Below are 113926 nucleotides of genomic sequence, written 5' to 3'. Positions count from 1 at the left end.
CCACGGCGATCACGTCGCCGTGGCGCAGCTGGGCGCCGCGGCGGGTCTCCAGGCGGCCGTTCACCGTGACCTCCTCGGATTCGACCAGGTCACGGGCGTGCGCGCCGTTGTCCGCCAAGCCGGCCAGCTTGAGGAACTGGCCCAACCTGATCATGTCGTCGGAGATCTCGACCTCGCGGATGCGCATCGTCCCATCATCCTCCAGCGTGCACGTGCGTCCGCACGTGCCGCGGTTAACGAGGATTGCACGGAGTCGAAACACGCCCGACATCAACCGAACGTGGTTCGGTCTACGGTTCCCGGAATGTGAGCACAGGCAGCTCTGACCCGGAGCCGACCGGCGGCGAGCGCAGACGCCGCCGGTCCCTGCGCGGGAACGTCGGCACGACCGGCGCCAGGTTCGGCTCGCCCGCGTTGCGGCGCAGTCTCGAGCAAGAGCCTACGGAACAGCCCGAGCCGCCCCGGCGGCGGAGGTCGTTACGGGGCGAGGTGGGCGCCACGGGCGCCCGGTTCGGCTCGGCCGCGCTCCGGCGCAGCCTGGACGAGCAGCCGGACGACCCCCTCGAGGAGACCGCGCCCTTCGACGCACCCTACGACTACGTGGAGCCGCCGGAACCCCGGCCCGACCGCGAACCCAGGCCCGACCGCGAGCCCTGGCCGGAGCACGAGCCGGAACCCGCCGCCGAGGAGTTCTCCGGTCCCCTGGTCCGCCCCTACGCGTGGACGGGCGGCCGCACGGCGTCCGACTACGACCTGAGGCTGGAGACCCTGGTCTCGCTGGAGCGGGACGGCATCGCGATCGCCATGCGGGAGAGCACCGCGGAGCAGCGGTCGATCGTGGAGCTGTGCGCCAACTACCCCCGGTCGGTCGCCGAGGTCTCCGCGCTGCTGGCCGTGCCGCTCGGGGTGGCGCGGGTGCTGCTGGGCGACCTCATCTCGATGGGCGTGGTCGCCATGCACGACAACGCCGCCGCGGCCACCGGCGCGGACTTCACGCTGCTCGAACGGGTGCTAGTCGGCCTGCGCAACCTCTAGCCGCAACCGGCCGAAGACCTCGGCCAGCGCGGGCAGCTGGTAGTGCGCGTTGAGCCCGCTGGGGTTCGGCAGCACCCACAGCCGCGACGACGCGATCGTCTCCTCCTGCGGGCCGATCGCCGCCGCCTTGCGCCCGAACGCGGCCCGGTACGCCGTCACGCCGACGACCGCCACCACCTTCGGCCGGTGCCGCCGCGCCAACGACGTCAGCCGCGCACCGCCCGCCCGCAGCTCCTCGGCGGTCAGCTCGTCGGCCCGCGCCGTCGGCCGGGCGACCAGGTTCGTGATGCCCAGCCCGTACCGCGGCAGCTCGTCTTGCTCGGCGGGGGTCAGCAGGCGCGGCGTGAACCCGGACAGGTGCAGCGCCGGCCAGAACCGGTTGCCCGGCCGGGCGAAGTGCTGCCCCTTGGCCGCCGACAGCAGGCCGGGGTTGATGCCGCAGAACAGCACGTCCAACCCCGGCCCGACGATGTCCGGCAACGTCACCCGACCACCACCGGCGTGCCGTCGACGACCAGCCGCCAGTCGACCCGGTGGAACGCGGCCGGGTCGATCTCGCCGCGCTCGCGCACCCAGTCGATGATCAGCTGCCGGATCTCCAGCTGCTGGTTGTGCAGCACCGGAGCGGTCGCGATGTGCGGGAAGTTGCCGCCGCCGGACTGCCGGTAGTTGTTCACCGCCACCGCGAACGCCTGCTCGGCCGTGACCGCGACGCCGTCGTAGGCCAGCCCGGTGATCCGCTGCCCGACCGGCCGCGCCAGGTCGATGTCGTAGGTCAGCGGCGCGTCAAGGCCGGCCGCCACGTCGTAGAGGTAGTCCGGCGTGCCGTTCGCGTTGGTCAGCGCGTCCGGCTGGTGCGGCCCGGGCGTGCCGACCGCCTTGAAGTAGGCCGCCGACCGCTCCAGGTAGTCCTTGAGCTGCGCGCCGGTGAGCCGCACGCCGAACAGCGTGTTGTCGAAGACGTAGAGCCCGGCCACGTCGCGCACCGACACGTCGCCCGCCGGGATCGCCGCCGCCTTGTTGAACGGCGAGGCCAGCGACAGCACCGGCAACGCCTCGGTCAGCGACGCCTTCAACGCCGTGCCCTGCACGAGGTTGACGAAGTCGAGCGCGGCGGTGTCCTCGTACCGCGCGGTCGCGGCGGACATCGCCGACCTCGACGTGCCGATCTTGGAGTTGACGTAGGCGACCACCTTGTCGTGGTCGGCGCGCAGCCGCCGCACGACGGCCGGGTCCTCGGGGACGGTGTTGGTGTTGAGCACCTGCGAGCGGGACGCCTCGGCGCGCCAGCCCCGTCCCGGCGTCCACGCCAGGTCGAACTCCATCAGGCTCAGCCGCTTGCCCCAGAACAGCGGCTCGGTCAGCAGCACCTGCCTGCCGGTGGCCTTGTTGGTGACGAACCGCTGCGCGATCTCGGTGTGCGCGTGGCCGACCAGGATCGCGTCGATGCCCGGCACCTCCTCGGCGACCAGGGCGGAGCAGTTCTCCGGGAAGGGCAGCAGGTCGCCGAGCGACGACGACAGGTCCGCACCGGAGTGCGCGGCGACCACCACGAGGTCCGCGCCCGCCGCGCGCACCTTCGGCACCCACTCGCGGGCCTGCTCCAGCACGCCCGGGAAGGTCATCTTCCCGTCGACGTGCGCCTTGTCCCAGATCGCGATGCCGGGGTTGGTCAGGCCGAGGATGCCGACCCGCAGCGGCGCCGCGCCGGTCCGCCACACGGTCTTGATCACGTACGGGCGGAACGCGGGCTCGCCGGTGGCCGAGTCGATCGCGTTGGCGGCCAGCAGCGGGAAGTCCAGCTGCTTCTCGAACGCCCGCAGCAGGGGGATGCCGTAGTTGAACTCGTGGTTGCCGAGCGCGGCGGCGTCGTAGCCGAGCTCGTTCATCGCGGCGGCCATCGGGTGCACGCGGCGGCGGCCGATGGGCTCGACCTTGGCGTAGTAGTAGGCCAGCGGCGTGCCCTGGATGGTGTCGCCCGCGTCGACGAGCAGGGTGCGGTGCGCGCCGCGTTCCTCGCGGACCGCCTTGACCAGCGTGGACAGCTTCGCCAGGCCCACGTCGTTGTGCCCGCTGTCGTCGAACTCGCGGTCGGCGAAGTAGTCCCAGTTGAAGACGTTGCCGTGCAGGTCCGTGGTGCCGAGGACGGTGAGGGTGAACCGCCGCCCGCCGGCCCGGTCGTCCGGCGCGGCGTGTGCCGCCGTGCGGAACCCGGCCGCGGCGAGCACGGCCGCGGCGCCGCCCGTGAGCAGGGCGCGGCGGTGCAGAGGGGATCCGGTCATGGGGCGACCGTAGCCATTGACCGTTGACTACTCGGCCGGCTTCTCCGCGTCCTCGCCCTTCGCCCGCCGGTTCAGGCCGACGCCGACGGCGATGCCGATCACCGACAGCACCGCCACGATCAGGATCCACACCCACAGCGGCACGCCGCCGTCGTCGTCGGCGCCGGGGGTGGCGGCCGGGTCTGGCGCGCGGGTGGTCGACTGGGTGAGCGTGGCCACCGAGCCGGTGGCGGCGGTGGTCGACGAGGTGGTCGGGGCGTCGTGGCGGCCGGCGGCTGCTGCGCCGGCGGCGCGGTCACCGTGAAGGCGAACGTGCCGTCGACGAAGTCGCCGTCCAGCGACTCGACCCGCCACGTCACCGTGTGCTGCCCGGCGGGCGCCGAGGACTCCAGCAGGGGCACGGTCAGCTTCGCGCCGTCGGCGGTGACCTCGCCCGTCGGCCAGGCGCTGCCGTCGACGGCCATGACGGTGACCTCGGCGCTCTCGGCGGGCACCGGCTCGGTGAACGTCAGCGTGAGCAGCGTGGGCCGCTGCGCCAGCGACGCGCCGCTCGCCGGGTCGCTCGAGACCAGCTCGGTGTGCGCGTGCGCGTGGGGCGACGCCCCGAACAGGACCAGGGTTGCCAGCAGTGCCGAGAGCGCCAGTCGGGTCATGCCGTAGTTCTACCGGGTCGGCGGGGTCCCCTGCTGGTCGGTCGGGCCGCCCTGCCTGGCGGGCGGCTGGCCGTCGCCCTGCTTCTGCTGCGGCCCGCCGCGCATCATGTTGCCCTCCATGATGCTGTCCGCGGTGGCCTTGCCGTCGGCGGACCCGGTGGGCTCACCGGCGATCACCGTCACGACGTCGCCCGCGGCGATGTCGTCGAGGTCGCCCTGGCCGCCGTTGACCTGCGTGTCGTCGTCGACCAGGTAGGTCTCGCTGAACCCGTCGGCGCTCTTCACCGTGATGGAGGAGTCGCCGACCTCGGTGACCTCGCCGTTCTGGAACTCGCCGTGCTGGGTGTCGCCGAACGGGCCGCCCATGATCACCAGGCCGCCGTTGGCCCGCCCGTACCCGCCGGGCCCGCCCATGCCCCGGGCCGCGTCGGAGTTGCTCGCGGCGTAGATGACACCACCGCCGACGGCGGCGATGCCGAGGGCGATCGCGACGGCGGCGAGGCTCTTGCGGCCGTTCCAGCCGGTTCCCGCAGCGGCGGCCTGCGGCGGCGGCTCTTCACCCCAGGTCGGGTGCTGCTCGGTTTCGGTAGTCATGGCGACCACCGTCTCGGGCGAGCCTGTGAGCCGGCTGTGCGGCCGTTGGGCGCTGCCTGTGCGTGCGCCGCGGCCGGTCGGGCGGGTTCACAGGTGGTACACAGGAGCGGCACAGGTCCGGCTCAACCGCCGGGTCCAGGATCGGAGCATGCGCCCAGTGTCCGCTTCGGGGACGTCCCCTGAACTCCGCCGCCCGGACGGAAGTCCGGTGCGGGTCCTCGTGGTGGACGACGAGTCCACGTTGGCCGAGCTGATGTCCATGGCGTTGCGGATGGAGCGCTGGGAGGTCCGCACCGCGCTCGACGGCACGTCCGCCGTCCGGGTCGCGCGCGAGTTCCGGCCCGACGTGGTGGTGCTGGACGTGATGCTGCCCGACTTCGACGGGCTGGAGGTGCTGCGCAGGCTGCGCGCGGACCTGCCCGGCCTGCCGGTGCTGTTCCTCACCGCCAAGGACGCGGTCGAGGACCGGATCGCCGGGCTCACCGCGGGCGGCGACGACTACGTGACCAAGCCGTTCAGCCTGGAGGAAGTCGTGCTGCGGCTGCGCGGCCTGCTGCGCCGCACCGGCGTCACCGAGGCGGGCGCGGGCACCGAGCTGGTGGTCGGCGACCTCGTGCTGGACGAGGAGACGCGCGAGGTGCGCCGCGGCGGCGTCGCGATCGACCTCACCGCGACCGAGTTCGAGCTGCTGCGGTTCCTGATGCGCAACCCCAAGCGGGTGCTGTCGAAGGCGCAGATCCTGGACCGGGTGTGGAGCTACGACTTCGGGGGGCAGGCCAACATCGTCGAGCTGTACATCTCCTACCTGCGCAAGAAGATCGACGCGGGCAGAACGCCCATGATCCACACGATGCGGGGCGCGGGCTATGTCCTCAAGCCCTCCGCCTGAGCGCCCGTCGCGGACGGCGGGCTGGCCGCTGCGGACCAAGCTGGTGGCGGCCCAGGTGGTGCTGCTGGCGGTCGTGTGCGCGATCATCGGCGTGGCGACCGGGTTCGCGCTGCGGGACACCCTGATCGCCCGGTTGGACGACCAGTTGGTCGACACCACGACCAGGGTGCGGCGGGACGTGCCGCCGCCGCCGTTCCCGGGCCTGGCCGACCCGCTGGACCAGCCCGGGTTCGGTCCGGGCACGCTGGTGCTGATCAAGCACCCCGACGGCGGCACCAACGCCGAGCGGCTGGCCCGGGGCAGCGGCGACCGGACCAGGCTGTCGACCGACGTCACCGCGCTGGCCGAGGAGGTGCCCGCGGACGGCCGGCCGCGCACGGTGTGGCTGGGCGAGGAGCTGGGCGACCACCGGATGATCGCCACCACCACCCCGACCGGCACGAAGGTGATCACCGGGCTGCCGATGGCCGACGTCGACGCCACGGTGCGGCGGATGGGCTGGATCCTCGGCGGCGTGGCGCTGGCCGGGCTGGTCGCGGTGAGCCTGGCGGGCGCGCTGATCGTGCGCCGCACGCTGCGCCCGCTGGAACGGGTCGCCGCGACCGCGAGCCGGGTGGCCGAGCTGCCGCTGCACGAGGGCGAGGTGGCGCTGGCCGAGCGGGTGCCCGACGAGTACGCCGACCCGGGCACCGAGGTCGGCCAGGTCGGCCTGGCGCTGAACCGGATGCTCGGGCACGTGGGCAGCGCGCTGGAGGCCCGGCACGCCAGCGAGACCAGGGTCCGGCAGTTCGTCGCGGACGCGAGCCACGAGCTGCGCACCCCGCTGGCCGCGATCCGCGGGTACGCCGAGCTGACCCGCCGCACGTCCGACGAGGTGCCGCCGCGGATCGGGCACGCCATGCGGCGGGTGGAGTCCGAGGCGGTGCGGATGACGTCGCTGGTGGAGGACCTGCTGCTGCTGGCCCGGCTGGACGCGGGACGTCCGCTGGCCCGCGACCCGGTGGAGCTGTCGCGGCTGGTGGTCGACACGGTCAGCGACGCCCGCATCGCCGGTCCCGAGCACGAGTGGCGGCTGGAGCTGCCGCCCGACGCCGTCGAGGTGACCGGTGACGCGCACAAGCTGCACCAGGTGCTGGCGAACCTGCTGTCCAACGCGCGCACGCACACGCCGCCGGGCACCACGGTCATCACGACGTTGTCCACTGTGGAGGGTGGGGTGCGGGTGTCGGTGAGCGACGACGGCCCCGGCATCCCGCCCGACCGGCAGGGCGAGGTGTTCGAGCGGTTCAGCCGGGGCGACACGTCGCGGTCCCGCGCGGCCGGCAGCACCGGGCTCGGCCTGTCGATCGTGGCCGCCGTGGTGGCCTCGCACGACGGGACCGTGCGGCTGGCGAGCAGGCCCGGCCGGACCACGTTCACCGTGCACCTGCCGCGGTGACCCGCCCGGGGGCGTGATCGCGCACAGCCCGCTCACAGCCGGGGCACAAGGACCGCCCAGGGTTCGCCGACAGGCTCGGCCCCATGCGAGCGAGACTCCCCCTGTTGCTGCTGCTGGCCGGGACGGCGGTGCTGTACCTGTGGCGGTTGGGCGACTCCGGTTGGGCCAACGCCTACTACTCCGCCGCCGCGCAGGCCGGCGCCGAGAGCTGGCACGCGTGGTTCTTCGGCGCGACCGACCCGGCCGGCGCGATCACCGTCGACAAGACACCCGCGGCGACCTGGGTCATGGGTCTGTCGGCCCGGCTGTTCGGCGTCAACGCCTGGAGCATCCTGGTGCCGCAGGCGTTGATGGGCGTGGCGAGCGTGTGGCTCCTGCCCGCCGCCGTGCGCCGCGCGGCCGGTGAGGCGGCCGGGCTGATCGCGGGCGCGGTGCTGGCGCTGACGCCGGTGGCGGTGCTGATGTTCCGGTTCAACAACCCCGACGCGTTGATGCTGCTGCTGCTCGTGGCGGGCGCGTACGCCACGGTCCGCGCCACCGAGAAGGCCTCGGTGCGCTGGCTGGTCTTGGCGGGCGTGGCGGTGGGGTTCGCGTTCCTGGCGAAGATGCTCCAGGCGTTCCTGGTGCTGCCCGCGTTCGGGTTGGTGTACCTGGCGTTCGCGCCGGCCCCGCTGCTGCGCAAGGTCTGGCACCTGGGCGCGGCGTTGGGCGCGGTGGTCGTCGCCGGTGGCTGGTGGGTGTTGGCGGTGGAGCTGACACCCGCCGGGTCACGGCCCTACATCGGCGGCTCGCAGGCGGACAGCGTGCTGGAGCTGGCGTTGGGCTACAACGGTCTCGGCCGGTTGACCGGTGAGGAGATCGGCAGCGTCGGCGGCGGCGGTCGGGGCTCGGGCGGGTGGGCCAGGCTGCTCGGCGACGAGATGGGCGGTCAGATCGCCTGGCTGCTGCCGACCGCGCTGGTGCTCCTGGTCGCCGGGTGGTGGACCGGACGCGCGACCGAGCGGGTCGGGCTCGCGCTGTGGGGCGGCTGGCTGGTGGTCACCGCCGTGGTGTTCAGCTTCATGAACGGCATCATCCACGCCTACTACACGGTCGCGCTGGCGCCCGCGGTCGGCGCGTTGACCGGGATCGGCGCGGTCGCGTTGTGGCGCAGGCGGCAGGATCCCGTGGCGGCGGCGGCGTTGTCCGGCGCGCTGGCCGTGACCGCGCTGCAGTGCTACCTGCTGCTGCTGGACTGGTCCGCCCCGCTGGCCGCGGTCGTGCTGGTCCTCGGCCTGGTCGGGGCGGTGGGCCTGTTCCTCGCCGCCTCCGCGCCCGCCGCCGTGGTCGTGCCGGTCGCCGTCGTCGCCGCGCTGCTCGGGCCGGGGGCCTACTCGATGGCGACGGCCGCGACACCGCACTCCGGCGCGATCCCCAGCGCCGGTCCGGCGCTTTCGAACCGACCCGGCGGGCTCGTCATCATGGGCCCCGGCGGGGCGACGAACAACGTCCGCGCCGGCGGTGGCGGGATGGGCGGGCTGCTCAACGCGCCGACGCCGGGCGACGAGCTGGTGGCGCTGCTGCGCGGCAGCGAGGGCTTCACCTGGGCGGCGGCGGCCGTCGGCTCCAACAACGCGGCCGGCTACCAGCTCGGCAGCGGTGCGCCGGTGATGGCCGTCGGCGGGTTCAACGGCACCGATCCCGCGCCGACCCTGGCGGAGTTCCAGGAGCTGGTCCGAAGTGGACGGATCCACTACTTCCTCGGCGGGGCCCTGATGCCGGCCGAGACGGGCAGCGACGCGTCCCAGCGGATCGCCGAGTGGGTGGCGGAGGCGTTCACCGCGACGACCGTCGACGGCGTCGACGTCTACGACCTCACAGCCGGCGCACAGCGATGACACACGAGCCGCCCAGCCAAGCGCCCGAGGGTGAGCTCATGACCACGCTCACGACGACCACCGTGCTCGACGTGGTGGTGCCCGTGTACAACGAAGAACGCGACCTCGCACCGTGCGTGCGCAAGCTGCACGCCGACCTCACCGAGACCTTCCCCCACACGTTCCGGATCACCATCGCGAACAACGCGAGCACGGACGGCACGCGCGCCGTCGCCGACGAGCTGGCCCGCGAGCTGCCCGGCGTGACCGCGGTCCACCTGGCGGAGAAGGGACGCGGCCGGGCGCTGAAAGCGGTCTGGACCGCGTCGGACGCCGCCGTGCTGGCGTACATGGACGTGGACCTGTCCACCGACCTGGCCGCTCTCGCGCCGCTGGTGGCGTCGTTGACCTCCGGGCACTCGGACCTGGCGATCGGCAGCCGGCTGGCCCGCGGCGCGCGGGTGGTGCGCGGGCCGAAGCGCGAGTTCATCTCCCGCTGCTACAACCTGATCCTCCGCGGCGCGCTCGCCACCCGGTTCACCGACGCGCAGTGCGGGTTCAAGGCGATCCGGGCCGACGTCGCCCGGCGGCTGCTGCCGCACGTCGAGGACACCGGGTGGTTCTTCGACACCGAGCTGCTGGTGCTCGCCGAACGGGCCGGCGCGCGCATCCACGAGGTGCCGGTGGACTGGGTGGACGACCCGGACAGCCGGGTGGACCTCGTGTCGACCGCCGTGGCCGACCTGAAAGGCGTCGTCCGGGTGGCCCGCGGCCTGGTGAGCGGGCGGATCCCGATCGGCGAGCTCCGGGCACAGCTGGGGAGGCAGCCGTTGGAACCGCGGACGCCGGGCGTGCCCGCCGGGTTGTTCCGGCAGCTGGTCCGGTTCGCCGCGGTCGGCGTGATCAGCACGTTGGCCTACCTGCTGCTGTTCGTGTCGCTGCGCGGCGGGCTCGGCGCGCAGGGCGCGAACCTGGTGGCGCTGCTGGTCACCGCCATCGCCAACACCGCGGCCAACCGCCGGTTCACCTTCGGCGTGCGCGGCCGGCGCGGCGCTGGCCGCCACCAGTTCGAAGGGCTGCTCGTGTTCGGCCTCGGCCTCGCCCTGACCAGCGGCTCGCTGGCCCTGCTACACCTGTTCGCCGCGCCCGGCGGCCCGGCCGAGCTGGTCGCGGTCGTCGGCGCCAACCTCCTCGCCACCGTGCTGCGCTTCCTGTTGCTGCGCAACTGGGTCTTCCGGCCGCGCCGCGCCGCGGAGACCACTCCATGACCACACCGTCGACCCTAGGGAACCCTTCCATGACCACCGCAACCCTGACGGCGCCCGCACCCACCGCCAAGGCGCCGCCGGGCCGCAACCGGACCACGCCCGCGCTGGTCGTGCTGCTGACCGGCACGGCGGTGCTGTACCTGTGGAACATCACCGCGTCCGGTTGGGGCAACTCCTACTACGCCGCCGCGACCCAGGCGGGCGCGCAGAGCTGGACCGCGTGGCTGTTCGGCGGCCTCGACGCCGGTGGCGTGATCACCGTCGACAAACCGCCCGCCGCGCTGTGGGTGAGCGGGCTGTTCGCCCGCGTCTTCGGCTTCTCCAGCTGGACCGTGCTGGCGCCGCAGGCGATCGAGGGCGTGCTGGCCGTGTGGTTGTTGTACGCCACGGTGAAGCGCACGTCCGGCGCGGTGGCCGGGCTGATCGCGGGCGCGGCGCTCGCGGTGACGCCGGTGGCCGTGCTGATGTTCCGGTTCAACCTGCCCGACGCGCTGCTGGTGCTGCTGATGGTGGCCGCCGCGTACTGCACCGTGCGCGCGCTGGAGAAGGGTTCCGGCCGGTGGCTCGCGCTGGCGGGCGTCGCGGTCGGGTTCGCGTTCCTGGCCAAGATGGGGCAGGCGCTGCTGGTGCTGCCCGCGTTCACCGCCGCCTACCTGCTCGCCGCGCCGACCACGCTGCCCAAGCGGTTGCTGCACCTGCTCGGCGCGGGTCTGGCCGTGGTCGTGTCCGCCGGGTGGTTCATCGCGCTGGTCGAGCTGTGGCCGCGCGAGTCGCGCCCGTACATCGGCGGGTCGGACGACGACTCGCTGTGGGAGCTGGCCATGGGCTACAACGGCCTGGGCCGGATCTTCGGCGGTCGCGGTGGCGGCGGCGTCATCGCGGGCGGCGGCAACGCCAACCTGGGCTTCGGCGGCGAGACCGGCATCGGCCGGCTGTTCGGCGCGAGCATGGGCGCCGAGATCTCGTGGCTGCTCCCGGCCGCGCTCGTCGGGGTGGTCGCGGGGCTGTGGTTCACCCGCCGGCTGCCGCGCACCGACCGCACCCGCGCGGCCCTGGTCATGTGGGGCCTGTGGGTGGTGGGCAACGGGATCGTGTTCAGCTTCATGAGCGGCATCTCGCACCCCTACTACACCGTCGCCGTCGCGCCGGGCGTCGCCGCGCTCGTCGCCATCGCCGGCCGGGAGCTGTGGCGCGGCCGGGCGCACCTGCCGGTGCGCGTCGCGCTGGCGGCGATGGTCGCCGCCGCCGGGTTCTGGGGCTTCGCGCTGCTCCAGCGGTTCGGCGAGTGGCTGCCCGCGCTGCGCTGGGTCGTGGCGGCGCTGACCGTGCTGGTGGCCACGGCGGTCGTGATGGGCGTGCGCCGGGTCGCCGCGCTCGCGTTGGCCACCTCGGTGCTCTCCACCGCGGCGTTCGGCGTGGCGACGGCCGCCACCCCGCACTCCGGCTCCATCCCGATGTCCGGTCCCCCGTCCTACGCGAGCCAGCTGGGCGGTGGCCCGTTGGGTGAGACCTCCGCCGAGGTGATCGAGCTGCTCAAGGCCACCACCGGCACGTGGGCGGCGGCGACGGTGAGCGCGCAGAGCGCGGCGGACCTCTCGCTGTCCTCGGGCAAGGCCGTGATCGGCATCGGCGGCTGGAGCGGCGGCGACCCCGCGCCCACGCTGGAGGAGTTCCGGCAGTACGTGGCGGACGGCCGGATCGGCTACTTCGTCTCCGGCGGCGGCATGGGCGGCGGGCCGCGCGGCGACAACGAGATCAGCGAGTGGGTGGCGGCGAACTACGCGGCCGAGACGATCGGCGGGTCGACCGTCTACAAGCTCGGCTGACGCCACCCGGGCGGGGCGGTGGTCGTCACGGCCACCGCCTCCGCACCGGACGGGTCGACGACGTAGCGCGGCGGCTCCGGCAGGCCCGCCCAGGAGCGGTACACGATGGTGGCCGCGTAGGGGACCAGGTCGCGGCCACGCCGCCAGAGCCACGGGATCCCCTTCACCACCAGCCAGCCCGCGTGGTGCAGCGGCGTCACCTTGAGCCCGCCCGTGCAGACCAGGGACACCCGGCCCGGCACCTCGCAGCCGGCCCGCGCCAACCGCGCCGCGAACGCCGCCGCGAGCCGCCGGTGCCCCGACTCCGACGGGTGCAGCCGGTCGACCGCCCACGTCTGCACCGAGTACGCGCCTTCCATCCGGTCCAAATCGACGCACTCGATCCCGTGCCGCCGCACCACCGCGTCGATGATCCCGTTCAGCTCGGCGATCCGCGCCCGCAACGCCCGCCGCAACGCGCCCGGCAACCGGAACACCCGGCTGTGGTCGTGGAACCGCACCGTGACCACGGCGGAGCCGACCGAAACCAGCGCGCCCACGATCGCGTCCAGGTCGAGGTGGAGCTGCCGGGCGTCGAAGTCGGACCGCAGCGTGTCGTTCATGCCGACCAGCAGCACGGCCGCGTCGGGCCGCGCGGGCAGGACCTCCGGCAGCTGCTCGTGCCGCACCGAGGCCACCCGCGCACCCGTGAACGAGGCGTTCAGGTACCGCGCGTGCGGCAGCGCCGCCGCGAGCAGCGGGCCGACGCCGCGCCACCCACCGGGCACGGGGTCGCCCACGCCCACCGTCGTCGAGTCACCGAGGACCACCAACGTGCGCACCGTCTTGGCCACACCGGAACGATCGCGCAGCCACGTGACGCGACGGGGACGAACAGCCCAACGCTATCGGAATGCCGGGTACAGCGGCAGTTCCGCGGCCCGCGCGCCGTACCGCGACACCAGCGCCGAGATGACCTCGTCGGCGTGCGCGGCGATGTGCTTCGCGCCCGCCGCCAGCGCGTCCTGCCGCAACCGCACCCACCGGGACGTCAGCACGACCACGCGCGGCGGCGAGTCCAACGGCCGGTGACCCGACGGCAGCGACGAGTCCAGCCCCGGCAGCCCGCGCCACGTGCCGAGCCACACCCACAGCAGCTGCGCCTCCAGCAGCCGCGGCAGGAACACCGCGTCGTCGTCCAGGTCCGGCCACACCGAGGACACCTCGGCCCGCCACGCCGCGACCATCGCCTCCGACATGCCCGCGGGCAGCCCGTAGGCGCACCAGCACGACGGGAACGGCACCCGCAGGCACGCCGCGTCGAACACGATGTCGCGCACGCACCCGCCCTCGAAGTCGAGGAACCGGACGCCCTTGCTGGTCACGAGGTGGTTGTCCGGGCACGACGTGGACGGGCTGAACGCCCGCCGGCGGGACGTGACGAACCCCCGCACGGCCTGCTCGGCGAACGCGCGCACGGAGTCGGGCGTGTCGACCTCCAACGAGTCGAACAGCAGCTCGGGCAGCCCGGCCAACGCCGTGTGCACGTCCACCACGATCGGGTCGGCGCAGCACTGCGCGCCCTGGCGGCGCATCAGCGCGTCGAAGTCCGCGTCACGCCCGGCGGTCGTCGCGTGCAGCCGGCCCATGGCGTGCGCCCACGACAGCAGGCCGCGTTCGGCGGCACGCGCGTCGGAGCCGAGCAGCTTCTCCGCCAGCCGCGGCGCCTTGCCCAGGTCTTCGAGCACGACGAGCCGCTTGGCGTTGTCCTGCGCGACCAGCTCGGGGGTGAGGCGCTCCTCGGACGGCAGCGCGGTGAGCAGCTTGTGGCTCACCACCTCGTGCGCGAACGGGTCGCGGTCGGCCACCGGCGAGGGGTAGCGCTTGACCACCAGCGTGCGGGGCAGCGAGAACGGGGTGTGGGCCACCCGGACGCGCGCGACCACGGACCGGCCGGCACCCCCGAGGTCCTCGGGGTCGGCCAGCCGAACCGGTGCGCCGAACCTCTTGCTCAACACCGACTGGGCCGCTGCCACCGCGTCGTCGAGCTCGGAGGGGGCAGCGTCGTCGATGTCGTGCGGGCCGGCGGTGATCTCCACGCTCATCTCCTCCGACCCTACTCCCGGTGGCGACCGATCTGACAGAACCCGTCCGGGCACCGTGACGGTAGTGCTCACGGTCCGGCCGTTCCACCTTTTGTGGAAATCAGCGCCGGGTCAACCGTCGGCGAGCGGTCGTCCCAGGTCCCGGACCCGCGCCCGGCGGTTGCGCAACGCCAGGACCAGCGCCGCCGCCGCCACGATGCCGACGAGGTTCACCGCGAGTTGTGCAATCGACTGGAGACATATGTCCCACTCACCGAGAACGGCGGCCAGCGCGGCGTAGCCGGCGGCGGGCACCGTGGTGACCGAAATGAACACCCCGACGAGCGCCGCGGACTTCGCCGACGTCATCGACAGCATCCCGGCCGCGCCCGCGAGCAGCGCCACGATCAACGAGAACGGCCCCACCTGGAACACGAAGTCGACCTGGTGCGCGGACAGCACCATGTCCCGGTCGAACAGGTCGGTGAACGAGCCCGCGAACGCGCCGCCCGCGGTGATCGCCATGGCCACCGGGAACCCGGCCGCCAGCGCCAGCGCGGCGCGCCGCACCAGGTCCCAGCGCCGCAGCACCAGCCCGACCGCGATCGCGGCCAGCGGGCCGAACTCCGGCCCGACGACCATCGCGCCGACGATGGTGATCGGCGAGTCGGTCACCACGCCGACCGCCGCGAGCAGGCACGCGATGGTCAGGAACGACAGGAACGTGGCGTTGAGCCGCGACTCCTCGCCGGTGCGGGACAGCAGCTCCTCCCACACCACGGCGTCGGCCGCGTCACCGGGCGCGGCCTCCTCGGCGCGGTCGGCCGCGTCGGACAGCGCGGTGTCGATCAGCTCCAGCGTGACGCCGCCGTCGCGGTCGACGCCGAGGTCGCACAGGGCGGACACGACGCCGTCGGTGGCCTCCCGCGCGACGTCGGCCTCCACCACGTCACCCGCCGGGTCGACGGCCGCGCCGCGCAGGACCACGACGTGCGTCACGCCGGGGTCCTGTCGCAGCGCGGCCAGCACCGCGTCGGTGCGCTCGACCGGGCAGATGGCGCGCAGGTGCAGCACGGTGCTATTGCTTCTCCGCGGGCGCGGGCTTGAAGTCGACGCCCGCCTCCTTGCGCTGCTGCGCGGTGATCGGCGCCGGCGCGGCGGTCAGCGGGTCGTAGCCGCCGCCGCTCTTCGGGAACGCGATGACCTCGCGGATCGAGTCGTACCCGCCGAGCAGCATGGCGATCCGGTCCCAGCCGAACGCGATGCCGCCGTGCGGCGGCGCGCCGTAGGAGAAGGCGTCGAGCAGGAAGCCGAACTTCTCCTGCGCCTCCTCGGGCGTGATGCCCATGACCTGGAACGCCCGCTGCTGCACGTCCGCGCGGTGGATACGGATCGACCCGCCGCCGATCTCGTTGCCGTTGCAGACGATGTCGTAGGCGTAGGCCAGGGCGTTGCCCGGGTCCTCCTCGAACCGGTCGATCCACTCCGGCGTCGGCGAGGTGAACGCGTGGTGCAGCGCGGTCCACTTGCCGCTGCCCACCGCCACGTCGTCGCCGATCTTGTCGACCGCCTCGAACATCGGGAAGTCCACGACCCACACGAACGACCAGGCGTTCTCGTCGATCAGGCCGACCCGGTGCGCGATCTCCACGCGGGCCGCGCCGAGCAGGGCGCGCGCGCCGTCCGGGTCGCCCGCGCCGAAGAAGACGCAGTCGCCCGGGTTCGCGCCGACGGCCTTGGCCAGGCCGTCGCGCTCGGCGTCGGAGAGGTTCTTGGCGACCGGGCCGCCGAGCGTGCCGTCCTCCTGGACCAGCACGTACGCCAGGCCGCGGGCGCCGCGCTGCTTGGCCCACTCCTGCCAGGCGTCGAGCGTGCGGCGGGGCTGCGACGCGCCGCCGGGCATGACGACCGCGCCCACGTACGGCGCCTGGAACACCCGGAACGGGGTGTCCTTGAAGTACTCGGTCAGCTCGGTGAGCTCGAGGTCGAAGCGCAGGTCCGGCTTGTCCGTGCCGTACTTGGCCATGGCCTCGGCGTAGGAGATGCGGCGGAACGGCCGGGCGATCTCGTGGTCGGCCAGGTCCTTCCACAGCGCGGAGACGATCTTCTCGCCGAGCGCGATCACGTCGTCCTGCTCGACGAAGCTCATCTCGATGTCGAGCTGGGTGAACTCGGGCTGCCGGTCGGCGCGGAAGTCCTCGTCGCGGTAGCAGCGGGCGATCTGGTAGTACCGCTCCAGGCCGCCGACCATGAGCAGCTGCTTGAACAGCTGCGGCGACTGCGGCAGCGCGTACCAGGAGCCGGGGCGCAGGCGGGCGGGCACCAGGAAGTCGCGCGCGCCCTCGGGGGTGGAGCGGGTCAGGGTCGGCGTCTCGACCTCGACGAAGTCCTCGGCGTGCAGCACCTCGCGGGCGATCCGGTTGGCCTCGCTGCGCAGCCGCATGGCCTTGGCCGGCCCGGTGCGGCGCAGGTCGAGGTAGCGGTGCCGGAGGCGGGCCTCCTCGCCGACCTCCAGGTGCTCGTCGAGCTGGAACGGCAGCGGGGCGGCCTCGTTGAGCACCACCAGCTCGCTGGCGTAGACCTCGATGTCGCCGGTGGCCAGCTCGGGGTTCTCGCTGCCCTCGGGGCGGCGGGTCACGTCGCCGACGACCTTGACCACGTACTCCGAGCGCAGCTTGTGCGCGCGCTCGGCCATCTCGCCCTCGCGGAAGACGACCTGGGCCACGCCGGAGGCGTCCCGGAGGTCGATGAAGATCACGCCACCGTGATCGCGCCTGCGTGCCACCCACCCGGTCAGGGTGACGGACTGCCCGGCGTGCTCGGCGCGGAGCTTCCCGGCCTCGTGCGTGCGCATCACGGGAACTGCTCTCCTCGGTGTTCGCTGCTTCTGGGGGTCAGCTCGGCTGACGGCTGGTCGTCAAGGCTAGCCAACGACCCGGTGCCCGACGCCACCAGGTTTCCCGACGCGGAAGACCACCGCGCGCAGGCCGGCGAAGTTGACGGCCGTGGCCACGCCCTGCGCGATCAGCCACGCCACCGCATATTCCACCCGAAAGGGTGGCAACAGGTGCAATACGAGCGCGTTGACCAATACGTTGGCGATGAATGTGCTGAGGTACAGCAGGGCGAACCCCGCCACCTGCCGCACACCCCCGGCAGGGACACCGAACGTCAACCGTCGATTGAGGAAGAACGCCGCCGTGGTGCCGATCGTGAAACTGACCGCCTTGGCGGCGTGCACCCACGCCCCGAATGCGAGAAGTGTGCTGTAGGTCCCGTAGTCGAGCCCCGCGCAGAGCGCTCCCACCAGCACGAACATCATCGCCTGACGGGTCGCGCCGCCGTTTCGCACCACCGTTTCGACACCTCTCGGATGGAATACCAGTGTCCGTTAGTCTGCGCCGATGCTAGTCAGGCTCTCCGGTTGGGGTCGCACCGCGCCGACGGTCGCGCGGGTCGTTTCCCCTCGTGATTTCGAGGCCGTCGCGAATATCGTGAAAGAATCCCGCGAACGGGGGGTGATCGCCCGCGGCCTCGGCCGCAGCTACGGCGATCCGGCGCAGAACGCGGGCGGCGTCGTGCTGGACATGACCCGATTCGACCGCATTCGCGGCGTCGCGGTCGACGACGGCCTGGTCGACGTGGAGGCGGGCGTTTCGCTGGACGCCCTGATGCGGGCGCTGCTGCCGTTCGGGCTGTGGCCGCCGGTGCTGCCCGGCACGCGCCAGGTCACCGTGGGCGGCGCGATCGCCGCCGACGTGCACGGCAAGGGCCACCACGTCGTGGGCAGCTTCGGCGACCACGTGCGGTCGCTCGACCTGCTCACCGCGGACGGCTCGGTCCGCACGCTCACCCCCGACGGGGAGGGCTCGGCGTTGTTCTGGGCGACCGTCGGCGGCATGGGCCTGACCGGCGTGGTGCTGCGCGCGACGCTGAGCGTCGTCCCGGTGGAGACCTCCTACTTCGTGGTGGACACCGAGCAGGTGGACAACCTGGACGACCTGCTGGCCCGCCAGTCCGCCGACGACGACCGCTACGCCGAGTCGGTGTCGTGGTTCGACGCCACCGCCACCGGGCCGCGGCTGGGCCGGGGCGTGCTGACCAGGGCGAACCACGCGCGGCTGGACGACCTGCCCGCGAAGCTGCGCCGCGACCCGCTGGCGTTCGACGCGCCCCGGCTGTTCACCGTGCCGGACGTGCTGCCCTCCGGGCTGCTCAACCGGGCGACCGGCCGGGCGTTCAGCGAGCTCTGGTACCGCAAGTCGCCCACGCGGTCCGGGCAGGTGCAGAACATCACGAAGTTCCTGCACCCGCTCGACGTGATCGGCGAGTGGAACCGGGGCTACGGCCCGCGCGGGTTCCTGCAGTACCAGTTCGTGGTGCCGTTCGCCGCGGTCGACGTGATCCGGCGGGTGGTGGAGCGGATCGCCTCGTCCGGCCACGTGTCGGCGTTGAACGTGCTCAAGCGGTTCGGACCGGGCAACCGCGCGCCGCTGTCGTTCCCCGTGCCGGGCTGGACGTTGTGCGTGGACCTGCCGATCCGGCCCGGCCTCGCCGAGCTGTGCGACGAGCTGGACGGCCTGGTGCTCGACGCGGGCGGGCGGCACTACCTGGCCAAGGAGTCGCGGACCACGGCCGAGGCCGTCCGCCGCGGCTACCCCCGATTCGAAGAGTGGCGCGCGGTGCGCGCCTCGGTCGACCCGGACGGCGTCTTCGCGTCCGACATGTCCAGGAGGTTGAACCTGTGATCGACGCGGTGGGCACACCCCAGAGCCTGCTCGTGCTGGGCGGCACGTCCGAGATCGCGCTGGCGGTGGTCCGGCGCTACACCGCCACCCGCAAGCCGCGCGTGGTCCTCGCCGCCCGGCCCTCACCCCGGCGTGACGCGGCGGTGGCGGAGCTGGCGGCGGCGGGCGTGCCGGTGACGGCGGTGGACTTCGACGCGCGTGACGTCGGCGGTCACCCCGCCGTGCTGGACAAGGCCTTCGCCGACGGCGGGATCGACGTGGCGCTGGTGGCGTTCGGGGTGCTGGGCGACGCCGAGCGCGCCTGGCAGGACCACGAGGCGGCGGTCGAGCTGGCGGAGGTCAACTACACCGGCGCGGTGTCGGTCGGCGTCGGGCTCGCCGAGCGGCTGCGCGCGCAGGGGCACGGCGTGATCGTCGCGCTGTCCTCCGTGGCGGGCGAGCGGGTGCGGCGGTCGAACTTCGCCTACGGCTCGACCAAGGCCGGGATGGACGCGTTCTACCAGGGGCTGGGCGAGGCGCTGCGCCCGCACGGCGTCACCGTCACCGTGGTGCGGCCGGGGTTCGTGCACACCCGGATGACCGACGGCCTGCGCCCGCCGCCGTTGTCGAGCACCGCGGACCAGGTGGCGCGGGTGGTCGTGGACGCGGTCCGCGACCGGCGCGAGCTGGTGTGGGCGCCCGCGCCGCTGCGGCTGGTGATGTCGGCGCTGCGGCACCTGCCCCGCGCCGTGTTCCGGCGGTTGCCGACGTGACCGCGACGACCGCGCCCGAGCGCGTCACCGGGCACGCGCCCGCCGCACGACCCGCGCGCCGCGCCCGGTGGGTCCTGCCGGTGGCGGGCGGCACGGCGTTGATCGCCTCGCACGGCGCGCTGTACGGCCACTGGCTGGTCGACGACGCGGCGATCACGTTCGCGTACGCGCGCACGATCACCGACGGCGCGGGCTCGGTGCTGCAGCCGGGCGCGGAGCCGACGGAGGCGTACTCGAACCCGGCGTGGTTGGCGCTGCTCGCGCTGGGCCGGTTGGTCGGGTTGTTCGACCGGGGCGCGCTCTTCGGCGTGCCGGACTACGTGCTGTTCCCCAAGGTCCTCGCGGTGCTGTGCTGCGCGGGCGTGCTGCTGGCGTGCCACGCGGCCGCGCGCCGGGTGTTCCGCCGGCCGGGGCTGGTGACGGTGGCGTTCGGCGCGGTGCTGGCGGCCGTGCCGTCGTTCGTGGTCTGGGTGTTCTCCGGGCTGGAGAACCCGCTGTACGCGCTGGCGACGTGCTGGCTCGCGGTGGTGCTGTGCACGGCGGTGCTGGACGACCGGCTGCTGTCCGGGCGGGTGGCGGCGGTGGCCGGCGCGCTGGTCGCGCTGGCGGCGTTGACCCGGCCGGACGGGCTGATCTACGCCGGGGCGTACCCGCTGCTGGTGCTGCTGACGGCGCGCCGGGCCGGGTCGGCGGCGGCGGTGCGGTCGGTGGCGTTGTCCGCGGCGGTGTTCCTGGTGCCGTTCGGCGCTTACGTGGCGTGGCGGCGGGTGGAGTTCGGCCGGTGGCTGGCGCTGCCGGCGGCGGCGAAGAGCCAGGCCCCGCCCACCCTCGCGGGGTTCACCCGGGTCGGCGAGGTGGTGCAGTACGCCGGCGCCCTGGCCGTGCTGGTGGTGGCGCTGTGCGTGGGGCTGGCGCTGGCACGGGGCTCCCGGCTGGGGTCGGCGCTCGTCGCGCTGCTGGTGCCGTTCGGCTTGTCGTTGCTCGCGTTCGCGGTGCTGGAGCCCGACTGGATGGGGCAGCTGCGGTTCGCCACGCCCGTGTGGGTGCTGGGCGCGTTGGTCGCGGTGTTCGCCGTGGCGCGGGTGCTGGGGCGCGGGACGGCCCGGCGGCGTGCGGTGTTGTCGGTGGTCCTGGCCGTCGCGGTGCTGCCGACGGCGGCCCGGTTCACCGCCTCGGCGCGGGAGTTCCGCGCCGACCCGACGGTGCCGATGTGCCTGGTGGCCGAGACGTTCGGGCGCGGGTTCAACGGGCTGGCGGACGTGCTCGGCGCCGCGCGCCCCACCGTGGTGCTGCCGGACATCGGCGGCACCGCGTTGACGTCGAGGCTGGCGGTGGTCGACCTGGTCGGGCTGGCCGAGCCGAGGCTCGCGGACCTGTGGGGCGCGCGGGACATGGCCGGCGTCCGGGACTACGTGTTCGACCGGGTGAAGCCGACGTTCATCCACTCGCACGGCGAGTGGTCGCGGCTCACCGGCATCGCGGACGACCCGAGGATGGCGGCGGACTACCACCTGCTCTCGACCGGGCCGGCCGCGCGCGACTGGGTGCGCCGCGACGCCGTCCCCGACGCGGCGCGGTTGGCGCGGCTGCGCGACTACCTCCGGACCGACCTGGCCCGGGCCGAGGGCGTGCGGCTCGCCGCGCCCCGGGGCCACTGCGGCACCACCCTCCGCCCCGGGCAGGTGCCGGGATGACCGCCCACACCACCGCGCGCCCCGCCGCCGATCGCCGGAGGGCCGCCAGGTCTGCCGAGATCACCGTCCTGAACCAGGTGCAGGGTGCGTTCGGCCACCGGCTGGTGGTGGCGTCGGCGCGCGGGTTGTCGTGGTTCGGCGAGCACGGCGCGGGGTGGTTGGCGCTGGGGCTCGCGGGCGCGGCCGTGGACCGGGGGCGGCGGCGGGACTGGTTGGTCGCGACCGCCGGGGTCGCCGGGTCGCACGCGGTCGCCATCGCGGTCAAGCGCGTGGTCCGGCGGCCGCGGCCGGCCGACGAGTCCGTCGCCGTGCTGGCCGGCACGCCCAGCCGGCTCAGCTTCCCGTCCGCGCACGCCGTGTCGACCGCCGCCGCCGCGGTGCTGTTCTCGCGGCTCACCGGTCGCCGGCTGGAACCGGTGCTGGTGCCGCCTATGCTGTTGTCCCGGCTGGTGCTCGGCGTGCACTACCCCACCGACGTCGCGGCGGGCGCGGCGTTGGGCGCGGTGCTCGGGCGGTTGGTCGGCCGCAAGCTGGACGGAGCGGCGAGATGAGCGACACCGGCCAGAAGAGCGACACCGGCGAGCTGAACGAGACCGGTGAACCGGGCAGCACCACCGCGCGAGGCACCGGCGCGATCACCGGCCTGGTCCGCGCGGTCCGGCCGCACCAGTGGGTGAAGAACTTCCTCGTGCTGGCCGCGCCGTTCGCGGCGAACCGCCTGGGCGAGCCGGCGGTGCTGCTGGACACCGGGCTGGCCCTGGTCGCGTTCTGCCTGGCCGCCTCCGCGGTGTACCTGGTCAACGACGCGATCGACGTGGACGCCGACCGCGCGCACCCGACCAAGCGGTGCCGCCCGATCGCGGCCGGCGTGGTCTCGACGCGCACGGCGTACGTGGCGGCGGCGGCGCTGTTCGTCGCGGCCGTCGCTGTCTCCCTGGTCTCCGGCCCGCCGCTGGCCGTGGTGATCGGCGTCTACTGCGCCGCGCAACTGGGCTACTGCCTCGGGTGGAAGCACCAGCCGGTGATCGACCTGTGCATCGTGGCGTCGGGGTTCCTGCTGCGCGCCATCGCGGGCGGCATCGCGGCCGGCATCCCGCTGTCGCAGTGGTTCCTGCTGGTGACGGCGTTCGGCTCGCTGTTCATGGTGGCGGGCAAGCGGTACGCCGAGATCGTGCTCTACGAGCGGACGGGCGCGGAGATCCGCGCGTCGCTGCGCCGCTACTCGGCCAGCTACCTCCGGTTCGTCTGGGCCACCGCCGCCGCGATCATGATCCTGGCCTACTCGCTGTGGGCGTTCGAGATGCGCGAGCGCGCCGACTACGACTCCGGCTGGGCGATGCTGTCGATCGTGCCGTTCGTGGTGGCCGTGCTGCGGTACGCGGTCGACGTGGACGACGGTGGCGCGGGAGAGCCCGAGCGCATCGCCCTGCGCGACCACGTGCTCCAGGTGATCGGCGCCTGCTGGGTGGTGTCGCTGGCGCTGTCGATCTACGTGTGAACGCGGCGGCCCTCCCCCCTGCGCCACCACCTATGGACGCCGTGGGCCGCCGCGGCACCAGTATGCGCAGAGGGCGCTGAACGAACGGTGAGCAAACCTTGAACGCGCAGGTGGAGGACACGCGACCGGGGCCGCCCCCGCAGGGACGGCCCCGGTTCGGACGTGATGCGGATCAGGCGCTGGGCGCCAGGTAGAGCAGGCGGTTCGGCGAACCGCTGCCCGGGTTGGTCACCTTGCTCGCGGTCGACTGGCCGACCAGGTAGCTCGACACCTGGGCCGGGGTCGCCGTGCGGGCGCCCTGCAGGTAGCGGGCCGCCGCGCCGGCGACGTGCGGGGTCGCCATCGAGGTGCCGCTGATGGTGTTGGTGGCCGTGTCGCTGGTGTGCCACGCCGAGGTGATCGACGAGCCCGGCGCGAAGATGTCCAGGATCGAACCGTAGTTCGAGTAGCTGGCGCGGGCGTCGGTGTTGGTGGTCGCGCCCACCGTGATGGCCTCGGCCACGCGGGCCGGGGAGTAGTTGGACGCGTTGGCGTTGCTGTTGCCCGCCGCGACGGCGTAGGTGACGCCGGCGGCGACCGAGCGGCGCACGGCCGCGTCGATCGTGGTGGACACGCCGCCGCCGAGGCTCATGTTCGCCACGGCCGGCTTGACGTGGTTCGCGGTCACCCAGTCGATGCCCTCGATCACGTCGGCGAGGGTGCCGCTGCCGGCGTTGTTCAGCACGCGCACGCCGTAGATCGTCGCGCCCTTGGCGACGCCGTACTGGCTGCCCGCGATGGTGCCCGCGACGTGCGTGCCGTGGCCGTTGCCGTCCTGCGCGACGCTGTCGTTGTCGACCGCGTCGTACCCGTTGCGCGCACGACCGCCGAACGTGGTGTGGGTGATCCGGACGCCGGTGTCGATGACGTAGGCGTTCACGCCGCTGCCGGTCGAGGTGTAGCTGTAGGACGTGTCCAGCGGCAGGTTGCGCTGGTCGACGCGGTTGATGCCCCACGACGGCGGGTTGGTCTGCGTCGCCTGGATCGTGAAGACCTGGTCCTGCTCGACGTACTCGACGGCCGGGTTGGCCGCGAGCCGCTTGGCGGCCTGCTCGGGCAGCGACACGGCGAAGCCGTTCAGCGCGCTGCGGTAGACGGTGTCGACGTGGCCGCCGTACTGGTCCGCCAGGCTCTGGGCGGACGCGGCCGAGCCGTCCTTGAGCTTGACGATGAAGTGGTTCTGGACCTTGTTCGCGGCGTCGGCGGCGCGGATCTCGCCCTCGGCGGCCTGCGCCGGGGCGGCCAACAGGGAGGACGCGGTGACGACGAGCGCCGTCGCCCCGACCCCGGCCAGGAACCGGACCTGTCGTGACTGTCGCATGCGGGATTCCGTTCTTCGACGGTGACCCCAACCCACCCCGAGGAGCTGTGCAGGGCTCGGGGGTGACGTTGGGCCACCTTGCCCTCGCTGACAGTCATCACCGTAGGCAACCAGGGTGTTAACTCGGAAGTGTGAACATTTGCCAGTTGAGCGCTCAGCGTCAATAAACCGCCTGACCTGCGTGTTCCCATAATCCGGGCGCGGTCGCGTGACCGCGGCGCTACCGTCCGGACATGCGTTTGGAACCGGTCACCGAGGACAACTACCGGGCCGTCATCGGCCTGGAGGTCCATGAGGAGCAGCGGGCGTTCGTCGCGACGAACCTCAAGTCGATCGCGGACGCCTGGATCCACCGCCCGAAGTTGCAACCTCTTGCGCTGGTCAGCGGAGAGGAGCTGGTCGGCTTCACCCTGCTCGAACGCGACCGGCCCGAGGCGCTGCACATCGTCCGGTTCATGGTCGACCGGCGCGCGCAGGGCCGCGGCCTCGGCCGGAAGGGCCTGGCCGCGATCGCCGAGGTGGCGCGCTCGGAGGGCCGCACCGAGCTGGTGCTGAGCGTGGTGCCCGGCAACGCGGTGGCCCGCGGCCTGTACGCGGCGTTCGGCTTCACCGACACCGGCGAGGTGGACGGCGGCGAGCTCGTGATGCGCCACGAGCTCGCCCCGTCGTCGGCGCCGCCGGCTCACCTGGCCGAGCAGTAGGTCACCGGGTCGGCGACCAGTACAGCAGTCGGCCCCACGACAGCGGCGTCGCCTCGGAGACGACCGCCGAGTGCACCTGCGCGGGGGTGGCGGCGGGGTTGAGCTGGAGGAACCGCAGCGTCACGCCGGTGACGTACGCCGTGGCCAACGACGTGCCGCTGAGCGTGTTCGTGGCGGTGTCGCCGGTGTTCCACGCGACGGTGATGTTCATGCCGTACGCGTAGACGTCGACCACCGAGCCGTAGTTGGAGAACGTGGCCCGGGTGTCGGTCCTGGTGGCCGCGCCGGAGGTGAGCGCCTCCCGGACGCGGGCGGGCGAGTAGTTGGCCGCGTCGGAGGCGCTGCCGCCCGCCGTGACGGACGCCGTGACGCCCGCGGCGATGAGCCGGCGCACCGCGTCGTCCATCGCGGTGGACGCGCCGCCGCCCAGGCTGAGGTTGGCCGTGGCGGGCTTGACGTGGTTGCGCGCCACCCAGTCGATGCCCGCGATCACGCCCGCGGTCGTGCCGCCGCCCGAGCCGTTGAGCACCCGGACGCCGCACACCACCGCTTGCTTGGCGACGCCGTTCACGCGGCCCGCGATGAGGGACGCGATGGCCGTGCCGTGACCGTTGTCGTCCTGCGGCACGGTGTCGTTGTCGACCGCGTCGTAGCCGGGGCACGTGCGGCCCGCGATCTCGGTGTGGGTGGCCCGGATGCCCGTGTCGATCACGTACGCGCGGGTGCGCAGGCCCGTCGACGTGTAGCTGTACGTGCCGTCGACCGGCAGCGCGCGCTGGTCGATCCGGTCGAGGCCGAACGGCGCGTTGGTCTGGGTGGTGTGCGCCCGCACGACCTGGTCCTGCTCGACGTAGGCCACCGCCGGGTCGGCGGCGAGGCGTCGGGCCTGCGTCGCGGTCATCGTCGCGGCGAAGCCGTGCAGCGACGGGAACTCCCGGGTGACCCGGCCGTCGAGCCGGGCGGCGACCGCGCCCGCGGCGGCGACGTCCTCGAGCTTGACGATGTAGCTGCCGGGCACGGCGGTGGCCGAGCCGGCGTGCAGCACGGCGCCTTCGGCGTGCGCCGGCGCGGTGAGGGTGACGGCGGCGAGGGCGGCGACGCCCAGGCCGGACAGCAGTGTGCGCATGGCTGTTCCTTCGCAGGGTGAGGAGGTTGGGCTGCTAGCGCGTGGGCGGGAAGTGCAGGAGCCGGCCGCCCCACGGCACCGGCCCGGGGCGGGTCAGCTCGGTCTGCACCAGGGCGGGGAGGGCGCCCGGGTCGACCTGGAGGTACCGGGCGGCGACACCGGTGACGAACCCGGTCGCCATCGACGTGCCGCTGAGCGTGTTGGTGGCGGTGTCGCCGGTGTGCCACGCCGACGTGATGCCGACGCCGGCCGCGTACAGGTCCACGCCCGGTCCGTAGTTGGAGAACGGCGCCCTGGCGTCGGTCTGCGTGTGGGCGCCCGACGTGATCGCCTCGGCGACCCTGGCGGGCGAGGTGGAGCCGACTCCGGTGTTGCTGCCGCCCGCGGTGACGGACGCGGTGACGCCGGAGGCGATCAGCCGCCGCACCGCGTCGTCGAGCGCGGTGGACGCCCCGCCGCCCAGGCTGAAGTTCGCCACGGCGGGACGGCTCGCGTTCAGCCGCACCCAGTCCACGCCCGCGATGACGCCGGCGACCGTGCCGCTGCCCTGGCCGTTGAGCACGCGCACGCCCACCACCCGCGCGCCCTTGGCCGCGCCGTACGTGCGGCCGGCGATGACGCCCGCGACGTGCGTGCCGTGGCCGTTGTCGTCCTGGGCGACGGAGTCGTTGTCCACGACGTCGTGGCCGTGCGCGGCCCGGCCGCCGAACTCCGCGTGCGTGACCCGGATGCCGGTGTCGATCACGTACGCGGTGACGCCCGCGCCGGTGGAGGTGTAGCCGTAGGTCGTGTCCAGCGGCAGGGCGGTCTGGTCGATCCGGTCCAGGCCCCACGGCGCGCTGGTCTGGGTGGTGTGCGCGCGCACGACCTGGTCCTGCTCGACGTACGCCACCGCCGGGTCGGCGGCGAGCCGGCGGGCCCGCGCCGGGGTGAGCAAGGCGGCGAAGCCGCCGAACGCGGGGTACTCGCGGGTCACCCGCCCGGCCAGCCGGCGCGTCACGGCGTCGGCCGCGGCGAGGTCCTTGAGCTTGACGATGTAGCTGCCGGGCACCGCCGTGGACGAGCCGGCGTGCAGGACGGCGCCCTCGGCGTGGGCGGGCGCGGCGAGCAGGGTGACGGTCAAGGCGGCCACGGCGACGCCCGGTAAGAGCTTTCGCATAGCGCTTTCCTCTGCGGGGTAAGGGGGTCCCCGGCGCGGATCACGCGCGGGGCTGCCAGTGTGCCGAACTCGGCGCGGGCGGTGGGTGTCCGTGCCGGAGTCGGTTCGGGGAACCACCACGGAGGTCGGCGCGATGTCAACCCGGCCGGAACCGCACTACGGCGGAGATGCACGTGCGGCGCGCCGGACAACGTGATTGAGAAGCGATTCAACGCTGTGGAGAAAATACGGCCGACGGCTCGATCGAAACGAGAGGTGGGCGTGTTCGACGCCAACACGGAGAAGTTCTCCGGGGTGACTATGTAACCGTTGGACCGGCGATCCGCGGTGCGGACCGGGCGGATGACACCCCCGCCGGCCGACCCCGGGTCCGCCACCAGCGACGACACCGGTGACGCGAGTATTGCCCCGGTGGTCAACGTGAGCTTCGGCATAGGGGTTCCGCTCTCGGTCGTGAACGGTCGCGGGCGCCGGGGATTGCGACCGGTGTCGAAGCCCGCGCCGGGAGGAGTGTGCCGTGCATCACCCCAGGTGCGCGAGGCCATGGGCCGGGGCGCGTACCGGGACAGGACCGAATGACCGAGCGCGGTGCGGCGATCGCGGTAGCCGGGATCTTCACACCCCCGGCGCGCCACGCTGTTAATGAGAATTCAAGGATTCCACAGCCGACCGGATTTGCGGGTCCGATTCGGTCAAATTCAGGGCGGGAAACCCGATCGGCTGTACCGCCCCGGCGATTTCGCACGATAACGTCGCTCGCCTTGTCCTTGGGAGAACGGAGCGAAGATGCCTACGCCAGTCGTCGGACCGGAATCGCGGACGCGCGATCCCCGACGGATCGATGCGGGGGCCGACCCCTTCGCGGACGCATTGCGTGCGGCGATCCGCGCCAAAGGGCTCAGCCTGGAACGCATCCAGCACAAGCTGCGGACGCGAGGCGTGGCGGTCAGCATCGCCGCGCTGAGCTACTGGCAGTCCGGCCGCAGGCGGCCCGAACGACCGGACTCGCTCACCGCCGTCAGCCACCTGGAGGAGATCCTGGACGTCGGCGCGGGCGGGCTCAGCTCGCTGCTCGGACCGCCGCGGCCACGCGGCAAGGCCCGACCCCGTTCCCGCGTGTCCGGCCCGGAGGGCTGGGTCGGCGAGAGCGACTACGCGACCATCGCGGAACTGCTGGCCGACATCGACACCAGCACCGACCAGGACCTCACCCGGCTCAGCCTGCGCGACCAGGTGGAGCTCGCGATGGACGGCAGCACCCGCCGGGTGCGCTCGCGGCAGGTGCTGCGGGCCGAGCGCTCGGGCGTCGACCGGGTGCTGCTCGGCTACGACACCCGGCTGCCCGGCGACCCGCTGCCGGTCATCGGCACCCTGCGCTCGTGCAGACTGGGGCGGGTTTCCGCCGACCCGCGCAACGGTCTGATGGTCGCGGAACTGCTGCTCGACCGCCCGCTGCGCCGGGGCGAGCGGACGGCCGTCGAGTACGAGCTGATCCACGTCGCGCCGCACCACCCCACGTTCGACAACACCCACTCGCGGCGCTTCCGCCACCCCGTTCGCGAGTACGTCCTGGAGGTCCGGTACGACTCGCGGTGCCGACCCGCGCGGTGCGAGCAATTCACGACCGGTTTGACCGGTGGAGAACCGACCGACGTGCGCGAGACCCCGGTGGACACGTGGGGCTACGCGTACGCGGTCGCGCTGGACTTCGGGCCCGGCGTCGTCGGCTTGCGCTGGGACTGGACCTGACTCAGTAGGAGCGCGGCAACCTCAGCGTGTGCTGCGCCACGAAGTTCAGGATCATCTCCCGGCTGACCGGGGCGATGCGGGACAACCGGGACGCGGCCAGCATGGCGCCGAGTCCGTACTCGGCCGACAGCCCGTTGCCGCCGTGGACCTGGATGGCCTGGTCCACCGCCCCCGCCACCGCCTCCCCCGCCGCGTACTTGGCCATGTTGGCCGCCTCACCAGCAGCCCGGTCCTCCCCAGCGTCGTAGAGAGCCGCGGCCTTCTGGGTCATCAGCCTCGCCAGCTCGACCTGGATCGCGCACTGCGCCAACGGGTGCGCGATGCCCTGGTGCGCGCCGATCGGCGTGTCCCAGACCGTTCTGGTGCGGGCGTACTCACTCGCCTGGTCGAGTGCGCGGCGGGCCATGCCGGTGGCGAAGGACGCCGCCATGATCCGCTCCGGGTTGAGCCCGGCGAACAGCTGGGCCAATCCCGCGTCCTCGGAGCCGACCAGCGCGTCCAGCGGCAGGCGCACGTCGTCGAAGAAGCAGGTGAACTGCTTCTCCGGCGACTGCACCTCCATCGGGATGTGCTGGTAGGTGAAGCCGGGCGCGTTCGTCGGCACGATCATCAAGGAGGGGAGCAGCCGCTGGCCGGTGGCGTCGACGTGCCGGGCGACGACCATCACCGCCTCGACCTCGTCGACGCCGGAGATGAACGACTTGCCGCCGGCGAGCACCCACTCGTCGCCGTCGCGGTGGACGGCGGTGGCGAGCTTGTGCGAGTTGGAGCCCGCGTCGGACTCGGTGATGGCGAAGGCCATCTTGGTGGTGCCGTCGGCGAACCCGGGCAGCCACTTCCGCTTCTGCTCGGCGGTGCCGAAGCGGGCGATGATCGTGGCGCAGATGGCGGGCGAGACGACGGTCAGCAGCAGCGGGCAGCCCGCTCTGGCCAGCTCCTCGCACACGGCGGCCAGGTCGCCGATGCCGCCGCCACCGCCGCCGTACTCCTCGGGCACGGCCACGCCGAGGTAGCCCAGCGCGCCCGCCTCGGCCCACAGCTCGTCGGTCTTCTCGCCGGCCTTCGCCTTGGCGGTGAAGTACTCGTGGCCGTACTTACGGGCGAGGTCGGCGACGGCCCTGCGCAGCGCCTGCCGCTCCTCGCTCTCGGTGAAGTTGATCGTCATGCCCCGCCCGTCCCTCCGGTCGACTCGGGGCGCGGCTCGTCGGCCACCACCGCGAGCACGTCGCCCGCGTCGACCTGCTGCCCCGCCCGCACGAGCACTTCCGCGACCGCGCCGCCGGTGGTGGCGAGCACGCGGTGCTCCATCTTCATCGCTTCCAGCACGAGCAGCTCCGCGCCCGCCTCGACCCGCTGCCCCGGCTCGACCGCGACCCGCACCACCGTGCCGGGCATCGGCGCGACGGTCGCACCCTCGGCCAGGGTGGCCCGCGGCTCGGGGAACCGGGGCCGCAGCCTCAACGACACCGCGCCCGACCCCGTCGGGCCGACCTCGACCCGGTCCCCGTAGACGGCGACCGGGTAGGTCGTGCGCACCCCGTCGAGCTCCAGCGTCACCGCGTCCGGCGCGGCCGCGACGACCGTCAGGTCCAGGCTCGTCTCCACGCCCGCGCGGGTGTGCCGGTAGTCGACCTCGACCGCCTCGTCGCCGTGCTCGAACACGGCCCGCTGCGGTTGGGACGCGAGGTTGCGCCAGCCCAGCGGAAGGGCGCCGGTACGCCTGCGTTCGGCGAGCGCGAGGGCGGCGGCCAGCGCGGCGGGCCGGACGTCGACCGGTTCGGGGGTGGTGAGGCCGTGCTGGCCCAGGAAGCCGGTGTGGGTGTCGCCCGCGCCGAACGCCGGGTGCCGCAGCGTGCGGACCAGCAGGTCCCGGTTGGTGACGAGGCCGTGCAGCTCGGCCCGGTCGAGGGCGGCGGCCAGCTTGCGGATCGCGGCGGGCCGGGTCGGCGCCCAGGCGATCACCTTGGCCAGCATGGGGTCGTAGTGCACGCCCACCTCGCTGCCGTCCTCCACGCCGCTGTCCACGCGCACGCCGCCGGGCACCGCGAACCGGTGCAGGGTGCCGCTCGCGGGCCGCCAGTCGTGCGCGGGGTCCTCGGCGTACAGGCGGGCTTCGACGGCGTGGCCGTTCGGCGCGGGCGGTTCGGCGGGCAGGCGGGCGCCCTCGGCGATGGCGAGCTGCCAGGCGACGAGGTCGAGGCCGAACACCTCCTCGGTGACGGGGTGCTCCACCTGCAGGCGGGTGTTGACCTCCAGGAAGTGGAACGAGCCGTCGTCGGTGAAGAGGAACTCCACCGTGCCCGCGCCGACGTACCCGATGGCCTCCGCGGCCTTGGTGGCGGCCTCGAACAGCCGCTCCCGGGCCTCCGGCGTCACGGCCGGGCTCGGCGTCTCCTCGATGATCTTCTGGTGGCGGCGCTGGATGGAGCACTCCCGCTCACCCAACGCCCACACCGTGCCGTGCGCGTCGGCGAGGACCTGCACCTCGACGTGCCGCGCGTGCTCCAGCAGCGGTTCGCAGAACACGGTGCCGTCGCCGAACGCCGACTCGGCCTCGCGGCGGGCCGCGGCCACCTGCCCGGCCAGCTCGGCGGCGGACCGCACCACCCGCATCCCCCGCCCGCCACCGCCGGCGGAAGCCTTGACCAGCAAGGGGAACTCGCCGGCGGACTCCGGGTCCAGCTCCGGCAGCACGGGGACGCCCGCCGCCGCCAGCCTCTTCTTGGCCGCGACCTTCGACCCCATCGCGTCGATGACGTCGGGGTCCGGCCCGACCCACGTCAGCCCGGCGGCGAGGACGGCGCGCGCGAAGGAGGCGTTCTCGGACAGGAACCCGTACCCGGGGTGGACCGCGTCCGCGCCGGAGGCGAGGGCGGCGGCCACCACCAGGTCGCCGCGCAGGTAGGTGTCGGCGGGACTGGCGCCGGGCAACCGGACCGCCGCGTCGGCCTCGCGCACGTGCGGCGAACCCGCGTCGGGGTCGGAGAACACGGCCACCGGCGACACGCCGACCTCGCGACAGGTGCGGATCACCCGACGCGCGATCTCGCCCCGGTTGGCGATCAACAGCTTGCGGATCATCGTGTCCTCACATCCGGAAAACGCCGTAGCGGTCCGCGCCCTTGACCGGTCCGCTGTGGATCGCCGACAGGCACAGGCCCAGCACGGTGCGGGTGTCGCGGGGGTCGATCACGCCGTCGTCGTAGAGGCGGCCGGACAGGAAGGCGGCCACGGACTGCTGCTCGATCTGCCCCTCCACCATCCGGCGCATCGCCGCGTCGTGCTCCTCGTCGTAGTCCTGGCCCTTCGCGGCGGCCGCCTGGCGGGCCACGATCGACAGCACGCCGGCCAGCTGCTTCGGACCCATCACGGCCGACTTGGCGTTCGGCCAGGTGAACAGGAACCTCGGGTCGTACGCCCGGCCGCACATGCCGTAGTTGCCGGCGCCGTACGACGCGCCCATCACCACGGTCAGGTGGGGCACGCGGCTGTTCGACACGGCGTTGATCATCATCGCGCCGTGCTTGATGATCCCGCCCTGCTCGTACTGCGCGCCGACCATGTACCCGGTCGTGTTCTGCAGGAACAGCAACGGCGTGTCGCTCGCGTTCGCCAGCTGGATGAACTGCGTGGCCTTCTGCGCCTCTTCGCTGAACAGCACGCCGCGCGCGTTCGCCAGCACCCCGATCGGGTACCCGTGCAGGTCGGCCCACCCCGTCACGAGGCTGCCGCCGTAGTCGGGCTTGAACTCGTCGAACCGCGACCCGTCCACGATCCGGGCGATCACCTCACGCGGGTCGAACGGCACGCGCAGGTCCGTCGGCACCAGGCCGAGCAGGTCCTCCTCGTCGTGCAGCGGCGGCTCGACGGCCCGCGGCGCGGGACCGAGCTTGCGCCAGTTCAGCCGGGCCACCACGCGCCGGGTGAGCCGCAGCGCGTCCACCTCGTCCTCGGCCACGAAATCGGCCAGACCGGACGTCGTGCCGTGCATCCGCGCGCCGCCGAGCGACTCGTCGTCGGACTCCTCGCCGGTGGCCATCTTCACCAGCGGCGGCCCGCCGAGGAACACCTTCGAGCGTTCCTTGATCATCACCACGTGGTCCGACATGCCCGGCACGTAGGCCCCGCCGGCGGTCGCGTTGCCGAACACCGTGCTGATCGTCGGGACGCCCGCCGCCGACAGCCGGGTCAGGTCGCGGAACGCCCGCCCGCCCGGGATGAAGATCTCGCTCTGGCTCGGCAGGTCGGCGCCGCCGGACTCGACCAGCCCGATCAGCGGCAGCCGGTTCTGCGCCGCGATGTCGTTGGCCCGGAACGTCTTGCGCAACGTCCACGGGTTGCTCGCACCGCCCCGGACGGTCGGGTCGTTGGCCACGATCACGCACTCGACGCCCTCGACCACCCCGATCCCGGTGACCACGCTCGCGCCCACGGGGTAGTCGGTGCCCCACGCGGCCAGCGGCGACAGCTCCAGGAACGGGCTGTCCCGGTCGACCAGCAGCTCGATCCGCTCCCGCGCCAGGAGCTTGCCGCGCTTGTGGTGCCGCTCGGTGTACTTCGGCCCACCGCCCGCGAGCGCCTTGGCCTGCTCGACCTCCAGCTCGGCGAGCCGGGCCAGCAACGCCTCCCGGTTCTCGGCGTACCCCGCCGACCCGCGGTCCACCGCCGTGCGCAACGCAGTCATGCCGTGTACCCCAATCGTCGTGCCGCCAGCTCCGCCATCACCTCGGTCGCACCGCCCCCGATGCCGAGGATCCGCGCGTCCCGGTAGTGTCGCTCGACCTCCATAACGCGGAGATAACCCGCGCCACCGTGCATCTGCACCGCCGCGTCCACGACGAACGAGCACGCCTCCACGGCCGCGTTCTTCGCGAAGCACACCTGCGCCACGGCTTCCTCGCCGGCCAGCACCTTCACCGCCACTTCGCGCGTGTACGTGCGCACGAGGTCGATGCGCTGCGCCATCTCCACCAGCCGGTGGCGGATCACCTGGCGCGCGATGAGCGGCTTGCCGAACGTCTCGCGCCGGCGCGTGTGCGCCAACGCCAGGTCCAGGCAGCGCTGGGCCGTCGCGTACGCCTGCACGGCCAAGGAGATCCGCTCCGCCTGGAACTGCCGCATGATCAGCGCGAAACCGGCGTTCTCGGCGCCGACCAGGTTCGCCGCCGGCACCCGTGCGTCCACGAAGGACAGCTCGGCGGTGTCCGAGCAGTGCCAGCCCATCTTCTCCAGCCGGCGGTCCACCGAGAACCCGGGCGTGCCCTTCTCGATCACCAGCAGGCTCACGCCCTGGTGCCCGGGACCACCCGTCCGCACCGCCGTCGTCACGAAATCCGCCCGGTCACCCGACGTGATGAACGTCTTCGTCCCGTTCACCACGTAGGAGTCACCGTCACGACGGGCCGTGGTGCGCAGCGCCGCCACGTCCGAACCACCACCCGGTTCGGTGATGGCGAGCGACCCGATCAGCTCACCCGCCAACGTCGGCCGCACGAACCGGTCGATCAGCCCCTCGTCACCCGAGTCCACGATGTGCGGCAACGCGATCCCGTGCGTGAGCAACCCCGCGACGAGCCCGGACGACCCACCGGCCTGGATCAGCTCCTCGGTGGCCACGACGGTGTCGAGCAGGTCGCCCGCGCCGCCGACCGCCTCCGGGAACCCGAGCCCGAGCAACCCGATCTCCGCCGCCCTGCGGTGCAACGACCGGGGCAGCTCACCGGCGCGCTCCCAGTCCGGCAGGTGCGGCACGACCTCCTGCTCGGTGAACTTCCGCACCACCGCGCGCAGGTCGCGCCGCTCGGGCGTGGCGAACAGGTCCGACGTGGCGGTCACCGCAAGTCCTCCGGGATCTCGACGTGCCGGGAGCGCAGCCACTCCCCCAGCGCCTTCGCCTGCGGGTCGAAGCGGGTGGACGACGCGACGCCCTCGCCGAGCAGGCCGTGCAGCACGAAGTTCAACGCCCGCAGGTTCGGCAGCTCGTACCGGTCGACCTCGCCCGCCTCCGGCAGCAGCTCCTTCAGCCGCTCGACGGTCAGCTCCGCCCGCAGCCACTCGTACTGCGCGTCCGTCCGCACCCACACGCCGAGGTTCGCGTCACCGCCCTTGTCGCCCGAGCGCGCACCCGCGATCACACCCAGCGGCACCTTCTTCGGGGAAGCGCTCATACCTCCACCACCTTCCCACCCGGCAGCACGGCCCGGTGCGGCACCGACGAACGCGGCACGTACGCGGCCCGGTAGACGCCGAACGGCGTGCCGTCACCGGGTGGCGCCGTGACGTGGAAGCCGGGGTACGACGCCAGCGCCAGCTCGACACCCGCCCGCGCGAACGCCTTGGCCCGCTGGGGATCCGCCGTCTTGATGGTCACGTGCAGCAGCGCGCTCGCCGTCTCCTCGGTGTCCGCGTCGACGTGATCGGTGCGCGCCAAGGTCCAGGTCAGCTCCGCCGGTCCGATCGCCGCCTCCACCTGCCGCCGCACGAGGTCCGCCTTCGCCTCGACGTCCAACCCGGTCAGGACGAACGTGGTCGAGTTGCGGAACCCGCCCAGCGTGGTGAGGCAGACCTTGAGCGTGTCCGGCGGCGGGGAGCCCTTCACCCCGGAGATCCGCACACCCCGCTCGTGCGGGTCGAGCCGGATCGTGTCGAAGTGGCTGACCACGTCCGGTCCGACGTAGGCGGGCGGCCCGATCTCGTAGAGCAACTGGGCGGTGACGGTGTCCGCGGTGACCGCGCCGCCCGTGCCGTCGTGCTTGGTGATGAGCGACGAGCCGTCCGCCTCGATCCCCGCGATCGGGAACCCGGGCCTGGTCGCGTCGATCGCCGTGAAGAACGAGTAGTTGCCGCCGGTGGCCTGCGCGCCGCACTCCAGCACGTGCCCGGCGACCGTCGCGCCCGCCAGCGCGTCGAAGTCCTCGCGGCCCCAGCCGAAGTGCGCGGCGGCAGGCCCCACGACCAGCGACGCGTCGGTGACCCGGCCGGTGACCACCACGTCCGCCCCGGCGCTCAAGCACTCGGCGATGCCCCACGCGCCCAGGTAGGCGTTGGCGGTCAACGACTCCGGGAACCGGTCGCGCACGTCGTCACCGGTCACGTAGGCGACCTTCGCGCCGAGCCCGAGCCGGTCGATCGCCTCGGCCAGCCCTTCCGGGTTCACCCCGCCCGCGTTGGAGACGATCTTGACGCCGCGGGCCAGCGCGTCGGCCAGGTTCTGCTCCAGCTGGCGCAGGAACGTGCGGGCGTAGCCGAGGGCGGCGTCCTTCATCCGGTCGCGGCCCAGGATGAGCATGGTCAGCTCGGCCAGGTAGTCACCGGTCAGCACGTCCAGCTCGCCGCCGGTGAGCATCTCGCGGACGGCGGAGAACCGGTCGCCGTAGAAGCCGGAGGCGTTGCCGACGCGGATCACGGCCGCTCCCGGCGACCGCGGCCCGGTCCGGGAGGACCCGCGAACGCCTGCGCGATCGGGACCCAGGCGCGGGCGGCCTCGCCGACCGCCGTGACGGCCAGGTCGTCGCGGTGTCGCCGTTGGGTGGCCAGCAGGCAGAAGTCCAGGGCGGGACCGGTGATCCGGTTCTCCGCGTCCTCCGGGCCCCACGACCACGCCTCGCCGTCGGGCGCGACCAGCTCGACCCGGACCGGCGCCTGCGGCACGGGCAGCCCGTTGACCAGGAACGACCAGCCGAACGTGCGGACGGCGATGTGCGCGACGTGCTTGAGCCGGTGAGTCGGCTCGCGGGTCACGCCGAGCGCGTCGGCCACGTCCTGGCCGTGCGCCCAGGTCTCCATCAGCCGGGCGGTGGCCATGGACGCCGCGCTCATCGGCGGCCCGAACCACGGCATCTTCACGCCCGGCGGCAGCGCCGCGAGCGCCTCGGCCAGCTCGGCGCGGCCCGCCCGCCACTCGTCCAGGCTGATCGGCTCCCGCGCGCCCTCGTCCACCATGTCCGCGGTGGCCCGGGTCAACGCGGCGGTGAACGCGTCGGGGTCGCGGGCGGCGAGCGCGGCCACGCGGTCGGTCCAGCGCAGGTGGCTGATCTGGTGGGCGATCGTCCAGCCCTCGGCGGGCGTCGGGACGGCCCAGTCGGGCAGCGGCGCGACCAGGTCGTCCAGCACCTGGCTCTCGGCGCGCAGGTCGTCCAGGAGTCCGGTGATCACAGCGAGTCCTCCAGCATCCGCGCCCAGTGCCGGATGATCCGACCCCGTCGCTTGCGGTCGTCGGTGAGCTGGTTGGCCAGCGCGAGGCCGCGCACCAGGTCCAGGGTGAGCTGCACGGTCTCGCGGACGCCCGGCTTCGCCTCGTCGGCGCCCAACAGCTCGACGGCGAGGCGGTGCGTCTCGCGGCCGAGGCGGACCTCCAGCGGCACCACCACGGTCTTGAGGTCGGGATCGGTGCGTGCGGCGACCCACAGCTCGAGGGCGGCGGTGAACAGGTCGCTGGCGTAGAAGTCGGCGATCAGCTCGACCACGGCAGCGATCTGATCTTCTGGCGAGCTTTCGTCGACCTGCCGCGCACGCGCCTTCAGGTCGAGGACGCTCTCCGCGCCCAAGTGCTCGACCGCGGCGGCGACCAGCTCGCCGCGGGTGCGGAAGTGGTGCAGCTGGGCGCCGCGGGACACGCCGGCGCGCTCGGCCACCACGGTCGTCGTGGTGCCCGCCCAGCCGCGCTCGACCAGGCACTCGACCGTGGCCTGCATGAGCTTGCGCCGGGTCTCGCGGCTGCGGTCGGCCTGGCGCCTCGTCTCCCGCTGCCCGGTGTCGGTGGCCATGGCAGCGAGTGTTCCGCGCCGACTAACAAACAGTCAAGACTGATTGTTAGTCGGCGCGGAGGGACCACCCGGCTACCACCCGCCCTGGGCCATGGTCTGGAACAGCCACTTGCCGTCGGTCTTCACCAACAGGTCGCCGTACCTCACCACCTGCGAGAAGCCATCGGCGGTGATGGTCGCGTCGGTGATCACGAACACCAGGTCGGCGCTGATGAACACCGGCGTCCGGACGGACTCCATCCGCACGTCGCCGTCACCCAGGGCCGCCCTCATGTCGGTGAGGAACCGCGCCCGGTCCCACGACTGCGCCGACCCGCCGGTCACCGCGTTGACCGGGAACAGCGCCATGTCGGCCATCGCCTCGACGTCCTTGGCCACGGCCAGGGCGTCCCACTGCTCGAACCACGCGAGCACGCTCGCCACGTCTTCGTCGGTCGGCACGAACCCAGCTCCACTACCCGGCACAGCACTCATGCCGTACATTGTACCGTACGCCGTACGACAAGGGTCGCGCCAGGCCCCTAGAGGAGTTCGACCAGCAGTTTTCGGGTTCGAGCAGAGTCAGGTCGGCCAGGCGGCCAGGGCGATGTCGACCATCCGGTGCAGCTGCTCGCGGTCCACGCCGTCCGCCGCCTGCACCGAGATCCCCTGCGCGACCAGCACGACGAACTTGGCCAGGTCCGCCGCGTCCACGTGGGCGGGCAGGTCGCCCTCGGCCTTGGCCCGCTCGAAGCGGTCACGCAGCCCGGCCTCACCCGTCCGACGCCAGTCGGCCAACCGCTCACGGGTCGCCACGGCGTCCTCGCCCATGGCCAGGCCGCCCTGCAGGCTCAGGCAGCCGGTCGGGCAGCCGGGCCGGGTCGACACGTCGGCGGCGCCGCACAACATGCGCTCGGCGGCGGCACGGGCGGTCGGCTGGTCGAGCGCGTCCCGCACGTGGACGGCCTGCCGCTCGGTGTAGCGGTCGAGCGCCTTGCGGAACAGGGACTCCTTGTTGCCGAAGGCCGCGTACAGGCTGGGGCGGTTGATGCCCATCGCCTCGGTCAGGTCGGACAGGGCCGCGCCCTCGTAGCCGCGTTCCCAGAACACGCGGAGCGCCTGGTCCAACGCCTCGTCGGCGTCGAACGCGCGTGGACGTCCACCGGCCATCGATCCGCCACCTCGATTCTGGACCTGTCAGTACGGTACTCGATCCCGCCGGTGAGAGCGGTCACAGGTTGTTGACCGATCGGTACAGAACCCGAATTGTGTACCTCATGGTAAATAACTCGGGCAGGTTGGCGGGACGGCGTGCGGTGGTCACCGGCGGCACGCGGGGCATCGGTGCGGGGATCGTGCGCAAACTGGCCGCCGAGGGGGCGCTCGTGCTGACCACGGCCCGTTCGGCGGGCGGCGCGGAGCTGCCGCCGGGCGTGCTGTTCACCACCGCGGACGTGGCCGACCCGGACTCGGCGTCCCGGTTGGCGGACGAGGCGGTCGAGCAGCTCGGCGGGGTCGACATCCTGATCGACAACGCGGGCGGCGGCCAGGCGAAGCCGGGCGGGTACCGCGACATCGACGACAAGGCGTGGCAGGAGATCCTGGAGACGAACCTGCTCGGCGCGGTCCGGCTGGACCGGGCGCTGCTGCCCGGGATGGTCGAGCGGGGCTCGGGCGTGATCGTCCACATCTCGTCGTCCGCGGCGCACGTCCCCGTCGGCCCGCTGATGCACTACTCGGCCGCCAAGGCGGCGCTGTCCAACTACAGCAAGGGGCTGGCCGAGGAGGTGGCGTCCAAGGGCGTGCGCGTCAACCGGGTCTCCCCCGGCATGACCGAGACCTCGGCGGTGGACGCGGTGCTCGGCGACCTCGCCGCGAGCACCGGCGGCGGTCTCGACGACGCCCGGGCGGCGCTGGTCGGGATGATCGGCGGCATCCCGCTGGGCCGCACCGGCACGCCGGAGGACATCGCCAACCTGGTGGCCTTCCTGGTGTCCGACGAGGCGTCCTGGATCACCGGCGTCGACTACGTCATCGACGGCGGCACACTCAAGGCCGCGTAGCCCGGGGAGGTCGACCGGCTCCTCCTCAGCCGTCCGAACAGCGGTTCCGCCGTGATCGGCCGCCTTGTTCGATGAGGGCTGGCTGAGGAGGAGGCCGGAGTGGCGGTTTCACGGCGGAACGTGTTGCGCTGGGCGGGCGCGGCGGCGGCTGCGGGTGGCGTGGTGGCGGCCGGCGGCCCGGTGGCGGCGAGCGGCGCGCCGGCGGCTCGGCCCGGGAGGTGGGCACGGCTGCGCGCCCACCTGTCCGGCGAGCTGCTGGTGCCGGGCGACGACGGCTACGACACCGCGCGGCTGCCGTTCAACTCGTTGTTCGACCACCACCGGCCGGCCGCGATCGCCCGCTGCGTGCGCGCGGAGGACGTGCAGCGGTGCCTGGAGGAGGCCCGGCGCGGCCGGATCCGGGTGGCCGCGCGCGGCGGCGGGCACAGCTACGCCGCCTACTCCACCCCGCACGACGGCCTGGTGGTCGACCTAGGGCCGATGGCGGGCGTCGACGTGCGGCCCGACGGCACCGCCGTGATCGGCGCGGGCGCACGGCTCGGTGACGTCTACGCGGCCCTCGCCGCCGCCGGCCGGTGCCTGCCGCTGGGCAACTGCCCGTCGGTCGGCATCGCCGGTCTCACGCTGGGCGGCGGCCTCGGCTGGGTCGACCGCGCGTTCGGCCTCACGTGCGACCGGCTGCGCGCCGCCCGCGTGGTCACCGTCGACAGCCGCCTGGTCACCGCCTCCGAGGACCGCGAGCCGGACCTGTTCTGGGCGTTGCGCGGCGGCGGGGGCGGCAACTTCGGCGTGGTCACCTCGTTCGAGTTCGCCACCGCTCCCGCGCCGGAGGTGCTGACCGTGTTCCGGCTGAGGTTCCCGGCCGGGTCGGCGGCGGACGTGCTCGGCGCCTGGCAGCCGTGGAGCGCCGGGGTCCCCGACCGCCTGTCCAGCACCTGCGTGGTCCTGCCCGACGGCTCGGTGGACCTGACCGGCTGCTCGATCGGCCCCGCGGTCCTGCTGCACGGGGACCTCGCCGGCCTGTGCGTCGACGGTCCGCTGGAGCACGCCGAGGTCGACTACCCGACCGCGATCGCGATCATGACCCAGGGGCACCCGCCCCGCAACGCCTTCCGCGCGTCCTCACGCATCGCCGACGGCATGTGGGACGACCCGGCGGCGGTGGCGGAGACGGTGCGGGGCAAGGAGAGCGCGCTGCTCATCGTGGGCGCGCTCGGCGGTGCGATCGACCGGCTCGGCCCCACCGACACGGCCTACCCCCACCGCGGCGCGCCGACGTCCGTCGAGGTCTTCGGCACCGTCGGCGACCTGCCGCCGGAGCTGGTCACCCGCGAGGTCGACGACGTCCAGTCGGCGTTGGCCGGTCTGGTCGGCGGCGGCACCTACATCAACTACCTGGACCCGCGGCAGGAGGACTGGGCGGAGACGGGCTACCGGCACAACCTGCCCCGGCTGCGCGCCGTCGCCCGCCGCTACGACCCGGACGGCGTGCTGCGGTTCCCGCAGGCGGTGCGCTAGAGGAGGGTCAGCTGCTCCTGCACGACCGGGCCGGTCGGCGTCGAGGCGGGCAGGCTGCCCGCCGGCCACACGCCCTCGTCGTCGCCGGGCACGCCGACCGCGTCACGGCCGCCGCGCGGGTCCAGGCCGTGCCGCCGCAGCAACGGCTCGATGCGCGCCGCCAGCCACCGCCGGTACCGGACGTCCACATAGGATCCGCGCGCGTACAGCCGCCGGTAGTCGTCGGCCAGGTCCGGCCGCTCGCGCACCAGCCACCGGGCGAACCACTCGCGCGCGCCCGGCCGCAGGTGCAGCGGCAGGACCGTGACGCCCGTGGCGCCGGCCTCGGCGATCGAGGCCAGCAACGCGTCCAGGTGCTCCTCCGAGTCCGTGAGCCGCGGCAGCACGGGCGCGACGAACACCCCGCACGGCAACCCCGCGTCACGGACCCGGCGCACCAGCTCGAGCCTCGCCCGCGGGCTGGGCGTGCCCGGTTCCAGCCCGGACTGCAGCTCGCGGTCCAGCAACGCCAGCGACACCCCGATGCCCACCGACACCGAGGACGCGGCGCGTTCCAGCAGCGGGATGTCCCGCGCGAGCACCGTCCCCTTGGTGAGGATCGAGAACGGCGTGCCGGAGTCGGCCAGCGCCCGGATGATGCCCGGCATCAACGCGTACCGGCCCTCGGCCCGCTGGTACGGGTCGGTGTTCGTGCCCATCGCCACGTGCTCGCGCCGCCACCGCTTGGACCGCAGCTGGCCTTCGAGCACCTCCACCGCGTTGACCTTCACCACCACCTGGGTGTCGAAGTCGCGCCCGGCGTCGAGGTCGAGGTAGGTGTGCGTGTTGCGGGCGAAGCAGTTGTGGCTGACCAGGCCGTTGGCCACGAAGTCGCCGGTGCCGGTGGTGATGTCGTACAACGTCCGCGTCACGCCGAGCGACTCCACCGACACCACCGCCAGCCGGGACGTGGAGGGCACCGCCATGCCCTCCACGGCGTTGCCGCGCCCGATCGCCGGTCCGACGAGGTGCAGGAACCGCAGCCGCTCGGCCAGCCCGCCGACGATCCGCACACCGCGCACCTCGACCACGTGCGACACGCGCAGCCGCGTCAGCGCCAGCACCGCCGCCTCGAACACCGCGCTGTCCGAACTGGACATCACCAGCTCGCCGCCCGTCGAGCTGCCCCGCGCGTCGAACAGACCGGCCAGGAACCCCTTCGACCACTCCTCACCCGGCGTGGTCGGCCACCGCACCAGGTCCTGCTCGCGCGGCGCCCGGCCGCCGGCGAACTCGCGCACCCGACCCAGCACGTCCGGGTGGCTGGGCAGGCCGCCGCGCACCGCGCCCCACAGGTAGCCCTCGCGGTACTCGTCGCCGTGCGCGGGCGGCGAGGCGAACCGGCCCGTCCCGACCAGCCGCGCGCCCTTGACCAGGAACGGCCGCTCCTCGAAGTCATCGCACCGGCCGGGCGTGACGTGCTTCCACCCCTCGTCGGTGAGGAACCGGTGGTCGCCGCCCGCCACCACCTGCGTGCCGTCGCTCAACGTGACCCGGTAGGCGGGCTTGGAGGTCTTCCAGTGCGCCCGCACGCGGGTGACCACGAACCGGCCGTTCGCCGTGCCGAACACCTCTTCGCCGACGGCCAGCTCGGCGATGGGCTTGGTGCGGCCGTCCGCCAGCAGCACCGGCGTGTCACCGGTCAGGCAGTACGTGCAGCCGTGCGTGCAGCCGCGGTACGGGTTGACCGTCCACCCGAACGGCAGGCCGCCGCCGGGCACCTTGTTCAGCACGGACTTGGCGTTCACCTCGTGGAACACGACGTCGGCGAAGTCGGGAGTTCGTACGCTTCGGACCAGCCCCGGCAATCCCGGCAGGGCCTGCTGCCGGTCCGCCCCGTCCTTCTGCCCGTCCCATCGCATGTCCACATTCGAACACGTGTTCGAAAAAGGGTCAAACGGAGTGCCTGTGTCTGTGCTGGACGTCATCTTGTGGCCCTTCACCACCACCGCGTTCACGTTCGCCGGCGTCGCCACGAGCTGGGGCGAGGTCGCCGGTTTCGTGACCGGCGCGCTCTGCGTGTGGCTGGTGGCCCGGCAGAACCCGCTCAACTGGCCGATCGGCATCCTCAACAACCTCGCCTTCCTCGTGCTGTTCGCGACCAGCGGCCTGTACGCGGACTCGGGCCTCCAGGTCGTCTACGTGGCGCTCGCGCTGTACGGCTGGTGGGCCTGGCTGCGCGGCGGCGTCGAGCACACCCCGCTGCCGGTCGGTCGCACCACGCGCGAGCAGTGGTGGTGGCTCCTCGCCGCCGGCGTGGCGGGCACCCTCCTGCTGGTGTGGGTGCTCACCACGTTCAGCAACTCGACCGTGCCGTGGGCGGATTCCGCGACCACCGTGCTCTCGTTGCTGGCCACGTGGGGCCAGACCCGCAAGAAGGTCGAGTGCTGGTGGCTGTGGATCGCCGCGGACGTGATCTACGTTCCGTTGTACGCCTACAAGGGCCTGTGGCTGACCGCGGTCCTCTACGTGGGCTTCATGGCGCTGTGCGTGCTCGGCCTGCGCAACTGGACGAAGGCGTTGCGCCAGGACGAGGCGGTGGCCGCGTGACCGACTTCGACCACGCGCTGGTGCTCGGCAAGTTCTACCCCCCGCACGCCGGTCACCACCACCTCATCCGCACGGCCGCCGCGCGGAGCCGGCGCACGACCGTGACCGTGCTCGCGTCGGGCGCCGAGTCCATCCCGGTCGCCGACCGGGTGTCGTGGCTGCGCGCCGAGCACGCGGGCACGCCCGGTCTCGTCGTGCTCGGCGACGTGGACGACCACCCGATGGACTTCCACAGCGACGTGGTGTGGGAACTGCACATGGGCGTGGCACGGGCGGTGCTCGCGCGGCGGGCCATCCTGGACGGCGACCCGGCGTCGGCGGCGGTCGACGTCGTGTTCTCCAGCGAGCGGTACGGCGACGAGATGGCCAAGCGGCTCGGCGCGCGGCACGTGCTGGTGGACCTTGACCGCGGCGCCGTTCCCGTGTCGGGCACGGCGGTGCGGGCCGATCCGCGCGGGCAGTGGGGGTGGCTCGCGCGGGCGACCAGGGTCGGGTTGTGCGCGCGGGTCGTGGTGGTGGGAGCCGAGAGCACGGGCACGACGACGTTGTCGCGGGAGTTGGCGCAGGCGTTGACCGCGCCGTGGGTGCCCGAGTACGGGCGGGAGCACACCGAGCTGAAGCTGGCGGCTGCGCGGGCGTTCGACCCCGAGGCGGGGGTCGACGATCTCGTGTGGACGGTCGGCGACTTCCAGGACGTGGCGCGCAGGCAGCAGGAGTCGGCCGACGCGGCGGTGGACGGGCCGGTACTGGTGTGCGACAACGACGCGTGGGCGGCGACGGTGTGGGGTCACCGGTACCTCGGCGCGCCGCACCCGGACATCGCGCCGGACGCCCGCCGCCCCGCCCTGTACCTGCTGACCGATCACGTCGGCGTGCCGTTCGAGCAGGACGGGTGGCGGGACGGCGAGCACCTGCGGGAGTGGATGACGGACTTGTTCCGGGTCGGGTTGGCACGGCGGGGTGTGCCGTGGCGGTTGGTCACGGGGTCGCCGGAGGAGCGGCTGCGGCAGGCCGTGGCGGCGTGTGAGGAGGCGGTGGCGGCGCACTTCCGGTTCGCCGATCCGTTGCCCCAGGCCGATCCGTCGGAGCCCGGTCGGTGACGCGGCCGGGTCGGCATCAACCCCGGAGGGCGGTCGGCTGGTGACCCGGAGGACGGTCAGACGGTGACGAGGACTTGGTCCAGTGACTTGCGGACCAGGGCGGGCACCACGCAGTCGTCGGCCGGGTAGCCGATCGGGATCACCGCGAACGCCTTCTCGTTGCGCGGGCGGCCCAGCACCTCGCCGAGGAACTTCATCGGCGACGGCGTGTGGGTCAGCGCGGCGAGCCCGGACAGGTGCAGCGCGGTCAGCAGCATGCCGACCGCGATGCCGACCGACTCGTCCACGTAGTAGTGCTTGCGGCGGGTGCCGTCGGGCTCCAGGTAGTACCGCTGCTCGAACACGACGACGAGTTCCGGCGCGTCCGTCAGGTGCGGCTTGACGTCGTCGGTGCCGAGGGGGCGCAGCGCGTCCAGCCACTCGTCGCCGAGCCTGCCCGCGTAGGAGACGCGTTCCTCGTGCTCGGCGGCCTCACGGATGCGCCGGCGCACCGCGGGGTCCTTGACCAGCACGAACGTCCAGGGTTGCTGGTGGGCGCCGCTGGGCGCGGTGGAGGCGACCGCGATGGCGTCGAGCACCACCCGGTCGGGCACGGGATCGGCGGAGAACATGCGCACCGTGCGGCGGTCCCCCATGCGGGCGCGCAGGTCGGCGGCCGTGCGCAGGGACTCGTCGACCGGCATCCTGGCCGGTCGGTACGGGACCGGCTCGAAGGACCGGCCGTGGGTGGGTGTCCAGTTCGTGGTCACGCGGCGAGCGTGGCACCGACCGGGGCGCGGTTGAAGGGCTCACCCCGAAATTCGCACCGAACTGTCCGACATGCGGACGACCGGGGTGGGCGGGCAGTATGTGCGCGTGCGCACCAAGGACCTCATCGCCGCCCATGGACACGGCCATGGGCACGGCCCCGTCGGGCCTGCTTCCCGACGTGTGCGGAAGCTGCTGCTGGTCCTGCTCTTGCCGCTGGTGCTCGCGACCGTGGTCGGCGCGCTGCTGCTGTACCCGTTCGGGCACGAGCAGCGCACGGGCGCGGAGGCGGGGCTCGCGCAGGTGCCGGTGCGCGGCGACGTGACGGCCGTGGCGCAGGGCGGGTGCGGTCCGGACACGGGCGAGCCGGGCGCCACCGGGTGCGTGCTGGTGACCGTGAAGATGAGCGACGGCGCGGCGGCCGGTCGGGAGATCCGGATCCCGGTGCCGGACCAGCCGGGCACGCCGACGTTCACCGTGGGCGACGCGGTGGTGCTGTCCTACGGCGGCGGCGACCCGAACGACAGCACGTCCTACCAGCTGGCCGACTTCCAGCGCGGTGTGCCGTTGCTGCTGCTGGCGGTGCTGTTCGCGGCGGCCGTGCTGCTGCTGGGGCGGTGGCAGGGGCTGGCGGCGCTGGGCGCGCTGGCGTTGAGCTTCGTGGTGCTGGTGCTGTTCGTGCTGCCCGCGATCCTGGCCGGCGAGAACCCGCTGACCGTGGCGGTGGTCGGCGCGGGGCTGATCATGTTCGTGGTGCTGTACCTGACGCACGGGTTGTCCGCGCGGACGTCCACGGCGGTGCTGGGCACGTTGGTGAGCCTGGCCCTGATCTGCGTGCTGGGCGCGTTGTTCTCGGCGTTCGGCAAGCTGACCGGGCTGGACCAGGAGACGGCCAACCTGGTGTCGCTGCTCGGGCACGGCATCGACACGCGCGGGCTGCTGCTGGCGGGCACGATCATCGGCGCGCTCGGCGTGCTGGACGACGTGACCGTGACGCAGACCAGCGCGGTGTGGGAGCTGCGGCGGGCGAACCCGTCGCTGGGGTTCCGCGACCTGTACGCGGCGGGGTCGCGCATCGGCCGCGACCACCTGTCGTCGGTGGTGAACACGCTGGTCATGGCGTACGCGGGCGCGGCGCTGCCGCTGCTGCTGGCGTTCACGCTGTCGGGCCGGAGCCTGGGCGAGATTTTGACCGCGCAGGAGGTGGCGCAGGAGGTCGTGCGGACGCTGGTGGGCAGCATCGGGCTCGTGGCGGCGGTGCCGATCACGACCGCCTTGGCGGCGTTCGTGGCGGGCCGTGAGCCGGTGTCCGGGCCCGCGTCGGGTGAGCCGGACGGGTCGGGTCGGCCGGACGGGTCGGGTCAGCCGGACGGGTCGGGTCAGCCGGACCGGTCGGGTGAGCCGCGCCGGTCGGGTGAGGCCGGTGACGCGGGTGGTCGGACCGCGGCCGATCCGCTGTGGCGCAAGCACGTGAGGGGTGACCTGCGCACCGGCTACGACCCGGCGAAGGGTCCGTGGCGCCGCCCGGCTACCTCGCCAGCACCACCAGCAGCAACGCGATCGCGGCGGGCACGGACTGCACGACCAGGATCCGACGACTGACCGTCGCCGCGCCGTACAGGCCCGCGATGATCACGCAGACCAGGAAGAACACGGCGAAGGCGAACCCGGTGTCGCCCCGGGCGATCAGCGCGAAGATCAGCCCGGCGGCCAGGAAGCCGTTGTAGAGGCCCTGGTTGGCGGCCAGCACCTTCGACTCGGCGGCGAACTCGGGCGTGGTGCCGAACGTCGCACGGCCGCGCGGCGTGTTCCAGAGGAACATCTCCAGCACGACGATGTAGAGGTGGATGGCCGCGACCAGCGCGGTGAGGACATCTGCGGCGAGCTGCACGGATCGGTACCGTACCGCCATGCTGCGGACCGTGTTGGGTCTCACCGCCCGTGTCGCCACCGGGCTGGTGTCGGGCGTGCTCGCGTTGCCGCGGATCGCCGACGCGCTGGAGAAGCTGACGCCGCTGGCGCAGGCGTTGCCGCAGGTCGCGGAGCTGCGGGGCACGCTGGAACGGCTGGAGCAGCTCGCCACGTTCCTGGCCAACGAGATGCCCGAGGCGTTGCACCAGCTGGAGGCGGTGCAGCGGCAGCTGACGGAGCTGGAGCCCCGGATCGCCACGTTGGCCGGCAACACCGGGCAGCTGGACGAGTCGATCCGCGTGCTGGCCGCCGCGCTCGGGCCGTTGCAGGGCACGACCGAGCGCCTGGGCAGGCTGGTCGACCGCCTGCCGGACCGCAAGCGCCGCACGCAGTCGCTATTGGGATAATCGTCGGGTGGGACGGATCCGGAAAGCCGACGAGACCATCAGCCGTGAGGTCGACTCGGGCATCGCGGAACTGATCCCGGACCCGGACGTGCCGAGGGCGTGGATGCTGCGCCTGAACGGCACGCCGCAGTCCCACGTGGACCTGGACGACCCCGGGCACCTGGAGTTCGAGTACCTGCGGCGGCTCGGCCACGTCGCCGACCTGGTCGCGCCGGGCAGCGAGCCGATCCGGGCGCTGCACCTGGGCGGCGGCGCGCTCACGTTGCCCCGGTACATCGCGGTGACCCGACCGCGGTCCAGCCAGCAGGTGGTGGAGATCGACGCGGCGTTGGTCGACCTGGTGCGGGGCGTGCTGCCGTTGGACCGGAACTGGCGGCTGCGGATCCGCAACGGCGACGCGCGGGCGGTGCTGGAGAAGGCGCCCGAGGCGGCGTTCGACCTGGTGGTGACGGACGTGTTCGCCGGGTCGCGGACGCCCGCGCACCTGACGTCGGTGGAGTTCGTGGCGTTGGCGTCGCGGGCGCTGCGGGCCGGTGGCGTCTACGCGGCCAACATCGGTGACGGCGGGAAGCTGGCGTTCGCCAGGGCCCAGGCCGCGACGGTCCGCGCGGTGTTCCCGCACGTGTGCGTGCTGGCGGAGCCGGCGGTGCTCAAGGGCAGGCGGTTCGGCAACTTCGTGCTGGTCGGGTCGCACGTCGAGCTGCCGGTGGCGGCGTTGACCCGGCTGACGGCCGGTGACCCGTTCCCGGGGCGGGTCGAGCACGACGACTCGCTGATCCGGTTCATCGGCGGCGCGCCGGCGACGACCGACGCGACGGCCACCCAGTCCCCCGCGCCGCCCAAGGGCACGTGGGGATTGCCCGACGATTAAGGCGGATGGGCAGGGTGGTGGGCGGGCAGGGTGGATGGGCAGGGTGGATGGGCGGGCAGGGTGGATGGGCAGGGTGGAGTAGGTGCTTTAAAGAGTCCTCGCCGGACGGGCAGATCAGCAGGATGACGGGCCGGTGGGTGGTTCGGCGGCGGGTCCGTTGTTGGTCGGGTTTCGTGTCATCCCACCGACCTCCCTACGGGCTACCACACGTATCAAGGGGGGCGACATCAGTGGACGGTGCGGGCATCGGTGAACAGCGCCCCCCTTGACACGCGCGGTAGGGCGGAGCCAGGTCGGCGGGATGACACGAAGCCCTTCCTTTGGGGAAGGGCGTGGGCAAGGGCGTGTCAGTGAACAGTGTGGTGGTGGTGTCAGGGTTGGTCGAGGGTGGAGACGAAGCGGGAGATGGCTTCCGGGTTCAGCTTCTGGGCGAGGCGGCCGGTCGGGGCTTTGGAGCCCAGTTGGTAGAGCGGGCGGTCGGCGGCGGCCAGGCCCCGGGCCTCGGCGCGCAGTTGGGCGACCAGGAGTTCGGAGAAGACGAGGCCAGGGGGGTCGCCTCGGCCGGCCAGCACGTCGGCCAGCTTGCGCAGTGGGAGGACGCCCTGTTCGCGGCCGCCCGTCCCGGCGTAGATGGCCAGCGCGAGGTTGATCGCCTTGCCGCCGCCGCGGACGAAGAGGCCGACGGTGCGGGCGCCTCGGACGTCGGTCACCAGCAGGTCCAGCTGGTCGGCGGTGTGCAGGTCGACCGAACGCGTGCCGAAGGCGCGGACGGAGAGGACGTGGCCCTCCAGCCACACCCGTCTCCTGGCTTCCGACCAGGCCAGCAGCAGGAGGGGGACGGCGAAGACGGCCGCCGCGACGAGCCCGGCGGTCCGGCCGGCGAGCAGCCCGAGCAACCCGCCGAACGCGGCGGCGACGATCAGCGCGCCGATGGCCACCGTCCGCGCGCGTTTGCGCACCGCCTTCGGGTCAAGCAGGTCAAGGGCAATCCGCTCGCTCACCGGCCCAACGCCTCCAGCACTGAGATCACCACGTCCGCCAGCGGCACCTCGCGCTGGTCGCCCGACGACAACTCCTTCACCTGCACGACACCGGCCTCGATGTCGCGCTCGCCCAGGACGAGGGCGAAGCGCGCGCCCGAGCGGTCGGCGCCCTTCATCGCGCCCTTGAGGCCCTTGCCACCATAGGACAGGTCGAACCGCACACCGGCGGCGCGCAAAGGAGCGGAGAGGGCGACCAGGCGGGACTTCGCGGCCTCGCCCAGCGGCACGCCGTAGACGTCGCAGCGGGTCTGGTCGCCCGGCGTGACGCCCTCCACCTGGCAGGCGAGCAGCGCGCGGTCGACGCCGAGGCCGAAGCCGACGCCGGACAGCGGTTGGCCGCCGAGTTGTTCCATGAGGCCGTCGTAGCGACCGCCGCCGCCGATGCCGGATTGGGCGCCCAGGCCGTCGTGCACGAACTCGAAGGTCGTCTTCGTGTAGTAGTCGAGGCCGCGGACCATCCGCGGGTTCTCCACGAACTTCACGCCCAGCTCGTTGAGGTAGCCCTTGACCTGCTCGTAGTGGGCGAGGGACTCGGCGGAGAGGTTGTCCACCATGAGGGGCGCGTCGGCGACGAGTTCGCGGACCTCGGGGCGCTTGTCGTCCAGCACGCGCAGCGGGTTCAGCTCGGCGCGTCGGCGGGTCTCGTCGTCCAGGGGCAGCTCGGCGAGGAAGGCCTGGAGCTTCTCCCGGTACTGCGGGCGGCACGTGGAGTCGCCGAGTGACGTCAGTTCGAGGCGGAAACCGGTCAGGCCCAGCGCCCGGAAGCCGGCGTCGGCGATGGCGATGACCTCGGCGTCCAGGGCCGGGTCGTCGACGCCGACCGCCTCCACGCCGACCTGGTGGAACTGGCGGTAACGACCTGCCTGCGGCTGTTCGGCGCGGAAGAACTGGCCCGCGTACGCGAGCTTCACGGGCAACTGGCCCCGGTCGAGGCCGTGCTCGATGACGGCCCGCATGACGCCCGCCGTGCCCTCGGGCCGCAGCGTGATGGACCGCCCGCCGCGGTCGGTGAACGTGTACATCTCCTTGCTGACCACGTCGGTCGACTCGCCGACGCCCCGCGCGAACAACGCGGTGTCCTCGAAGACGGGCAGCTCGATGTAGCCGTAGCCGGCGCGGCGCGCCGACTCCACCAACGTGTCGCGCACCGCCAGGAACGACGCCGAGGTGGGCGGGAAGTAGTCGGGAACGCCCTTGGGCGCGGCGAAGGGGGTCGTCACGGGTCTCTACAGTCCTCGGTGCGGTGCGGCCGGCGCGCCCGGTGAGGCCAGTTCCAGCAGGAACGGGTTGCTCACGCGCTCGCGACCGATGGTCGTCGTCGGTCCGTGGCCGGGCAGGACCACCGTGTCGTCGGCCAACGTCAGCACCTTCGTGCGCAGCGACGTCAGGATCTCGCGGTGGTTGCCGCCCGGCAGGTCGGTGCGTCCGATGGAGCCCGCGAAGAGGGTGTCGCCGGACAGCACGAGCCGTCCGCCCTCCTCGGTGCCGGTCCGGAACATCACCGACCCGCCGGTATGGCCGGGTGTGTGGTCGACGGTCAGCCGGAGGCCGGCCAGGTCCAGCTCGGCGCCGTCGGTCAGCTCGCGCACCTCGCCCGGCTCCCGCATCTCCAGGTTGCCGCCGAAGGAGGCCCGCGACTGCGCGCTGATGCCCTTGAGCGGGTCGGCCAGCATCTCGCGGTCGTCGGGGTGGATCCACGCGGGGATGTCGTTGCCGTCGCAGACGGGCGCGACGGAGAACGTGTGGTCGAAGTGCCCGTGCGTGAGCAGCACGGCGACCGGGGAGAGCCGGTGCTCGCGCAACGCCTCGGCGACCCGCTCGGCCGCGCCCTGGCCCGGATCGACCACCACGCACGGCCCGCCCGCGCCCGTGGCCAGCACGAAGCAGTTGGCCATCAGAGCGCCGGTCGGGAACCCGATCACCAGCACGGGATCACCTCTCGACGGCAACGGATCGACAACGGATCGCTGTGGACCACGCCGAGCAGCCTATCCGGCATACACCAGTCACATACCCGCCCCCTAGACTGCTGACCGATCGTCGCCGTCGACGCAGAGATCAGGGAGGTTGCAGGTGCCGACCAACGTGCAGCGCCGCGAGCAGGCCAAGCGGAAGCTGGAACGCCAGCTCGTCCGCAGGGCGGAGCGCGCGAAGCGGCGCCGGGTGATCGCGGTCGTCGCGACGGCGGTCACCGTCGTCGTCATCGCGGGCGGTGTGTACTTCCTCGCCACGACCGACTTCAGCAGCACCGGCGACGACGCCGCCGCCAGCTCGACCACCCCGGCCCCGATCGAGATCCCGACCGAGGTGAAGGCGCTGCCCACGCGCCCGACGCCCATCGCGGACCCGGCCACGTGCGAGTACCGGCCGTCGACGGAGCCCGCGTCCAAGGAGGGCACCAAGGCCCCCGAGGCGAGCGCCCCCGCGACCGGCACCGCCACCGCCACCATCAAGGCCAACATCGGCGAGCTGAAGCTGACCCTGGACCGCGCCCTGGCGCCGTGCGCCGTGAACAGCTTCGTCAGCCTGGTCAAGCAGGGCTACTACGACGGCAGCACGTGCCACCGCATCGGCACCGAGGGCCTGCAGATGCTGCAGTGCGGCGACCCGACGGGCACCGGCACCGGCGGCCCCGGCTACACGTTCGACAACGAGACGTGGCCGGAGCTGACCTACGGCCGCGGCTACCTGGCCATGGCGAACGCCGGCCTCGACCAGGCGACGCAGAAGGGCACCAACGGCAGCCAGTTCTTCATCGTCTACGGCGATGCCCAGCTGTCGCCCGACTACACCGTCTTCGGCAGCCTCGACGAGGCCGGTCTCAAGTTGATCGACGAGGTGGCCCGCGCGGGCCACGACGGCGCGTTCGACCCGAGCCCCGGCGGCGGCAAGCCGAACAAGGAAGTCAAGTTCGAGTCGGTCGCGGTCGCTTAACCCCTGCGACGGCAGCCACCCGGACACGAAGGGGCCCGCTACTCGGGAGAGGAGTAGCGGGCCCCTTCGTCTTCCCCGTCGGCCCCGGTGAGGCCGACATCCTCGGATGGTCCCACCGGCCCCTTACGTTTCGCTGACGCGCCCGCGGCCCGGTCCTTGAAGGAGGATCGGGCCGCGGGCGCTTCGTGCGTCCGGGCAGGACATTTTCTCCATACCAGGCGACGTGAAATGACGGTGATCGCGCGGGAATTGATCAGCGCGTTTCGCGTATTCCAAGCGGACCGGGCAGAAACGAATCCCGCAGTGGCGTTTGTGCCGTTCGGGAGCGGGGAAACACTGTCTCGTCATGAAGCCAAGGACGAGGTCTGGGGACCGAAGATCACCTCTGCGTCCAATTCGGACAGCCCGCCCGGCGTGAATGCCGACCAAGTGATCGGCGCGCCGGCGCACCTTGGCAGAAATTCCGACCTCCGGGACTGACCATGAGAAATCTTGACGAACTCCCGGTCGCCCTCGGCGGACCCCCGGTCCGCGATCCGGGATCGGCCACGCGCACGCCGATAATCACCGGTGCGGACCGGTCGCGCGTCGTCTCCTACTTGCGGGCGGCGGATTTCCAACCCGCGTCCCAGGCGCTCAGCGCGCCGTGCGAAGCCGAGCCGCTCCTGCTGCCCGTCGGGTCGCTGGGCGCGGAGCAGGAGGCCCTCTCCCGGGAATTCACCCAGGTCCACGGCAATGGCGCGAACGACTTCCACAGCATCCCCGTGAGCAACGGGACCAGGGCGATCGCGCTGGCGCTGACCGCGATCTCCGCTCACGCGCGACGGCTCGGGCTGAGGAAGCCGGTAGTCGGGGACAACGTGATCGTCCCCGCCCTGACGTGGAGCGCCACGGCGACCGCCGCGCTCGAGAAGGGCTTCGTGCCGCGCTTGGCCGACGTCGACGAGCAGACCCTCTGCCTGGACCCGTCCTCGGTCGAGGCGCTCGTCGACGACAGGACGTTCGCGATCATCGCGGTGCACCTGTACAACCGGGTCGCCGACCTCGGGGAGCTGAAGCGCATCGCCGACGAGCGCGGGATCGCGTTGATCGAGGACTGCGCGCACGCGCACGGTGCGCGCTACCGGGGTGAGCCCGTCGGCGCCATCGGCACGGCCGGCACCTTCAGCCTCCAGGCCAGCAAGACGCTCACCTGCGGCGAAGGCGGCATGATCACCACGCGGGACGGCCTGCTCGCGGAGCAGCTCTGCTCGCTGGCGAACTGCGGCCGGCCCTGCGGTGACGCCATCGGGATCCCCGCCGGCAACGACCGGCTGCCCGGCCTGTCCGCGGCTCTCGCGCGAGCGCAGCTCGACGAGTTCGAGACGCGCCAGGCGGCGCGGACCGAGGTCTGGCGCCGACTCGACGACCTCGCGACGAGCCTGCCCGGGGTCGACCCGTTCCCGGCTCAGCCGGACGTCGTCGCCCCGACCTACAAGTGGGCCGCCCGCTACCCCCGCGAACAGTGGGGCGGCCTGTCCCCGGACCTGCTGGCGCAGGCCCTCACGGCCGAGCTGGACGTCGAGGTGTCACGGGTCTACGAACCGTTGAACCGCTCGCGCCTGTACCAACCGGCGGAAGACCCGCTGATCGGGACCGTGCACGGGACCGACGAACTCGACCCGAGCCGGTACGACTGCCCCGTGGCGGCACGCCTGTACGAGTCGGTCCTGGTCATCGAACACGCCGCCGCGTTGAGCGACGACTTCGTCGAGTCGTACGCCGTCGCGGTGCGGAAGGTCCACGAACACGCGAAACGAATAGCACACTCGCCGACTCGATAGGATCGGGACGCCAGCCGTGAAGAAACTCAAAGCCGGAATCATTGGATGCGGGCAGATGGCGCACAACCACGCGTCCGCGTACCAGGAAATACCGGGAGTGGAACTGGTCGCGGCACACGATCGGGACGCCCCGCGCGCCGAGCGGATGTGCGCGACCTTCGGCATCAGGCAACTCGGACTTCGCGAACTGCTCGACGCGGTGGACGTCGTCAGCATCTGCACCTGGCCGGCGTCGCACTGCGCGCTCACCCTGGAAGCCCTTCAGGCGGGCAAGCACGTCATGTGCGAAAAACCACCCGCGACCAACGTGGCAGAAGCCGCCCGGATGGCGGAGGCGGCCGACGAGCGAGGACTGGTCCTCACCTACGGACTGCTGTACCGGCACGTCTTCCGGGACTGCGTGGAAATCGTCCGGGCGGTCGGTCAGCCACTCAGGATCACCGGCAGGTGGCTGCGCCGCCGAGGCTTCCCGCAGTGGAGCCCGGCCGGATTCCGGGAGAGCGCGGGAGGCGCCCTGACCGACCTGGGTGTGCACGTGCTCGACCTCTCCTGGTACCTGATGAACTGCCCGGACCCCGTCGCGGTCGAGGCCACGACCTGGAACCACGTGCCGCCGGAACCGGACCGGGACGCGACCGACAACGCCTCGCTGACCGTTCGGATGGGCAACGGGTCCACCGCGACCGTCGCGGTGGCGTACGCGTCCCACACCCTCGTCGGAGAGGAAACCCACCTGGAGGTGGAAGGGCCGCTCGGACGACTGCGGCTGCCCATGCCGACGCACCAGACCGCCATGGCGCCGGACCTGCTCCCCCGGTTCCACGGCTCCGCCGCGCCGCTCGCCCGCGCACGGCCGAGACTGGTCCGCGAGGCGATCCGCGACCAGCTGGCCAACTTCAGGGACTCCGCGCTGGGGCTCAGCACCGCGGTCGTCACCGCGGACGAAGCCGTCACGCTCCAGCGCATGGTGGACCTGGCCCTGGTGTCGGCGCGGTCCGGCGAGTCGATCGCGATCGGCGGCCCGGTCGAGGAGCGGCTGCCCATCGCGGGCTCTTGAAGTCCGTCCCCAACGCGAAGTCCGCCCACAACGCACAGACAGGAGTGGAGTCATGAGCACGATGCCGGCAGCCCTCGGCGGCGACCCGGTCGTCACAGCGGAGGACGCCCCGATCTGGCCCCTGTCCGGACTGATCGAGACGGCGGCGCTCACCGAGGTCACCGACAGCGGCCAGTGGGTGGGGTTCAGCCACGTCCCGGCGAAGTGGCGGGCAATCCTCGAGCAGGTGGTGGCCGACACCACGGGGTATCGCTACGGCGTCGGCCAGCCCAACGGCACGCTGGCGATCGCCAGTGGCCTCCGCGCACAACTGCGCCGACGTGGCCTGGAGTGGGCCGACGGGCGTGACGAGGTGCTCGTCGCCGACCTGACCCACGCCTCGGCCCACCACGGCGTCCGGTTGGGCGTGGCGGCCGAACTGGGTCGCACGCCGACGCTGGTGCCGATCGACGCACGGCCGGACGCCACGATGGACAGCGAGGTCGTCGCCGACTACCTGGACCGCCACGCCGACCGCGTGCTGGCCGTGGTCCCCGCGACCATGTACGGCAACTTCGGCCCGATCGAGGAGATCGTCGAACTCGGCGAGCGGCACGACGTCGCCGTGCACCACGACAACGCGTTGGGCGGCGCGGCCCGCTACGACGGCCGACCGGCCCCGACCGCCTCCATCTCGGCTCACGGCGAGGGGAAGGCGACCCCGTCGTGCGAGGGCGGGATGGTCGTGGCCTCGGACCCGTACCTGGCGGCGCTCGTCCGGGCGGACACCGATTGCGGCAACGGGCCCGAGCGCGGCGACCCGATCCCGGCCGCCGACCTCGGACCGGTCCCGGCCGGCAACCAGCGGATGGGCGAGCAGCCGGCGGTGCTGATGCTCGTCCAGTGGTTGCGAGCGCTGCACTACCGGTTGCAGGTGCGGGAGAACCGGCGCGTCATCACCGACCTGGTGCGGGATCGCGGGCGGTTCCCCACACCGGTCCTGTGGGTGCCTCCGGTCGACGCCGAGTACCCGCCCTTCTTCTGCCTCTACATGCTGTGCACCGAGGCGCTGGAGGACGAGTGGGGCCTGACGCCGGACGACCTCCGGCTGGCGCTCACCGCGGAGGGCATCTGGGCGGAAGCGGGTTTCACCCCCACTCACCAGGACCCGGCGTGGAGCACCTGCGTCGGTGGCGCGGAGCTCTCCTACCCCGGTTCGACGCTCGTGCACGACCGGGCGATCTTCATCCACAACAAGTTCCTCCGGCACCCCGACTTCCCGGTATGGCTGGACCGGGTCTTCGAGAAGATCCGGGAGCACAAGGGGGATCTGGCCGGCATCGCCGAGAGGTCTCCCGGCTTCACGGCCGACCGGGTGACGAATCCGATCGTGAGGAGCGCCGGCCACCGGAGGGGGCTGTGAAGCAGCGATCCGCACTGTGGCCGATGATCGCGCTGGGCGGGCTGTACTTCGTCAACACGGCGCTGTCGGCGGCGCTCGCGCCCCGCTACGCGGAGATCGTGACGTCCCTCGGCCTGTCCGCCGAGAGCCTGGCGCTGGCCCTCCTCGGCCAGGCGGTCGGCCTGACGGCGGTCGTCCTCACGCTGGCGCCCCGCCTCGCCGACCGCTACGGCGCACGGGCCGCCGCCCGGCTGGGAGCCCTGTCGTTCTGCGTGCTGACGCCGCTGATCGGCCTGGCCGGCTCGTGGACGATGCTGTTCGCGGCCTTCCTGGCCAGCGGGGCGGTCAACGCCTTGCTGGACCTCGGCATGGCCCGCTCCGCCACCGACGCCGAGAAGCAGACCGGCCGCACGCTGATCACCTTCCTCGACATCCCCGCCGCGCTGGGCTCGCTGCTCGGCGCGAGCGCGGGTGCGGCGACCGCCGGGCGGACCGGCGTCGGCCCGTACGCCATCGCGGTGGGGCTCGCGGGGTGCTTCATCGTCCTCGCGGTGTGGCGGTACCTGCCCGCGCCCCGGCGAACCCCGGTGCGCAACGCCGCTCCGAGCCGGAAGGTGCCCGTCACGGCGTTGTGCGTGCTGGCCGCCGCCGGCTTGGGCATGCAGCTCGCGGTGATGGACTGGGCGAGCCTGGTGTTCCGCGAACTGGGCGCCCCGCCGACGATGTACGGGATCGGGAACGTCACCTTCATCGCCGGCGCCACCGTCATCCTCTTCGTCTGCGGTCCGCTGGCCGACCGCTACGGCGCGACGGTCGTCCTGCGGGTCACGGCGGCCGTCGGGATCGTCGGCATGGTGGCCGCGACGTGGTCGGACTCGGTGACGGTCGTCGCGATCGGCCTGGCCATGGCCGGGCTGGGCCTGCAACCCGCCCACCCGTTGGCGCTGAGCGCGGCCGGGCGGGGTTCGGTCAAGGACCAGGCGAAGGTGATCGGGGCGAGCTACGTCGGGATGGCGCTCATGCGGCCCGCGGTCGGAGGGCTGTCGGCCATCACCGGGGTCCAGGTCGCGCTCGGGGTGACGACCGTCGTGCTGGGCCTGCTGGTGCTGCTCCTGGCGGCCAAGGCCGAGAAGGAGCCCTTGGCCGTGGACGAGCCCCGCGCGTCGGACGCGTCGGACGCGTAGGCGCGGTCGGCCGGTCAGAACGCCGACGTCACCCGGTCACGACGCCGACGTCACCCGGTACACGTCGTACACGCCCTCCACGCTGCGAACCGCCTTCAGCACGTGACCGAGGTGCTTCGGGTCGCCCATCTCGAACGAGAACCGCGACACCGCGACCCGGTCCCGCGACGTCGTCACCGACGCCGACAGGATGTTGACCTTCTCGTCGGCGAGCACCTTCGTCACGTCCGACAGCAGCCGGTGCCGGTCCAGCGCCTCCACCTGGATCGCCACCAGGAACACCGAGGACGACGACGGCGCCCACTCGACGTCCAGCAGCCGCTCGGGCGTCTTGAGCAGCTCGTCCGCGTTGGTGCAGTCCGTCCGGTGCACCGACACGCCGCCACCGCGGGTCACGAAGCCGAGGATGTCGTCACCCGGCACGGGCGTGCAGCAGCGCGCCAGCTTGACCCAGACGTCGGCCGCGTCCTTGACGACGACACCCGCGTCGCCGGTGACCCGCCGCCGCGCTACCGTGGACGGCGTCGACCGCTCCGCCAGCTCTTCCTCGGCGTGCTCCACCCCGCCGAGCTGCGCCACCAGCCGCTGCACGACGTGCCGCGCGGACGTGTGCCCCTCCCCCACGGCCGCGTACAGCGCCGACACGTCGGGGTAGTGCAGCTCCTTCGACAGCGCGCCCATCGAGTCGGCCGACACCAGCCTCTGCAACGGGAGCCCGACGCGTCGGACCTCCTTCGCGATGGCGTCCTTGCCGACCTCGATGGCCTCTTCCTTGCGCTCCTTCGCGAACCACTGCTTGATCTTCGCCTTGGCCCTGGGCGAGGCCGCGAACGACAGCCAGTCGCGGGACGGGCCCGCGCCCTCCGCCTTCGAGGTGAAGATCTCGATGACCTCGCCGTTCTCGAGCTTGCGCTCCAGCGCGACGAGCCGACCGTTCACCCGCGCGCCGATGCACCGGTGACCCACCTCGGTGTGCACGGCGTACGCGAAGTCGACCGGCGTGGACCCGGTCGGCAACGTCACCACGTCGCCCTTCGGCGTGAAGACGAAGATCTCCCGCGCGGCCAGGTCGAACCGCAGCGACTCCAGGAACTCGCCGGGGTCGGCGGCCTCGCGCTGCCAGTCGAGCAGCTGGCGCATCCAGGCCATCTCGTCGACCTCGACGCCCTTGCCGCTGTGCGTGCCGCGCGTCTCCTTGTACCGCCAGTGCGCCGCGATGCCGTACTCGGCGGTCCGGTGCATGTCGTAGGTGCGGATCTGCACTTCCAGCGGCTTGCCGTCCGGTCCGATGACCGTCGTGTGCAACGACTGGTACACCCCGAACCGGGGCTGCGCGATGTAGTCCTTGAACCGGCCCGGCATCGGCTGCCACAGCGCGTGCACGACACCCATCGCCGCGTAGCAGTCGCGGACCTCGTCCACCTGGATGCGCACGCCCACCAGGTCGTGGATGTCGTCGAAGTCCCGACCGCGCACGATCATCTTCTGGTGGATCGAGTAGTAGTGCTTGGGCCTGCCCTCGACCTTGGCCGTGATCTGGGCCGCCGCCATCTGCTGGGACAGCTCGGTGATCACCCCGCCCAGGTACGTGTCGCGCGACGGCGCGCGGTTGGCCACCAGGCGCACGATCTCGTCGTACTTCTTCGGCTGGAGGATCGCGAACGCCAGGTCCTCGAGCTCCCACTTCACCGTCGCCATGCCGAGGCGGTGCGCCAGCGGCGCCAGCACCTCCAGCGTCTCGCGCGCCTTGCGGGCCTGCTTCTCCGGCGGGAGGAACCGCATGGTGCGCATGTTGTGCAGCCGGTCGGCGAGCTTGATGACCAGCACCCGGGGGTCCTTGGCCATGGCGATGACCATCTTGCGGATGGTCTCCGCCTCGGCCGCCGCGCCGAGCTTGACCTTGTCGAGCTTGGTGACGCCGTCCACGAGGAGCGAGACCTCGGTGCCGAAGTCGACCCGCAGCTGGTCCAGCGAGTAGTCGGTGTCCTCCACCGTGTCGTGCAGGAGGGCGGCGACCAGCGTGGTGGTGTCCATGCCCAGCTCGGCCAGGATCGTCGCCACGGCGAGCGGGTGCGTGATGTAGGGGTCGCCGGACTTGCGCCGCTGCGGGCGGTGCTTCTCCTCCGCCACGTCGTAGGCGTGCTGGAGCAGCGCCAGGTCGGCCTTCGGGTGCAGGTCGCGGTGGACGGCGGCCAGCGGTTCGAGCACCTGCTTGACCGGCGCGGCGCGCTGGGCGGTGATCCGACGTGCCAGCCGCGCGCGCACGCGCCTCGTCGCCGACGGCGGCCGTGCGGGCACGGGCTGCGACGTCTGGGCGGGTTCGGTGTCCTGGCTCAACCACGCTCCTCGGGTCTAGGAACCGAGGATAACTCCGTTGAGGGCCCGACCCCGGCGACGAGCCGATGAGCGGTGCAGTTCACACGACGAGCAGCACCTGTCAATCAGCGCGACCGGTCGGGTTTCACCAGCCTGAACCCGCCGTCTGGTCGCTCTTGAGACCCGCCAGGAACGCCGCGAAGCTCGTCCGGGGGAACCTCAACTGCCCCGCTTCCGGCTGCTTGCTGTCCCGAACGGCGGTCGACTCGACGGTCACGGACAGCTCGACGCAGTCCGGCTGGGTGGAGCTGTAGGTCGACTTCCGCCACCGATCCTGCTGGTCAGGCATACCTGGCGTCCCTCACTTCTCGGATGCACTTCGCGGATTGCTTCGGATCGAGCGCCAGCCGGGCCACGTCGTCCCAAGCCTCGACCAGCCTGCTCACCATCCGCTCATTCTCCACGACCTTGATCCCGCTGTGGCCCTCCACGTAGACCGAGAGCGGTTCCTCGGGCTCGGGGTAGTCGAGCAGGGTCAACGCGCCGAACTGCGGGCCATAGGCACCGGTGTCGAAGGAGACGATCTGAAGGGTGACGTTGTCCTGCTGGGCGACCGTCAACAGGTGCGTCAACTGCTCATACATCAGCTCACGGCCTCCGACCACGCGGTACAGCGCCGCTTCGTCGATCAGCGCGTGCAGCTGGAGCGGGTTGACCGCACGGGAGAGCAAGCCTTGGCGATCACCACGCTCGGCAGCCGCTTGGGCGGTCCACCCCTTGCCCGCGGTCAACGCGGGAGCGCCTCGACCCATCTCTTCGGCGTAGCTGCCGAGCTGGAGGATTCCCGGAATCATGGTCGGGTCGAGTGAGCGTTCCGCGGTCGCCTCTCCTTCGTCCATCCGGAACCGCAGGTAACCCGGCGAGAGAGCGGAGGCGTGCTCGACCACCACCGCGTCCACGTTCGCGCGTTCCCAGAGCGCGGTGCCCTCACCCAGCTCCTCATCGGTCGCCTTGAGGACCATCATGATCGCCAGGAACGTCGGGTAACGCGGCAGGTGGTCGCCGGACAGCAGTCGGTTGACCGTGTCCTTCGACGTCTTGACCAGGTCCGCGACCTCGGCGGGCTTGAGCCCTGCCCGTTCCACGATCGGTTTGACGTGTCGGCCGAGCCTTCGCTTGGCACGCGTGGTTCCTACCGCCATGACGATCACCTTAGCCACTGTGCGTAGTCGACTTGCACGCAGAGTTCACCGTATTGCTTGCCAGAGGTTTGCGCGCCGCAAACTATAGGGTGGCACGCACGACGGAGAACGTAGACCAAGTGGCGGAGCGCCTCCGCTGCCAGTGGCTGGAGGTGCCGCACAGCTACGGCTTGGCGGCCACGCTGGAGGTGCACCGCGCGACCCTCGCCCTCGCCGAGCGCCACCCCCTCTCGGAGTCCGCCGCCGTCCCGCTGGAGGTCGCCGCGCAGGTCTACGCCCGCATGCGCCTCTTCCAAGCCGCCACCACCATGGCCACGCGCGCGGTCGAGATCCGCCGGGACCTCTGCCTCGAACTGGCCACCGAGGACCGGCTCGCCCACCACGCCTTCGCCCTCGACCTGCTGGCGAGCATCTACCGCGCCCGCGGCATGGCCGACGCCATCACCGGGTGCCTCGTCCAACTGGTCGAGATGCACTTCACGTGCGAGAACAACGCCGGCGTCGCGTGGGCCGTCCGCGAACTCGGCGCGCACGCGCTCCTGACGGGCGACCTGGACAACGCGGTCGCGAAGTTCACCCGGGCCGACGAGCTCTACGCCGAGTACGACGCCGACACCGGGATCGCCGAGGAGCGCGGCGAGTGCCGCGTGCTGCTCGGACGGGCCCGGCTGGCCCAGGGCGACCGCGAATCGGCGCTGCTCTGGTTCAAGCGGGCGGCCGACGACTTCACCATCGCGGGGGCCGACGCGCTCGTGCTCGAAGCGGAAGCCCTCCAGACCGCCGTGCACTCCTCGACCGAGCCGCCCGAGCCGGACCTGCTCGTGATCGGCGACTTCGGCGTCGCCCACTGGTAGGCGAAAGTCTTTATGCTGCAACGGTTTCACTTGATCGAGCGATGCCGGCCGAATGCTCGTTCGAATATCATTTGGTCATGGACACATCGCCCGCGCTGCTCACCGAGGACGGCCTCTTCGCCGCCGTCACCTCGGTCGAGGCATCCCTGCGGGCGTTGCACCGGCGGCGATTGGAACTGCTGGCCGAGGTGCTCCGGTGCGGCTACGACGTGGACTCGTTCCGACACCTGGCACGGGCGAACCCCGCCGAGATGAAGCAGTGGATCGCGCAGGTCGCGTTGTTCCTGCCCTCGATCACCCCCACCGGCCAACCGCTGCCGCCCTCGCACCCGGAGGTCGGTGCGGCGTTGGCCGAGCACGAGTTGTCCGATGCTCATCTGCGGGAGTTGACCCGGGCGATCACCACGCTCAAGCTGCCCGACTCCTCCGAGGCGATCCTGGTCGAGGCCGCCCGCTCCGTCGAACCCCAAGCGGTGCGGCGGCTGGCCGACCGGATCCGGGACCGGATCGACCAGGAGGCGGCCGACGAGTGGGACGAACCCGCCGCCGAACCCGCCGACACCTTGCACGTGCGAGACCTGCCCGGCGGGCGACTGGAGTTCTGGGGCGAACTGTCCGCCGAGACCGGCGCCCGCTTCACCGCGATGCTCGAACCACTCGCCACACCCCGACCCGACGGCCCGAAGGACCGGGCGCACCGGTGGGGCGAGGCGTTCGGCGACCTCGTATCGCTGGCCTCGCGGTCGGGTGACCTGCCCTCCGAAGCCGGGGAACGCCCCCACATCAGCGTCACCCTCGACTTCGAGACGTTGCGGCGCGGCGCGGGGCACGCGGTGCTCGACGGCGACCACTTCTTGAGCGCATCCCAGGCCCGGCGGATCGCCTGCGACGCCAAGGTCATCCCGGTCGTGCTCGGAGCCGGCTCCGAGGTGCTGGACCTGGGGAGGACGAAGCGCACGGTCAGCGTGGCGCAGCGCAAGGCACTGCACGCCAGGGACCGGGGGTGCGCGTACCCGGGCTGCGGCCGACCGCCGAAGTGGTGCGACGCGCACCACGTCCGGCACTGGGCCGACGGCGGCGACACCGACCTCGCCAACATGGTCCTGCTCTGCCGCACCCACCACAGCCTGGTCCACCACTCACGCTGGAGGATCACCATGACCGGCGGAGTGCCCGCGTTCATCCCACCCCGCCACGTCGACCCCGCCCGACTACCCCGCCAGAACCTCCTCCACCGACCACCCACCGCCCTCGCGGCGTGAACCCGGAGCAGGTCGGACGGTGAGCAGGTCAGACGGTCAGCAGGGCGTTGACGTCACGGCCGGCCAGGCGCTCGCGGCCGCCCAAGCCCGGGATCTCCAGGACGACCGAGATACCGGTGACCACGCCACCGGCGCGTTCGACCAGCTCGCACGCCGCCGCGGCGGTGCCGCCGGTCGCCAGCACGTCGTCCACCACGACGACGTGCTGCCCCGGCACGATGGCCTCCGCCGGCAGTTCCAGCGTGGCCGTCCCGTACTCCAGGTCGTAGGACACGCGGTGCGCGACCGAAGGCAGCTTGCCCGGCTTGCGCAGCGGCACGACGCCGTAGTGCCAGCCGTAACCCAGAGCAGCGCCCAGCAGGAAGCCGCGCGACTCGATCGCGGCCACTACCTGGGTGTCCGGGTGGATCTTGTCCTGGAGGGCGTCGACCACGGCGCGCAGCGCGTCCGGGTCGGCAAGGACCGGCGTGAGGTCCCGGAAGACGACCCCCGGCAGGGGGAAGTCCGGGACCTCACGCAGCAGCCCTAGGGCGCGGTCGAGCTTCAACGGTGCTTCTTGCCCGTCGGGCGGCGTCGCGCGTCGCTCGCCTTGCCGGTCCGCGCGGGCACGCCCGCCGCGGCCGCCATGGCCTTCTCCTTGCGCAACTCGGCCTGCAGCGACTCGTCGTCGGTCGACTCCACGATGTCGCCACCGCTGACGACCTCGCCGGTCGCTTCGCCGGTCGCGGCGGCACGGCGGGCCAGGTTGTCCCGACGCGCCTGCACCCGGGCGGCCTGCGCCTTGTACCGGGCGTCGCGCATCTTCAGGTCCACCGCGATCGGGGTCGCGATGTAGATGGACGACAGCGCGCCGATCACGATGCCGGTGAGCTGCACCAGCGCCAGGTCCTTCAGCGTGCCGACGCCGAGCAGGCCGACGCCGATCGCCAGCAGGCCCAGCACCGGCAGCACCGCGATCAACGAGGTGTTGATCGAGCGCATCAGGGTCTGGTTGACCGCCAGGTTCGCGGCCTCGGCGAACGTGCGGCGGGTGAGGCCGAGCAGGCCGCGGGTGTTCTCCCGGACCTTGTCGAACACCACCACCGTGTCGTACAGCGAGAAACCGAGGATGGTGAGCAGACCGATGACCGTGGCCGGCGAGACCTCGAAGCCGACGATCGAGTACACGCCCGCCGTGATCACCACGTCGTGCAGCACCGCGACGAGCGCGGCGAGCGCCATCGACAGCTCGAAGTACAGCGCCAGGAAGATCATCACCGCGACGAAGAACACGAGCAGCGCGATCAGCGCCTGGCTGGTGATCTCACCGCCCCACGAGGCGGACACGGCGCTGTCGCTGATGGCGTCCACGCCGCCGTTGGGCTTCAGGTCCTCGTTGAGCGTGGTCTTGAGCTTCAGGACCTGGTCGGCGTCGAGCGTCTCCGACCGGATCTGGATGGTCGCCGAGTCGCCGGTGCCCACGGTCTGCGTGGCGGCCGGCTCCTTGCCGAGGGCCTTCTCGAACGACTCCTTGGCCTGCTCGACGCCGATCGTGCCGGAGGAGCTGATCGCGGGCATCTGGATCCGCGTGCCACCGGTGAAGTCGATGCCGCGGTTGAAGCCCTTGAACACGATCGACAGGACGCAGATCAGCAGGATGATGCCGAAGATCACGTACCAGCGCTTGCGCTTGCCGACGATGTCGAACGCGCCGTTGCCGACGTAGAGCCGATGGAAAACGTTGCTCTTCTTCGCCTCGGTCACGTCAGACCTCCTTCACAGCGGTGCTCTTCGCACCCGACGGCGCGCGGTCGTCGACAGCGGCCTGGACGGCGCCGCCCAGACCCGAGAGCTTCGGGTTGGACAGGCGCTTCGACTTGGAGATCATGCTGACCAGCGGGTGCGTGACCAGGAAGACCACGACCAGGTCGAGCACGGTCGACATACCCAGGGTGAACGCGAAGCCCTTCACCTGGCCGACGGCGAGCACGTACAGGATGGCCGCGGCGAGGAAGCTGACCATGTCCGCGGACAGGATCGTGCGACGGGAGCGGACCCAGGCGCGCGGCACCGCCGACCGGAACGTCCGGCCCTCTCGCATCTCGTCCTTCAGTCGTTCGAAGAACACCACGAACGAGTCCGCGGTGATACCGATCGACACGATGAAACCGGCGATGCCCGCGAGGTCGAGGGTGAACCCGATCCAGCGGCCGAGCAGCACCAGCACCGCGTAGACGATCACACCGGACAGGACGAGCGACAGGATCGTCAGCACGCCGAGCAGGCGGTAGTAGAACAAGCAGTAGACGAACACCAGCGCGAGGCCGATGCCACCGGCGATCAGGCCGGCCTTCAGCGAGGCGAGGCCCAGCGTCGCGGACACCGTCTCGGCCTCGGAGGCCTCGAACGACAGCGGCAGCGAGCCGTACTTGAGCACGTTGGCGAGGCTGTTCGCCTCGGCCTGGCTGAACTTGCCGCTGATCTGCGTCGAGCCGCCGAGGATGGGCTCGTTGATGTTCGGCGCGGACACGACCTGCGTGTCCAGCACGACGGCGACCTGCTGAGAGACGTTCGCCGAGGTGAACTTGCCCCACTTGTCACCGCCCTCGCCCTTGAAGGTGAGGTCGACGACGAAGCCCGCGCCCTGCGGGTCGGTGCCGGACACCGCGTTGTCGATGTCCTCGCCGCTCAGCCGCGAGTACAGGCTGAAGTCGTCGTCCTTCACGCTGCCGTCGGTCGGCGGGGTGACCGGCGCCAGCACGTACTTCTCGGTGCGGTCCTGGTCGCAGGTCAGCAGCGGCAGCGCCGGGTCGTCGTTGCCGATCAGCGGGTCGACCGCGGGGCAGGTGAACGCGGCGAGCGCCTGGGACACGGTCTGCGCGTCCAGCGTGGTCAGCTGCGGGTCCTGCCGGCAGGTGCGGGACTCCTCGATGGCCCTGGTCGGGTCGTCGGAGTACTGGCCCTGGAAGACCGCGCGGCAGTCGACCTGCGGCTCGGTGGGCGGCTGCTCGCCGGCGGGCGCGTTCGGGTCCGCGGGCGGCGTCGTGGTGTCGGCCGGCGGCGTCGTGGTCGGCTGGCCCTCGAACGCCGGGGCCGGGCGGCCCTGCGCGGTCGTGGTCGGCGCGACGGAGTTCGCGGTCTCGGTCGGCTCCTTGCCCTCGCTCGCGGGGGGCGCGGCCGAGCCCGACGTGGTCGGCGGCGCGCTGCTGGTCGGCTCGGGCTCCGGCGCGTTGGGCACCGGCGAGCCGATGACCTTGCGGAAGTTGAGCTTCGCCGTCTGGCCGAGGCGCTTCGCGCCCTCGCTGTCGGAGCCGGGGACCGTGATCACCAGGTTGGTGCCGTCGCGGATGACCTCGGGACCGGCCACGCCCAGACCGTTGACGCGCGTCTCGATGAGCGTGCGCGCCTGGTTGAGCGACTCCTCCGACGGCGTCTTCCCATCAGGAGCCCGGGCGGTCAACGTGACACGGGTGCCACCCTGGAGGTCGATGCCGAGCTTGGGGGTCGCCTTGCCGTTCCCGGTGAAGAACACCAGGGAGTACAGCGCGACCACGATGAGGACAAATGCGCCCAGGTACTTCGCGGGGCGGATTTGCCCGGCCGGAGGTGCCACGGTCCGTCCGTCTCCTGATAGTTGACAAGGTCAGCGAGGCCGCAGCGTACCCCTGATGGTGTGAGCTGCGCGTCACTGCCTGGAGTCGGCACGTTGACAGTTGCCGGCTCCAGGCGAGGCCTCCGCTGGTTACTTCTGGTTACTTCTTGCTCTCCTGCTGTGCGCGGTCGACGTCCGCGGTCTCGTCCACGACGTCGTCGACATCCTCGACGTCGTCCACGACCGCGTCGGTCTCGGTGTCCACGACAACCTTCTCGCGAATGGCCTGGCGCAGCCAAGTGGTGACGACGCCGTCGGCGATCTCGAGTTCGATCGTGTTGTCTTCGTCGTTCACGCCGGCCACCGTCGCGTACAGCCCGGAGGTGGTCATGACCCGGTCACCCGGCTCCAGGGAGTTCAGCAGCGCCTGCTGTTCGGCGACGGCCCGCTTCTGCTTGCGGGCGCTGAGGAACAGCGGCACCGCGAGCAGCACGAGCAGCAGCGGGAACATCAAGGAGGACAGGTCCATCATTCTCCGATCAACCGGACGGGGCGGGCGCGATCAGCGCCCGGTACGTCCGAATTTCTGGGGTGCCGCTGCCGATTGTGCCAGGTGAGTAATACCGATCACTCGGTGGCGTCGTCGAACAGGGATCGGGTGGCCTCCCCAGGCGCCCGGGGCGGCGGCTGCAGGCCCAGGTGCAGCCACGCCGTGGCGGTGGCGACCCGACCACGGGGCGTGCGCGCCAGCATCCCGGCCCGGACCAGGTACGGCTCGCAGACCTCCTCGACCGTGGTGGGCTCCTCACCCACCGCGACGGCCAGCGTGGAGACGCCGACCGGGCCGCCGCCGAACGAACGGACCAACGCGCCCAGGACCGCCCGGTCCAACCGGTCCAGGCCCAGTTCGTCCACGTCGTAGACCTTCAGGGCGTCCCGGGCGACCTCCAGGGTCACCGCGCCGTCCGCGCGCACCTCTGCGTAGTCCCGAACCCGCCGGAGCAGCCGGTTCGCGATGCGGGGCGTGCCGCGGGACCGGCCCGCGATCTCCCGGCCGCCGTCCTCGCGCAGGTCGACGCCGAGGATCCCGGCGGACCGGCGCAGGATCAGCTCCAGCTCCTCGGGGCTGTAGAACTCCATGTGCCCGGTGAAGCCGAACCGGTCGCGCAGCGGCCCGGTCAGCGCGCCGGAGCGGGTGGTGGCGCCGACCAGCGTGAACGGGGCGATGTCGAGCGGGATGCTGGTCGCGCCGGGGCCCTTGCCGACGACCACGTCGACCCGGAAGTCCTCCATCGCCAGGTAGAGCATCTCCTCGGCGGGCCTGGCCATCCGGTGGATCTCGTCGATGAACAGCACGTCGCCCTCGACCAGGTTCGACAGCATCGCGGCCAGGTCGCCCGCGCGTTCGAGGGCGGGGCCGGAGGTGATGCGCAGGGACGCGCCCAGCTCGGCCGCGATGATCATGGCGAGGCTGGTCTTGCCCAGGCCGGGCGGGCCGGACAGCAGCACGTGGTCGGGCGGCGAGCCGCGTTGCATCGCGCCCTGGAGGACCAGTTCGAGCTGCTCGCGGACCTTCGGCTGGCCGACGAACTCGTGCAGGTCCTTCGGCCGCAGGGTGGTTTCGAGGTCCCGCTCGGCGGGATCCGGCAGCGGGTTGAGGGTGTCGTCCTCGTCGTGGTTCATCGCTTGCGGCCCAGGGCGGCCAGGGAGCGGCGGAGGACCTCGGACGTGCCCAGCGCGCCGTCGGCGGCCAGCACGGCGTCGACGGCCTGCTCGGCCTGCTTGGCCGGGAAGCCGAGGCCGAGCAGCGCCTCGGTGACCTGCGCGCGGACCTGGCCCGCGTCGCCGGTGGCGCTCGGCGCGGGCTCGAGCCGGCCGACCTTGTCGCGCAGCTCGATGATCAGGCGCTCGGCGCCCTTGCGGCCGATGCCGGGCACCTGGGTGAGCACGGTGATGTTGCCCTCGGCCAGGGCGGCGCGCAGCTTGTCCGGCTCCAGCACGGCCAGTGTCGCCAACGCCAGCCGCGGCCCTATCCCGGACACGGTCTGCAGGAGGCCGAACAGCTCGCGGGCGTCGGCGTCGGCGAAGCCGAAGAGGGTCAGCGAGTCCTCGCGCACGACCAGCGCCGTGGCCAGCTGGGTCTCTTCGCCGCGGCGCAGCGTGGCCAGCGTGGCGGGGGTGGCCTGCACGGCGTAGCCGACGCCGCCGACCTCGACGACGACGTGGTCGAGCCCGATGGACAGCACCTGCCCGCGCAGTGACGAGATCACTGACCCTTACCTGCTTCCCGCTTGTCGATCGGTGTGGCCTTGCCCGGTGCGGCCGCTGCCCTCGCACCGGCCTGTGCCAGTTTGGCGCGGTGCGTCCGGGCGATCTCAGCCGCCCTCGCCTGCGCCTCCTCCAGGCGCGACCGCATGGGCGCGCGCCACAGGTGGCAGATGGCCAGCGCGAGCGCGTCGGCGGCGTCGGCGGGCTTCGGCGCGGTCTTGAGGCCGAGCAGCTTGGTGACCATGGCGGTGACCTGGGCCTTGTCCGCCCGCCCGGAACCGGTGACGGCGGCCTTGACCTCGCTCGGCGTGTGGAACACGACCGGCAGGCCGCGGCGGGCCGCCGACAACGCCACCACGCCGCCCGCCTGCGCGGTGCCCATCGCGGTGCGCACGTTGTGCTGGCTGAACACCCGCTCGACGGCCACCACCTGGGGCTGGTAGCGGTCCAGCCACTGCTCGACCGCGTCGGAGAGCTGGAGCAGCCGCCGCGCCAGGTCCTCGTCCGCGGGCGTGCGCACGACGTCCACGGCGACCAGCCGCACGGTCCGGCCGGGACCGCCGTCGACCACCCCGAACCCGCACCGGGTCAGGCCGGGGTCGACTCCGAACACGCGCACGCTGGTCCCCTCAACCGCCGACGAACACCAGTTCGAACCTTAGAGGGTGATCACGGCGGACGGCCCGGTGACACGCGCACGGTGACGAACAGGCACCCCCCGATCGACACAGCGTCACGAGGTCACTACAGTGGCTCGGTCAACTGATCGACTCCAGTGGCGGCATGAGCGGGGTGCCATGACCCTGAGGCGGTTCGGCGTCGTCTCCGTCGCCGTCTGCGCCCTGGTCGTCTGCGTCGTCAGCCTCGTGGTCTCCGGGGTGCTCGACCGGCCGACGTCCGTCGCGATCGACAAGTTCACCCAGTTGCTCGCCTCGGTCGCCGCGATGGTGTCGTACTGGCGGGCCGCGCGGGCGCGGCAGGGGGTGGCGCGCCGCTGGCGGCTGTGGATGGTCGCGGCGATGGCGAGCCTGGCCGTCGGGCTGGCCGTGTGGATCTGGGGCCAGGTGTTCCTCGGGGTGGCGCTGCCCTCGTCCACGCTGGCGCCGATCGGGTTCATGCTCGTGCCCGGGCTGACGCTGTGCGCGGTCCTGGTGCTGGCGCACGGCGGGTCGGGCAAGCTGCCCGGCCACCGCAGCAAGCTGGTCGTCGCGCTGGACGGGCTGATCGTGGTCGGCTCGCTGTTCGTGCTCACGTGGGTGTCGCTGCTGGAGTCGATGGTCCGCGCGTGGGCCACCTCCGGCCCGGGTTTCGCGACCGTCGTGGCGCACCCGGCCGCCTACCTGGTGATGCTGGTCGTGCTGCTGGTGTCGTCGTGGACGCACCGCTCGGTGCGGCAGCTGCCGGTGCTGTTCATCGCGTTGGCGGGCCTGGCGCAGTCGGCGTCGGGCTGGGTGTTCGCGTACCTGGTGAGCAAGGGCGCCACGGCCATCCCGACGGCAGCCGACATCGGGTTCATGGTGTGCCCGGCGTTGTTCTTCCTCAGCTCCATCGCGCCGAGCAACGCCGCGCGGGAGCGGGTCGGCGCGGCCAGGCTGCGCGCGGGCGAGCTGCTGCACCTGCTGGTGCCGTACCTGCCGATGCTGGTCACGGGCCTGTTCATCGTGGTCGGCACGGCGACCGGCGTGCGGCTCAACCCGCTGGAGATCTACGTCGGGCTCGGCGTGGTGCTGCTGGTGATCGCGCGGCAGCTGCTGACGCTGATCGACAACGTGAAGCTGCTGGAGCAGCTGCGGGAGAGCCGGGAACGGCTGCGGCACCAGGCCTACCACGACCCGCTGACGGGGGTGCCGAACCGCGCGCTGTTCCGGGAGCGGCTGGACGCGGCGCTGGCCGGGACGTCGCCGGTGGTGGTGCTGTTCATCGACGTGGACGGGTTCAAGGACGTCAACGACAACTTCGGCCACGCCGAGGGCGACGCGGTGCTGCGGATCGTGGCGTCGCGGTTGCAGGCCTGCGTGCGGTCGCAGGACGTGGTGGCGCGGTTGGGCGGCGACGAGTTCGGCGTGCTGGTCGACGGCTACCCGCAGCCGCCGGAGGAGATCGGGCGGCGGGTGCTCGGCGCGCTGGACGAGCCGCACCGCACGGCGAACGGCTCGCACGTGATCCGGGCGTCGATCGGGATCTCGCACCGCGAGGCGTTCGACCCGTCGTTGACCGCCGACGACCTGCTCGGCACGGCGGACGCGGCGATGTACACGGCGAAGCGGCTCGGCAAGGGGATGGTCGTGGTGCACGGATCGGTGGAGGCGGAGCTGACATGAGCATCGAGGACGTCATCAAGACGCTGGGGATGGTCGAGTTACAGGTCGAGGGAGGGTGGTGGGCGCAGTCGTGGCGCTCGCCCGAGGCGTCCGCGATCTACTACCTGCTGCGGGAGGGCGAGTTCTCCGGCATGCACCGGCTGGACCACCTGGAGATCTACTCCTACCACCGCGGCGCAGCGTTGCGGATGCTGCTGCTGCACCCGGACGGCACGGTGACGACGCCGGTGCTGGGCCCGGACCTCGCCGCGGGCGAACGGCCGCAGGTGGTCGTGCCCGCCGGGGTGTGGCAGGCCTCCGAGCCGGATGGCGACTGGTCGATCGTCGGCACGGTCGTCGTGCCGCCCTACGACGACGACGTGGTCAGCTTCGGCGAGGCCGACACCCTCGCCCCGCTCTACCCCTCGCACGCCGACCTGATCCGCCGCTACTGCCGTTTCTGACCGCCGTCCCTAGTGGTGGTGCCGCTCCCGGCCGAGGGTGTCGACCGGGAGCGCGCCGGGACGGGTCCACTGCGGCACGGGGCGGCTGGTCGGGCCCCAGGTGGCGGTCCCGTCCGCGTCCGCGCGCCAGGACCAGCACGCGTCCCGGCCCGCCGGCCACCCGTCGGGGTTGTCCTCCCAGGCCTCACCGCGGCCGTAGGGCGTCAGGTCGAGCAGGCCCAGGGACCCGTTGACCCGCTCGTTGCCGCGGCCGGTCGTGGAGTAGGTGAGGAACGTGCGGTCGCCGTCGCGCAGGAAGCAGGTGAGGTGCCCCATGCTGTCGCCGACCGGCGCGGCCAGGTCGCGCACCGAGTACCAGGGCTGGGTGTAGCCCATGAACTCGACGTAGGCGGCCACCTCGTCCCACCGGCCCGTGGTCAGGACGGCGAACGAGACGCCGCGGGCGTTGAGGTACACGGCGTCCTTCAGGTGCCAGGCCGTGGTGGTGCAGCCCTCGCACTGCCCCTGGTGCGGCGCGCCGTCGTACCACATGTGCTTGTAGACGACGAGCTCGTCGCGGCCCTGGAACAGGTCCAGGAACGGGACCGGGCCGTCGGGTCCGACGACCTCGACCGCGCCGTCGAACTCCACCATCGGCAGTCGGCGGCGGGCGGCGGCGAGGGCGTCGCCCTCGCGGGTGTGCGCCTTCTCGCGGACCAGCAGCTCGTCGCGGGCGGCCTGCCAGGTGGCCGGGTCGACGACGGGCGGGCGGCCGGGCCGCGCGGTGGTCGGGTCGGGTGTCATGGTGTCCTCCTGGTCAGCCCATCGTCTTCTGACCGTCGAGGGTCTCGCGGATGATGTCCGCGTGCCCGGCGTGCTGGGACGTCTCGGCGATCAGGTGCAGCACCACGCGGCGGACGGTCCACGAGACGCCCGGCTCGAACCACGGCGCGACGGGCAGCGGGTGGGCGGTGTCCAGGTCCAGGTCCGCGAGCAGCCGCTCGGTCTTCGCCGCCGTCTCCTCGTAGTCCGCGAGCAGCCCGGCCAGCGTCTCGTGCTCCAGCATGCGGAAGCCGTTCTCCCAGTCCGCCGGCACGCTCTCCATCAGCTCCGCGCCGCCGACCGCGAAGCGCATCCAGCCCTCTTCCACGGCGCGGACGTGCTTGATGAGGCCGCCGAGGGAGAGCGCGCTCGCCGTGGGCGTCTGCCGCGCCTGCTCGTCGCTCAGCCCGCGCACCGTGACGCGGAGGAACCCGCGGTGCCTGTCCAGGCTCGTCAGCAGGTCGGTGAGCTCGGTCGAGAGGGTGGTGTTCATGGTCTGGTTCTGCCTTCCGCCTCAGTGGTGACACCACCCTAAGACGCATTGCGGACAACTTCGGCCCTCGATTCCGCACCACGGTGAATTCCTCCACTTCGAATTACGCTCGGGCCCGTGGACCTCCCCGTGATGCCGCCCGTGCGGCCGATGCTCGCCAAGGCCGTGCACGCGGTGCCGCGCGAGCCCGGGCTCGTCTTCGAGCCGAAGTGGGACGGGTTCCGGTGCGTCGTGTTCCGCGACGGCGAGGAGCTGGAGCTCGGCTCCCGCAACGACCGGCCGTTGACGAGGTACTTCCCCGAGGTGGTGGAGGTGCTGCTGGCGGGGCTGCCGCCGCGGTGCGTGGTGGACGGCGAGATCGTCATCGTCACGCCCGACGGGTTGAGCTTCGACCTGCTGCAACTGCGGCTGCACCCGGCCGCGTCGCGGGTGCGCAAGCTGGCCGTCGACACGCCGGCCGCGTTCGTCGCGTTCGACCTGCTCGCGCTGGAGGACCGGGACCTGACCGCGGTGCCGTTCGCCGAACGCCGACGGCTGCTGGAGGGCGTGCTGCGGGACGTGCCGGGGCTGTACCTGACGCCCGCGACGGACGACCCCGACCAGGCCGAGGACTGGTTCACCCGGTTCGAGGGCGCGGGGTTCGACGGCGTGGTGGCCAAGCGGACCGACCTGCCGTACGAGCAGGACAAGCGGGTGATGTGGAAGGTCAAGCACGAGCGGACGGCCGACTGCGTGGTGGCCGGGTTCCGGCCGCACAAGGACGGGGTCGGCGTCGGCTCGCTGCTGCTCGGGCTGTTCGACGACGCGGGTTCGCTGCACCACGTCGGCGTGGCCAGCAGCTTCACCGCCGCGCGCCGCCGTGAGCTGCTGGCGGAGCTGGCGCCGTACCGGGAGGACGCGCTGGCCGACCACCCGTGGGCGGAGTGGGCCGCGATCGACGCCGCCACGCCCGGCGCGCAGAGCCGGTGGAACCCGACCAAGACGCTGACCTGGGAGCCGCTGCGGCCGGAACTGGTCGCCGAGGTGCGCTACGAGCACCTGCAGGCACGGCGGTTCCGGCACACGAGCAGGCTGGTCCGCTTCCGCCCGGACCGCACGCCCGAGTCGTGCACGTACGCCCAGCTCGAGGAAGTCGCGCCGGCGGAGCTGATGGACGTCTTCGGCGTGCGAAGCTAGGTCGGGTGACCGACACCGCGGGCCGGCTGCTCTCCCTGTTGTCCCTGCTCCAGATGCCCCGCGAGTGGCCGGGCAGCGAGCTGGCGCGGCGGCTGGAGGTCAGCCCGCGCACGATCCGCCGCGACGTCGACCGGCTGCGCGAGCTCGGTTACCCGGTCGAGGCGTCGATGGGCGCCGAGGGCGGCTACCGGCTGGTCGCGGGCACGGCGATGCCGCCGCTGCTGCTGGACGACGAGGAGGCCGTGGCGATCGCGGTCGGGTTGCGCACGGCGGCGCGGCAGACCGTGTCGGGCATCGAGGAGGCGTCCCTGCGGGCCATGGCGAAGCTGGAGCAGGTGCTGCCGTCGCGGTTGCGGCGGCGGGTGGCCGCGTTGGGCGCGGCGACCTTGCCGGTGGTGCTCGGCGCCGACGGGGTGACGGTGGACCCCGAGCACCTGACCGTGCTGGCGTCCGCCATCGCGAACCGGGAACGGCTGCGGTTCCGGTACTCGGCGGCGGACGGCGCGGAGAGCAGGCGGCACGTCGAGCCGCTGCACCTGGTGCCGTCCGGGCGGCGCTGGTACCTGGTGGCGTTCGACCCGGAGCGCGACGACTGGCGGTTCTTCCGGGTCGACCGGATGACCGCGCTGTCCCCCACCGGGGCCCGGTTCGCGCCGCGCACCCTGCCCTCCGACGACCCGGCCGCCTACCTGGCGGAGCACATGCTCAGCCGGGCGCCGACCTACACCGCCGTGGCGACGGTCCACCTGCCCGCCCGTGACGTGCGGGCCAGGTTCCCCGGCGCGGACGTCGAGGTCGTCGACGAGCGGACGTGCGTGCTCCGGAACTTCTTGGACACGGTGGAGTACCTCGCGTTCCACCTGGTGCAGCTGGGTTGCGAGTTCGAGGTGCACGAGCCGCCCGAGCTGGTCCGGCACCTGCGCGAGCTGCACGACCGGGTCGGGCGGGCGGTCGGGCGCGGCTGAGCGCTCAGTCGGCCGCCTTGGCCGCCTGCCGACAGGCCTCGACGAGCTGCGGCCACCGGCCCGCCCGGTCGCGGTTGATGGACAGCGGCGACGGGTGGGGCGCGTTGAACACCTTCAGCTTGTGGCCGCGGCCGGACAGCGTCCAGCCCGTGCCCGCGGGCCTGCCCAGCACCACGACCGACTTGAGCGAGGTCAGCATCCGCAGCAGCTCCACCAGGTACGGCACCGCCGCGCGCAGGTCGGCGGGCGACGGCTCGCGGCCGGACAGGTACCAGGGCACCACGTTCCAGCTCAGGCTCACCCGCCGGGACAGGCCCGCCTCGGCCATCGCGGCGAACACGTTGGCCGCGGTCGGGTCGTCGTTGTCCGGCGAGTTGAGGCCCGAGCCCGACGACGCGGGCCCGGGCGACTCCAGCAGCAGCAGGACCTTGGCGTTCACGCCGCCGCTCGCCGGGTCGAACAGCGGCACGTCGGCCTTGCGCTCGGTGGCGATGCGCTGCGCGAACTCCGTCAACTTCGCCAGGTGGGGCGCTTTGAGCAGAGCCATCTTCCGAGCGACGACCACGGGGTTCCGGTGTGCCCTCGGGGTGGAGGGGAAGACGTCCATGGGCGCTAGCGTTCCCGTCTTGATCAGGCACTACCATCCGCCGTCCGGGCGGCGCCCCGGAATCGTGGGAGGCGTTCAGGCGAAGTGGGTGCGCGGCCGCTCCTCCAGGACGCCGTCGACGTAAGTGTCGACCTTCTCGTTGTAGAACGCGACCAGACCCGCGAGCGGCCTGCTCTCCGGCAGCGGGTTGCGGTAGCCCCAGACGACGTTCTCGTGCGTCTGGTCGCCGACGACCACGGACCAGTACTCGGCGGTGCCCTTGTACGGGCAGCTCGTGCTCAGGTCGGTCGACCGCAGGAGGTCCAGCCGGACGTCGGTCATCGGCAGGTAGTAGCGGGCGGGCAGCCCGGTCTCGAACAGGATCACCGGGCGGTGGGAGTTCGCGACCTCGACGCCGCCGACCTCCACCCGGATGTGCCTGCTGCTCTGCAGCGCGTCGACCCTGGTGTAGGGGTCGCGCGGGTGGGCGTAGACCGGCTCGTCCTCCTCGAACCACTCGTCCATCGCGTCCCAGTCCAGCCGGACGAGGCCGCGCAGCGCCTCCAGCGGCGAGTCCGGGTACCGCAGCCCCGCGCCCGACGCCGACGCCGAGCCGGTCTTCACGTCGAACAACTGGCCGTTGCCCCGGCTGGGCGACCGCTTCACCTCGCCGGTCGCCACCAGGTCAGCCCGGACGTCCTCCGCCGGGAAGTAGTACGTGGGGTAGTAGGGCATCTCCCACACCAGCACCGGCCGCGTGGTGTCCACGACCAGTTCGCCCGCCAGGAAGGCCCGGACCCGCTTGGTCCCGGTCTCCACCCGCACCCGTCCGCGTTCCGCAGCACTCATGATTCCGAAACTACGCGCGAGTCCGCCCGGTCGGGAGGCGTCGGGTTTCTCCGGTGTTGCCCAACGTGGCCCGGTGTCGCGGCGGCCAGGCGCTCGGTCTGCGCCGCCCGTGCCGCGCCGATCGACGCCGCCAGGTCGCGGGTCTCCCGGTCCGCGCCGCTGTCCTGCTCGCCGCGCGCGAGCAGCGCCGACTGCTCCAGGTGCTCGCGCAGCTTCGCGGGCAGGCCGGCCGGGTCCAGGCGCAGGCCGGCCAGGTCCGCCTCCGACACCAGGCCGGGCATCTGGTGGCCGGCGTGCGGGTTGTCGCCCGACAGCCCGGCGCGCTCGCGCAACCGCTTGAGCTGGGCCAGCTCCCGCCCGTGCGACTCGGCCAGCTCCGCCGCGAACGGCGCGAGCTCGGGCGGCGCGAGGGCGAGCGCGGGCAGCAGCTGCTCGTTCATCGGGATCATCAGCTGGATCCACGCGGTGTCGGTGGCGTTGAACGGCGACGCCGGGGCCGGCGGCGCGGGGGTCGGCGCCGGCGCGCACGCGGCCAGCACCAGCAGGGCGGCACCCCAGAGCGCTCGGAAGCGCCCCGGGGTGGACGGGATCGTCGTCACCGCGGCAGCCGGTAGTCCGGCCCGAGGGCGGCGCCCCGGTGCGGCTTGTACTGGTCGTACCCGCGCGGGTCGCACTGCAGGCCGCCGTTGACGCAGTGGCTGACCAGCGCCTGCAACGTGGGGCCGTCCCACGCGTTCATGAAGTCGTAGTGCCAGGTGTAGCCGCGTCCGCTGGCCAGCCGCACGCGTGACATGTCGCCCGACACCGGGAAGGCGATCTTGAACTCCAGCATCGGCACGGGCACCGGGTGCGTGGCCGGGCACACGAGCGTCGCCCGGTCCGGGTACGCCATGTGCGACTTGTGGTCCGCCGAGTCGAGGTCGCGCCCGTTCCAGCAACTCGGGGCCTGGTAGCGGACGTTGAGCTGGCTGCCCGGCGGGCAGTAGGACGGGAAGTCCCAGTTGTGGGCGCTGTTGCCGCACTCCCAGCCCTCGACCGCGCCGGGCGCGGTGCGGAACTGCTCCTGCGTCGCCGTGGGGCTGCCCACCACGAACCGGATCCCGGCCGGGAACGACCGGACCTCCTGGTACTTCAGGATCCCCGACTTGTAGTAGATGACCTGGGGGAAGTCGGGCACGACCAGCTGGTCGCCGTTGTAGAGCGAGGGGAACCAGTACGCCGACTTGTCGTCCGGGGTCTTGCAGTTGGTCTGCCCGGCCTTCAGCGACGCGGTGGTGCTGCTCGCGTTGGTGGAGCTGTTGCCCAAGAACGTGTGCATGTGCGACGCGCCGGGCAGCCCGGGGAAGACGATCGGGTCGTCCGGCCGGTGCGCGGTGACCGAGCAGTTGGCCTGGAACTCGTGGTGCGTGACCAGCTCATCGGCCTGGGCCGGTTGGGTGACGACCGTCAGGGCGGTCGCGAGTAGGCCGGCCGCGGCGGTCGCGGCCAGGGTGCGGAGTGTTCGGGACACCTTTGTCCTCCTGCCGACGTGGGAACGTGGCTGGGAGAGCGCTCTCCCGATTGAGGTTGCCCGCCCGCCATCGAGGTGTCAAGGGGCGGCGCATTGACAGATCCGTAGTCAGTTCGTAACACTTCAAGCCGGGTTGAGAGAGCGCTCTCCCGCACCTCGATCCGACAATCCGGCAGGAGACGCCATGCACCGCCTCCGATCCGTCAGCACGGCACTCGCGCTGCTCATAGGACTCGCCGTGGTCCCGGGCACCGCGAACGCCGCACCCGTGCTGCTCTCCCAGGGCAAGCCGGCCACGGCGTCCTCGACCGAGGGCGCGGGCACACCCGCGTCGGCGGCCGTGGACGGCAACGCCGGCACCAGGTGGGCCAGCGCGTGGAGCGACCCGCAGTGGCTGCGGGTGGACCTCGGCGCCGCCTCGACCCTCAGCCGCGTCGAGCTCGACTGGGAAGCCGCGTACGCCACCTCGTTCCAGGTCCAGGTCTCCGCCGACGGCAACGCCTGGACCACCGTGCACACCACGACCGCCGGCACGGGCGGCAAGCAGGGCTTCGCCGTCACCGGGTCGGGCCGGTACGTCCGCGTCTACGGCACCCAGCGCGCCAACGGCTACGGCTACTCCCTGTGGGAGTTCCGCGTCTTCGGCACGCAGGGCGACACTCCCCCGCCGGGCACGGGCGTGCACGTCACCGGCTCCCAGGGCAACTGGCAGCTCGTGGTGGACGGTCGGCCGTGGACGGTGAAGGGCCTCACCTGGGGCCCGCCGGCGGCGGACGCGGCCCGGTACATGCCGGAGCTGAAGTCCATGGGCGTCAACACGTTGCGCACCTGGGGCACCGACGGTTCCACCAGGCCCCTGCTGGACGCGGCGGCGGCCAACGGCATCAGGGTGATGAACGGCTTCTGGTTGCAGCCCGGCGGCGGCCCCGGTTCCGGCGGCTGCGTCGACTACGTCACCGACGCCACCTACAAGTCCGACATGCTCAACACCATCCGGCAGTGGGTGACCACCTACAAGGACCACCCCGGCGTGCTCATGTGGAACGTCGGCAACGAGTCCATCCTGGGCCTGCAGAACTGCTACTCCGGCGCGGAGCTGGAGAACCAGCGCGTCGCGTACGCCAAGTACGTCAACGAGGCCGCGCGCGCCATCCACGCCGTCGACGCCAACCACCCCGTCACCAACACCGACGCGTGGACCGGCGCGTGGACCTACCTCAAGGCGCACGCGCCCGACCTCGACCTGTACTCGGTGAACTCCTACGGCAACGTGTGCCAGGTCCGGCAGGACTGGATCAACGGCGGCCACACCAAGCCGTACATCCTGACCGAGGCCGGCCCGGCCGGCGAGTGGGAGGTGCCCGACGACGTCAACGGCGTGCCCAGCGAGCCGACGGACGTGCAGAAGCGGGACGGCTACACCAGGGCGTGGGACTGCATCACCGGGCACGCCGGGGTGTCGTTCGGCGGCACGTTGTTCCACTACGGCACGGAGTACGACTTCGGCGCGGTGTGGTTCAACCTGACCCCGGCGGGCAAGAAGCGGCTGTCGTTCTACGCGGTGCAGCGGGCGTTCGGCGGCGCGAGCCCGGCCAACACCCCGCCGGTGATCACCGCGATGAACCTGCCGACCAGCGTCCCGGCCGGCGCGCGGCTGACCGTCGACGTGGCCGTGAGCGACCCGAACGGCGACCCGATCACCTGGTCGGCGGCGTTCAACAGCAAGTACGTCGACAACAGCGGCGGCCTGGGCTTCACGCCCGTGCAGGTCGACGGCAACCGGCTGACCGTCACCGCGCCCGATCGGCTCGGGGTGTGGAAGGTGTACGTGATGGCCGAGGACGGCCGCGGCAACATCGGCATCGAGACGAAGTCGGTGCGGGTGGTCGCGCCGCAGCCGGCGGGCGTGAACGTGGCGCGGGGCAAGCCGACCGCGGCGTCGTCCTACCAGCAGGTGGGCGACGGCGCGCCGTTCCCGCCGGCCAACGCCGTGGACGGCAACGCGGGCACCCGCTGGGCCACCGACTGGTCCGACCCGCAGTGGTTGCGGGTCGACCTCGGCGCGGTGACCACGTTCCAGCACGTGCAGCTGGTGTGGGAGGGCGCGTACGGCCGGGCGTACGAGATCCAGGTGTCCGACGACGGCGCCACCTGGCGTCCGGTGTACGGCACCACGACCGGCAACGGCGGCGTCGACTCGATCGACGTCACGGCGACCGGCCGGTACGTGCGGCTGCACGCCACGCAGCGCGGCACCGGGTGGGGCTACTCGCTCTACGAGCTCGGCGTCTACCGGCGCTGACGGAAAAAGCCGAAGGGCCGGAGGGAGAACTCCCCTCCGGCCCTTCGGCCGTTCCATCAGCTGCCCCGGACGCGGCGAATCGTGTCCCGGTACCACAGCGCGCTGCTCTTCAGGGTGCGGACCTGGGTGTCGTAGTCCACGTGCACCAGGCCGAACCGCTTGTCGTAGCCGTAGGACCACTCGAAGTTGTCCATCAGCGACCATGCGAAGTACCCGCGCACGTCCGCGCCCGCCGTGCGGGCCTTGGCCACGGCCGCGATGTGCGACTCCAGGTAGGCGGTGCGGTCGTCGTCCTGCACGAAACCGCTGTCGTCTGCCTTGTCGTCGAACGCGGCGCCGTTCTCCGTGATGACCATCGGCACGCCCGGGTACTCCTCACCGATCTGCACGAGCAGGTTGGTGAAGCCCTCGGGCACGATCTCCCAGTCCATCGCGGTGACCGGGCGGCCGTAGCGGACCTCCCGGCAGACCGGCACGCCGTCGGCGTCGGCGGTGTTGCCGTCCTCGTCCACGCCGGAGAACTTCGAGCTGGAGTAGTAGTTCACGCCCAGCACGTCGATGGGCTGCTTGATGACCTCCAGGTCGCCCGGCTCCTCGGGGATCTTCACCCCGCGCGCGGCCAGGTCGTCCACCACGTCGGCCGGGTAGTGCCCGCGCACGAGCGGGTCGAGGTAGATCCGGCGGGACAGGCCGTCCGCGCGGCGGGCCGCGTCGTGGTCGGCCGCGCTGTCGGTGGCGGGGCTCGCGTGGCTCATGTTGAGCGTGATGCCGAACTCCATCGGCTCGGTGGCCGCCTCGCGCATCCGCCGGGTGGCCAGGCCGTGGCCCAGCAGCAGGTGGTGCACGGCGTGGATGGCGGCCTCGAAGTCCTGCCTGCCGGGCGCCTGGCGGCCCTCGTAGTAGCCGAGCATCGCCGAGCACCACGGCTCGTTGAGCGTGGTCCAGTGGCGCACCCGGTCCGACAGCGCGTCGAAGACGAGCATCGAGTAGTCGGCGAACCGGTAGGCGGTGTCGCGCACCGGCCAGCCGCCCGCGTCCTCCAGCTCCTGCGGCAGGTCCCAGTGGTAGAGCGTGACCCACGGGGTGATGCCCTTGCCGAGCAGCTCGTCGACCAGCCGGTCGTAGAACGCCATGCCGGGCGCGTTGACCGGGCCCTTGCCGCCCGGCTGCACGCGCGGCCAGGCGACGGAGAACCGGTAGGTGTCCACGCCGAGGGAGCCGATCAGCGCGACGTCCTCGGGCATGCGGTGGTAGTGGTCGCACGCGATGTCGCCGTTGTCGGCGTTGTGCACCATGCCGGGTGTGCGGCAGTAGGTGTCCCAGATGGATGGTCCCCGACCGTCTTCCTCGTGGGCCCCCTCGATCTGGTACGCGGAAGTCGCCACGCCCCAGCGGAACGAGGCGGGCAGGGTGTCGATCGCGGGGTCGAGCCCGACGGTCGGCGCCGTGGTGTCCATTGATCTCCTCTGGAGTCGGAACCCGTTGTCGTGAACGGGTTCAGAGCCCGTTGTCGTGAACGGGGTGCAGCCAGCAGGCCACGGTGCGGTCGGCGGGCCCCTCGTGTGCCGCGTGGTTCTTCTCGGGGGGAACGCCGAGCACCGGGACCTCCACACCGCAACGCTCCATTGCGTGCGGACAGCGTGGGTGGAACGCGCAGCCCGCGGGCATGGCGCGCAGGTCGGGCGGTGAGCCGGGGATGCCGGTCAGCTCGCGCTTCGGTCCGCGCAGCGCGGGGAACGAGTTGAGCAGGCCGTGGCTGTAGGGGTGCAGCGGGTCGCGGTAGAGGTCGGCCGAGGCCGCCTCCTCCACGATCCGACCGCCGTACATGATCGCGATCCGGTCGGAGAACTCGACCAGCAGCGACAGGTCGTGGGTGATGAACACGACCGAGAACCCGAGCCGTTCCCGCAGCTCGACGAGCTGGCGCAGGATCTGCCGCTGCACCACCACGTCCAGCGCGGTGGTCGGCTCGTCCATGATGACGACCTTCGGCTCCAGGGCCAGCGCCATGCCGATCATCACGCGCTGCCGCATGCCGCCCGAGAGCTGGTGCGGGTAGCTGTCCAGCCGGTCGGCGGAGATGCCGACCAGGTGCAGCAGCTCGCGGGCGCGGGCCAGCCGGGACGCGCCGCTGCCGCGCGGGTCGTGCGCCTTGATCACGTCGGTGAGCTGGGTGGAGATCCGGTGCACCGGGTTGAGCGAGTTCATCGCGCCCTGGAACACGATCGCGGTCTCGGCCCACCGGAACCTCCGCAGCGCGGCGTGGTCCATCCGGAGCACGTCGACCGGGTCGCCGCCGTCGGGGTGGTAGAGCACCTCGCCGCCGGTGATCACGCCCGGAGGTGGCAGGAGCCTGGTCAGGCCGTAGGCCAGGGTCGACTTGCCGCTGCCGCTCTCGCCGGCGAGGCCGAGGACCTCGCCCCGGTGCAGCGTGAGGTCCACGTCGCGGATCGCGTGCACGGCCTCCTCGCCGAGGCCGTAGTCCACGTTCAGGCCGCGGATCTCCAGCACCGCGTCGGTCACGGCGTCTCCCTTCCCTCGGACCGGGCCTTCGTCGCGAGGACCGGCGTGAAGCCGACCCGCATCCGGACCGTGTGGCCGTCGGCGGTCTTGACGTTGGTCTTGCCGCCGCCGCGCAGGCGCGGGCTGACGAACTCGTCGATGCCGAAGTTCACCAGCGACAGGGCGGTGCCCAGCAGCGCGATGGCCAGGCCCGCGGGGACGAACCACCACCACGCGCCCTGAGCGAGGGCCTGCTGGCTCTGCGCCCAGTACAGGACGGTGCCCCAGTTCCAGTCGCCGCCCGCGCCGATGCCGATGAACGCCAGCGTGATCTCCAGGGTCACCGCGAAGATGACCGTGCCGACGAAGCCGGAGGCGATGACCGCGGTGAGGTTGGGCAGGATCTCGAACAGGATGATCCGCCACGTCTTCTCGCCGGTCGCCCGCGCGGCCTCCACGTAGTCGCGGCCGCGCAGCGACAGCGTCTGCGCGCGGAGCACGCGTGCGCCCCAGGCCCACGAGGTGAGGCCGATGACCAGGGCGATGGTGAGCGTGCCCGTCTCCGGCAGCGTCGACGTGATGATGATCATCAGCGGCAGCGCCGGGAGCACCAGGAACACGTTGGACAGCGCGGAGAGCGCCTCGCTGCCCGCGCCCGCCAGGTAACCGGACGTGACGCCGACCAGGATCGACAGGATCGTGGCCACGACGCCCGCGACGAAGCCGACGACCATGACGCTGCGCGTGCCGACCACGACCTGGCTGAAGATGTCCTGGCCGAGGTGGGTGGTGCCGAACCAGTGCGCGGCCGACGGCGCCTGGAGCAGGTCGTTGCCGCGCCCGGACGGGTCGTAGGGCGCGATCCACGGCCCGATGATCGCGACCAGGGCGAAGAAGCCCAGGATGACCAGGCCGACGGTGGCCTTGGGGTTGGCCACGAACCGCAGCCTGCGGCGCTTCACGGGCGCGGCGACCGGGGTGGCGGTCCCGGTGGTGGGAACCACGGTCACGGCTCAGCCCTCCCGTCGGGTGCGCGGGTCGAGCGCGAGGTAGGCCACGTCGGCGAGGAAGTTCGCCAGCAGCACGGACAGCGTGATGATCAGGAAGATCCCTTGCATGAGCGGGTAGTCCTTGGCGCCGACGGCCTGGAACAGCTGCAGGCCCAGGCCCGGGTAGGAGAACACGATCTCCACCAGCAGCGTGCCGCCGACGATGAAGCCGAGCGACAGCGCGAAGCCGGAGACGTTCGGCAGCAGCGCGTTGCGCGCCGCGTAGGACAGCATCACGCGCCGGTCGGACAGGCCCTTGGCGTGCGCGACGGTCACGTAGTCCTCGGAGGCCACCGTGACCATCATGTTGCGCATGGACAGGATCCAGCCCGCCATGGACGAGATCAGGATGGTGAACGCGGGCAGGATGCCGTGCCGCAGCACGCTGCCGACGAACTCCAGGTCCGGGTTGGGCACCAGGCCGTTGTCGTAGGCGCCGGAGGCGGGGAAGAAGCTGTCCGGGCCGGTCAGCAGCGCGATCGCGATGAGGCCGAGCCAGAAGTACGGGATGGACGACACGAACGTGGTCACCGGGATCAGCGCGTCGGCCCACGAGCCGCGCCGCCAGCCGATGCCGGTGCCCAGCGCGGTGCCGATGAGGAAGCCGAGCACGGTGGTGATGCCGACCAGCCCGAGCGTCCACGGCAGGCCGTCGCCGAGCACCTGCGACACCGGCGACGGGAAGTACGTGAACGACAGGCCGAGGTCGCCGCCGAGCAGCTGGCCCAGGTAGGTGAAGTACTGCTCGACCAGGCTCGCGTCCTTGTCCAGCCCGAACAGCACGTACAGCGACTGCACGGCCTCGGTGGTCATCTGGCCGCGCGACCGCGTGATCAGCGCCTGCACCGGGTCGCCGGGGATGACGCGCGGGATGAAGAAGTTGATGGTGATCGCGGCCCACGCGGTGAACAGGTAGAACGCGATCCGCTTGAGGAGGTAGCTCACGGCGCCTCCAGGACGCGGAGCGCGACCTTGTCACCGTCGGACAGGCCGTCGCCGTAGAGCCAGCAGGCCGCGAAGTGCCCGTCCCCGTCGCCGATGGCGAACCGCGGCGGGACCTTCTCCGCGCAGACCTTCATGGCGGACGGGCACCGCGGGTTGAACCGGCAGCCGTCGGGCGGGTTGATCAGCGACGGGGGCTCGCCCGTGCCGCCGTCCTTCTCCTGCGCGGCGGGCCGGTCGGGGTCCGGCGCGGAGTCGATCAGCAGCTGCGTGTACGGGTGCGCGGGCCGTTGGGTCACGGTCTCGCTGTCGCCGCCCTCGACCACGCGGCCGGCGTACATCACGAACGTCTCGTCGGCGAAGTAGCGGGCCGACGCGATGTCGTGGGTGATGTAGAGGATCGCGAGGTGCAGGCGTTCCTTGAGGTCGCGCAGCAGGTTCAGCACGCCGAGCCGGATCGAGACGTCCAACATGGACACCGGTTCGTCGGCCAGCAGCACCTCGGGGTCGGCGCCGAGGGCGCGCGCGATGGCCACGCGCTGGCGCTGGCCGCCGGACAGCTCGTGCGGGAACTTGTCCACGTACCGCTCGGGCGGGGTGAGCTGCACGCGGGTCAGCAGGTGGGCCAGCGCCTCCTCCAGCTCCCGCGGCGTCTTGCCCGCGTTGCCGTGGATCTTCAGCGCGCGGGTCAGGTGGTAGCGCACGGTGTGCACGGGGTTCAGCGAGGCGAACGGGTCCTGGAAGATCATCTGGACGCGCTTGCTGTACGCCCGGAAGCGCTTGCCGCCCTTGGTCTTGACCGGCTCGCCGCGCAGCCGGATCGAGCCGGAGGTCTGGGGGTAGAGCTGCGCCAGCAGGCGGGCCACCGTCGACTTGCCCGAGCCGGACTCGCCGACCAGCGCGGTGACCCGGCCGCGGTGCAGCCTGAGCGTCACGTCCTCGACCGCGCGCACCGAGCGCACGGTCCGGGACAGCAGCTCTCGCCCGCGTTTGCGGACCGGGAAGTGCTTGGTCAGGCCATCGGCCTCCAGGACCACCTCAGTGGTCCCGGAGGCCGACGGTGCGGTGCTCGTCGTCATGCGGCCGGCTTCAGGTGCAGGACGACGTCGAGCGCGTTCTCCAGCGTGGGCTGCAGCGGCGCGTACTGGTTGGACTGGTCGGGCCAGCCCACCCAGTTCTTGGTGCTGTACTGGCCGCCCGCGTTCGCCGCGGAGGTGATGGCGACCGGCATGTCCCGCACGTGGATCTGCTGGATCTTGTGCAGGGCCGCGGTGCGCGCCGCGTCGTCGGCGGCGTTGGCGTACTCGTTGAGCAGCGCGGTCGCCTCGGGGTTCTCGTAACGGCCGTAGTTGCCGTTGATGCCGCCCTCGCCGATCGGCTTGTACAGCGCGCCGTTCATGATGTTCTCGTAGATGTCGTACGGCGTCGGACCGTTGTTGGTCCAGTGCAGCGCGGCCTGGAAGTCACCGGTGTCGAGCGCCTTGCTCCACGCGTCGGCGTTCGGCAGGTCGACCGTGGCCTCGATGCCGATCTCGGACACGTTGTCCTTGATGATCTCCAGGTTCGTCACGTAGTCCGACCAGCCGGACGGCACGGTCATCTTCAGCGTGACGGGCTGGCCCGACGGGTCCTTGAGCTTGTCGCCGTCGAAGGTGAAGCCGGCGGCGGTCAGCTCCTTCTTGGCGGCCTCCACGTCGACCGTGACGATCTTGTCCTTGAACTCCGGCGCGATGTAGGAGTCGCCGGCGGGCGTCGGGATGCCGGTGATGTTGTCGACCTTCGGGTAGAAGTACCCCGCCTCACCCTGCATGAAGATGTCGTCCCGGTTGATCACCATGTTGACCGCGCGGCGCAGGGCCGGGTTGTCCCACGGCGCGACCTTGGTGTTGAACCACAGGCCGTGGATGCCGAGCACCGGCGGGAAGTAGAGCTTGTAGTGCTCGGGGTCCTTCGAGGTGTAGACGGCCTCGTAGTTCGGGATGAACACGAAGCTCCACTCGGCCGCGCCGGTGGCGAGGGCCGTGGTCTGCGCGTTGTTGTCGCTGTAGGAGGTGTAGCGGACCTCCTTGACCTTCGGCAGCTCCTGCCAGTACGAGTCGCGCACGGTCAGGGTGACGGTCTGCGGCGTGAACGACTTGAGCGTGTACGGGCCGCTGCCGACCGGGCTCTTGACCGTGTCCGTGCTCGGGTTCGCGATCGTCGACCAGATGTGCTTGGGCACGATCAGCTGCTCGAGGATCTTCTTCTGGTTGACGAACTGCGACCTCGGGAACTCGACCTCGACCTTGCTCCCGGAGGCGGTGACCTTGTCGTAGGGGACGGAGTCGACGTTCAGGCCGGGGTTCTTCTTCAGCAGCTCGAAGGTGAACGCCACGTCCTCGGCGGTCAGCGGCTTGCCGTCCGACCACGTCGCGCCGTCGCGGATGGTCAGGCTCAACTTGTGGAAGTTCTCGGTCCACTCCCAGTCCGTGGCCAGCCACGGCTTGGGCTTCTCCGCGGGCTTGGTCTCGTTGACCATGGCCAGCGGCTCGAAGAGCAGCCGGCGGTAGCCGAGCGAGCTGGCCGCGGACGTGTTGAGGAACGGGTTGTTGTTCTCGGTCTGCGGACCGTTCGGCATGCCGACGTTCAGCACGCCTTCGTTCGTGCTGTTCGCGCCGGGGTTCGAGGTCGAACAGGCTGCCGAGAACAGCAGTGCTGCCGCGACGGCGAGGGCGGACGTTCGCCTGAGTCGCATGGGTTCTCCTTGTCGGGCGGGGGAAGGGCGAGCGCTCGGGAGTGCGGGCCGCGCGTGCCATCGCGGCTGGGACGCTGGGCGCGTCCTCGTGTCGATGCAGACTCAACCCCGGTGAGCCAAGTCACGTCAATCACGAACAGGTTACAAACTTAGACTAATTTTAAGTCGCAAACTAAGGTCCGTGGCGTGGCACCGAAGCGCACCACCGTCCGCGACCTGCGTCGGCAGAACCGTTCGACCCTGCTGTCGACGCTGTTCTTCGACGGGCCGTTGAGCAGGTACGAGCTGTCCCGGCTGTCCGGGCTGTCGGCGGCGACGGTGTCCAACGTGACCGGCGAGCTGGTCGACGACGGGCTCGTGGTCGAGGCCGGTTCGGTGGACTCCGACGGCGGCCGGCCGCGCGTGCTGCTGCGCGTGAACCCCGCGTTCGCGCACGTGGTCGGGGTCGACGTCGGCGAGACCGGGATCAAGGTCGAGCTGTTCGACCTGGCGCTGACCCAGCTGGCCGCCCTCGACCACGCCCTGTCGCCCTCGTCGCCCGCCGCGGTGGCGTCGTTGATCGCGTCGTCGGTCCGGGACGTGGTCGCCGCGGCGGGCGTGCCGGCGTCGACCGTGCTCGGGGTCGGGATCGGCGTACCCGGGACGGTGGAGCAGGGCGCGACCGCGGTCGTGCACGCGCCCACCATCGGGTGGGACGGCGTGCGACTGGAGGAGCTGGTCGCGTCGGCGTCCTCCTCCGCCTGGCCGCTGTACGTGGAGAACGGGGCGAAGACGCAGGGCCAGGCGGAGATGTGGTTCGGCGCGGGACGGGGCGCCAAGCACGTCGTCATAGCCCTCATCGGCTCCGGTGTCGGCGCGGCGGTCGTCACCGACGGCGGGGTCTACCGGGGCGCCACCAGCTCGGCCGGCGAGTGGGGCCACACGACCATCGTCTACGGCGGCCGGCCGTGCCGGTGCGGCGCGTTGGGCTGCTTGGAGGCCTACGTGGGCGCCGAGGGCATCCTCGACCGGTACCGCAAGGCACGGGGACGTGAGCTGCCGGCGGGTGACGAGCAGTCGACCGTGGCGGCCCTGATCGACGCCGCGCCCCGCTCCAAGACCGCCGCCCGCGTGCTCGAGGAGACCGCCGGCTACCTGGGCGCGGGCATCGCCAACCTGGTGAACCTGTTCAACCCGGAGCGGATCGTCCTGGGCGGCTGGGCCGGGCTGGCGCTGGGCGCGCACCAGCTGGACCGGATCGTGGCGGCCACCCGCGCGCACGCCCTGCGGCACCCGTACGAGCAGATCTCGATCGAGCTGGGCCGCCTGGGCCCGGACGCCGTCGCCGTCGGCGCGGCCACCCTCCCCGTCGCCGCCCTCCTGGACCGCGCCGCCGACCCGCGCAAGCCGTCCGCGCCCGAGCTGAGCGTCGAACTCGGCGTGCCCGACCGCCGGACGCGCGCGTTCTGACCGCAGGTGGTTGACAGAGCGGGCCGGGTGGCCTGACGCTGGGCGGGAGAGCGCTCTCCGAGGCAAGGGGTTGGGTGTGGACGAGCCGGATCTGGGTCTGCTGGTCGGCAAGTTGGACGTGACGCGCAAGGTCCGGCTGCTGACCGGCGCCACGGGGTGGCGGACGCACGAGGAGCCGGACATCGGCCTGCGGTCCATCGTGGTGTCGGACGGGCCGATCGGCGTGCGCGGCCAGGGTTGGGACGAGCGCAGCACCTCGCTCGCGCTGCCCTCCCCCACCGCGCTGGCCGCCACCTGGGACGTCGACCTGGTGCGGAGGCTGGGCGTGCTGCTGGCGGCCGAGGCGCGGCGCAAGGGCGTCGACGTGCTGCTCGCGCCCACGCTCAACCTGCACCGCTCGCCGTTCGCCGGCCGGCACTTCGAGTGCTACTCCGAAGACCCGCTGCTCACCGGCCGCATCGGCGCGGCCTACATCACCGGCGTGCAGAGCGGCGGGGTGGCGGCCACCGCCAAGCACTACGTGGCCAACGACTCCGAGACCGAGCGCATGACGCTCGACGCCGAGGTCGACGATCGCACCCTGCACGAGGTCTACCTGGTCCCGTTCGAGGCCGCCGTCGAAGCGGGCGTGTGGGTGGTGATGTCGGCCTACAACGGCGTCAACGGCGTCACCATGTCGGAGAACCCGCTGCTGGACGAGCCGCTCAAGGGCTCCTGGGGCTTCGACGGCCTGGTCGTCTCCGACTGGGGCGCGATCCGGTCCACCGCGCCGTCCGCGCGGGCGGCCCAGGACCTCGCCATGCCCGGCCCGGAGAGCCCGTGGAACGACCTGGCCGCCGCCGTCGAGAACGGCGAGGTGCCGGAGAGCGCGCTGGACCTGAAGGTCGAACGGCTGCTCCGCCTGGCCTCAAGAGTCGGCGCCCTCAACGGCGCCACCGCCCGGAGACCCCACGTCGACGCCCCGCTGGACCTGCTGCGCGAAGCCGTCGCCGCGAGCACCGTGCTGCTGCGAAACGACGGCGTCCTCCCGCTCACGCCCGGCACCAAGGTCGCCGTCCTCGGCCCCAACGCCGCCACCGCCCGCATCCAGGGCGGCGGCAGCGCGGGCGTCTACCCCGAGTCGGTCGTGTCGTTCCTGGACGGCCTCCACGAGGTCGCCGAGGTCGTGCACACCGCCGGCGTCCGCCTCCAGGACCGCCCCGCGCCCCTGACCACCGCCAACACCCGGCACCCGCACCACGGCGAGCCGGGCGTGCTGGTCCGCCTCCTCGACGCCGACGACGCCGAGCTGTCCGCCGAACACCGGTTCCTGGGCCGCATCCTCGAAGTGCCCCTCGTCGACGGCGCCCGCACCGTCGAGATCCACGGCAGGCTCGACGTGGACGTGACCGGCGACTGGACGATCTCCGCCGCCGGTTTCGGCCGCCTCACCGTCGACCTGGACGGCGCCCGCCTGATCGACGACGACGTCCCGCTCGACACGGACGACCCGGCCGTCATCCACCTCACCCCGCCGTACCGACAAGCCACCGCGCACCTCCGAGCAGGTACGACGGTCGACCTCGTCGCACGCCGCGAGCTGCGTGACCACACCGGCACCGCCACCGTCCTCGCCGCCGACCCACCACGCCTGAGCGCCGACGACGAACTGGCCCGTGCGGTCGGATTGGCCCGCACCAGCGACGTCGCGGTGGTCGTCGTCGGCACCACGGACGAGATCGAGAGCGAAGGCTTCGACCGCACGTCACTCGCCCTGCCCGGCCGTCAGGACGAGCTGGTGCGCGCCGTGCTCGCGGTGAACGACCGCACGGTGGTCGTCGTCAACTCCGGCGGCCCGGTCGAGTTGCCGTGGCGCGACGAGGTCGCCGCCGTCCTGCTGACCTGGTTCCCGGGCCAGGAAGCCGGCCACGGCCTCGCCGACGTGCTCTTCGGCCTCCGCGAGCCGGGCGGCCGACTACCGACCACCTGGCCCGCCACCCAGCAGGACCTGCCCGTCTCGAACGTCCGACCGGACCACGGCATCCTGCGCTACGACGAGGGCCTCCACCTCGGCTACCGCGCCTGGCACCGCGCCAAGGCCGACCCCGCCTACTGGTTCGGCCACGGCCTCGGCTACACCACCTGGGCCTACGAAGCCGCCACCACCACCGAATCGGGCCTCCGCGTCCGCCTCCGCAACACCGGCACCCGCCCCGGCCGCGAGGTCGTGCAGGTCTACGTGACCCGACCGGACAGCGCCATCGACCGCCCCAACCGCCAACTGGCCGCCTGGACCACCGCCACCGCGACCCCAGGTGAAACCGTCGAGGTGGACATCCCCATCCCCCAACGCGCCTACCAACACTGGACCACCACCGGCTGGACCACCGAACCAGGCCGCTTCACCCTGCTGATCGGCCCCTCCTCCGGCAACACCCCCCTCACCCTCCACCACCACCCCTAACCCCAACCACCCCCCAATCCCCTCTCCCAACCACCCACAACGGCACCACAACGGACCCGGAACCGCCGCACCCAGGCCCGATTTGACATGGGTTCGGGTGCCATAGGCTGGTCGAAGCCGGGCAGGCTTGGCGGACGCTTTTCCCGCCAGGCCTGCCCGGCTTTGGCCTGCCTGGGGTGCCCGTAAGGGCCCCATGTCAAATCGAGCCGAACAGAGCCAGACTACGGAGAGCGCTCTCCACCCCCGTGGCAGAATGACCCCATGAGCAGATCGCCGACGACCCCGCCGACGTTGGAAGACGTGGCGCGGGTCGCCGGTGTGTCCCGCGCCACCGTCTCCCGCGTCATCAACGGCACCCGCAACGTCGACCGCAAGATCCAGGAAGTCGTGCGCGCCGCCATCGACAAGACCGGCTACGCGCCCAACCGCGCCGCGCGCTCCCTGGTCACCAAGAGGGCCGGGACGATCGCGCTGGTGGTGTCCGGCGCGGGCGACCCGGGCGACGAGGACGCGTTCGCCGCACGCGTGTTCTCCGACCCGTTCTTCGGCCGGGTGGCCAGCGGCGTGCTCGGCTTCCTGCGCACGCGCGGCGTGCACCCGGTGCTGATGGTCGCCGACACCGAACCGGCCCGCGAGGACGTGCTGTCGTTCCTCCGCCAGGGCAGCGCGGACGGCGCGCTGCTGGTCTCGACCCACGCCGAGGACCCGCTGCCCACCCGCCTGGTCGACGCCGAGCTGCCCGCCGTGCTGTTCGCGCGCCCGGCCCGGCCCGTGCCGATCAGCTACGTCGACCTCGACCACCAGGCCGGCGCGAAGCTCGCCGCCGACCACCTGGTGCGTCGCGGCTGCACGCAGGTCGCGACGATCACCGGCCCGCTGGACGTGCCCGCGTCCCAGGACCGGCTGACCGGGTTCCGCGACGCCATGGCGCGGCACGGTTTCCCGTACGTCCCGATCGCCGAGGGCGGGTTCACCTCGATCAGCGGCGAGGCCGCGATGGAACGGCTGCTGGCCGAGCACCCCGACATCGACGGCGTGTTCGCGGCCAACGACCTGATGGCGCAAGGCGCGCTGCTGGTGCTGCACAAGCACCGCAGGCCCGTCCCGGAGGACGTGGCGCTGGTGGGCTTCGACGACAGCAGCCCCGCGCTGTCGTGCCGACCGAGGTTGACCACCGTGCGGCAACCGGTGGAGGACATGGCGGCCGGGATGTCCCGGTTGCTGCTGGACCACGTCGAAGAACCGGGACTGCGCCCCAAATCCGTCATCTTCGAACCCTCGCTCGTCGTGCGCGATTCCGCCTGAACCGTCGTTGACGTCTTCGCGACATCGGCGTTACGCTCCGAGAGAGCGCTCTCTCAGCGCCTCCGGTGCCACGGAGGCACGGCTCCGGGCCTTCTCGCGCCCCTTACCTCGTCAGGTAGGACAATGAGCTCTCCCCGTTCCCTGTCACGGGTCCTGACCGCCGCGCTGGCACTCGGCCTCGCCGCGGTGCTCAGCCCCGTGATCACCCAGTCCGCGCAGGCCGCCGAGTGCGGCACGACCAACGCCGCGCTGAACCGCCCGGCGACCGCGTCCTCCGTCGAGAACGGCGGCACCCCTGCCGCCGCCGCGGTCGACGGCAACACCGGCACCCGCTGGTCCAGCGCGTTCGCCGACCCGCAGTGGGTCCAGGTGGACCTCGGCTCGACGCAGCAGGTCTGCCGCGTGACCCTGACCTGGGAGGCCGCGTACGGCCGGGCGTTCCAGGTGCAGCTGTCGGACAACGCGTCCACTTGGAACACCGTCTACTCCACCACCACCGGCACCGGTGGCGTGCAGAACCTGACCGTCGCGGGCTCCGGGCGCTACCTGCGGGTCCACGGCACGGCGCGCGCCACCGGCTACGGCTACTCACTGTGGGAGCTGGCAGTCAACACCGAGACGGCCGGCGCACCCGTCATCCCGCCCACCGACCCGCGCAACCCCGACTTCGGTCCCAACGTGCTCGTCTACGGCCCCGGCTACGACCGGGCCGCGATGCAGTCGCGGTTGGACCAGATCGCCACCCAGATGAAGACCAACCAGTTCGGCTCCGAGCGGTACGCCGTGCTGTACAAGCCGGGCGTGTACGACGCGGACGTCAACCTCCGCTTCTACACCCAGGTCGCGGGCCTCGGCCTGCGCCCGGACGACGTGCGGCTCAACGGCCACGTGCGCGTCGAGGCGGACTGGCTCCAGCAGGGCGACAACCCGAACAACCTCGGCAACGCCACCCAGAACTTCTGGCGCCAGGCCGAGAACCTGCACGTCAACCTGCCGGCCGGGCAGATCGAGCGGTGGGCCGTCTCGCAGGCCGCGTCCTACCGGCGGATGCACCTCAGCGGCCAGATCCACCTGTGGAACGGCGGCGACGGCTGGGCGTCCGGCGGTCTGATCGTGGACAGCAAGATCGACGGTGTCGCGGTCTCCGGCTCGCAGCAGCAGTTCCTGACCCGCAACAGCAACCTCGCGGGCGGCTGGAGCGGCTCGGTGTGGAACATGGTGTTCGTCGGCACGCAGGGCGCGCCCGCGCAGCACTTCCCGAACCCCTCGCACACCACCGTCGACACCAGCCCGGTCGTGCGCGAGAAGCCGTTCCTGTACTTCGAGAACGGCGAGTACAAGGTGTTCGTCCCGGCGCTGCGGCAGAACGCCCGCGGCACGAGCTGGGAAGCGGGCGCGCCCGCCGGCCAGTCGATCTCGCTGGCCGACTTCTTCATCGTCAAGCCCGGCACGCCGGTGGCGACGACGAACGCGGCGCTGGCGCAGGGCAAGCACCTGCTGCTGACGCCAGGTGTGCACCGCCTCACCGACACGATCAACGTGACCCGGCCGAACACCGTGGTGCTCGGCCTTGGCCTGGCGACGCTGTCCCCCGACACCGGCAAGGCCGCGCTGGCCGTGTCCGATGTGGACGGTGTGAAGCTGGCCGGGTTCCTGGTCGACGCCGGTGTGCAGAACTCCCCCGTGCTGCTCCAGCTCGGCCCGACGACCTCGTCGGCGTCGCACGCCGCCAACCCGACCTCGATGCACGACGTGTACCTGCGCGTCGGCGGTCCGCAGGCGGGCAAGGCGACGACCTCGCTGGAGATCAACAGCGACCACGTGATCGTCGACCACACGTGGGTGTGGCGCGCCGACCACGGCACGGGCCCGACCGGCTGGACCGCGAACACCGGTCGCAACGGCGTCGTCGTCAACGGTGACAACGTGACGGCGTACGGGTTGTTCGTCGAGCACTACCAGGAGTACAACACGGTGTGGAACGGCAACGGCGGCCGCACGTACTTCTACCAGAACGAGCTGCCGTACGACCCGCCGAACCAGGCCGCGTGGATGAACGGCTCGAAGCTGGGCTGGGCCGGGTACAAGGTGGGCGACCACGTCACGACCCACGAGGGCTGGGGCATGGGCGTGTACGCCTTCAACCAGGCCGACCCGAGCATCCGGACGGCGAACGGCTTCGAGGTGCCCAACCGGTCGGGCGTGCGGCTGCACGACCTGGTGACGGTGTCGCTCGGCGGTGTCGGCACGATCGACAACGTCGTGAACGGCGTCGGCGGCGCGGCGAACATGGCCACGCAGCAGCGCTACGTCGTCAACTACCCGTGATCGCGTGAGCAACCGCCCCGCCGAGGCTTCCGTCCTCGGCGGGGCGGTTCGCTGGGGTCCGGGCACGTGGTCGTGCTCGTGCGGCGCGGCCGGTTCCGGCGGCGCGCGCGGTGGTCGCGGCGGCACGGGAGGCGGTGCTGGCGGACGCGCCCGAGTCGGCCGGGCTGGTGCCCCTGGCGGAGGCGCTCGGCGTGTCGCCCTACCGCCTGAGCCGCGCGTTCAACCGCGAGGTGGGCGTGTCCCTGACCAGGTTCCGCAACCGGGTGCGGGTGGGGCGCGCGGTGGAGCGGTTGGAGGGCGGTGAGCGCGACCTGGCGGGCCTGGCGGCGGACCTGGGCTTCGCCGATGACGGGTCACCCGGGAAGCCGCTAGCCCGCCGACAGGGGCAGGGAGTTCGTCGGCAGCCGCACCTTGCGCAGGAACGCGGGCAGCAGCCACGGGCGTCGTCCGGCGACCCGCAGCTTGCCCGTCACGGCGGCGCGGGCGCGGCTGACGCGGCCGAACAGCACCAGGTTCAGCACCGCCGGGTCGAAGGTCAGGCGCACGTCGACCGGCTCGCCCGGTTCCCCGATCGACACCCGGCCCTGGTGCAGCACGATCGTCACCGGGGTCGTGTGGGGTGAGCGGAACGCCACCGCGACGCGGCGGTCGCTGGGCGGCTCGCCGTCGAGCACGCCGCCGACGTCGTTGCGGATCATGCCGACGATGAACAGGTCGAAGAACAACGCGGCTTCACGCGGCGGGATCGACCACGGCGTGCCGACGCCCCGGGCGATGTCCCACCCGTGGACCAGCAGTTCGTTGACGAGGTGGGCCAGCACGCCCGCGATCGGCACCTGGGACGCGCCCAGCCACGGCACCGTCCGCTCGGGGTCGGCCTCCGTCGTCACCTCCAGGATCGTGGCCACCATCGACCGCAGCATGGCGCTCAGGGTGGCGGGGTCGCGCTCGGTGAACCGCCGCAGGGCCAGGTCGTTCAGGTTGGCGACGGTGTCCACGGTGACCGCGGGGATGTGCTCGGCGAGGCTCCGGTCGGCCACCTCCCCGCCGCCGGGCGCCAGCAACGTGGTGTAGATCGAGGCGATGGCGACGACGTGCGCCGCCGTGTCGGCCACCGTCCAGTCGGCGGTGGCGAGCGCGCTCGGGTCCGACGATGCGACGAGGTCGGCGAACCGCCCCGTCACGTCCGACAGCACGTCCCGCACTGCCGGCCACTGCTGCTCGACCACGGCACCCCCCAAGTCGCCCGGGCACGTACCATAACAGTGTTTCAGCGACGAGGGCTAGCGGAGCCGCACCGTGGTCTCCACGAACGCGCGCACCACCGGCCGGGCCGTCTCCGGCGCCCACCCGATCGCGACCCGCAGCGGCTCGATGTCGGTCACCGGCCGCCACGCCAGGTCGGGGTGCGCGTAGTACTCCGCCATCGACTCCGGGCCGAAGCACACCGCCGCACCGGCCGCGACGTGCTCCAGCATCTCGTCCGCGTTGTCGTTCTCCGGTCCCCACACGGGTTCGCGGCCGTCCGGCCGCGGGTTGACGGCCCACCAGTCCACCCACGCCTTCGGCGCCTTGCGCGTCCACATCAGCGGCTCGTCGCCCAGGTCCGCGATGCCCACCGACTCGCGCGCGGCCAACGGGTGGTCGCGGGACAGGGCGACGTACCGCGCCTCGGTCGCCACCACGTGGGTGCGCAGGCCGTCGGTGTCGGCGGGCAGCCACACGAACGCCACGTCGACCAGCCCCTGCCGCAACGCGTCCGGCTCGCCGCCCCAGTCGCACCGCTTCGGCTCGATCGTCACGTCGGGCCGCTGCTCGGCGAACGCCGCCCGGGCCCGTCGCGCCACGCTGCCACCGCCCGACGCGACGAACCCGACCCGCAGCACGTTCGCCTCGGCCGCCGCCGCGGAACGCGCCGACCGCACCGCGTCCCGCCACTCGGCCAGCGCCCGGCGCGCCAACGGCAGCAGGTCACCGCCCGCCGCGGTCAGCCGGACCTCCCGGCCGGTCCGCACGAACAACTCGACGCCCAGGTCCGTCTCCAGCTGCCTGATCTGCCTGCTCAACGCGGGTTGCGAGACGTACAGGGCCCGCGCCGCCCCGGTGAAGCTCAAGCGCTCGGCCACGGCCACGAAGTACCGCAGCACCCTGGTGTCCACGTCGAGGGGACTCATACCGCCAGCGTATTGGCCGACCGACGGCGTGGCGCCCGGTAGGCCCAGTCCCACACCGCCTCCACGGGTCCGCGCTCGAACCGCCGCATCCACCACGACGCGCCCACGACCAGCAGCACGGCGACCACCAGCCACACCGCCCCGGTGAACCACGGGCCGAGGTGACCCCAGCGCCGCGCCAGGCCGAGGCCCCACTCGTAGCAGAGCGCGGACGCGATCACGTTCTGCGCGACGTAGCAGCTCAACGCCGCCCGACCGACCGCCGTCACGCCGCGGCGCACCGGACCGGCCTCGGCCCGCATCCGGTGGACCAGCGCGGTGATCGCGCCGAGCAGCCCGAACGCGACCAGCGGCGCGCACACGTAGCGGTCGACGGCGAACCAGTCGGCGCCGGCGAGCGTGGTGGTGACGTTCAGCGGCACGCCGACCCCGAGGCCCCACACCACCAGCCGCCGTCGGATGCGGGCGCCACGCGCGGAGTCCTCCAACGCGCCCGCCTGGAACAGCCGAGCGCCGGCCAGGAACAGCAGCGCGCTCAGCGGCAGCACCAGGAACCCCTCGGCCCGGAAGACCGCGAAGTGCTCGATCCGCGCCTGGACCCCGTCCCACCAGCTGTCCGTGGCGAGCACGAACCCCGGATCCCCGACCGTCGTGGCGCCGGTCAGCAGCGCCAGCGTGATCAGGCCGACGACTCCCAGGTTCACCGCGCCCATCCCGACCATCCAGCCGACCTGGACCCGTCGGCCGCGCCCCACCAGGTAGGCGACCAGCACGGACACCACCGCGTAGAACATCAGCACGTCGAACTCGAAGACCAGCACGTAGTGCAGCAGGCCCTCGAACAGCAGCAGCGCCGAGCGCCACAGGTACCACCCGGGCCACCGCTGCCCCCGCCTACCGGCGGAGCGGTGCTGGATCGCCAGGCCGATGCCGAACATGATCGACAGCAGGCCCAGGAACTTCCCGTTGGTGATCATCTGCAGCAGCGCGGTCGCGGTGTCGCCCGCGCCCGAGCCGAAACCGGCCAGGAAGCCCGTCACCCCCTGCGGGTGCGTGAAAGCCCACACGTTGGTCCCGAACGTGCCCAGGATCGCCACCCCGCGCAGCACGTCGAGCGCCACGATTCGTCCGCCCATGACCCGCCTCCCCGAACTAGGTACCGGGCGAACGTAGGACGAGAGGCCCTCGGCGCTCGTCGGTCGAAGGTGTCCGGCGGTGTCGCACCTTCGGACGATGGGTGACGGCCGAACGGATGACACGACGACCGCGCAAGGTGAGCGCGGATGGTCACAAGTCCATACCGTGCGGATTTGGCCACACGAACGTAACCTCCCGCGCCCGGCACGCAACACGCGGTTCATAGCTTCTCGGTTCCACCTGCCCGAAAGGAGCCGCCGGTGCGTTCCAGAACCCTCAGCCGCGGACTGATCGCCCTCCTGCTACCCGCCCTGCTCGCGACGGCCTGCGTCGACGAGCCCGGCGGTGGCGCGGGGGCCTCCGGTGACGAGATCAAGGTCGGCGTCCTGCACTCGCTGAGCGGCACCATGGCCATCAGCGAGGTGACCGTGCGCGACGCGGAGCTGCTGGCCGTCGAGGAGATCAACGCCAAGGGCGGCGTGCTGGCCAAGAAGATCGTCCCGGTCGTCGAGGACGGCGCGTCGGACTGGCCCACGTTCGCCGAGAAGGCGCAGAAGCTGATCTCGCAGGACAAGGTGGCGACGGTCTTCGGCGGCTGGACCTCCGCCAGCCGCAAGGCGATGCTGCCGGTGTTCGAGCGCAACAAGGCGCTGCTGTGGTACCCGGTGCAGTACGAGGGCCTGGAGAGCTCGCCGTACATCTTCTACACCGGCGCGACGACGAACCAGCAGATCGTGCCCGCGCTGGACTACCTGGCGGCGCAGGGCAAGAAGAAGATGTTCCTGGTCGGCAGCGACTACGTGTTCCCGCGCACCGCCAACAAGATCATCAAGGCGTACGCCGCCGCCAAGGGCATCGAGGTCCTGGGCGAGGAGTACACGCCGCTCGGCCACACGGAGTACAGCACGCTGGTCAACAAGATCGCCGACGCGAAGCCGGACGCCGTGTTCAACACCCTCAACGGCGACAGCAACGTGGCGTTCTTCAAGCAGCTGCGCGGTTCCGGCATCACGCCGCAGACCACGCCGGTGGTGTCGGTGAGCGTCGCCGAGGAGGAGGTCAAGGGCATCGGGCCGGAGAACGTGGCCGGGCACCTGGTGGCGTGGAACTACTACCAGACCACCACCACGCCCGCGAACGACGCGTTCGTCAAGGCTTTCAAGGCGAAGTACGGCGCGGACAAGGTGACGTCCGACCCGATGGAGGCCGGCTACAACGCCGTGCACCTGTGGGCGGAGGCGGTGAAGAAAGCGGGCACGACGGAGGTCGAGGCGGTGCGGAAGGCCGCGGGCGGCATCACGATCGAGGCGCCCGAGGGCCCCACCACCATCGACGGCGACAACCAGCACGTCGCCAAGACCGCGCGGATCGGCCTGGTGCAGGCGGACGGCCAGATCAAGGAGGTGTGGTCCTCGCCCGGTCCGATCAAGCCGGACCCGTACCTGAAGAGCTACGACTGGGCGGGCGGGTTGAGCTGACATGGGCGCTTTGGTCAACCAGCTGCCCATCGGGCTGAGCATCGCCGCGGTGCTGCTGCTCATCGCGCTCGGCCTGACGTTCACGTTCGGCCAGATGGGCGTGATCAACATGGCGCACGGCGAGTTCATCATGGCGGGCGCCTACACCGCGTACCTGTTGCAGAGTTCATCTCTTCTGGGTGACACGAGCCAGTCGTTCCTCATCGCGCTGCCGGTCGCGTTCGCCGTGGCCGGGGTGATGGGGCTGCTGCTGGAGTGGTCGCTGGTCCGGCGGTTCTACGGGCGGCCGTTGGACACGCTGTTGTTGACCTGGGGCGTGAGCCTGGTGCTGCAACAGCTGGCGCGTGACGTCTTCGGCGCGCCGAACGTGCAGGTGACCGCGCCGGGTTGGCTGGTGGGCGGCGTCGACGTGCTCGGCGTGCGCCTGCCGTACAACCGGGTGTTCATCGTCGTGCTGGCCGTGCTGTGCGTGGTCGGGGTGTGGCTGTACCTGACCAGGCTGCCGGCCGGGCGTCGGATGCGGGCGGTCGTGCAGGACCGGGAACTGGCCGCGTACAGCGGGATCGCCACCGGGCGGGTGGACCGGTTCACGTTCCTGCTCGGCTCGGGGCTGGCCGGGGTGGCGGGTGTCGCGCTGACGCTCGTCGGCCCGGTCGGCCCGAGCCTGGGCACCTTCTACATCGTGGACGCGTTCCTGGTCGTGGTCGCGGGCGGGCTCGGCCAGCTGCGCGGCGCGGTGCTGGCGGCGGTCGCGCTCGGGTTCCTCAACGGCTACCTGGAGTTCTGGACGGACGCGAGCCTGGCCAAGGTGCTGGTGTTCGTGGCGGTCATCGCGTTCCTCCAGGTCCGGCCGCAGGGCATGTTCGTGCTGAAGGGGAGGGCGTTGGTATGACGTGGGGTCGCATCTCCCTCGTGGTGTGCGTCGTGCTGCTGGCGTTGGCGCCGTTCGCGCTCTCGCCGTTCCGGCTCGGGTTGCTGGCGAAGTACCTGTGCTTCGCGATCGTCGCGGTCGGCATCGCGCTGGCCTGGGGTCAGGGCGGGATGCTGACGCTCGGGCAGGGCGTGTTCTTCGGCCTGGGCGGCTACGCGATGGCCATGTACCTGAAGCTGAAGGAGGCCGGGTCGGCCGGGTTGCCGGACTTCATGGTGTGGAGCGGCGTCGAGGAGCTGCCCGCGCTGTGGAAGCCGTTCGGCAACCCGGTGTTCGCGCTGGCGGCGGTGGTGCTGGTGCCGGGGCTGGTGGCGTTCCTGTTGGGGCTGCTGGTGTTCCGGCAACGGGTGCGCGGCGCGTACTTCGCGATCCTGTCCCAGGCGTTGGCGGCGGCGTTCGTGATCCTGCTGGTCGGGCAGCAGGGCCTGACCGGCGGCACGAACGGGATGACGAACTTCAGCCAGTTCTTCGGGCTGGACCTCACCGACCCGAACGGGCAGCGCGCCGTGTACGCCGTCACCGCGCTCGTCCTGGGCGTGACGTTCCTGGTCGCCAAGCTGCTGGTGCGCAGCCGGTTCGGGCGGCTGCTGGTGGCGGTGCGCGACGGCGAGGACCGGGTGCGGTTCCTCGGCTACGACCCGGCCCTGGTCAAGGCGATCACGTTCACCGTCTCGGCGGTGATGGCCGGTCTGGCGGGCGCGTTGTTCGTGCCCGTCGTCGGCATCATCTCCCCCGCGCTGCTCGGCATCGTGCCGTCGCTGGAACTGCTGGTCGGGGTGGCGGTCGGCGGGCGGTTCGTGCTGGCCGGCGCGATCGCGGGGGCCATCGCGGTGAACTACGCCAAGACGCTGTTCAGCGAGGACTTCGCCGAGGGCTGGCTGTACCTGCAGGGCGGGCTGTTCGTGCTCGTGCTGGTGTTCGCGCCGAAGGGCCTGGCGGGCCTGGTCGAGTCGGCGCGGGACCGGGTGGCGGCACGGCGGCGTCCGGTGGAGGTGCTGGCGTGAGCGCGTTGCTGGAGGTGCGCGGGCTGCGCGTGGTGTTCGACGGGTTCGCGGCGATCGACGGGCTGGACCTCACCGTCGAGGAGGGCGAGCTGCGGTTCCTGATCGGGCCGAACGGCGCGGGCAAGACGACGCTGATCGACGTGGTCACCGGGCTGACCGCGCCGGCGGCGGGCAGCGTGCGGTTCGGCGGCCAGGAGCTGGTCGGGCGCCGCGAGCACCGGATCGTGCGGATGGGCGTCGGCCGCACGTTCCAGACCGCCACCGTGTTCGAGGAGCTGACCGTGGTGGAGAACCTGGACCTCGCGGCGAACTTCCGGTTGCCGCTGCGGTCGTTGCTGCGGCGGCGGCGCGGCGTGTCCGACGCGGTGGCCTCCGCGTTGGAGGCGGCGGACCTGACGGCGTCCGCCGACAAGCCCGCCGGTGTGCTCTCGCACGGGCAGCGGCAGTGGCTGGAGATCGGGATGCTGCTGGTGCAGCAGCCGAAGCTGCTGCTGCTGGACGAGCCGGTGGCGGGCATGAGCCGGTCGGAGCGGGAGCGGACCGGCGAGCTGCTGCACCGGATCGCCTCGACGCATACGGTGGTCGTGGTGGAGCACGACATGGAGTTCCTGCGCAGGTACGCGCGCAAGGTCACCGTGCTGCACCAGGGTCGCCTGCTGCGCGAGGGTTCCGTCGCCGAGGTGCAGGAGGACCCGCGGGTGCGCGAGGTGTACCTGGGTCGGGCCAAGGGGAAGGCGGTCACGTGATGCTGTCGGTGTCCGGGGTCGACGCCGCCTACGGGCGGGCGCGGGTGCTGTTCGGCGTGGGGCTGGAGGTGCCCGCCGGGTCGTTGGTGTGCGTGATGGGCCGCAACGGGGTCGGCAAGACGACGTTGCTCAAGACGGTGATGGGCACGCTCACGCCCACGGCCGGCCGGATCACGTTCGACGGGCAGGACATCACGCGGCTGCCGACGCACCTGCGGGTGCGCGCGGGCATGGCGTACGTGCCGCAGGGTCACGTCTCGTTCCCGCAGCTGACCGTGTGGGAGAACCTGCGGGTGACGCTGGAGGCCACCGGGCACCGCGACCCGGCGGCGGTGGACGAGGCGCTGGACGTGTTCCCGGCGTTGCGGCAGTTCTTCAAGCGGCCGGCGGGTCTCCTGTCCGGCGGTCAGCGGCAGCAGCTGGCGATCGCGCGGGCGTTGATCACCCGGCCCCGGCTGCTGGTGCTCGACGAGCCCACGGAGGGCGTCCAGCCGTCGGTGATCGACGAGATCGAGGCGGCGATCGACCGGCTGCACCGGGAGGTCGGGTTGACCGTGCTGCTCGTGGAGCAGTACCTGGACTTCGCGTTGCGGCTGGCCGACGGTTTCGTGGTGCTGGACGCGGGCGAGGTCGTGCGCGCGGGCGCGGCGGAGGAGCTGCACGACGAGGAGGTGCGCCGGATGCTGGCCGTCTGACCTACCGGCGCCTGCTCGCGGCCTGGCGGGCGAGCGCGCCCGCGGCCAGGATCAGCACCATCGCGGCCAGGCCCCACCGCCGTTGGTCGCGGACGGTGTTGTCGGTCGGCGCCAACGTCTCCACCCGCCGGTCCGGCGCCTCGAGGTCGGCCGGCGGTGGAGGCGGTGGCGGTTCCACGGGCGGTTCCGCGGGCGGGGGCAGTGGCGGAGGCGGGGGGTTCTGCGGCGGGGTGGTCCGCAGCGGCGGGACGTTCGGCCGCGGCGGCACCGCGGGTGCGGGGCGAACCGTGGTGGTCGTGGTAGTGGTCGTCGTCGTTGTCGTGGTGGTGGTCGTCCGGGCGATGGTGGTCGTCGTCGGTGGCGGGGTTGTCGTGGTGGTCCTGGTCGTCGTGGGTGGCGTGGTCGTCCTCGTCGTGGGCGGTGTGGTGGTGGGTTGTGTGGTGGTGGTCGTCGTCGGCGTAGTGGTCGTCGTGGTGGGTTGTGTGGTGGTGGTGGACGTCGTTGTCGTGGGTGGCGTGGTCGTCGTGGTGGTGGGCGGTGTCGTGGTCGTGGTGGGGATCGGGATGGTGGTCAGGCAGCCCGACGAGTCGATGGTGTGCAGGGCCTTCCTGGACGAGATCTCCGTGACCACGCCCGAGCCGTCCAGCGCCACCCGCCACAACGTGCTGCGACCGCCCTGGTTGTTGTTCGTGGCGTACAGCGCGCCGTCCGGCGCGAGGGTCACCGCGCCGTAGCTGCTGCCGCCGGGCAACCGGCCGGCGCCGGGCACGGCTCTCGTCCGGCCGGTGTCCGGGTCGATGCTGACCACCACGCCGTAGCCGTGGGCGTGCGTGGCGACGCCGTAGAGCAGGCCGTCGTCCGGGTTGAGGTCGAAGTCGTCGACCGTCGTCCCCTCCGCCGGCCACAGCCACGCCTGGTGCAGCACGTGCCCGAACGTGGGGCTGTCCCGGTCGATGTCGACCGAGTGCAGCCACGGACCGACCCGCACGACCAGTTGCCCGTCCACCACCGCGCCCGCCGTCGCGTTGCGCAGCAGGGGTGTCGGGCGGGGCGCCTTCACGACCACCCGGCCCGTCCGGTCGAGGGCGACGAGCCGGCCGTGGTGGTCGACGCCGTAGACGAGGTTCTGCTCCGCGGCGAAGCCGATGGCGTTCAGCCGCAGGTCCAGCGTGGTGAGGGAGGACGTCTCGCCGGACGGCAGCCGCACCTGGAATACGGTCGAGGGGCCGTGCGCCTCCGCCTCGACCTGGATGGCGGTGCACACGACCTGGGCGAGCGCCTCGATCATCCGAATCGCTCCACGGCGGCCTCGAACGCCGCGGGACTCACCCCGGCGCCGCCGCCGAACGGGTTCTGCAGCTGGTAGGTCGCGTACAGCAGCAGCGTGATGGTGGCGGCGAAGGTCGCCACGATCAGCACGTGCGTGCGGATGCGCGGACCGCCGAACAGCAGCGGCAGGCACACCGCCAGCACGCTGCCCGCGATCAGCACGAACCACACCACCGAGCTGATGCCGCCGCCGGCCGCGTCCAGCCGCTCCTGCCTGGCCTGGTACACCTGCCACAGCTGGTTCGCGGCCTCGGTCTTGCGGTCGACCTGCCACTCGTCGGTCGTCGGCGACTCGGCCACGATCCGGCGCAGCTGGTCGAGCTGCGACCAGCCGCTCGACTCGAACGCGGTGCCCGCCACCATGCCGGGCCACTCGTCGTCGATCACGGTGACGGCGTACTCGCGGGACAGTTGGCGCACCTGCGCGCCGGTCGCCTCGGGCAGCGAGTCGCTCGCCCACGTGGCCGCCACCAGCCCGTCCGCCTCGCGGTACGCGGCGTCACTCGCCTGGGTGACGGAGTCGAACAGGGCGATGAGCACGAACGCCACCAGGACCGCGTGCAGGCCGGCCACGATCGTGAACACCTGCCCCGCGGCCTCGTTGTTGGCCGAGCGGCCTTCCAGCTCGCCGTACTTGCGGATCACGTAGGCCATCACGGCGGCCACGACCGCCGCGCCGGCGACCCACAGCAGACCTGTGAGGTAAATGCTCATCGACACCCTTTCGTCACTCGGGATGAATTCCACAGATCCGCCGATTTCACTCACCCGAAAGCTAGTGATCGACCCGATCCGGTGAGAAGTACGTTCATCCGAGTGCCAGGAAACCCCAATCTCTCAGGTGACACGGTCACCTCGCACGGGCAGGACTGCCAGCGGGAAGCCGCCAGAATGCGGTGGAATCCAGCCCATCGAGTTAACCGGCTAGCCCGATCGAGCTATTTGCGTCACGACAGACCGTCGTGGACCTTCAGAATACCGCTCAGCCCGCGAACAGCAGCGCCAAACCGCCCGAGGTGTAGCCGACCATCAGGACCAACAACGGCACCTGACCGGTCAAGTGCCGGTTCGCCGGCAGCAGCCGCAGCGCGCGGTCGTGCGCGGACACCACGGCCAGCAGGTGCCCGGCGAGCACCGCGCCGAGCTGCACCGAGGCCACCAGGACGGGTGCGGCGAGCGTGTCGTCGGGGGTGAAGCCGGTGTGGCCGAGCAGCAGCGCGACGCCCCGCTGGCCCTCCACGGCGAGCAGCGAGAAGTAGTGCGCCACGACGTACCCGGCGACGATCGGCACCATCGAGTGGGCGAGCTGCCCGCCGAACGACCGGCACGCCAGCAGGTAGCTGCCCGCGACCAGCGCCACGGCCGCCACCAGCCCCACCGTGTCCGGCACGGACAGGCGTTCCCAGGCGGGGGTGGAGCCGATGCTGTCGAACGCCGTCGAGCCGAGCAGCACCGCCACCACCGCGACCAGACCGGGCCGCACGGGCGTGGCGACGAGCGCGCGGAACGGGTTGCCGCGCAGCGGCGACAGCCGGCCCAGCAGCGTCGAGAACACCTCGAACCCGTCGGCGCGCTCGAACCACGTGCGGCCGAACACCACGCCGCCGGCGACGTTCACCACCGCGTGCGCCACCAGGAACCACGGCAGCGCGTCCGGCGAGACCAGCTCCACCCAGGTGAACGCGAGCAGGCCGAGCGCGGCGGGCCAGTGGCCGAGCCGCTCGGGGTACGCGCGGCCGAGCGTGACGCGGGCGGCCAGGCGCAGCGGGTTGAGCACCCGCCACACCGGGCCGAACAGCATCGACAGCACCGGCACGCCGACCCACACCAGCACGAACACCAGGTGCGGCCACGCCGCGGCGGGCACGAGCACCAGCCCGACCGCGACCAGCAGCCGCACCGGCCACCAGTCGCGGTCGGGCGCGGGCTCGGCGGCGTCGAACCGGGGCTTCGTCCACAGCAGGCCCAGCGCCAGGAACGACGCCAGCAGCGCGACCGCCGCGCCCTGCAGCACCAGGTCCAGCGGGAGCGGCAGGTCGTGCCGCGCGCCGACGCCGTGGGCGAGGACGGTCACCGCACCACCAGTTGCACGAGCAGCGTGTCCGGGTGGGCCTCCACGTCGTAGGTGCCCGTCCGGTCCACGGTGAACTTGAGCACGGCGGGTTTCCCGCTCTCCGCCTTGGCCAGCACGTCGACGCCGTGCACGTGCACGTCCACCGGCTGCTCGCTGGTGACGGTCAGCTCGACGGCCTGCCCGCGCACCGCCTCCACCCGCTGCGGTGACGCGTGGTCCACCGAGAGGTCGAGCACCAGTGGGCCGGCGGCGGGCGGCGCGGCCTCGGGCCCGGACGAGCAGCCCGCGAGCACGAGCAGCGCGAGCAGCAGGGCGTGAACGGTCTTCATGTGGTCGATCCAGTCCTTCTGAGGTAGTCCAATCCGCCTGCGGCGAGGCCGAGGCCGCCGCCCAGGGTGAGTGCCACGAGCAGCCGGTCGAGGTCGGCCGGACCGGCGAACGGCAGCCGGGAGAACCGGAAGCTGTCGAAGTCCGGTATCCCGGCCACCACCAGCATCGCGCCCACGACGGCCGCCACGAACGCCGTCGCGGGCCTGCGCCGCACCGCCGCCACCACGGCGACCACCGCCAGCGGCCACGCCACCAGGCCGACCCCGCTCGCGCCGAGCAGCAGCGGCACGAACGACCCGCCCGTCACGGCGAGCGTCGCGCCGACCGCGTGCCACCCGTGCGCGGCCGTCACCACGACCACGCCGACCGCGAGCAGCGCCCGCGCGCGGCCCAGGAAGTAGCCGCCGAGGGCGAGCGCGGCCGTGATCAGCAGCCACCACAAGGGGTTCGGGCCGGGCACGACGTCCACCTGGCCCTTGATCACCGCATGGCCGAGCGGCACCTCCCACTGCGGAGCGGTGGTGCGCTCGTCGCGGTAGCGGTAGGTCTCGCCCGGCCCGATCGCGTGCTCCGCGGTCCGTTCACCGGCGCCGCCGACGGTGATCGCGACGGCGCTCCCGTTGCGGATCTCCAGTTGCGTGCCGTGGTTGACCATCGCCGCCGTGACGCCGGGCAGCGGCGGTTCGATCCCGGTGACCCGGCTCAGGTGGTCCTGCGGCGTGAGGCCGCCCGCGTGCGCCTGGGCCGGGCCGGCGGTGGTGATCACCAGGACGAGGGCCGCGAGCAGCGCCCTCACCGGCGGGCGGTCGGCACGAGCACCACCGCCATCAGCACGCCGTGCAGCGCGGCCATGACCGGCGCCCCGGTCCACATCTCGGTGACGCTCGGCGTGGTGCCCTGCTCGATGATGGCCGCCGCGAAGAACACCGCCCACGTGACGAACGACGCCGCCGCCGCGAAGATCCGGTACTCCTTGAGCCTGCTCTCCGACGGGTTCAGCTTGAGCAGCAGCACGTCGATCACCACCCCGGACACCAGGAACCCGATCGCGATGCTCATGTTGGTGTAGTTGGCGACGGCGGTGCTGAGCAGCATCACCACGAACGCCAGCAGGGTCGCCGCGCCGAACGGCAGCCGGAACCGGCGCACGGCCAGCAGCAGCGGCAGGATCATGATCAGGTTGGTGAACATGATCGACGCGGCGAGCTCGGCCGCCCGGCCGGCGCCGTTGGCGCCCTTCTCGAAGCTGAACGCCCTGATCACCTGTTCGGTGGTGAACACGGTCGCGTCGGCGTACCCGGCGAACAGCAGCACCAGCGAGGTGGTGAACCCCAGGGCCAGCCCGGCGGGCAGGAACCGCCGCAGCGACGGGCTCACCACGTCCCGGTCGCTCCACAGGGTGCGCAGCGGCGTGGTGAGGATCAGCACCATCGACGAGATCAGCACCAGGTGGGTCGGGCTGAACAGGATGTCGATGCCCTGCTCGATGCCGATGAACGTGTGCCACAGGTAGTCGCCGACACCCGCCGCGGCGAACACCGGCAGCGCGATCACCGCCGGCCCGTAGCCGATCGGGACCGCGTCCAGGCCGCGCAGCCCCTGCTGGTAGTTGCGCCACAGCACCCACAGGATCCACGCGCCGGTCGCGGCGAAGCCCGAGTAGAACACCGCGTGCCACGGCGTGAAGAACGACTCGAGCTCGGGCACGTTGGAGTGCGCCCACGCGTCGAGGAACAGCCCGATCGAGAACCAGGTGCCGAGCAGCACCGTGATCAGGTCCGTGCGGTAGTCGGCGCGGGGACGCCCGCTCGTCGTCGGGCTCCCCGCCAGGTCGGCAACTTCTGCTTCGCGCCCCACTGTCATGGGGACGAGCGTGCCCGCGCCGGGGGTGGCCCGGGAATCGTGCCAGCACCACCGCGTGGTGCGGTTAACCGCACCTTTTCAGGCGTTGAGGTAGCGCAGGACGGCCAGGACGCGGCGGTGGTCGTGAGGGCTCGCGGACAGGTCCAGCTTGGTGAAGATGCTGGTGCAGTGCTTCTCCACGGTCCGCTCCGCGATGAACAGCCGCTGCGCGATGGCCTGGTTGGTGCGCCCTTCCGCCATCAGCGCGAGCACGGCCCGTTCCCGGTCGGTCAGCCGGTCGTCGCTGTCGTCGCGCCGCCGCACCAGCAGCCTGCTCACCACGTCCGGGTCGAACGCCGACCCGCCCGCGCCCACCCGCCGGATCGCGGCGGTGAACTCGGCCAGGTCCGACACCCGGTCCTTGAGCAGGTAGCCGACGCCGTCCGCGCCCGCGTCGAGCAGCTCGGCCGCGTAGCTCACCCGGACGTACTGCGACAGCACGAGCACCCCCGTCCCGGGGTACTGGCGGCGCAACGCCACCGCGGCCCGCAGCCCTTCGTCGGTGTGCGTCGGCGGCATCCGGATGTCCACGATGGCCACGTCGGGCCGGTGCTCGTCCACCGCCGCCGTCAACGCCGACGCGTCCTCGACCGCCGCCACCACGGCGAAACCGGCCTCGGCGAGCAGCCGCGCCAACCCCTCGCGCAGCAACGTCGAGTCCTCCGCGATCACGACCCGCACGGCAGCACCACCCGCACGCTCGTGCCCGTCGCCGCGCTGACCACCCGCATCGTCCCCCCGTTCGCTTCCACCCGTTCGCCCAGGCCGCGCAGGCCCGTGCCGCGCACCGGGTCCGCTCCCCCGCGCCCGTCGTCGTCGACCTCCACCACCAGCCGCCCGCCCCGGCCGCTGATCGCGACCTTGGTCCGGGACGCCTCGGCGTGCTTGGTGACGTTCGCCAACGCCTCGGCGACAACGTAGTACGCGGTCGTCTCGACCGACGGCGGCACGTCCTCCGGCAGGTCCATGGTCAGGTCGACCCGAGGCTCGGCCAACGCGGTCAGCTCGCGCACCGCGCCGTGCAGGCCGCGTTCGGTGAGCACCGGCGGGTGGATGCCCTGGCACACCGCGCGCACGTCGTCGATGGTCGCCAGCACCGCCTGCTTGGCCTCGGCGGCGAGCGCCCGGGTCCGCTCCGGCGGCACGGTCTCGGCCAGCCCCAACGTCATCACCGCCGACAGCAGCCGCTGCTGGACGCCGTCGTGCAGGTCGCGCTCCAGCCGGCGGCGCTCGTCCTCGGCGGCCCGCAGCACCTTGGCGCGCGACTCGGCCAGCTGCCGGACCCTGGCCCGCAGCTCGGCGGTGAGCCGCTCGTTCTCCAGCGCCAGGCCGACGGCGGCGCACGCGGCGTCCACGAGCTCCAGGTCGAGCACGGGGTCGTGCAGCAGCACGGCGACCGGCACGCCACCGCGGTCCACCCTGGTGTGCACGGAGTCCAGCGCGACCGGCCGCCCGTCCACGTCCACGTACCGCTCCTGCTCGGCCACCCAGTACGCCACGCGCACGCTCGGGTCGTGCAGCGTGGCGGCGAGCGCCTCCTGCACGCCGGCGCGCCTGCTGTCGCCGCTGAGCCGCACCACCAGGTCGGCCACCTCGCCGCGGTCCATCCGCCGGCGCAGCAACCCGGCCAGGTACGCGAACGGGATGCCGCTCAACGCCAGCATCAGCACCACCAGCGGCGGTTGCAGGCCCGCGCGTTCCACCGGTTCCCACACCACGAACCCGATGATCGCGACCGCCGCCGCGCCGAGCATCGCGGTCAGCGTGCGCCGCTGCGCCATGCTGCTGACCCGCCAGCGGTGCAGTTGCAGGCCCAGCATGGCGATGCCGACCACCGCGGTCATCTGCGTCTCGGCGCCCACGATCGCGGCGGCCCACGGTTGGCGCTCGAACTCGAACCCCACGGCCAGCGCCAGCGTCTCGGCGTACCCGGCGGCCACCACCAGCCGGCGCGGCGTGGTGCGCAGCCTGCCGGTCGGGAACGCCAGCAGCGCGTGCCCGAGCACGGCCGGCCAGACCTTGCAGGCCAGCTGGAACAGGAACGACCCGCCCTCGACGGTGTAGTCGAGCAGCCAGCCCACGCCGACGAGCACGAACAGCGGCCCGATCCGGTTGCGCGGCTGCACGCGGCGGCCGATCACACCCGCGGTCGCGTAGACGGCGCTCACCGCGAACATCGCGAACGGCAGCAGCATGGCGCCCAAGGTAGCCGGGCCGGCGGGCCGGTCGGCTCAGCCGCGGCGCAGACCACCGACCAGGACGCGTGCCAGCACGTCCGGGCGCAGGATCGACGACGGCGGCTGGAGCAGCCCGATGGTGCGGATGAACGCGGTGGCCGCCACCGGGTCGTGCGTGGCGACGCGCTGCATCCTGGCGACGTACCGGTTCAGCGCCTTGGTGGACAGCGACCGGTGGCCGGGGATCTCCGGCAGCGCCAGGTCGCCGAGCGCGTTGAGCTGCCACACCGGGTCGATGATCTTGGCCGACGCGCGGAAGAACCGCCGCGCCAGGTCGCCTTCACCGTCCTGCAGGCACTTCCGCAGCGCCTCGGACTCCAGCGCCGCGACGGTCATGCCCTGGCCGTAGATCGGGTTGAAGCTGCACATCGCGTCGCCGAAGACCAGCAGGCCGGGCGGGAACTCCCGCAACCGCTCGTAGCGGCGGCGCAGGCTGGCCGGGAACCGGTGCGTGCGGATCTCGGTGATCGGCTCCGAGGCGGCGACGGCGTCCTGCACGTCCGGCGGCGCGGACCGCTTGAGGAACGCCAGGAAGCCCGCCTCGTCGGTGGGCGGGTGGTCGCCCGCCATGCCGACCTGGGTGATCATCCACTGGCCGTGCTCCTGCGCGGCGAACGCGAACCCGGTCGGCCGGCCGGGCACCGGGCCGAGGAGCACCAGCTTGTCCGGGAACGGCGCGGTGGGGCGCACCAGCCGGCTCGCGTACACCATGTCGACGTCGATCCGGTCCTCCTCGGGCGTCGGCAGGCCCAGGGACGCGAGCCACGCCCGTGCCCGGCCGGACCGGCCCATCGCGTCGATCACGAGGTCGGCGTCGAGCACCTCCTCCGCGCCGTCGCGGGTCACCTTCACGCCGACCACCCGGCCGCGCTCGAACACCGGCCCGACCACGTCGCACCGGGACATGATCCGCACGCCCGGGTAGTCCGCGACCTTCGCCCGGACCGCGCCCTCCAGCATCGGCCGGGTCGTCTGGATGTCGGACGCGCCGGTGTCCGTGCGGGCCAAGGTGTGGCCCGCGAGCACGAACCGCGCGTCGACGTTGAAGCCGACGCGCAACCCGCCCGCGTCGACCAGCTCGTCGGTCAGGCCGGGGAACATCACGTCCAGCGCCTGCTTGCCCCGCAGCAGGATCGTGTGGAAGTGCTTGGCCTGCGGCACACCCTTCCGGTGCACGGCGTCCTCGGTCAACGGGTCGCGGTCGACCACCGTGATCCGGTCGTAGAAACCGACCAACGCGCGGGCCGCCAGCAGCCCACCCATGCTCGCGCCCAACACCACCGCATGCGTCATCCGGCGACTCTGACAGCGTTGGCCGCCGGTGTGCTTCTTCAGTTGTGCGATCCTCGCGCCACGAGCGGCCCGCCCGGGTGCCGGACGGGCCGCTCGCCCGGGTGCCGGGCGTCAGCGCTGCGGGCGCGGCGACAGCGTCACCTCGATGGTGTTGCCCGGACCCGACGTCAGCCCGCTGATCAGGCCGGTGAGCGGGCCGCAGCCGGTCAGCGCCGGCAGCGTGTAGACCCCCGCGAGGACGCCGCCCGCGAGCGGGTCGAACCCCGGCCCGGACTCCAGCGGGATCGACGCCGGTGTCTTCGTGCGGCAGTCCGGGCCGGTGCTGACGGGGATGCCGAGCACCGTGACGTGCGGCAGCTTCACGGTCACGCTGGAGGTCGACCTGAGCACGCCGGCCGCCAGCGTGCCGGTGGTCTTGGCCGCCTGCGCGAACTGGAGCTTCGCCTTGACCGGCACGAACCCGAAGGCCTTGAACCGGCCGGTGGCCGGGTCGAGCGTCAGGTCGGCGTCGAACGCGCCGGTGGACAGGTCGAGCGCGGCGGCGATGCCACCGGTGAGGGCGACCGTGCCGTTGGCGGCCTTGATCCTCGTGCCGCCGGTCAGGCCGTAGCCGTGCTCGACGACCGGCGGGCCCTGGCTCGCCTTCGTGCGGACCTTCACCTCGGCGCTCGCGCCCGACGTGTTGCCCGCCGCGTCCTTCGCCACGACCGTGAAGCTGTACTCGGTGTCCGGCGTGAGGCCGTCGACCGTGGCCGTGGTGCCGGTCGTGCCGCCGGCGGACGCGGCGCCGTTGAACACCTCGTAGCCCGTGACGCCGACGTTGTCCGTGGCCGCGTCCCACGCGAGCGCGACGCTGGTCTCG

Annotated in this window: 104 protein-coding genes and 2 pseudogenes (2 of these 106 cut by a window edge); 43 read left to right on the top strand and 63 right to left on the bottom strand. The window is 72.2% G+C overall.

Annotated elements, in window-relative coordinates; all coding sequences use genetic code 11:
• Positions 1-187 carry the 5' portion of an RNA-binding S4 domain-containing protein gene (locus tag ACZ7GX_RS03790; protein WP_498772502.1) on the bottom strand. 35 nt of this gene lie to the left of the window's left edge, so the window shows 187 of its 222 coding nt (coding positions 1-187); it begins with the start codon at positions 185-187; its stop codon lies beyond the left edge, outside the window.
• Between the two features lie 302 nt (positions 188-489).
• Here ACZ7GX_RS03790 and ACZ7GX_RS03785 point away from each other — a divergent pair, with 302 nt between their 5' ends.
• Positions 490-1035: a DUF742 domain-containing protein gene (locus ACZ7GX_RS03785; RefSeq protein ID WP_498772500.1), complete on the top strand. Its 546-nt coding sequence runs from the start codon at positions 490-492 to the stop codon at positions 1033-1035.
• Here ACZ7GX_RS03785 and mug read toward each other — a convergent pair.
• The 4 genes from mug to ACZ7GX_RS03765 all read right to left on the bottom strand — a co-directional run bounded on the left by mug (position 1012) and on the right by ACZ7GX_RS03765 (position 4564).
• The gene (gene mug, locus ACZ7GX_RS03780; RefSeq protein WP_498772498.1) at positions 1012-1521 is read right to left on the bottom strand and encodes a G/U mismatch-specific DNA glycosylase; all 510 of its coding nucleotides are present in this window, start codon (positions 1519-1521) and stop codon (positions 1012-1014) included. The two genes, ACZ7GX_RS03785 and mug, sit on opposite strands and share 24 nt — an antisense overlap.
• A complete protein-coding gene (locus ACZ7GX_RS03775) occupies positions 1518-3317 on the bottom strand; it encodes a bifunctional metallophosphatase/5'-nucleotidase (protein WP_498772496.1) in 1800 nt (599 codons plus the stop codon). Before ACZ7GX_RS03775 ends, mug begins: the two co-directional genes overlap by 4 nt.
• Before the next feature lie 119 nt (positions 3318-3436).
• Positions 3437-3970: a copper resistance CopC family protein gene (locus tag ACZ7GX_RS03770; protein ID WP_498772494.1), complete on the bottom strand. Its 534-nt coding sequence runs from the start codon at positions 3968-3970 to the stop codon at positions 3437-3439.
• A 9-nt stretch (positions 3971-3979) separates the two neighbouring features.
• Complete coding sequence (locus tag ACZ7GX_RS03765) at positions 3980-4564, bottom strand: hypothetical protein (RefSeq protein WP_498772492.1); 585 nt, start codon at positions 4562-4564, stop codon at positions 3980-3982.
• A 148-nt stretch (positions 4565-4712) separates the two neighbouring features.
• Between ACZ7GX_RS03765 and ACZ7GX_RS03760 the strand changes: the two genes are divergently transcribed.
• The 5 genes from ACZ7GX_RS03760 to ACZ7GX_RS03740 all read left to right on the top strand — a co-directional run bounded on the left by ACZ7GX_RS03760 (position 4713) and on the right by ACZ7GX_RS03740 (position 11841).
• The gene (locus ACZ7GX_RS03760; protein ID WP_498772490.1) at positions 4713-5453 is read left to right on the top strand and encodes a response regulator transcription factor; all 741 of its coding nucleotides are present in this window, start codon (positions 4713-4715) and stop codon (positions 5451-5453) included.
• Positions 5431-6891, top strand: a complete 1461-nt coding sequence (locus ACZ7GX_RS03755) for a sensor histidine kinase (RefSeq protein ID WP_498772488.1) — start codon at positions 5431-5433, stop codon at positions 6889-6891. Before ACZ7GX_RS03760 ends, ACZ7GX_RS03755 begins: the two co-directional genes overlap by 23 nt.
• A gap of 83 nt (positions 6892-6974) precedes the next feature.
• Positions 6975-8768, top strand: coding sequence for an ArnT family glycosyltransferase (locus ACZ7GX_RS03750; RefSeq protein WP_498772486.1), 1794 nt, complete (start codon positions 6975-6977; stop codon positions 8766-8768).
• 38 nt (positions 8769-8806) lie between these two features.
• The gene (locus ACZ7GX_RS03745) at positions 8807-10015 is read left to right on the top strand and encodes a bifunctional glycosyltransferase family 2/GtrA family protein (RefSeq protein WP_498772484.1); all 1209 of its coding nucleotides are present in this window, start codon (positions 8807-8809) and stop codon (positions 10013-10015) included.
• Between the two features lie 29 nt (positions 10016-10044).
• On the top strand, positions 10045-11841 hold the full coding sequence (locus ACZ7GX_RS03740) for a glycosyltransferase family 39 protein (RefSeq protein ID WP_498772482.1): 1797 nt from the start codon (positions 10045-10047) through the stop codon (positions 11839-11841).
• Here the strand turns inward: ACZ7GX_RS03740 and ACZ7GX_RS03735 are convergent.
• The 5 genes from ACZ7GX_RS03735 to ACZ7GX_RS03715 form a co-directional block, all read right to left on the bottom strand.
• Complete coding sequence (locus tag ACZ7GX_RS03735) at positions 11826-12674, bottom strand: SGNH/GDSL hydrolase family protein (protein ID WP_498772480.1); 849 nt, start codon at positions 12672-12674, stop codon at positions 11826-11828. The two genes, ACZ7GX_RS03740 and ACZ7GX_RS03735, sit on opposite strands and share 16 nt — an antisense overlap.
• Positions 12675-12725: 51 nt before the next feature.
• Entirely contained in the window at positions 12726-13925 is a 1200-nt protein-coding gene (locus ACZ7GX_RS03730; RefSeq protein WP_498772478.1) for a hypothetical protein, read from the bottom strand.
• A gap of 111 nt (positions 13926-14036) precedes the next feature.
• Positions 14037-14978: a DUF389 domain-containing protein gene (locus ACZ7GX_RS03725; RefSeq protein ID WP_498772476.1), complete on the bottom strand. Its 942-nt coding sequence runs from the start codon at positions 14976-14978 to the stop codon at positions 14037-14039.
• A 4-nt stretch (positions 14979-14982) separates the two neighbouring features.
• The gene (gene aspS, locus ACZ7GX_RS03720; RefSeq protein WP_498772474.1) at positions 14983-16761 is read right to left on the bottom strand and encodes an aspartate--tRNA ligase; all 1779 of its coding nucleotides are present in this window, start codon (positions 16759-16761) and stop codon (positions 14983-14985) included.
• A 66-nt stretch (positions 16762-16827) separates the two neighbouring features.
• The gene (locus ACZ7GX_RS03715) at positions 16828-17259 is read right to left on the bottom strand and encodes a GtrA family protein (protein ID WP_498772472.1); all 432 of its coding nucleotides are present in this window, start codon (positions 17257-17259) and stop codon (positions 16828-16830) included.
• 49 nt (positions 17260-17308) lie between these two features.
• Here ACZ7GX_RS03715 and dprE1 point away from each other — a divergent pair, with 49 nt between their 5' ends.
• The 5 genes from dprE1 to ACZ7GX_RS03690 are packed head-to-tail and all read left to right on the top strand — an operon-like array spanning position 17309 to position 22596.
• Positions 17309-18652: a decaprenylphosphoryl-beta-D-ribose oxidase gene (gene dprE1, locus ACZ7GX_RS03710; RefSeq protein ID WP_498772470.1), complete on the top strand. Its 1344-nt coding sequence runs from the start codon at positions 17309-17311 to the stop codon at positions 18650-18652.
• A complete protein-coding gene (gene dprE2 / locus ACZ7GX_RS03705; protein WP_498772468.1) occupies positions 18649-19404 on the top strand; it encodes a decaprenylphospho-beta-D-erythro-pentofuranosid-2-ulose 2-reductase in 756 nt (251 codons plus the stop codon). The genes dprE1 and dprE2 overlap by 4 nt, the downstream gene beginning before the upstream one ends.
• Positions 19401-21098 (top strand): hypothetical protein, encoded by a 1698-nt coding sequence (locus ACZ7GX_RS03700; protein ID WP_498772466.1) that lies wholly within the window; start codon positions 19401-19403, stop codon positions 21096-21098. The genes dprE2 and ACZ7GX_RS03700 overlap by 4 nt, the downstream gene beginning before the upstream one ends.
• Complete coding sequence (locus ACZ7GX_RS03695) at positions 21095-21649, top strand: phosphatase PAP2 family protein (RefSeq protein WP_498772464.1); 555 nt, start codon at positions 21095-21097, stop codon at positions 21647-21649. Before ACZ7GX_RS03700 ends, ACZ7GX_RS03695 begins: the two co-directional genes overlap by 4 nt.
• Positions 21646-22596, top strand: a complete 951-nt coding sequence (locus tag ACZ7GX_RS03690; protein WP_498772462.1) for a decaprenyl-phosphate phosphoribosyltransferase — start codon at positions 21646-21648, stop codon at positions 22594-22596. The genes ACZ7GX_RS03695 and ACZ7GX_RS03690 overlap by 4 nt, the downstream gene beginning before the upstream one ends.
• A gap of 172 nt (positions 22597-22768) precedes the next feature.
• Here the strand turns inward: ACZ7GX_RS03690 and ACZ7GX_RS03685 are convergent, their stop codons facing one another.
• Positions 22769-23956 carry a S8 family peptidase gene (locus tag ACZ7GX_RS03685; protein ID WP_498772460.1) on the bottom strand — a complete coding sequence of 396 codons (1188 nt, stop codon included), beginning with the start codon at positions 23954-23956 and terminating at the stop codon, positions 22769-22771.
• A gap of 233 nt (positions 23957-24189) precedes the next feature.
• Here ACZ7GX_RS03685 and ACZ7GX_RS03680 point away from each other — a divergent pair, with 233 nt between their 5' ends.
• Complete coding sequence (locus ACZ7GX_RS03680) at positions 24190-24657, top strand: GNAT family N-acetyltransferase (protein ID WP_498772458.1); 468 nt, start codon at positions 24190-24192, stop codon at positions 24655-24657.
• Position 24658: 1 nt separating this feature from the next.
• Here the strand turns inward: ACZ7GX_RS03680 and ACZ7GX_RS03675 are convergent, their stop codons facing one another.
• Together ACZ7GX_RS03675 and ACZ7GX_RS03670 are read right to left on the bottom strand one after the other, a co-directional pair.
• Positions 24659-25783 (bottom strand): S8 family peptidase, encoded by a 1125-nt coding sequence (locus ACZ7GX_RS03675; protein WP_498772456.1) that lies wholly within the window; start codon positions 25781-25783, stop codon positions 24659-24661.
• Between the two features lie 34 nt (positions 25784-25817).
• The gene (locus ACZ7GX_RS03670) at positions 25818-26942 is read right to left on the bottom strand and encodes a S8 family peptidase (protein ID WP_498772454.1); all 1125 of its coding nucleotides are present in this window, start codon (positions 26940-26942) and stop codon (positions 25818-25820) included.
• Between the two features lie 939 nt (positions 26943-27881).
• Here ACZ7GX_RS03670 and ACZ7GX_RS03665 point away from each other — a divergent pair.
• Positions 27882-28691 (top strand): hypothetical protein, encoded by an 810-nt coding sequence (locus ACZ7GX_RS03665; protein WP_498772452.1) that lies wholly within the window; start codon positions 27882-27884, stop codon positions 28689-28691.
• Between the two features lies 1 nt (position 28692).
• On the opposite strand, the gene ACZ7GX_RS03660 is transcribed toward ACZ7GX_RS03665, so the two are convergent.
• The 9 genes and pseudogenes from ACZ7GX_RS03660 to ACZ7GX_RS03620 form a co-directional block, all read right to left on the bottom strand.
• Complete coding sequence (locus tag ACZ7GX_RS03660; protein WP_498772815.1) at positions 28693-29850, bottom strand: acyl-CoA dehydrogenase family protein; 1158 nt, start codon at positions 29848-29850, stop codon at positions 28693-28695.
• A gap of 2 nt (positions 29851-29852) precedes the next feature.
• Positions 29853-31772 (bottom strand): acetyl/propionyl/methylcrotonyl-CoA carboxylase subunit alpha, encoded by a 1920-nt coding sequence (locus ACZ7GX_RS03655; RefSeq protein ID WP_498772450.1) that lies wholly within the window; start codon positions 31770-31772, stop codon positions 29853-29855.
• Between the two features lie 7 nt (positions 31773-31779).
• Entirely contained in the window at positions 31780-33375 is a 1596-nt protein-coding gene (locus tag ACZ7GX_RS03650) for an acyl-CoA carboxylase subunit beta (RefSeq protein WP_498772448.1), read from the bottom strand.
• On the bottom strand, positions 33372-34526 hold the full coding sequence (locus ACZ7GX_RS03645; RefSeq protein WP_498772446.1) for an acyl-CoA dehydrogenase family protein: 1155 nt from the start codon (positions 34524-34526) through the stop codon (positions 33372-33374). The genes ACZ7GX_RS03650 and ACZ7GX_RS03645 overlap by 4 nt, the downstream gene beginning before the upstream one ends.
• Positions 34523-36036: pseudogene (locus tag ACZ7GX_RS03640) on the bottom strand (acyclic terpene utilization AtuA family protein). The gene ACZ7GX_RS03645 and the pseudogene ACZ7GX_RS03640 overlap by 4 nt, the downstream one beginning before the upstream one ends.
• A 56-nt stretch (positions 36037-36092) precedes the next feature.
• Positions 36093-36845, bottom strand: a complete 753-nt coding sequence (locus tag ACZ7GX_RS03635) for a TIGR03084 family metal-binding protein (protein WP_498772444.1) — start codon at positions 36843-36845, stop codon at positions 36093-36095.
• On the bottom strand, positions 36842-37456 hold the full coding sequence (locus ACZ7GX_RS03630; RefSeq protein ID WP_498772442.1) for a TetR/AcrR family transcriptional regulator: 615 nt from the start codon (positions 37454-37456) through the stop codon (positions 36842-36844). Before ACZ7GX_RS03630 ends, ACZ7GX_RS03635 begins: the two co-directional genes overlap by 4 nt.
• Positions 37457-37528: 72 nt before the next feature.
• Entirely contained in the window at positions 37529-37930 is a 402-nt protein-coding gene (locus tag ACZ7GX_RS03625; protein WP_498772440.1) for a nuclear transport factor 2 family protein, read from the bottom strand.
• An 87-nt stretch (positions 37931-38017) separates the two neighbouring features.
• Positions 38018-38605 carry a TetR/AcrR family transcriptional regulator gene (locus ACZ7GX_RS03620; RefSeq protein ID WP_498772438.1) on the bottom strand — a complete coding sequence of 196 codons (588 nt, stop codon included), beginning with the start codon at positions 38603-38605 and terminating at the stop codon, positions 38018-38020.
• Between the two features lie 107 nt (positions 38606-38712).
• Between ACZ7GX_RS03620 and ACZ7GX_RS03615 the strand changes: the two genes are divergently transcribed.
• Positions 38713-39498, top strand: a complete 786-nt coding sequence (locus ACZ7GX_RS03615; RefSeq protein WP_498772436.1) for an SDR family oxidoreductase — start codon at positions 38713-38715, stop codon at positions 39496-39498.
• Between the two features lie 99 nt (positions 39499-39597).
• Positions 39598-41016: an FAD-binding oxidoreductase gene (locus ACZ7GX_RS03610; protein WP_498772435.1), complete on the top strand. Its 1419-nt coding sequence runs from the start codon at positions 39598-39600 to the stop codon at positions 41014-41016.
• Here the strand turns inward: ACZ7GX_RS03610 and ACZ7GX_RS03605 are convergent.
• On the bottom strand, positions 41013-42917 hold the full coding sequence (locus ACZ7GX_RS03605; protein WP_498772433.1) for an intein-containing Rv2578c family radical SAM protein: 1905 nt from the start codon (positions 42915-42917) through the stop codon (positions 41013-41015). The two genes, ACZ7GX_RS03610 and ACZ7GX_RS03605, sit on opposite strands and share 4 nt — an antisense overlap.
• 46 nt (positions 42918-42963) lie before the next feature.
• Here ACZ7GX_RS03605 and pnuC point away from each other — a divergent pair, with 46 nt between their 5' ends.
• Positions 42964-43605, top strand: coding sequence for a nicotinamide riboside transporter PnuC (gene pnuC, locus ACZ7GX_RS03600; protein ID WP_498772431.1), 642 nt, complete (start codon positions 42964-42966; stop codon positions 43603-43605).
• Positions 43602-44705 carry an AAA family ATPase gene (locus tag ACZ7GX_RS03595; protein WP_498772429.1) on the top strand — a complete coding sequence of 368 codons (1104 nt, stop codon included), beginning with the start codon at positions 43602-43604 and terminating at the stop codon, positions 44703-44705. Before pnuC ends, ACZ7GX_RS03595 begins: the two co-directional genes overlap by 4 nt.
• 56 nt (positions 44706-44761) lie before the next feature.
• On the opposite strand, the gene ACZ7GX_RS03590 is transcribed toward ACZ7GX_RS03595, so the two are convergent.
• Complete coding sequence (locus ACZ7GX_RS03590) at positions 44762-45388, bottom strand: nitroreductase family protein (RefSeq protein ID WP_498772813.1); 627 nt, start codon at positions 45386-45388, stop codon at positions 44762-44764.
• 172 nt (positions 45389-45560) lie between these two features.
• Between ACZ7GX_RS03590 and ACZ7GX_RS03585 the strand changes: the two genes are divergently transcribed.
• Complete coding sequence (locus ACZ7GX_RS03585; RefSeq protein ID WP_498772427.1) at positions 45561-47054, top strand: YibE/F family protein; 1494 nt, start codon at positions 45561-45563, stop codon at positions 47052-47054.
• Here the strand turns inward: ACZ7GX_RS03585 and ACZ7GX_RS03580 are convergent.
• The gene (locus ACZ7GX_RS03580) at positions 46981-47343 is read right to left on the bottom strand and encodes a DUF1304 domain-containing protein (RefSeq protein WP_498772811.1); all 363 of its coding nucleotides are present in this window, start codon (positions 47341-47343) and stop codon (positions 46981-46983) included. The genes ACZ7GX_RS03585 and ACZ7GX_RS03580 overlap by 74 nt on opposite strands.
• Before the next feature lie 19 nt (positions 47344-47362).
• Here ACZ7GX_RS03580 and ACZ7GX_RS03575 point away from each other — a divergent pair, with 19 nt between their 5' ends.
• Together ACZ7GX_RS03575 and ACZ7GX_RS03570 are read left to right on the top strand one after the other, a co-directional pair.
• Positions 47363-47770 carry a hypothetical protein gene (locus ACZ7GX_RS03575; protein ID WP_498772425.1) on the top strand — a complete coding sequence of 136 codons (408 nt, stop codon included), beginning with the start codon at positions 47363-47365 and terminating at the stop codon, positions 47768-47770.
• Positions 47771-47777: 7 nt separating this feature from the next.
• Entirely contained in the window at positions 47778-48641 is an 864-nt protein-coding gene (locus tag ACZ7GX_RS03570) for a spermidine synthase (protein WP_498772423.1), read from the top strand.
• Positions 48642-49012: 371 nt separating this feature from the next.
• Here ACZ7GX_RS03570 and ACZ7GX_RS03565 read toward each other — a convergent pair whose 3' ends face one another.
• The 3 genes from ACZ7GX_RS03565 to ACZ7GX_RS03555 are packed head-to-tail and all read right to left on the bottom strand — an operon-like array spanning position 49013 to position 51612.
• Positions 49013-49642 carry a hypothetical protein gene (locus tag ACZ7GX_RS03565; RefSeq protein WP_498772421.1) on the bottom strand — a complete coding sequence of 210 codons (630 nt, stop codon included), beginning with the start codon at positions 49640-49642 and terminating at the stop codon, positions 49013-49015.
• Positions 49639-50904, bottom strand: coding sequence for a histidine--tRNA ligase (gene hisS / locus ACZ7GX_RS03560; RefSeq protein ID WP_498772420.1), 1266 nt, complete (start codon positions 50902-50904; stop codon positions 49639-49641). The genes ACZ7GX_RS03565 and hisS overlap by 4 nt, the downstream gene beginning before the upstream one ends.
• 6 nt (positions 50905-50910) lie before the next feature.
• Positions 50911-51612 carry an MBL fold metallo-hydrolase gene (locus ACZ7GX_RS03555; RefSeq protein ID WP_498772418.1) on the bottom strand — a complete coding sequence of 234 codons (702 nt, stop codon included), beginning with the start codon at positions 51610-51612 and terminating at the stop codon, positions 50911-50913.
• A 145-nt stretch (positions 51613-51757) separates the two neighbouring features.
• Between ACZ7GX_RS03555 and ACZ7GX_RS03550 the strand changes: the two genes are divergently transcribed.
• The 6 genes from ACZ7GX_RS03550 (at position 51758) to ACZ7GX_RS03525 (ending at position 58063) form a co-directional block, all read left to right on the top strand.
• Positions 51758-52618, top strand: a complete 861-nt coding sequence (locus ACZ7GX_RS03550) for a peptidylprolyl isomerase (RefSeq protein WP_498772416.1) — start codon at positions 51758-51760, stop codon at positions 52616-52618.
• 228 nt (positions 52619-52846) lie between these two features.
• Positions 52847-53098 (top strand): hypothetical protein, encoded by a 252-nt coding sequence (locus tag ACZ7GX_RS03545; protein WP_498772414.1) that lies wholly within the window; start codon positions 52847-52849, stop codon positions 53096-53098.
• Between the two features lie 2 nt (positions 53099-53100).
• Positions 53101-54441 carry a DegT/DnrJ/EryC1/StrS family aminotransferase gene (locus ACZ7GX_RS03540; RefSeq protein WP_498772412.1) on the top strand — a complete coding sequence of 447 codons (1341 nt, stop codon included), beginning with the start codon at positions 53101-53103 and terminating at the stop codon, positions 54439-54441.
• Between the two features lie 16 nt (positions 54442-54457).
• Positions 54458-55498 carry a Gfo/Idh/MocA family protein gene (locus ACZ7GX_RS03535; protein WP_498772410.1) on the top strand — a complete coding sequence of 347 codons (1041 nt, stop codon included), beginning with the start codon at positions 54458-54460 and terminating at the stop codon, positions 55496-55498.
• 52 nt (positions 55499-55550) lie between these two features.
• Positions 55551-56900, top strand: a complete 1350-nt coding sequence (locus tag ACZ7GX_RS03530) for a DegT/DnrJ/EryC1/StrS family aminotransferase (protein ID WP_498772408.1) — start codon at positions 55551-55553, stop codon at positions 56898-56900.
• Entirely contained in the window at positions 56897-58063 is a 1167-nt protein-coding gene (locus ACZ7GX_RS03525; protein ID WP_498772406.1) for an MFS transporter, read from the top strand. The genes ACZ7GX_RS03530 and ACZ7GX_RS03525 overlap by 4 nt, the downstream gene beginning before the upstream one ends.
• A 36-nt stretch (positions 58064-58099) precedes the next feature.
• Here the strand turns inward: ACZ7GX_RS03525 and ACZ7GX_RS03520 are convergent, their stop codons facing one another.
• From ACZ7GX_RS03520 to ACZ7GX_RS03510, 3 genes are all read right to left on the bottom strand, one after another.
• On the bottom strand, positions 58100-60400 hold the full coding sequence (locus tag ACZ7GX_RS03520; protein WP_498772404.1) for a RelA/SpoT family protein: 2301 nt from the start codon (positions 60398-60400) through the stop codon (positions 58100-58102).
• A 124-nt stretch (positions 60401-60524) separates the two neighbouring features.
• Positions 60525-60728, bottom strand: coding sequence for a DUF397 domain-containing protein (locus ACZ7GX_RS03515; protein ID WP_498772402.1), 204 nt, complete (start codon positions 60726-60728; stop codon positions 60525-60527).
• Positions 60721-61581, bottom strand: coding sequence for a helix-turn-helix domain-containing protein (locus tag ACZ7GX_RS03510; RefSeq protein ID WP_498772809.1), 861 nt, complete (start codon positions 61579-61581; stop codon positions 60721-60723). Before ACZ7GX_RS03510 ends, ACZ7GX_RS03515 begins: the two co-directional genes overlap by 8 nt.
• Positions 61582-61700: 119 nt before the next feature.
• On the opposite strand from ACZ7GX_RS03510, the gene ACZ7GX_RS03505 reads away from it, so the two are divergent.
• Both ACZ7GX_RS03505 and ACZ7GX_RS03500 read left to right on the top strand, forming a co-directional pair.
• Positions 61701-62435, top strand: a complete 735-nt coding sequence (locus ACZ7GX_RS03505) for a hypothetical protein (RefSeq protein WP_498772400.1) — start codon at positions 61701-61703, stop codon at positions 62433-62435.
• A gap of 77 nt (positions 62436-62512) precedes the next feature.
• Positions 62513-63697: an HNH endonuclease signature motif containing protein gene (locus tag ACZ7GX_RS03500; protein ID WP_498772398.1), complete on the top strand. Its 1185-nt coding sequence runs from the start codon at positions 62513-62515 to the stop codon at positions 63695-63697.
• A 28-nt stretch (positions 63698-63725) separates the two neighbouring features.
• Here ACZ7GX_RS03500 and ACZ7GX_RS03495 read toward each other — a convergent pair whose 3' ends face one another.
• The 7 genes from ACZ7GX_RS03495 to ruvC form a co-directional block, all read right to left on the bottom strand.
• The gene (locus ACZ7GX_RS03495; RefSeq protein ID WP_498772396.1) at positions 63726-64244 is read right to left on the bottom strand and encodes an adenine phosphoribosyltransferase; all 519 of its coding nucleotides are present in this window, start codon (positions 64242-64244) and stop codon (positions 63726-63728) included.
• Entirely contained in the window at positions 64241-65440 is a 1200-nt protein-coding gene (gene secF, locus ACZ7GX_RS03490; RefSeq protein WP_498772394.1) for a protein translocase subunit SecF, read from the bottom strand. Before secF ends, ACZ7GX_RS03495 begins: the two co-directional genes overlap by 4 nt.
• A gap of 1 nt (position 65441) precedes the next feature.
• Entirely contained in the window at positions 65442-67289 is a 1848-nt protein-coding gene (secD, locus tag ACZ7GX_RS03485; protein ID WP_498772393.1) for a protein translocase subunit SecD, read from the bottom strand.
• A 139-nt stretch (positions 67290-67428) separates the two neighbouring features.
• Positions 67429-67797, bottom strand: coding sequence for a preprotein translocase subunit YajC (gene yajC / locus ACZ7GX_RS03480; RefSeq protein ID WP_498772391.1), 369 nt, complete (start codon positions 67795-67797; stop codon positions 67429-67431).
• A 98-nt stretch (positions 67798-67895) separates the two neighbouring features.
• On the bottom strand, positions 67896-68951 hold the full coding sequence (ruvB, locus tag ACZ7GX_RS03475; RefSeq protein ID WP_498772389.1) for a Holliday junction branch migration DNA helicase RuvB: 1056 nt from the start codon (positions 68949-68951) through the stop codon (positions 67896-67898).
• The gene (gene ruvA, locus ACZ7GX_RS03470; protein ID WP_498772387.1) at positions 68948-69538 is read right to left on the bottom strand and encodes a Holliday junction branch migration protein RuvA; all 591 of its coding nucleotides are present in this window, start codon (positions 69536-69538) and stop codon (positions 68948-68950) included. Before ruvA ends, ruvB begins: the two co-directional genes overlap by 4 nt.
• On the bottom strand, positions 69535-70155 hold the full coding sequence (gene ruvC, locus ACZ7GX_RS03465; RefSeq protein WP_498772385.1) for a crossover junction endodeoxyribonuclease RuvC: 621 nt from the start codon (positions 70153-70155) through the stop codon (positions 69535-69537). The genes ruvA and ruvC overlap by 4 nt, the downstream gene beginning before the upstream one ends.
• 178 nt (positions 70156-70333) lie before the next feature.
• Here ruvC and ACZ7GX_RS03460 point away from each other — a divergent pair, with 178 nt between their 5' ends.
• Together ACZ7GX_RS03460 and ACZ7GX_RS03455 are read left to right on the top strand one after the other, a co-directional pair.
• Positions 70334-71857: a diguanylate cyclase domain-containing protein gene (locus ACZ7GX_RS03460; protein ID WP_498772383.1), complete on the top strand. Its 1524-nt coding sequence runs from the start codon at positions 70334-70336 to the stop codon at positions 71855-71857.
• Positions 71854-72300, top strand: coding sequence for a cupin domain-containing protein (locus tag ACZ7GX_RS03455; RefSeq protein ID WP_498772381.1), 447 nt, complete (start codon positions 71854-71856; stop codon positions 72298-72300). Before ACZ7GX_RS03460 ends, ACZ7GX_RS03455 begins: the two co-directional genes overlap by 4 nt.
• Before the next feature lie 9 nt (positions 72301-72309).
• Here the strand turns inward: ACZ7GX_RS03455 and ACZ7GX_RS03450 are convergent, their stop codons facing one another.
• Positions 72310-73083, bottom strand: coding sequence for a DUF899 family protein (locus tag ACZ7GX_RS03450; protein ID WP_498772379.1), 774 nt, complete (start codon positions 73081-73083; stop codon positions 72310-72312).
• Between the two features lie 13 nt (positions 73084-73096).
• A complete protein-coding gene (locus ACZ7GX_RS03445) occupies positions 73097-73594 on the bottom strand; it encodes a DinB family protein (protein ID WP_498772377.1) in 498 nt (165 codons plus the stop codon).
• 117 nt (positions 73595-73711) lie between these two features.
• Here ACZ7GX_RS03445 and ACZ7GX_RS03440 point away from each other — a divergent pair, with 117 nt between their 5' ends.
• Both ACZ7GX_RS03440 and ACZ7GX_RS03435 read left to right on the top strand, forming a co-directional pair.
• Complete coding sequence (locus tag ACZ7GX_RS03440; RefSeq protein ID WP_498772375.1) at positions 73712-74770, top strand: ATP-dependent DNA ligase; 1059 nt, start codon at positions 73712-73714, stop codon at positions 74768-74770.
• A 5-nt stretch (positions 74771-74775) separates the two neighbouring features.
• Positions 74776-75735, top strand: coding sequence for a helix-turn-helix transcriptional regulator (locus ACZ7GX_RS03435; protein ID WP_498772373.1), 960 nt, complete (start codon positions 74776-74778; stop codon positions 75733-75735).
• 4 nt (positions 75736-75739) lie between these two features.
• Here ACZ7GX_RS03435 and ACZ7GX_RS03430 read toward each other — a convergent pair whose 3' ends face one another.
• The 4 genes from ACZ7GX_RS03430 to ACZ7GX_RS03415 form a co-directional block, all read right to left on the bottom strand.
• Positions 75740-76282, bottom strand: coding sequence for a uracil-DNA glycosylase (locus ACZ7GX_RS03430; protein WP_498772371.1), 543 nt, complete (start codon positions 76280-76282; stop codon positions 75740-75742).
• A 135-nt stretch (positions 76283-76417) separates the two neighbouring features.
• Complete coding sequence (locus ACZ7GX_RS03425; RefSeq protein WP_498772369.1) at positions 76418-77170, bottom strand: DUF427 domain-containing protein; 753 nt, start codon at positions 77168-77170, stop codon at positions 76418-76420.
• Positions 77167-77769 (bottom strand): DUF305 domain-containing protein, encoded by a 603-nt coding sequence (locus ACZ7GX_RS03420; RefSeq protein WP_498772367.1) that lies wholly within the window; start codon positions 77767-77769, stop codon positions 77167-77169. The genes ACZ7GX_RS03425 and ACZ7GX_RS03420 overlap by 4 nt, the downstream gene beginning before the upstream one ends.
• A complete protein-coding gene (locus ACZ7GX_RS03415; protein ID WP_498772365.1) occupies positions 77766-78680 on the bottom strand; it encodes a DUF1996 domain-containing protein in 915 nt (304 codons plus the stop codon). The genes ACZ7GX_RS03420 and ACZ7GX_RS03415 overlap by 4 nt, the downstream gene beginning before the upstream one ends.
• Positions 78681-78864: 184 nt before the next feature.
• On the opposite strand from ACZ7GX_RS03415, the gene ACZ7GX_RS03410 reads away from it, so the two are divergent.
• Positions 78865-80982 carry a discoidin domain-containing protein gene (locus tag ACZ7GX_RS03410; protein ID WP_498772363.1) on the top strand — a complete coding sequence of 706 codons (2118 nt, stop codon included), beginning with the start codon at positions 78865-78867 and terminating at the stop codon, positions 80980-80982.
• 56 nt (positions 80983-81038) lie between these two features.
• On the opposite strand, the gene ACZ7GX_RS03405 is transcribed toward ACZ7GX_RS03410, so the two are convergent.
• Genes ACZ7GX_RS03405 through ACZ7GX_RS03380 form a run of 6 tightly spaced genes read right to left on the bottom strand, consistent with a single transcriptional unit; the run spans position 81039 to position 88209 of the window.
• Positions 81039-82439, bottom strand: a complete 1401-nt coding sequence (locus ACZ7GX_RS03405; protein WP_498772361.1) for a GH1 family beta-glucosidase — start codon at positions 82437-82439, stop codon at positions 81039-81041.
• 40 nt (positions 82440-82479) lie between these two features.
• The gene (locus ACZ7GX_RS03400) at positions 82480-83505 is read right to left on the bottom strand and encodes an ABC transporter ATP-binding protein (protein ID WP_498772359.1); all 1026 of its coding nucleotides are present in this window, start codon (positions 83503-83505) and stop codon (positions 82480-82482) included.
• Positions 83502-84494 carry an ABC transporter permease gene (locus tag ACZ7GX_RS03395; RefSeq protein ID WP_498772357.1) on the bottom strand — a complete coding sequence of 331 codons (993 nt, stop codon included), beginning with the start codon at positions 84492-84494 and terminating at the stop codon, positions 83502-83504. The genes ACZ7GX_RS03400 and ACZ7GX_RS03395 overlap by 4 nt, the downstream gene beginning before the upstream one ends.
• A gap of 3 nt (positions 84495-84497) precedes the next feature.
• Positions 84498-85478 (bottom strand): ABC transporter permease, encoded by a 981-nt coding sequence (locus ACZ7GX_RS03390; protein ID WP_498772355.1) that lies wholly within the window; start codon positions 85476-85478, stop codon positions 84498-84500.
• On the bottom strand, positions 85475-86554 hold the full coding sequence (locus ACZ7GX_RS03385) for an ABC transporter ATP-binding protein (protein ID WP_498772353.1): 1080 nt from the start codon (positions 86552-86554) through the stop codon (positions 85475-85477). The genes ACZ7GX_RS03390 and ACZ7GX_RS03385 overlap by 4 nt, the downstream gene beginning before the upstream one ends.
• On the bottom strand, positions 86551-88209 hold the full coding sequence (locus tag ACZ7GX_RS03380) for an ABC transporter substrate-binding protein (protein WP_498772351.1): 1659 nt from the start codon (positions 88207-88209) through the stop codon (positions 86551-86553). The genes ACZ7GX_RS03385 and ACZ7GX_RS03380 overlap by 4 nt, the downstream gene beginning before the upstream one ends.
• 186 nt (positions 88210-88395) lie before the next feature.
• Here ACZ7GX_RS03380 and ACZ7GX_RS03375 point away from each other — a divergent pair, with 186 nt between their 5' ends.
• From ACZ7GX_RS03375 to ACZ7GX_RS03355, 5 genes and pseudogenes are all read left to right on the top strand, one after another.
• Positions 88396-89658 carry an ROK family transcriptional regulator gene (locus ACZ7GX_RS03375; RefSeq protein WP_498772349.1) on the top strand — a complete coding sequence of 421 codons (1263 nt, stop codon included), beginning with the start codon at positions 88396-88398 and terminating at the stop codon, positions 89656-89658.
• Between the two features lie 76 nt (positions 89659-89734).
• Positions 89735-92101, top strand: coding sequence for a glycoside hydrolase family 3 C-terminal domain-containing protein (locus ACZ7GX_RS03370; protein WP_498772347.1), 2367 nt, complete (start codon positions 89735-89737; stop codon positions 92099-92101).
• A gap of 261 nt (positions 92102-92362) precedes the next feature.
• On the top strand, positions 92363-93406 hold the full coding sequence (locus ACZ7GX_RS03365; RefSeq protein ID WP_498772345.1) for a LacI family DNA-binding transcriptional regulator: 1044 nt from the start codon (positions 92363-92365) through the stop codon (positions 93404-93406).
• 123 nt (positions 93407-93529) lie between these two features.
• Positions 93530-95734 (top strand): pectate lyase-like domain-containing protein, encoded by a 2205-nt coding sequence (locus ACZ7GX_RS03360; RefSeq protein WP_498772343.1) that lies wholly within the window; start codon positions 93530-93532, stop codon positions 95732-95734.
• Positions 95735-95844: 110 nt separating this feature from the next.
• Positions 95845-96075: pseudogene (locus ACZ7GX_RS03355) on the top strand (helix-turn-helix domain-containing protein); the annotation flags it as partial.
• 27 nt (positions 96076-96102) lie between these two features.
• On the opposite strand, the gene ACZ7GX_RS03350 reads toward ACZ7GX_RS03355, so the two are convergent.
• Genes ACZ7GX_RS03350 through ACZ7GX_RS03340 form a run of 3 tightly spaced genes read right to left on the bottom strand, consistent with a single transcriptional unit; the run spans position 96103 to position 99044 of the window.
• On the bottom strand, positions 96103-96963 hold the full coding sequence (locus tag ACZ7GX_RS03350) for a maleylpyruvate isomerase family mycothiol-dependent enzyme (RefSeq protein WP_498772341.1): 861 nt from the start codon (positions 96961-96963) through the stop codon (positions 96103-96105).
• A gap of 54 nt (positions 96964-97017) precedes the next feature.
• Complete coding sequence (locus tag ACZ7GX_RS03345; RefSeq protein ID WP_498772339.1) at positions 97018-97908, bottom strand: LysR family transcriptional regulator; 891 nt, start codon at positions 97906-97908, stop codon at positions 97018-97020.
• Positions 97905-99044 (bottom strand): DUF418 domain-containing protein, encoded by a 1140-nt coding sequence (locus ACZ7GX_RS03340; RefSeq protein WP_498772337.1) that lies wholly within the window; start codon positions 99042-99044, stop codon positions 97905-97907. Before ACZ7GX_RS03340 ends, ACZ7GX_RS03345 begins: the two co-directional genes overlap by 4 nt.
• A gap of 261 nt (positions 99045-99305) precedes the next feature.
• Between ACZ7GX_RS03340 and urtA the strand changes: the two genes are divergently transcribed.
• The 5 genes from urtA to urtE are packed head-to-tail and all read left to right on the top strand — an operon-like array spanning position 99306 to position 103899.
• Entirely contained in the window at positions 99306-100523 is a 1218-nt protein-coding gene (gene urtA / locus ACZ7GX_RS03335; RefSeq protein ID WP_498772335.1) for an urea ABC transporter substrate-binding protein, read from the top strand.
• Position 100524: 1 nt separating this feature from the next.
• Positions 100525-101415 carry an urea ABC transporter permease subunit UrtB gene (urtB, locus tag ACZ7GX_RS03330; RefSeq protein WP_498772333.1) on the top strand — a complete coding sequence of 297 codons (891 nt, stop codon included), beginning with the start codon at positions 100525-100527 and terminating at the stop codon, positions 101413-101415.
• Positions 101412-102458: an urea ABC transporter permease subunit UrtC gene (gene urtC, locus ACZ7GX_RS03325; protein ID WP_498772332.1), complete on the top strand. Its 1047-nt coding sequence runs from the start codon at positions 101412-101414 to the stop codon at positions 102456-102458. The genes urtB and urtC overlap by 4 nt, the downstream gene beginning before the upstream one ends.
• Positions 102455-103204, top strand: a complete 750-nt coding sequence (gene urtD, locus ACZ7GX_RS03320; protein ID WP_498772330.1) for an urea ABC transporter ATP-binding protein UrtD — start codon at positions 102455-102457, stop codon at positions 103202-103204. The genes urtC and urtD overlap by 4 nt, the downstream gene beginning before the upstream one ends.
• On the top strand, positions 103204-103899 hold the full coding sequence (gene urtE, locus ACZ7GX_RS03315; RefSeq protein ID WP_498772807.1) for an urea ABC transporter ATP-binding subunit UrtE: 696 nt from the start codon (positions 103204-103206) through the stop codon (positions 103897-103899). Before urtD ends, urtE begins: the two co-directional genes overlap by 1 nt.
• A 1-nt stretch (position 103900) precedes the next feature.
• Here urtE and ACZ7GX_RS03310 read toward each other — a convergent pair whose 3' ends face one another.
• The 10 genes from ACZ7GX_RS03310 to ACZ7GX_RS03265 all read right to left on the bottom strand — a co-directional run.
• Complete coding sequence (locus tag ACZ7GX_RS03310) at positions 103901-105187, bottom strand: hypothetical protein (RefSeq protein ID WP_498772328.1); 1287 nt, start codon at positions 105185-105187, stop codon at positions 103901-103903.
• Positions 105184-105942 carry a bestrophin-like domain gene (locus tag ACZ7GX_RS03305; protein ID WP_498772326.1) on the bottom strand — a complete coding sequence of 253 codons (759 nt, stop codon included), beginning with the start codon at positions 105940-105942 and terminating at the stop codon, positions 105184-105186. The genes ACZ7GX_RS03310 and ACZ7GX_RS03305 overlap by 4 nt, the downstream gene beginning before the upstream one ends.
• A gap of 268 nt (positions 105943-106210) precedes the next feature.
• Positions 106211-107302 (bottom strand): hypothetical protein, encoded by a 1092-nt coding sequence (locus ACZ7GX_RS03300; protein ID WP_498772324.1) that lies wholly within the window; start codon positions 107300-107302, stop codon positions 106211-106213.
• A complete protein-coding gene (locus tag ACZ7GX_RS03295) occupies positions 107299-107631 on the bottom strand; it encodes a hypothetical protein (protein ID WP_498772322.1) in 333 nt (110 codons plus the stop codon). The genes ACZ7GX_RS03300 and ACZ7GX_RS03295 overlap by 4 nt, the downstream gene beginning before the upstream one ends.
• Positions 107628-108428 (bottom strand): hypothetical protein, encoded by an 801-nt coding sequence (locus ACZ7GX_RS03290; protein WP_498772320.1) that lies wholly within the window; start codon positions 108426-108428, stop codon positions 107628-107630. The genes ACZ7GX_RS03295 and ACZ7GX_RS03290 overlap by 4 nt, the downstream gene beginning before the upstream one ends.
• Complete coding sequence (locus ACZ7GX_RS03285; RefSeq protein WP_498772318.1) at positions 108425-109495, bottom strand: hypothetical protein; 1071 nt, start codon at positions 109493-109495, stop codon at positions 108425-108427. The genes ACZ7GX_RS03290 and ACZ7GX_RS03285 overlap by 4 nt, the downstream gene beginning before the upstream one ends.
• 78 nt (positions 109496-109573) lie before the next feature.
• A complete protein-coding gene (locus ACZ7GX_RS03280) occupies positions 109574-110215 on the bottom strand; it encodes a response regulator transcription factor (RefSeq protein ID WP_498772316.1) in 642 nt (213 codons plus the stop codon).
• Entirely contained in the window at positions 110203-111729 is a 1527-nt protein-coding gene (locus ACZ7GX_RS03275; protein ID WP_498772314.1) for a sensor histidine kinase, read from the bottom strand. Before ACZ7GX_RS03275 ends, ACZ7GX_RS03280 begins: the two co-directional genes overlap by 13 nt.
• Before the next feature lie 36 nt (positions 111730-111765).
• The gene (locus ACZ7GX_RS03270; RefSeq protein ID WP_498772312.1) at positions 111766-113064 is read right to left on the bottom strand and encodes an FAD-dependent oxidoreductase; all 1299 of its coding nucleotides are present in this window, start codon (positions 113062-113064) and stop codon (positions 111766-111768) included.
• Between the two features lie 111 nt (positions 113065-113175).
• A protein-coding gene (locus tag ACZ7GX_RS03265; RefSeq protein WP_498772310.1) for a DUF6801 domain-containing protein crosses the window boundary here: on the bottom strand, positions 113176-113926 show its 3' portion. The gene runs 1487 nt beyond the window's last position; only the last 751 of its 2238 coding nucleotides appear in the window; its start codon lies off the right edge, out of view — the gene reads right to left on this strand; its stop codon occupies positions 113176-113178.

It is taken from the genome of Actinosynnema sp. NPDC037264 (assembly GCF_055603705.1).
This window is presented reverse-complemented; position numbering and strand designations above follow the sequence as displayed.

Coding starts and splice junctions, on each gene's coding strand:
- ACZ7GX_RS03775 (WP_498772496.1), bottom strand. CDS start 3,317: ATGACCGGATCCCCTCTGCACCGCCGCGCCCTGCTCACGGGCGGCGCC.
- ACZ7GX_RS03770 (WP_498772494.1), bottom strand. CDS start 3,970: ATGACCCGACTGGCGCTCTCGGCACTGCTGGCAACCCTGGTCCTGTTC.
- ACZ7GX_RS03765 (WP_498772492.1), bottom strand. CDS start 4,564: ATGACTACCGAAACCGAGCAGCACCCGACCTGGGGTGAAGAGCCGCCG.
- ACZ7GX_RS03760 (WP_498772490.1), top strand. CDS start 4,713: ATGCGCCCAGTGTCCGCTTCGGGGACGTCCCCTGAACTCCGCCGCCCG.
- ACZ7GX_RS03755 (WP_498772488.1), top strand. CDS start 5,431: ATGTCCTCAAGCCCTCCGCCTGAGCGCCCGTCGCGGACGGCGGGCTGG.
- ACZ7GX_RS03750 (WP_498772486.1), top strand. CDS start 6,975: ATGCGAGCGAGACTCCCCCTGTTGCTGCTGCTGGCCGGGACGGCGGTG.
- ACZ7GX_RS03745 (WP_498772484.1), top strand. CDS start 8,807: ATGACCACGCTCACGACGACCACCGTGCTCGACGTGGTGGTGCCCGTG.
- ACZ7GX_RS03740 (WP_498772482.1), top strand. CDS start 10,045: ATGACCACCGCAACCCTGACGGCGCCCGCACCCACCGCCAAGGCGCCG.
- ACZ7GX_RS03730 (WP_498772478.1), bottom strand. CDS start 13,925: ATGAGCGTGGAGATCACCGCCGGCCCGCACGACATCGACGACGCTGCC.
- dprE1 (WP_498772470.1), top strand. CDS start 17,309: ATGCTAGTCAGGCTCTCCGGTTGGGGTCGCACCGCGCCGACGGTCGCG.
- ACZ7GX_RS03695 (WP_498772464.1), top strand. CDS start 21,095: ATGACCGCCCACACCACCGCGCGCCCCGCCGCCGATCGCCGGAGGGCC.
- ACZ7GX_RS03690 (WP_498772462.1), top strand. CDS start 21,646: ATGAGCGACACCGGCCAGAAGAGCGACACCGGCGAGCTGAACGAGACC.
- ACZ7GX_RS03685 (WP_498772460.1), bottom strand. CDS start 23,956: ATGCGACAGTCACGACAGGTCCGGTTCCTGGCCGGGGTCGGGGCGACG.
- ACZ7GX_RS03680 (WP_498772458.1), top strand. CDS start 24,190: ATGCGTTTGGAACCGGTCACCGAGGACAACTACCGGGCCGTCATCGGC.
- ACZ7GX_RS03675 (WP_498772456.1), bottom strand. CDS start 25,783: ATGCGCACACTGCTGTCCGGCCTGGGCGTCGCCGCCCTCGCCGCCGTC.
- ACZ7GX_RS03670 (WP_498772454.1), bottom strand. CDS start 26,942: ATGCGAAAGCTCTTACCGGGCGTCGCCGTGGCCGCCTTGACCGTCACC.
- ACZ7GX_RS03655 (WP_498772450.1), bottom strand. CDS start 31,772: ATGATCCGCAAGCTGTTGATCGCCAACCGGGGCGAGATCGCGCGTCGG.
- ACZ7GX_RS03650 (WP_498772448.1), bottom strand. CDS start 33,375: ATGACTGCGTTGCGCACGGCGGTGGACCGCGGGTCGGCGGGGTACGCC.
- ACZ7GX_RS03630 (WP_498772442.1), bottom strand. CDS start 37,456: ATGGCCACCGACACCGGGCAGCGGGAGACGAGGCGCCAGGCCGACCGC.
- ACZ7GX_RS03625 (WP_498772440.1), bottom strand. CDS start 37,930: ATGAGTGCTGTGCCGGGTAGTGGAGCTGGGTTCGTGCCGACCGACGAA.
- ACZ7GX_RS03620 (WP_498772438.1), bottom strand. CDS start 38,605: ATGGCCGGTGGACGTCCACGCGCGTTCGACGCCGACGAGGCGTTGGAC.
- ACZ7GX_RS03615 (WP_498772436.1), top strand. CDS start 38,713: ATGGTAAATAACTCGGGCAGGTTGGCGGGACGGCGTGCGGTGGTCACC.
- ACZ7GX_RS03605 (WP_498772433.1), bottom strand. CDS start 42,917: ATGCGATGGGACGGGCAGAAGGACGGGGCGGACCGGCAGCAGGCCCTG.
- ACZ7GX_RS03590 (WP_498772813.1), bottom strand. CDS start 45,388: ATGCCGGTCGACGAGTCCCTGCGCACGGCCGCCGACCTGCGCGCCCGC.
- ACZ7GX_RS03575 (WP_498772425.1), top strand. CDS start 47,363: ATGCTGCGGACCGTGTTGGGTCTCACCGCCCGTGTCGCCACCGGGCTG.
- ACZ7GX_RS03545 (WP_498772414.1), top strand. CDS start 52,847: ATGACGGTGATCGCGCGGGAATTGATCAGCGCGTTTCGCGTATTCCAA.
- ACZ7GX_RS03540 (WP_498772412.1), top strand. CDS start 53,101: ATGAGAAATCTTGACGAACTCCCGGTCGCCCTCGGCGGACCCCCGGTC.
- ACZ7GX_RS03530 (WP_498772408.1), top strand. CDS start 55,551: ATGAGCACGATGCCGGCAGCCCTCGGCGGCGACCCGGTCGTCACAGCG.
- ACZ7GX_RS03515 (WP_498772402.1), bottom strand. CDS start 60,728: ATGCCTGACCAGCAGGATCGGTGGCGGAAGTCGACCTACAGCTCCACC.
- ACZ7GX_RS03510 (WP_498772809.1), bottom strand. CDS start 61,581: ATGGCGGTAGGAACCACGCGTGCCAAGCGAAGGCTCGGCCGACACGTC.
- ACZ7GX_RS03500 (WP_498772398.1), top strand. CDS start 62,513: ATGGACACATCGCCCGCGCTGCTCACCGAGGACGGCCTCTTCGCCGCC.
- yajC (WP_498772391.1), bottom strand. CDS start 67,797: ATGGACCTGTCCTCCTTGATGTTCCCGCTGCTGCTCGTGCTGCTCGCG.
- ruvB (WP_498772389.1), bottom strand. CDS start 68,951: ATGAACCACGACGAGGACGACACCCTCAACCCGCTGCCGGATCCCGCC.
- ACZ7GX_RS03460 (WP_498772383.1), top strand. CDS start 70,334: ATGACCCTGAGGCGGTTCGGCGTCGTCTCCGTCGCCGTCTGCGCCCTG.
- ACZ7GX_RS03455 (WP_498772381.1), top strand. CDS start 71,854: ATGAGCATCGAGGACGTCATCAAGACGCTGGGGATGGTCGAGTTACAG.
- ACZ7GX_RS03450 (WP_498772379.1), bottom strand. CDS start 73,083: ATGACACCCGACCCGACCACCGCGCGGCCCGGCCGCCCGCCCGTCGTC.
- ACZ7GX_RS03445 (WP_498772377.1), bottom strand. CDS start 73,594: ATGAACACCACCCTCTCGACCGAGCTCACCGACCTGCTGACGAGCCTG.
- ACZ7GX_RS03430 (WP_498772371.1), bottom strand. CDS start 76,282: ATGGCTCTGCTCAAAGCGCCCCACCTGGCGAAGTTGACGGAGTTCGCG.
- ACZ7GX_RS03425 (WP_498772369.1), bottom strand. CDS start 77,170: ATGAGTGCTGCGGAACGCGGACGGGTGCGGGTGGAGACCGGGACCAAG.
- ACZ7GX_RS03410 (WP_498772363.1), top strand. CDS start 78,865: ATGCACCGCCTCCGATCCGTCAGCACGGCACTCGCGCTGCTCATAGGA.
- ACZ7GX_RS03405 (WP_498772361.1), bottom strand. CDS start 82,439: ATGGACACCACGGCGCCGACCGTCGGGCTCGACCCCGCGATCGACACC.
- ACZ7GX_RS03385 (WP_498772353.1), bottom strand. CDS start 86,554: ATGACGACGAGCACCGCACCGTCGGCCTCCGGGACCACTGAGGTGGTC.
- ACZ7GX_RS03380 (WP_498772351.1), bottom strand. CDS start 88,209: ATGCGACTCAGGCGAACGTCCGCCCTCGCCGTCGCGGCAGCACTGCTG.
- ACZ7GX_RS03365 (WP_498772345.1), top strand. CDS start 92,363: ATGAGCAGATCGCCGACGACCCCGCCGACGTTGGAAGACGTGGCGCGG.
- ACZ7GX_RS03360 (WP_498772343.1), top strand. CDS start 93,530: ATGAGCTCTCCCCGTTCCCTGTCACGGGTCCTGACCGCCGCGCTGGCA.
- ACZ7GX_RS03345 (WP_498772339.1), bottom strand. CDS start 97,908: ATGAGTCCCCTCGACGTGGACACCAGGGTGCTGCGGTACTTCGTGGCC.
- ACZ7GX_RS03340 (WP_498772337.1), bottom strand. CDS start 99,044: ATGGGCGGACGAATCGTGGCGCTCGACGTGCTGCGCGGGGTGGCGATC.
- urtB (WP_498772333.1), top strand. CDS start 100,525: ATGGGCGCTTTGGTCAACCAGCTGCCCATCGGGCTGAGCATCGCCGCG.
- urtC (WP_498772332.1), top strand. CDS start 101,412: ATGACGTGGGGTCGCATCTCCCTCGTGGTGTGCGTCGTGCTGCTGGCG.
- urtE (WP_498772807.1), top strand. CDS start 103,204: ATGCTGTCGGTGTCCGGGGTCGACGCCGCCTACGGGCGGGCGCGGGTG.
- ACZ7GX_RS03310 (WP_498772328.1), bottom strand. CDS start 105,187: ATGATCGAGGCGCTCGCCCAGGTCGTGTGCACCGCCATCCAGGTCGAG.
- ACZ7GX_RS03305 (WP_498772326.1), bottom strand. CDS start 105,942: ATGAGCATTTACCTCACAGGTCTGCTGTGGGTCGCCGGCGCGGCGGTC.
- ACZ7GX_RS03295 (WP_498772322.1), bottom strand. CDS start 107,631: ATGAAGACCGTTCACGCCCTGCTGCTCGCGCTGCTCGTGCTCGCGGGC.
- ACZ7GX_RS03285 (WP_498772318.1), bottom strand. CDS start 109,495: ATGACAGTGGGGCGCGAAGCAGAAGTTGCCGACCTGGCGGGGAGCCCG.
- ACZ7GX_RS03275 (WP_498772314.1), bottom strand. CDS start 111,729: ATGCTGCTGCCGTTCGCGATGTTCGCGGTGAGCGCCGTCTACGCGACC.
- ACZ7GX_RS03270 (WP_498772312.1), bottom strand. CDS start 113,064: ATGACGCATGCGGTGGTGTTGGGCGCGAGCATGGGTGGGCTGCTGGCG.